The organism is Bifidobacterium sp. LH_424 (assembly GCF_056356895.1).
In genome coordinates, this window is record NZ_JBKEVC010000011.1 from 1 (window position 1) to 100,351 (window position 100,351).

Consider the following 100,351-nt stretch of genomic DNA (forward strand, 5'->3'; position numbering starts at 1 on the left):
GTCACTCCTTGACGGCGCCGGCGGCGAGGCCGGACTGCCAGTACTTCTGCAGGCACAGGAACGCGACCACCAACGGGATGATCGTGATCAGCGAACCCGTGATCACCAGGTTCTGGATCGCCTGACCGCCCGCCGTGGAAGCCTGGTCCTTCCACTGGTTCAAGCCGATCGTCAACGGATACCAGTCCGCGTCCTTCAACATGATCAACGGCAGGAAATAGTTGTTCCACGTCGCCACGATCGTGAACAACGCCGTCGTCACGATACCCGGCGCCAGCAAGGGCAGGCTGATCTGCCAGAACGTGCGGAACTCCGACGCACCGTCCACGCGCGCCGCCTCAAGAAGCTCGGTCGGCACGGCCTGCTCCGAGAAGATCCACATCAGATACAAGCCGAACGGGCTGATGAGCGACGGGATGATCATGGCCCACGGCGTGTTCGTCAATCCCAGCTTGGCGAACAGGAGGAACTGCGGGACCGCCAGGGCGATGCCCGGCACCGAGATCGAACCGATGATCACCGCGAACACGGCCTTCCTGCCCGGGAACCGGAACTTCGCCAACGCGTAGCCGCCCATGATCGCCAACAGGGTCGCGCCGCCCGCGCCCACCACCACATACAGCAGGGTGTTGACCAGCCAGCGGCCGAAGATACCGTCCTGGTACGTGAACACCGTCACGATGTTGTCCCACAGGGCGAAGCTCTTGCCGAACCCGAGGCCGAACGTCGAGGTGAAGTCGGCCTGCGTCTTCGTCGCGTTGATCATCAGATACACGAACGGGAACAGGCAGTACACCGCGAAGATCGCGCACAACACCGTCATCAACGTGCTGCGACGCGGATTGTTCACGTTCGCGAACCCGCTCTTCTCCGCACGGCGCCGCTCGGCCGCCTCGTCTTTGGCGACCCGCTTCTGCCTGGCCTTCTCCGCCGCCCTCGCGGCCTTCTCCTGCGCCTTGAGCTCGGCCGGAGTCAACGTCTCGATACCCGTCGTCGCACTCACTTCATCTGCTCCTTCATGCTGTTCAACTGCACCGCATACGCGATCGCCATCGTGATCACCGCCATCACGATCGCCAACGCGGCCGCATAATTCGACTGGTTACCCGAGAACGACAGGTTGTACGCGTACATGTTCGGCGTGTAGTACGTCGTGATCGCGTTGCCCGGCACCATGTTCTGCAAGATCGAAGGCTCGTTGAACAACTGGAACGAACCGATGATCGAGAAGATCACCGTGATCGCCAACGAACCACGCAACTCCGGCAGCTTGATCGACTTCACGATCTGCCACTCCGACGCGCCATCAATGGAAGCCGCCTCATACAGGGAATGCGGGATCGTGGACAGCGAGCTGTAGAAGATCAGCATGTTATAGCCCGTGAACTCCCACGTGTTGATGTTCCCGATCGACGCCAACAGGACGTTCGGCGCGAACATGTCGATATTCACGCCCAACACGTCGTTCAGCGAACCCACCAGACCATACTTCGCGCCATACACGAAACCCCAAATCAGGGTGGACACCACCGCCGGCACCGCATACGGCAGGAACGTCGAGATACGGAAGAACTTCGTCCCATGCAACTTCATGCTGTCGATCGCCAACGCCATCGCAGCCGCCAGGAACAACATGATCGGCACCTGCACCACCGTGAACAACGCCACACGACCCACAGACGACCAGAACTGCTGATCACCCAACAGACGCGCGTAGTTCTGCAACCCCACGAACTGCGTCCCACCGATCATCTGCTTCTTAAAGAAACTGATATACACCGCATACACGATCGGAATGATGAACACGAACACGAACACCACCGCAAACGGACCCATGAACTTCCAACCACGCCAATCCGCCTTATGCCGGTTCACACGCGCCTGTTGCGTGTGACGAGCGGTCATGGCGACCGACGACTCCATCGTCTGCCCAGACATTTACTCACCTTGCGCTTTCCATAATGATCGAAATGATCGATCTACGACAATCAACAATCGACAATCGCCAAACCGACGATGCAACGATCCGCAGCGGCCTTCGGTCGCCGTCGGACATGGCGAGGGCGGGGATACCGGACGCATCCCCGCCCTCGGCATCATGCAAGTGGTATGCGGCGACCAGGGAAGGAGGACCGGGAGCGGAAGGAGGAGACGCCCCCGGACGCAGTCGCCACGGGCCGGACCGGCCCCATGCCACTTACTTGACGGTGACGGTATAGCCCTGCTGCTCGCCGTAGTCGGCCAGCGTCTTGGCGTACGCCTGCATGGCCGCCTTAAGGGTCTTCTTGCCCTGATAGGCCGGAGCGATGTCGTCACCGTACTTGGACTGCGCGTACGGGTTGTACGGCAGGTACTGGAACTTGCTCACCTTGCGCTTGGCAGCCTCGACAAGCACCCTGTTGACCTCCTGGCCGCCGAAGTACTCGTTCTTCTGGGACTGGAAGTCCTCGTCGTCGAGGATGGCCGTCTTCGCCGGGAAGGTGCCGTGGTCGGCCATCACCTGGGCGCCGTTGCCATGGGTGAGATATTCGATGAACTTGTAGGCGGCGGCCTTGTTCTTGGACTGCTCGGTGACGGCGAGCGCGGAACCGCCGTCCTCGGAGGACGCCTGGTCGCCATCCTGCCACTGCGGCAGCTGCGCGACGCGCCAGTTGCCCTTGCCTGCGGCGGCGCTGGACTCGAGGTTCGTCGGCATCCACGCGCCGATGGTCAGGGATGCGGTGGTGCCGTCGCCGAGCGAACGGTACCAGTCGTCGGACCAGTTGGAGATCTTGGTGTTGATCAGGCCCTCGTCGATGAGCTTCTGCTGGAACGCGACGTAACGCTGCATGCCCTTGTCGTTCATATTGATGGTGATGTTCTCGCCGTCGACCTTCCACGGGTTGGAGCCCGCCTGCCACGCCTGCGCGGTGAACGGCTGGTAGCCGTTGGAATCGCCCGCGTTGTTGGCGATGTAGTAGTCGTCGCCGAGTGCGCGGATCTTCTTGGCGGCCTCGTAGTAGTCGTCCCAGGTCTTGATGGATTCGCCGTCGACGCCGGCCTTGTCGAACACGGCCTTGTTGTAGAAGAACACCTCGGGGCTGGAATCGATGGGCAGGGCGTACGGCTTGCCCTCGCCCTGCAGCATCTTGGCCCACGGGCCAGCGGCGAAATCGGATTCGAGTTTCTCGGCACCGAACGGGCTCAGGTCCACGATGCTGCCGTCCACGGCGAACTGGGAGATGGTGGCGTCCTCCATCATCACCACGTCCGGCGCACCCTTGCCGGCGGCCACGGCGTTCTGCAGGGCCGTGGCGGTGTCGGCCGCGGTGCCGGTGCTGGAATACTTGACCGTGATGCCGGGGTTCTCCTTCTCGAAGGCGGCGATGGTCTCCTTGATGCCGTTGCCCCAGCCCCAGAACACGACTTCGCCCTTGGCGTTCGCGGTATCGGTGTCGACGGACGCGGTATCGTCACCGCCGCCGCATGCGGCGAGGCCGACGAGCGTGGCCACGGCCGCGGCGGCCGCGATGACCTTCTTGACGTTACGCATATCATTCTCCTTGTTCCCGCCGCGAAGACCTTCCTCCGCAGCGCTCCTCACGAGTGACTTCCAGCGGTACACCCGTGTACCAACAGTTCATATGATACACCCGTGTACCACACCACGCCGCCGGCGTGTCGCAGCCGACGCCACTCTCCACCCCACGGGCCGCATCTGAATTCGGCATCCGCTTGTGGAATACCCGGTGACGAAAACGGCCCCTCCGGATAGTATCGGTATGTAATCCCCCATCGATGCATTTGAGAGGAAGGCGCATGGCGGGTCTGTTTCATGCTGTCTCGAAACAGCGGAACCCCTTGGGAACGGCGGTACGATTGCACGGGTCGGGACGGTACACTTTCGGACTGGCGTTGAGCGCGGGCCTGGCCGGCCTGCTGTACGGATACGACACCGTGTCGATCTCCGGTGCCATCGAGTTCCTGCGCACCCGCTACCGGCTCGACACCGTGATGGAAGGCCTCGTCATCTCCTCGATCATGCTCGGCGCGATCGTCGGCGCCGCGTGGGCGGGCTTCCTCTCCGACCGGTTCGGCCGCCGCCGCGTCCTCATCGCCGGCGGATGGTTCTTCTGTGTCTCCGCCATATGGAGCGCGCTCACGTTCGGCCCCTACGACCTCATCGCCGCACGCATCGTCGGAGGCTTCGGCATCGGTCTGACCGCCGCGCTGGCCGTCACGTACATCACCGAATCCGCGCCGACGAACATCCGCGGCACGCTCACGTTCTCCTATCAGATGCTCGCCGTGTGCGGCATCTTCCTGACGAACGTCATCAACTACATCATCGCCTCCTACGGCACGCCCGCATGGGACCTCGCGATCGGCTGGCGCTGGATGCTCGGCCTGGGCGCGATCCCGGCCCTCGCGTTCCTGATCGCCATGTGGCGGTCGCCGGAGAGCCCCCGGTTCCTCATCCAGAACGGGCGCCCCGAGGAGGGTTTCCACGTGCTCGAGCACATCCTCGGCACCGAGGACGCCCGCGTGCGCACCGACGACATCCAGGCGTCCATCCAATTGGAGCAGGAGATGTCGAACGAGTTCACCGACCTGTTCCGCCCGGGTCTCAAGAAGGCGTTGTTCATCGGCATCTTCCTCGCCGTGTTCAACCAGGCCGTCGGCATCAACGCGATCTCCTACTACGGCCCCGTCATGTTCTCGCGCCTCGGGTTCGGCGGCGACACCGAATTCATGACCGCCGCATGCGTGGGCGGCTGCGAGCTCGTGTGCACCGTGATCGGCATGTATCTGATCGACACGGTCGGCCGCAAGCGCCTCATGACCGTGGGCGCCGGGCTCATGGCCGCGTTCGCCCTGTGCATCGCCGGCTCCTACCTCGTCGGCATGCCGCTGCTCACGCTCGTGTTCATCATGCTGTTCGCCGCGTCGTTCGCCTTCTCGATGGGCCCGATCCCATGGGTGGTCATCCCCGAGCTGTTCCCCACGTTCCTGCGCGGCCGCGCGACCGGTCTGTGCATCATGTGCCTGCTCACCGTGAACTGGGCGATCGCGCAGTTCACCCCGATGCTGGTGGACAGTCTCGGCGGCGGCATCACGTTCCTCATCTTCGGTCTGCTCGACATCATCTGCGTGGCCGGCATCGTCGCGCTCGTCCCGGAGACAATGGGACGCACGCTCGAGGAGATCGAGCACCTGTGGCAGCCGAAGACGCCGCTCGCCGTCGCGAAGTACGCGCTGAGCTCGGCGGACGCGAACATCCGTCACGCCGAGGCGACGATCGTGGGCGCCGAGAACGAGCGGCTGCAGGCGATGGGCATCCTGGAGGCGGCGGAACGTGCACGCGTCGCCGCCCAGAAGCAGATCTTCGAAATCCAGGCGAAGGAGCGCGCGAAGGCGGAACGCCTGTCCGCCGAACGCGCCGTCGAGGAGGCGCGCAAGGCCGCGCATACGCTCGTATCCGTGCCGTCTCCGGCATCCGGCGCGGTTTCGGGGGCGACGGCGGCGCACCATCCCACGGCCGACGACCTCACCGCACGCGTCACGCATGATTTCGGCACGGCCGAGAACCGCACCGACGGCACGCTGATGTCCACCACCGTGCCGCTGCCGTCGTCGGGCACGCGTCACGATGCGGTCGCCGCGACGGCGCGCGCGCACCGCATCGCCGCCGACCTCATGGCCGGCACCGCCACGGCCACCGAAGTGGGCGACGGCGAAGTACGGCGCATCACCGTCGAATCGAATCCGATGAGCGGCGCGGACATCGCCAAGGACGTCACCATCGACCTGCCGGAACGCCGGGCGGCCGGCTCCGATGCGGACGCGGCGAAGACCGCGGCCGCGATCGCGCCGGATAGTCCGGCGCGCGACCTCGACGCGGACGCGCAGGCTGCCGTGAACGCCATCGACATGCTCGACTGCGAAGGCAGGGGACGGAACGCCGAGACGTCCGGGACGAGGCGCACCGACATCGATCTGGATTCCCTCCCCGGCTCCGGCATGACGGACATGGACGCGACCCGGCATTTCGACCTTCAGCGGCTTCCCCCGGTCTCCGGCGCCCCCGATTCGCTGGCGACCGCGCATGAGCGTGCGGAGGCGATGGCCCGCCAGCGCGCCGAGGACGCGCGTGAGGCGAAGGCCATCGACGACGCCCTCGACACGTTGGATTCGTTCATCAAGGGATAATCCCCGATTCGGATATGCGAAAGCCCCCGTCGACGATTCGGCGGGGGCTTTCGCATGCCCGGAAACCATGCGGACGGTACGGGCGATACGGTCAGAACGTCACGACGTGGTCGGCGATACGCATCGCCGATTCGCGGTGCGAGACGAGCACGGCGGCCCGTCCCTCGGACGTGTCGCGGATGGACCGGAGAATGACCGCCTCGTTCAACGCGTCGAGACGGCTCGTCGGCTCGTCGTACAGCACGAGGTCGGCGTCGCGCAGGAACACGCGCGCCAATCCGATGCGCTGGCGTTCGCCCTCCGACAGACGGTCGCCGAGCTCGCCCACCGGGGTGTCGATCCCCTTGGGCAGCGAGTCGACGAGCTCCAGCGCGGAGGCCTTGCGCAGGGCGTCGCGTAGACGGTCGTCCGCCACGGCGTCACCGGCATCGCCACCATCGTATTCCGGCAGGGCGAGCAGCAGGTTGTCGCGGATCGTGCCGTCGAACAGGTGCGTCTCCTGTCCCATGAGCGCCTGCACGCGGCGGCGGTGATGCGCGTCCACGTCGGGCAGCGGCGTGCCGGACAGGGTCACGCCACCGGACTGCGGGTCCCAATAGCGCATGAGCAGTTTGATGGTCGTGGACTTGCCGCGGCCGGACGGGCCCTGCACGCCGAGGATGCCGGTGGCCGGCACGTCGAGGGAGAAGTCGGCGAGGACGGGGGCGGAGGCGGTGAGGGCGGCGGACACCCCCTCAGTCCGCGTTGCGGACAGCTCCCCCTCAAGGGGGCGCAAAGAAGAAGTAGTCTCCGGCTCAAGCAGAGGGCGCGAAGAAGCGGTACCGTCCGGTTCGGGCAGAGGGCGCGAAGAAGAGGCGGGGTAGGCGAAGGTGACGTGGTCGAGGCGCATGCCCTTGTAGGCGGGGGTGGCGGTGCCGGTCTCCGCGACGGCTGGGGCCTCGTCCATCAGGGCGAACAGGCGGCGGGCGGAGGCGAACGTCTGCGTGAGGTTCGCGGGCAGGGCGCTCAACGCCATCGTCGGGCCGAACGAGCTGGCGATCAGCGTGAACGCGACGACCAATGCCGGACCGTGTGCGGGAGCCGCGGCGGCGAGCGCGATGGCGAGCGCGGCGGCGGCCGTGGTGAGCACGAGCACGAGCACGCCCGCGATGCCGGCGAACCGGCCGTTGACGCGGCTCAATCGCACGTGTTCCGCCCATAGGCGTTTCGTGAGCCGCGTGATCATGGCGACGCGGTCCTCGCCGCGGCCGAAGCGGATGATCTCGCCCAGGCCGCGCATGTCGTCGAGCATGACGTCGTCGAGCGACGACGCCTGTTTGCGGATCGTGGGGCCGAGGTTCCTGACGCCGGTCGCGAAGAAGCGGGGCACGAGCACGCCGATGACGAGGTGCGCGACGATGAGCGCGAGCGCCATCCACGGGTCGAGCATGAGCAGCAGGAGCGCGTAGACGATGGTCGTGGTCGCGGCGATGACGACGGGGCTGATGGTGTGCGCGAAGAAGATCTCCAGCAGTTCGACGTCGGTGGTGACGAGGGCGATGAGGTCGCCCTTGCCGTGGCCGGCGAGCTTGGCGGGCGCGAGACGGCGCAGCGCGGCGAACGCCTTGGAGCGGAACAGGGCGAGCAGGCGGAAGGCGACGTTGTGGTTGAGATACTGTTCGACGTAGCGCATGAGGCCGCGCAGCAGCGCGCACACGATCATCGCGGCGACGGCCGGCGCGACGCCCATCGACCATACGGGGTGGCCGGCGAGCGCGAACGCGCCGATCATCGCGAACACGGGCAGCATCGTGGCGGCGAGGTGACCGACGGTGCCGGCGAGCGACGCGGCGGCCATGAGCCGTGCGAGCGGCCGCGCCTCCCCCAGCAGCCGTGTGATGGTCCGGAAGGTAGAAAGGGGTTGGTCCGGTGTGTCGGCAGGCTGGGCTGTGGCGGTTCTCTCCCCCAGTCCCGCGTTGCGGGACAGCCCCCTCGTCAGAGGGGGCCTGTTCCCATCTGCCTCCCCTAGGTCCTCCACTTCGGCTTGGGTGCGGAAGAGTTTCGCGTAGCGGCCGTCTTCGAGGGCCATGAGTTCGGCGTGCGTGCCGGTTTCGACGCTGTTGCCGTGGTCGAGGACGACGATGCGGTCCGCGTGTTCGGCGTTGGCCATGCGGTGCGTGATCATGATGACCGTCCTGCCGTCCTTGTGCGCGAGGTCACGGATCGCGTCGAGAATGAGCGTCTCGCTTTCCACGTCGACGCTGCTGGTCGCCTCGTCGAACACGTAGACCTGCGCGTCGTGCAGCAGGGCGCGCGCGATGGCGATGCGCTGGCGCTGCCCGCCGGACAGGTTGGCGGCGTCCTGTTCGATCGTCATGTCGAGTCCGTCGGCCTGTGCGCGCACGAAATCGTCGATGCGGGCGCGCTGCAGCGCGTCCCACATCATCATGTCGACGTCGGCGGCGTCATCATCGTCGTCATATCGTTTCGGCAACGCCATCGCGAGGTTCTCGCGCAACGTGCCGGCGAACAGGTGGCTGCGCGCGCCGATCACCGTGACGGCGCGCGACAGCGCCTCGCCGCCGAGCGTCGCGACCTCCACGCCGGCGAGACGCAGCGAGCCGGAGTATCCGGCGAGCGTGCCGGCGAGCAGCGAGGCCGCCGTCGACTTGCCGGAACCGGAGACGCCGACGATGGCGGTGAGCTCGCCGGGGCGCGCGTCGAAGGCGACGTCGGCGAGCGCCGGCGCGACGGGCGTGCCCGCGCCGGATGCTTCCGCCGCGTCGCCGGAACCGTCGCCGTACGTGTAGGCGACGTGGTCGAACGTGACGTCGAGGCCGGCGTCGTGCGTTTCGGGCAGATCGGCGTCGCCACGCGCGGGTTCGGGGGCGTCGAGGAGCGCGAAGATGCGTTTCGTGGAGGTCATGCCGTTCATCGCGACGTGGAAGAACGAACCGAGTTGGCGCAACGGGATGAAGAAGTCGGCGGACAGCAGGACGATGAGCAGCAGCGAGGCGAGCGTCATCGGCGCGCCGGTGGAGAAACGCCACAGGGCGACGCAGATGCCGGCCGCGGTGCCGCCGTAGGCGACCGCGTCCATCGCGGTGAGGGAACGCAGCTGAATCTGGAGGACGCGCATCGTCATCACGCGGAAGTTCTCGGCCTTCCCGTCGAGGTCGCGGGCGGCGCGCGCGTCGGCATCGAACGCCTTCAACGTCTCGAGGCCCTGCAGGTCGTCGAGGAACGCGGCGCCCATGTCCGTATAGCGGCCCCAGTATCTCTTGAACGTGCGGGCGGCGCTCATCGCGACCATGCCGACCACAACGATGATGAGCGGCGCGCACACGAGGAACGTGAGGGCGGCGGGCAGGTCCATCGGCGCGACCACGGCGAACAGGGTGAGCGGCGCGAGGACCGCGTAGAACAACTGCGGTAGGAACAGGTCGAAGAACGATTGGATCTGCTCGATGCCCTCGCCGGCGGACTGGACGACGTCGGCGGTCTTCACACGCTGCGCGTAGGAGGGGCCGAACGCGAGCATCTTGCGGTAGAGCTTGACGCGTAACGCGAGTTTGACGCGCTCGGAGGCCTCGGTGCCCAGACGCGCGGCGGCGGCGGTCGTCAGATAGCGCACGAGGGCGGCGGCGACGATGACGCCGGTGCAGAACACGATGTCGCCCGGCAGCGGCGTGACGGTGGCGCCGGAGATCGACAGCTCGTCCACGGGACAGGCGGTGCCGGAGGGCGTGGTGCTGCAGACGATCAGTCCCGGCGTGGCGGCATGGAGCAGGTGGGCGAACAGGCCGACGACGGCCGTCACGAACGCGATGTTGGCGAGCAGGCCCACCCACATGCAGACGACCTTGCCGGCGACCAGACGGCCTACGCCGGGCGCCAGCCGGAACAATCGTTTGTCGAACATGAATCCCCTTTCGTGAATCTCAAGCCACCGTAACGGAAAACGAAGCAGAATGGAAGGGTTTGCGGCAATCCACAAAAGACGACGGCGCGGTTGTGGCATGGCGCACAACACGCACGAGGCTACGCACGCGTAACTTAGGCGATGATCGGCCGGAACCACGCCCGCGACACCGCGACATGCGGATCGCGGGAAGGGGCCCGGCCACGGAAGAACGCAAGGAACGGTAAGGAACGCGCACCATGCTTGACCACTACACCACCCCCGGATCGTCCGTCGAACTGCGCGACGACCAGACCATCTACTCGCTGCTCTCCGACCGTCTCGACCGCACCGGCGCGGACACGGTCATCGCCGAGAAAAAGCTCGGACCGGGCCACTGGGCCAACGTGACCACCGGCGAATTCCACCGCATGGTCCTGTCCGCCGCGCGCGGCCTCATCGCGCTCGGCATCGGCAAGGGCGACGCGGTGACGATCTTCTCCTCCACACGCCTCGAATGGGGCGTGCTCGACTTCGCGCTCGCCGCGATCGGCGCGGTCAGCGTGCCGATCTACGACACCGACTCCGCCTCGCAGGCCGAACGCATCATGAACGACGCGGACGTGAAGCTCGCCGTCGCCGACGACCGCACGCGCTTCGACCGGCTCGACTCGGTGAAGGACCACTGCCCGGCATTGAAGCAGATCCTCATGATCGAAGGCAACGCGCTGGGCGCGCTGGAAGGCCTCGGCGTGACCGTGTCGGACGAGGAGCTGGACGAGCGCATCGCCTCCGTGCGCATCGACGACCTCGCGACCATCGTGTACACGTCCGGATCCACCGGCACGCCGAAGGGCGTGGAGCTCACGCACCGCAACTTCGTGTCCGTCACCATCGCCGCCTCGGAGGCGCTGCACGAGATGATCACCGACGACCATCCGCGCCTGCTGCTGTTCCTGCCGCTCGCCCACTGCTTCGCGCGCTTCATCCAGTACGCGTCGATCGCCTCCGACGACGGCGTGGTCGGCTACCTGCCGGACACGAAGTCCCTGCTGCCGGACCTGCGCTCGTTCGAACCCACGTACCTGCTGGGCGTGCCGCGCGTGTTCGAGAAGGTGTACAACGCGGCCTCGCACAAGGCGGGCGCCGGCTGGAAGGGACGCCTGTTCCTTCGCGCGGCCGAGGCGGCGCGCGTGTGGAGCCGTGAGGAGCAGGCCGGCGAGAAGCACACGCTGAAGGAGATCGCCGAGCATGCGAAGTACGAGACGCTCGTCTACCGCACCGTGCGCGGCGCCCTGGGGCCGAAGATCAAGTACGTGGCGTGCGGCGGCGCCCCCCTGTCGCTCGACCTGGCGCACTTCTACAACGGCATTGGCCTGCCGATGATCCAGGGCTACGGCATGACCGAGACGGCCGCCCCGTTCGCGGCGACGCGCGTGCACGACAACGTGATCGGCACGGTCGGCCAGCCCGCGCCCGGCTCCTCGGTGCGTATCGCCGAGGACGGGGAGCTGCAGGTGAAGGGCCCGAACGTGTTCCGCGGCTACCACAATCTGCCGGAGAAGACCGCCGAGGCGTTCACCGCGGACGGCTGGCTGCGCACCGGCGACCTCGCGACGATCGACGACGAGGGCCGCATCACGATCACCGGCCGCATCAAGGACATCATCATCACGGCCGGCGGCAAGAACGTCTCCCCCATCCCGCTGGAGGAGGAGATCGCCAAGTGCCCGATCGTCGAGCACGCGGTCGTGGTCGGCGACCAACGGCCGTTCATCGGCGCGCTCGTCACGCTCGACCCGGAGGCGCTGGCCGTGTGGCTGCCCGCGCACGGGCTGTCGCTGGACACGCCGGTCGACCGCCTCGCCACGAACGCGGCGGTGCGCGACGAGATCCAGGAGTACGTGGACAAGGCGAACGCGACGGTCTCCCGAGCCGAATCGGTGCGCAAGTTCGTCGTGCTCGACGAACGCCTCACGCAGGAGAACAAGTGCCTGACGCCGTCGCTCAAGGTCGTGCGCCCGGCCGTGAACCGCGTGTTCGCCGACGTGATCGACCACGAGATCTACAACGGCAAGCGCTGACGCGGAGCCCGACCATTCGTGTCGGTCGGTTCCGTGCCATACGCGTCGGTTCCCGCCAGTCCATGGCACGGAACCGACGCCGATAAAACGGGTCATCAACGGCGGATCATCGGAGACGATGCCATACTGGTGTCCATGAACAACGACGTGCACGCATCTTCCAATGCTCCGGCAGACATACTGAAATACTGGAGGGCCATCGAACTACTGACGCCTCAGAACTTCAAACTCCTGGAGAATTCTCGGCGCACCGCTCCCTACGTTATGTACGGTCCGATCCCGGAGCCGGGAAACGAGTACGGCGATCATGAGCCTTGGCAGCCATTCGAGGTCGAAGTGCATATCGTTGCGTTCGCGGACCAGAGCGAAGCCACAGTGCCGTGCAACGCCAAGGAACGCAAGAGCCGAGCGCGACACCTGTACGGCGAGAAGCCTCATCTCATCATGAAGGTCGACTCGCATGCCGTGCTGCGCAGCGCGCATCTCACCGATGAGCCGTCAAGCGAACGCCGTTACGCGGTAAGCCCATCGGCCCAACGACGGTTGCATCTGATGACGGATACGCTCACGGGACCTGGCTCCATCATCGATGACGGATATATGGACCGTATCCTCGATCATGGCGACGATCGCGGCCGGCAACACGCGATCGTCTATCGCGTGCATCGTCCCAGGCCTTCGTCGGGGGTACGCCCCGCACATGTCATCACGGACTCCGGCGAATGCGACTATGTGCTGCACACCCGCGACGTGGCGGCACGCCGCAGACAGTACAGGGATCGATGGGAACTGCTCCGGAACAGGAACCCCATAACGTGGCTTCCCCACCACAGCTATCAGATCACCGTGGCCATCAACCAGCGGACCGCGTTCAGGACCCTTGTCCGCATACTCTCCACCGCAGCGGGGAATCCGCAGCGATGCGACGGTCATTCGCCGGAGGAAGTGGCGCTGCATGAGCAGACGCCGGACGGCCAGGCCGCATGTCTCACCGTCAGCGTCCGCGATGACGGGATGCTGCTCGATGACTCACTCCACCTGTCGCAATACGCCCGCGCATTAAGCGATCTCATCACCGCCGATTACCAAGGTATGCCGATTCCTCCTGAATCATGGCCCAGGGCAGGAAGTCCCGACCAAGCCGCCGCTCTTCTCTCCGAATGGGAAAAATCCGACGCGGGTGTCCGTTTCCATACCCCCAACGAGTTCATCACGTTCCGAGGCATCGCGAATCTCATCGGTTTTCTCCGAGCCCGACTGCGTTTCGACACCGGCAACGGCATCGATGCGAACGAGGACAGGCAGCCGGACTCTCCGCCGCTTATGGAGTGCCGGATCGTCAGCATCAATCTCAAGAACGGCATATCCCCCCTGTACACCGCGGCGGACTTCATGGACTCCTTCTATCTGCAGGATCTGAACCGGTTGGTCAGTGAGACGGAGAACAACCCGTGGTCGTCGTCACAGCCGCTCGCACGGTACCTGTCCGAGAACCATCCCGACCGCATGGATCTGAATCCGAAGTCGGAGAATGGGCGATCACGCAGCGCCCAGGTCATTTTCGACCGTGTACAGCCACGTGATATTCCGCAGGCATGCTGGCCCGCCAATCCGAAGTACACGCTCTCGCTGCACCAGCAGCTTGCCGTGAACGAAATACTCAAGGCTTTTCTGGCGGGAAGCACCCAGCCGCTGCTGGGAGTAAACGGTCCTCCCGGAACCGGCAAGACGACATTGCTGCGCGACGTGATAGCAGCTGTCGTCACGGAACGCGCGAAGAAACTCGCGAAACTCGACAAGGCTGATGATCTGTTCGCCGGCATGGTGTCCGCCGATACAAAATCCAAGTATTGGAGACCGAACGAGGAAATCACTGGATTCGAAATCATCGTGGCTTCCGCCAACAACAAGGCAGTGGAAAACATCAGCCTCGAATTGCCTTCGATGAAAGGAATCGATTCATACTGGCAGGATGAGATCAACAAGCATTTTGCATCACGCTTCTCCTCCTCGTATGGAGGATTCGCGTTCGGTAAGACCGCAACGGCGATGACGGCGAAGGACAACGATGACGAGACAAACGACTCCGCCGCCGAATCATGGGCGTTGTTCTGCGCGAAATTGGGCAACACCAAGAACATGAATCGCTTCTTCGACGGATTCGATAAGGAATTCGTCACGGGGAGATACATCCGGAACGAGCTGGTCGCCAAAAGCGTGCTCAATCAGGTCGATGACAACCGCATTGACTGGAACCACGTCTGGTTCCAGGCCAAGCAGTCCTTCGACGACGCACTGAGACGCGAAGAGAACATACGCCACCAACGCCAGAAGGACTACGAGCGGTGGATCGCCGGAATACGCCAACATATAGGCATAGAGTGGGTGGACGCCGAAATCCAGTCGCTGCAGAAGTCGATTAGCGACCAAGAAGACCGGAAGTCTACCATCGAGCGACGGATGGACTCCATCAACGGGTTCATCCGCAATCAGGTACTCGCGGGAAACGAGCTTCTTGCGTCCAAACCATCCTGGCTTCTCGTGTGGAAACGTCTCGCATGGGACAGAAAGCTACGAGACAACGCCCAGCATATCGACGAGGCAAGGCGCGAATGGCAGAACCAGCAAAATGACTGGCGAAACGTCACGCAGAGTATCGAGCAATCGCAGTTCAAGATGGACGAGTCAAGGAACCGGCGGCACGATCTGGAGAAGAAGCTTGATGATGAGATCAGGAATTATCTGGACTCTCGCGAAACCCCCTATCTTGACCGGGAGTGGAACGAGGCCCGCACCCGGGTGTTCCTGGAAGCGCTGGCACTGCATCAGACGGCGATTCTCGCGAATCATACGAGATTCTGGACGAACCTTCGCAATCTCAAATCCAGCATCTCATTGTCGGGTGAAAGCCTTCCCGCCGATATGTCCGCGGCCCTCTGGCGAACGCTGTTCCTGGTGACACCGGTCATCTCCACGACATTCGCATCAGTCTCGCGCATGTTCGGTCCGCTCGCCGGCGGCATAGGAGTCGCAAACCAGCAACGACTGGGATTGGCACTGATCGACGAAGCCGGTCAGGCACAGCCGCAGTATGCCGCCGGCCTGTTGCAACGCGTGCGTCACTGCGTGGCCGTCGGCGATCCGGTCCAGCTGGAACCGGTGGACACCGTACCGCCGCAAGTCAGACGATTGTTGGCCCGCACCTTCCATGTGACGATCGGCCCTGAATCCTCCAACGTGCAGGAGTGCGCCGACCGGCAGACCCCTCTGGGCCGGTACACGCGACTGGGCGACGCCGACCAGTGGATCGGTATGCCGCTTATCGTCCACCGGCGATGTCTTGAGCCCATGTTCACCATCTGCAACGCCATGGCGTACGAAAACCGCATGGTCCAAGGCGCCTCCTCTTCCCGAAAGACGCCGGGCACGGATGGAACGCAACCGTCGGCTGATTCCCTCGAGAAATCCTGCTGGTACGACACATCAGCTTCTTCATCGAGCGCATCCTCCAAACCGACCAAACAATGGCAACCCGACGAAGGCAAACAACTACATAAACTGTTGCACGAACTGTTCGTCCGTGGAATGATGCCACAGGACATTCTCGTCATCTCCCCGTTCAAGGCGGTGGCCGAGGAGATCAAGCCGATCTACAAGAAAGAGGTACGGGAATACTTCGACGGAAATAACGGACAGCCATATATCGATGATCAGACCGCCACGAATCTGGCGCAGAATCGTTCCGGAACCGTGCACATCAGTCAGGGGCGCGAGGCCAATGTCGTCATTCTCGTACTTGGCAGCCAGTCCGGGAACGCGGGATCGGGCTCACGTCGATGGGTCAACGGCAAGCCGAACCTGCTGAACGTCGCCGTATCCCGAGCGAAAACCCGACTGTATGTCATCGGCAACCGTGACGACTGGTCCGAGGGAAGATACTCGCATCAGCTCGTCGATGGTTTGCCCCAAGGCATAGACTTGGGACAAGACAATCCGACGGTCGATCCGGAGACCGGTGAAATCATCGACTAGACGATGGTGTGGGACGACCCTCGTGAGAATCATCCCACACCATACTCGGACCACTATCGGAAACCGGCTCAGCCGTCCGTCACTCGCGACGGCGGCGCCGGACGGTCAGGACGGCGAGGCCGGCCATGGCGAGCGTGAGCGTCGCCATGGCGAGGCCGGCGACGGCCGTGCCGGTACGCGACAGACCGGCGGTCTTGCCGGAGCCGTTGCCGGAACCATCGCCCTTGCCGCCGGTGAGCGTGCCGGCGTCCTGCTTGCCCGCACCCGGCTCACCCGCGGACGGGGCGGGCTTGAGCGCCTTCCTCGCCTCCTCGAGCCTGGCGAGCGCGTCATTCACGTCGACCTGCGAGACGGTCTTGTCGTCGTGGACGCTGATCGCGTTCTCGAGCGCGGCGCGGAACTTCTTCCACGTGGCGGGCGTGTAGTCGGACTCCTTGAGCGCGGACGCGCTCTGGATCGCGGCGGCCAGCGCCTCCTTGTTGACCGTGTTGCCTTCGGTCGGGTTGACGGTGACCGTGAACGTGGCGGTCTTCGTCGTATCCGACTTGAGCACGACGATGACGGTCTTCTCGCCGGCGGTCGTGGTGTCGAAGCCGGACGGATCGGCCAGCTCGTAGTCGTCGCCGTAGGTCAGCGTCTTGGAGGTGCCGTCGGAGAGCGTGGCGGTCACTTCGAGACCGTTGAGGTCCGGACCGGCGTCGCCCACGGCGTAGGTCGTCCTGTCCGGGGCCTTGGTGACCTCGATCTTCTCGACGGTCACTTCGGGCTGGACACTCTTCGCCGTGACCGCGGCCATCGCGTTCTTGAGGTCGGCGGTGGCCTTGGTGACCTCGGCCTGCGTGGCGCCGGTCTTCTTGAGCAGCGTCTCGGCGGCGTCGATCGCGTTTTGGAGCGCGTCCCACGCCTCGTCGGTCTCGTAGTCGGCGGCGGCGTAGCCCTTGGCTTCGGCGAGCGCCGATTCGAGGGCGGCCGTGTCGACCTTGGCCGTACCGGCGGCCTTCGCCCAGGTCACCATGCCGGTGGAGTTGCTGTTCTGCACGTAGGTCTCGCCGTCGGAGCGGTTGTTGGTCGCATAGAACGGAATCGCCTGGATGTCGATGTCCTGCGTCGTGTCGCCGTCCACGTACTTGGCCTTGCCGGTGATGATCATCATGCGGCTGGCGTCCATACCGTCGATGAGCGTGCCCTCGGCGGCCTTGAGCGTGTTCTTCTCGTCGCGCCGGATCTGGATCTTGCGCGGGTCGAAGTTGGCGATGCCGCTGTTGAGCTGCTTGTTGCCGGCCTTCTCCATGGAGAAGACGAGCGGGCCGCGTTCGACGGCGACCTTGCCCTGCTGGTCGGAGACCTTCTCGTTGCCTTCGGTGAGCTTGATCTCCATCGGGAAGTCGAGGGAGACCACGTCGCCCTTGACCCACGTGCGGTCGATGGACACGTAGCCCTTGACGGCGTCGGTCTTGATCTTCTTGCCGTTGACCTTGATGACCGGCGTCTCGTCGCTCTGGCCCTTGAGCCAGCTGGGGATGCGTACCTTGAGGGTGAACTCCTTGGACTGTTCGGGGTTGACGGTCATCTCGACGTTGCCGTCGTTCGGATAGGCGGTCTTCTGGGTGACGCCGACCTTCACGCCGGACACGCTGATGGTGGCCTCGCTGCCGATGTACATGTTGACGAACACGTTGTCGCCGTGCGTCGTGTACATGTATTCGGAGAGGCGTGCGAGCGTGCGCATGAGGTTCGGCGGGCAGCAGGCGCAGGCGAACCAGCTGGAGCGGCCGAGCGTGCCGCCGTTCTTGGTGGGCAGTTCGAGCCTGTTCGCGTAGTAGAAGCGGTCGCCTTCGAGGTTCACGCCGTCGAGGATCGCGTTGTACATGGCACGTTCGACGACGTCCGCGTACTTGGCGTCCTCGTGCACGAGGTTCATGCGCAGGTTCCAGTTCGCCAGGGCGATGGAGGCGCAGATCTCCGCGTAGGAGTCGTTGCTGGGCAGCTCGTAGTCGGTGCCGAAGTCCTCGCCGTGGCTGGCCACGCCGATTGATCCGGTGACGTACATCTTGCGGTTGACGACCGAATCCCACACCTCGTCGAGCGCATGGAGGTACGAGGTCTCGGTCTCGCCACCGACGAGCCTGGCCACGTCGGTCGCGCCCGCGTACAGGTAGTTGGCGCGCACGGCGTGTCCGACGGCGTTGGTCTCCTCGGTGAACGGCAGCGCGTCCTGCGAGTATTCGCGCTGGCCGGACGAGTAGCCGTCGTACTGGCTGTCGCGTAGCTTCGGATCCTCGCCGCGGCGGTCGATGAGCGTCTTGGCGGTCTGGACGTACTTGTCGCCGGCGCCTTCGCCCTCATGCTGTTCGACGAGTTCGGAGAACTTGGCGAGCGCGAGCTCGATCTCCTCGTGTCCGGGGACCTCGTGGCGGGTGCCGTTCGGCCCGAACAGGTTCACGATCTCGTCCGCGTATCGCTTGGCGGCCACGTACAGGCTGTAGTCGGGGTCGCCGATGCCCTCGCGGTAGCGGGTGTATGCGACGGCCGACTCGATGAAGTGGCCGGCGTTGTACATCTCGTGGTTGTTGAAGTTGCGCCAGCGGTGGGTGCCGGGGGCGCGGCCGCCGGAGTAGCTGGAGGAGCGCAGCGTGAAGTGCGTGTTGATGTAGCCGTCCGCGTACTGCACCTTCTGGATGAGGTCCACCCATTCGGCGAGCTTCTTCTCGAGGCGCGCCTTGTGCTCGAGCACGGTCGGGTCGGTCTCGTCCTTCATCGCGGCGAGCGTGTAGCTGATCGCCTCGAGGGACTTGTAGATGTCGGAGTCCTGGAACACGAAGCCCTGGAACGCCGAGTACTCCTCGCCGTTGAGCTTCTTGACGGCGTTCTCGAAGTTCGGCTCGCCGCCGGACGCCTCCTCGATGTGCCCGATGGACACCTCGAGGGACTTCATCATGTTGACCTTCTGCTTCGGTGACCAGAAGTCGTCGGTGAGGGTCACGTTCTCGAAGGTGACGGACTTGTTCGCCGTGGAGGCGGCGACCTTGCTGTTCACGGCGATCTCCGCCTCGGCGGGGAATGCGACGCCGTTGACGGACACGGTGCCGGTCACGGTGAACGTCTTGCCGACCTGGTCGGCCGCGTACTTGGCCGGATCGACCTTGTCCCAGGTGACGGGCATGAGCTTCGAGTCGAAGGTCTCGCCGAAGTCGTAGGAGACGGTTTTCTGTCCGGTGTTGTGCGTGGAGGGCGTCGGATCGTCGAACTGGATGCCGTTGACGACGACGCTGTTCGGCAGGATCGGCGCGGTGCCGGCCACGGTGGACGTCTTGTACGTGTCGACGCCGGTGACCTCCTCGACGGCGACGGAGGCGGTCGCCGTGCGAGTCTCGCCGCTGGTCTTGTCGGTCATGGCGACTTTGACGGTCCCCTCGCCCTTCTTCGCGCCGGCGACGGTCACGGTGGCCCCGGTCCTGTCGCCGACGATGGAGAGGGCGTCGCCTTCCGTGCTCCACTGGTAGGCGAAGTCGCCCGCGTAGCCGGTGGGCAGCGGGGAGGCGGTGTAGGTGGCGTTCTCGCCGTTGACGATCTTCGCCTTGCCGGTCACCTTCGCGGTGACGAACTCGTCGGTGACGGTCTCGCCGTACACCTGCCATTCGCCGATGCCGACGCCGGTCTGGCCGCTGCCGTCACGGTCGACGAGCATGCGGATCCTCGTGGTCTTGATCGGGTGCTTCGCGTCGATGGCGACGCCGTTCCACGTGCGGTTGTCGCCGTTGTACTTGCCGTCGGCGTGGTCGACTCCGACCGTGTCGACGGTCTTGCCGTCCTTGTCGAGCATGCCGGTGACGTCCGCCCACTTGCCGGTGGCGTGGTTCCAGTACTGGAGCCTGGCGCTCTTCGGATACTTGACGCCGCCGCCGTCGGCCCACCACATGACCTGCATGCTACGGATGTTCCTCGGTTCGCTCCACGTGAGTTCGATGGGCTGCGGGTATTCGAGGTCGCCCTCGCTCTTCCACGTGTTCCACGAGGTGTCGCTCTTGCCGGCGAGGTTCATGTCGTTGACGTTGGCCGTATTGGTGCCGGAGTTCGTGTAGTCGGCGGAGACGACGCCCTCGGGCGCGATGTTCTTGCCTTGGGCGATACCGGGCTGGAAGTCCTCGCCCTGCGCGCCGTACACCTCCCATTCGCTGATGCCCACGCCGTTCTTGCCGCTGCCGTTGCGTTCGACCTTCATGCGGATCTGCGTGGTGGTCACGTCGGCGGCGAACAGCACCTCGTTCCAGTACTTGTTGGCACCGTTGAGGCCGTTGCCGTCGGAGGTGTCGTACTTGACGCCCATCTGGTCGGTGGCCTTGCCGTCCTCGTCGGTCATGCCGGTGAGCTGCTTCCATTCGCCGGTGGCGTCGTCAAGGTATTCGATGGTCGCGGATTTCGGGAAGGTGACGTTGTCGGTGGCCGTGATGTCGTTGTTGTCGGCCCACCAGATGACGCGCGATCCGGACAGCTGCTGCGGGGTGTCCCATTTGAGCCACACCTTGGTCGGGTATTCGACGCCGCCCTGCGACCACGTGTTCCACGAGGTCGCGGCCGCGCCGGCCAGGTAGCCGTTGTTCACGTTGGATACGGGCGTGTTCTCCTTGTCCGCGCCTGCCTTGGCGTAGAGGGCGAGATTGACGAGCCTCTTGCCGGCCCAGTCGACCGCCGCCTGCGCGGGCAGCGCGGTGACGAGCATGGCGAGGGCCGCCAATACGCCGATCGCCGCGCGAAACGCACGGCTCTTCAGCGTATGGTTTCGGATGTGATCGAGCACATTCTCTCCTTACATGGTGACTGCACGGTACGGGCCCGAACGCCGTTGTGGGTCTGCTGTCCGCCGTGCCGTCGGCTTCTTCCTCGTGAACGCTTACAGGGCTTGTCTCCATTGACTGTGAACATTGACTGTGAACGCTCTCGAACCGATTGGTCTCAAGTTTATAACGATAAGAGCGATACCACTTGAGGAAAAGGCTTTCACCGCGTGTCGCCATTGACAACGGCGCGACTCATGTTCGCAAGTGTTCGCCCACGTTGATTCGCACACCCCAAGCGTGCGTTTTTGTGCGGATGACGCACACGTTTCACGCCCGCTCCTGCGGCAGCAGGTAGAGGTCGTCATCGTCCGTCGCCATTGCATCGGCAACCGTCACCATCACCTCGTCCTCCGTATGCCCTGTTCCTCCAGTTCGTGGATGACGCGCCATGGGGCGTCCAATTCGTTGGCATGCATGCGGATGACCGATAGCCCCTGCCGCTCCAGGCAATGCTGCCGACGACGCTCATCGTCGACGACCTCGCGAATCGCCCTGCCGGAGGTCATGTCCGGATCGACGTATTTCCGCGTTCCATCGAATTCCAATGCCACCTGTCCATCGCCCGACGTCCTCCAGAGAAAATCGACGCGATGGCAGCGATTCGGATGGTCCAGACAGGGAAATTCGACCTGGATATCGTCCGGAGGACAGCCCATGTCATGCAGCATGCCCCGCGCCGACGATTCACCGCCGTTCTCACTGCGCGCGTCCGCCAGATTGAACGCCCGCATGACGGTTTGGCGATGGCGGGAATACTTCACCGACGACGGATAGGCGAGCAGGACATCCTTGTCGACGGAGCCGGAACGCACCGACGAGTCGATGGGGGCCAACGAATATCTCAGACTCAAGGTAGCGGCGCAGTCGAACAGGGTACGCAGCAAGCCCGTCACCTTCACTCCTTCCACCTCCACGACCTCGGGATCGGAGATGACGTGCCGTTCCAACCGATTGGTATTGCGGTAGTGCGTGCCGGGAGCGCCCACGACATGCAACGGCCACGCCAGACGATAGGAGCAGTCCAACCGATGCATGACCGCTGCGGTGGGCCCGCCGAACACCCAATCGGGATGCCGTTTGGCCAATGCCCGGACGATGTGCCGGATTCGTTCGTAACGGTCGAGGGAATTCCAATAATCGACCTGCGCATATAGTCCGCGGAAAGGCTTCACGATGGCGCCGGAACGCATGCGACGCTGAATCGCCTTGAATTCGGTGTCCGTGGGAGCCACGACGCAACGCTTCTCCCGACGCGCTTCGGCGAACAGCGCATCAACCGCATGATGCCTTACCATGTCCCCATTGTAGAAGGGCCCGGCATCGCGAATCTCAGGGACGAAACCCCCGTTATCCGAGATTTACAGCACCAAACACCCGTTTTGATGGGGTTGTTCCGGGCATTTGACGCTGTGAATCGGGGATAACGGGGGTTTGGTACAGGGAGGGAAGAAGGAGGGGGGAACGACAAGGGCCCATCCCGGGTGGGATGGGCCCTGATCTACCGATCAGTCAGCGGGAACGAACGTCCCACCTCTAATCAGTGACGGTTGTCGAGACGGTGGTACATCTCGGACAGCTGCAGTTCCTTCTCGAACTGGCGGGCGGTCGTCTTGTCGTCGATGACGGCGAGCTCGACGCCGGCGATGCGGGCGAAGTCCTCCCAGGCCTCACGACCGACGGAGGTGGTCATGCAGGTGTGGTGGGAGCCGCCGGCGGTGATCCAGCACTGGACGGCGGTCTTCAGATCCGGCTGCGGCTTCCAGACGGCGCGGGCGCACGGAAGCTCCTTGAGGGAGCCCTGCGGCTCGACGACGTCGACGACGTCCATGAGCAGGCGGAAGCGCTCGCGCTCGTCGGCCATGGAGACGACGACGGCGTCCTTCTTCGGCTTGCCGGAGAAGACCAGGCGGACCGGGTCGGCCTTGCCGCCGATGCCGAGCGGGTGGATCTCCAGCTTCGGCTTGGCGATGGTGCCGATGGCCGGGGAGACCTCGAGCATGTGGGAGCCCATGTCGAGCTCGTTGCCCTCGGTGAAGTTGTAGGAGTAGTCCTCCATGAGGGAGGCACCACCCTCGAGGCCGTAGCCCATGACGGCGCCGATGCGCACGAGGACGGCGGTCTTCCAGTCGCCTTCGGCGGAGAAGCCCCAGCCGTACTCGGACGGGAAGCGCTGCGGGCCGACGCCCGGCAGCTGCGGCAGGGCGCCGAGGTCCTCGAAGTTGTCGACGCCGGCGGTGCAGCCGTTGGCGCGCATCATGTTGACCATCGCGGCCTCTTCCTTGGCGGCGATGAACAGGGAGTCGTACTTGGCGTCCAGCAGGGCCGGATCGACGTCGTACTTGGCCTTGTAGTCCTCGATGATCTCCTTGACCTGGTCGTCCTTGACGGCGTCGTACGCGGCGACGAGCTCGTTGACGGCCCAGGTGTTGATGGAGGCGCCGAAGACGCGCTCGGCCTCGGTCTTGTCGCCTTCGGTGACGGCGACGTTGCGCATGTTGTCGCCCCAGCGCATGACCTTCATGTTGTTGGAAGCGTCCCAGCCGGCGCAGGCGCGGGCCCAGGTGCCGACCTTCTCGGCGACCTCCGGGTCGGTGTAGTGGCCGACGACGATCTTGCGCGGGATGCCGAGGCGGGAGACGATGTAACCGAACTCACGGTCGCCGTGGGCGGCCTGGTTCAGGTTCATGAAGTCCATGTCGATGGTCTCCCACGGAATCTCCTTGTGGTGCTGGGTGGCCAGCTGCAGCAGCGGCTTGGTCAGCACTTCGAGGCCACGAATCCACATCTTGGCCGGGGAGAAGGTGTGGCACCAGGTGATGACGCCGATGACGTTCGGGTTGGCGGAGGCTTCGACCATGAACTGCTTGACGCCGTCGGAGGACTTCAGGGTCGGCTTGAGGACGATCTTGGCCGGGATCTTGCCGGTCTTGTTCAGGTAGTCGACCATTTCGGCGGAGTGCGCGGCGACCTGGCGCAGCGCCTCCTCGCCGTACAGGTCCTGCGAGCCGACGCCGAACCAGATTTCCTTGCCCTCGAAGGGGTTCTCCATAACCATGGGTTACTTCCTTTACTTCGTTGTGATGGATGGAATCACATCTCGGGTCCCGCCTCCAGGACGGGGCCCAAAGTCTTTTGTTGTTGTGTTGTCGGGGTCTCTTATGGGGTCTCTCCCCCACCCGGCTTCGCCGGGAGCCCCCTCGCCAGAGGGGGCCAAGGGAAAAACCTCAGTGCTGACCGTAGACGTTCTGGTAGCGGTCGTTCAGCTTGTCGATGTCGGCCTGGTCGATCTCGATGATGTCGCCGAGCTGACGAGCGGCCCACATGGTGTGCGCGACCTCCTCGGTCATGGCGGCGGCCTTGACGGCGCCCTCAGCGTCCTTGCCGATCGTGAACGGGCCGTGGTTCTGCATGAGGACGGCCGGGGACTTCGGGTACTTCTTGAGGGTCTCGACGACGCCCTTGCCGATGGCCTCGGAGCCGATGAGGCGGAACGGGCCGACCGGCACGGGGCCGCCGAACTCGTCGCCCATCATGGTCAGGCCGCACGGGATGTTCTGGCCGGTGGCCGCCCAAGCGGTGGCGTAGGTGGAGTGCGTGTGCACGACGCCGTAGACGTCGGGCATGTTGCGGTAGATGTAGGCGTGGGAGGCGGTGTCGGAGGACGGGGCTTCGGAGCCGTCGACCACGTTGCCTTCGAGGTCGCACACGACCATCGAGTTCGGGGTCAGGTTCTCGTAGCGCACGCCGGACGGCTTGATGACCATGAGGTCGGCGGTGTGCAGGCGCTGGGACACGTTGCCGGCCGTCCACACGACCAGGTTCCACTTGATCAGCTGCTGGTGCAGGTTGGACACGACCTCGCGCACCTGCTTGACTTCGGCGCGGACCTCGGGACCGTAATCAGCCAGAGTTGCCATTGTTGGTTTCCTTTCGTTTGTTCTGACGTCTATGGGCTCCCTCCGGAGAGGGAGCCGAAGTCTCATGGATATATGGGGGTTATGGGGTTACTTGTCTTCGAGGTCGATGCTCTCGATGGCGGTGTGCTCGATGGGCAGGCCCTTGCTGAAGCGCTCGAAGAAGTCCTCGAAGCCGACGACGTCGCCCGCGTAGGGTGCCTCGGTGGTGGACTGGGCGTCCTTGAAGACGCAGCCGTCGAGGTAGTCGGCGAGGTTGTCGTGCGCCTCGTCGGTGTGCCACAGGTAGTCGGCGAGCACGGCCATGCCCCAGGCGCCGCCTTCGGCCGCGGTGGACATGACCTTGATCGGCGTGTTGAACGCGGCGGCGAGGATCTTCTGGGCCACCTTCGGGGTGGTGAAGATGCCGCCGTGGCCGACGAGGGAGTCGATCTGGACGTGCTCCTGCTTGGTCATGACGTCCATGCCGATCTTGACCGGGGAGAACGCGGAGAACAGCTGGGCGCGCATGAAGTTGCCGAGGGTCATGTTGGCCTCGGGGCTGCGGGCGAACAGCGGGCGGCCTTCCGGCAGGCCGGCGAGGAATTCGCCGGAGCGGAACGGGTAGTTGAGCAGGCCTCCGCAGTTGGCGTCGACGTCGTCGGCGATGGCGGCGCGGAACAGCGTGCCGTACAGGGTGCCGGCGTCGACCGGGTTGCCGATGGCCTTGGCGAACTGGCCGAACAGGCCGACCCACGCGTTGAGGTCGGAGGTGAAGTTGTTGGCGTGGCTCATGCCCGCGAGGTCGCCGGCCGGGGTGGTGACGAGGTCGACTTCCGGGTGGAGGGCCTTGAGCTTGTGTTCGAGCACGACCATCGCGAAGATGGAGGTGCCGGCGGAGACGTTGCCGGTGCGCACGCGCACGGAGTTGGTGGCGACCATGCCGGTGCCGGCGTCGCCTTCCGGCGGGGCGAGCACGACGCCCGGCTCGAGGGCACCGGACGGGTCGAGCAGCTTAGCGCCTTCGGCGGTGAGCTCGCCGGCCGGGGTGCCGGCGACGAGCGGCTTCGGCAGGAGGTCGGTGAGCTTCCACGGCTGGGCGGCGACTTCGGGCAGCGCGTTGAACTTCTCGATGAACTCGGTCTCGTAGTCGTGGGTGGTCGGGTCGATCGGGAACATGCCGGAGGCGTCGCCGACGCCGAGGACCTTCTTGCCGGTGAGCTTCCAGTGGACGTAGCCGGCGAGCGTGGTGAAGTACGCGACCTTGGAGACGTGCTCCTCCTTGTTGAGCACGGCCTGGTAGAGGTGGGCGATGGACCAGCGCTCGGGGATGTTGTACTGGAACAGCTCGGAGAGCTTCTTGTGGGCCTCGGAGGTGTTGGTGTTCTGCCAGGTGCGGAACGGCACGAGCAGTTCGCCGTCCTTGTCGAAGGCGAGGTAGCCGTGCATCATGGCGGAGAAGCCGATGTGGCCGATGTGGGTGAGGGTCTCGCCGTAGGCAGTCTTCACGTCGTTGGCCATCGAGGCGTAGGCGGTCTGCAGGCCCTTCCAGATCTCCTCCTTGGAGTAGCTCCACAGGCCGTCCTCCAGATGGGAGGCCCAGCCGTAGTCACCGGAGGCGATGGTCTTGTATTCGTCGTCGATCAGGACCGCCTTGATGCGCGTGGAACCGAATTCGATGCCCAGCGAGGTCTTGCCGGCGCGAATCTTCTCCGCGATCGTGGCGACCTGCTCGGAGGCGTTCGTTGCTGCCATTCTGTGGACTCCTTCTGACCGGCCGGCCAGCACCGCCCGATCGTCGTTCCTTGGGCGCTTACCGCACCCCTTCCTTGGGTGGCCGTTAACGCTCACAATTTCCGTATTTATTGTAACGGCCTTCAGGCCGTATTACAACCCCGACGTGCCATGAAAGATAACGGTTTGATAACAGGTCATCGACACGTCTGATACCCCCTACACGCGAGGCACCGGTCCGAGCGAGATGCGGTCGCGCACCGCGGCCGGCACCAGGCCCACGCCATGCTGCGAGTTCGGCAGCGAGGGCTCCTGGCCTTCGCCGAGCAGACGCAGCACCTCGCGCATGGCGGCCGTGCCGAGTCCCTCGAAGTCGGGGCGCACGGTCGTCAGCGGCGGGAAGAGGTTGTCCATGCCGGTCATATCGTCGAAGCCGACGAGGCTCACGTCCTGCGGGATGCGCAGGCCATGCTCCTGAATCGCGCGCGCCACGCCCACCGCCTGCGCGTCGTTCGCGGCGACGACCACGGTCGGCAGCTTCGCGCCGGTCACGCCGGCCGTGTCGATGAGACGGTTCATCTTCGCGTACGCCTCGCCGGAATCCCACGTCTCGCAACGCATCACCTGAGTCTGGATCGACTCCGCGCCGGACAGCGTCTCCCACGCGGCCAGTCGCGTCGCCGCGTCACGCCAGTCGTGGGGACCCGCGAGATAGAGGACGCGACGATGCCCCGCGGACTTGACCAGGCGCATCACGTCGGCCATCGCGCCCCACTGGTCGATGCCGACGAACGACGTGCGCTCCAGATCCTCGGCGGGGATCAGCGAGCGCGCCTCGCGCATGCTCATGCCGCCGTGCGTCGAGGTGACGATGACGCGCGGCTGGCTGACGCGCGCGCGGCAGGCGACGTCAAGCATCACGTCGGTGGGGGTCAGGAAGATGAACGCGTCGACGTTCTGCTCGTTGAACGTGTCGATGAGGTCGTCGAACTCGGCCTGCGTGCACAGCGCCTCGTGCACCATCATCACGCTCATGAACAGGCCGTGCCCGCGCGCGATCGACTCGATGGACGAGATCGCGGAGATCGGACCGAAGAACTTAAGGCCGCCGGCGATGAGGCCGATGGTGCGCGACCGGCTGGAGGCCAGGGCGCGCGCCGAGTTGGAGGGACGGTACCCGAGCTCGCGGATCGCCGCCTTGACGCGCGCACGCGTGGCGTCGGAGACGTCCGGGGAGTTGTTGATGACGCGGGAGACGGTCTGGTGACTCACTCCCGCGAGTTTCGCCACCTCGAACATCGATGGCCTTTTGTTGGCGCGGCGAGCAGACATAACCTCTTCTCCTTTCGCGCGGCACTGCACTGACTTACGCAGTGTAGCGCGAAAACCACCGCGACACGTGAACGTTCACACGCCGGTTTTCCCGTGTCGCGCGTGTCGCATGTGTCGCACGCCGGTCACACGAGCTTCCAGGAGACGCGGTGCAGGTCGCACGGGCCCTGCGCGGCGATGGCGGCCTTGTGCGCCGCCGTGCCGTAGCCCTTATTGCTCCCCCACTGGTACGCCGCGTATTCCGGGCGTTCGGCGAGACGCTCCATGAGCCGGTCTCGCGTCACCTTCGCGATGACGGCGGCCGTCGCGACGGTCGCGCAGGAACGATCGCCCTTCACCTTGGTCGTCACGTCGGCGGGCACGGGCACGTCGGGCGCGTCGAACGTGTCGAGCGCCTTGGTGATGTAGTCGTACGGACCGTCGAGGATCGCGCCGACGCGCACGCGCCGCTCCCCCGCGGCGCCCGGCGCGCCGAGTCCCAGCTTCGATTCCGCCTCGGCGAGCGCGCGCAACGCGGCTATGCCGAGTGCGTGGCCGATGCCCCACTCGTCGATCTCCGCGTTGCTCGCCGCGCCGACCGCCCACGCGGCGGCCCAGCCGGTGAGCTCGTCGTAGATGGCCTCGCGGCGGCGTTCGGTGAGCAGCTTGGAATCGGCGACGCCGGCGGGCACGGCGAGGCCGGAGCCGCCGCCGGAGACATCGCCGGTTCCGGCGACATCGCCGCCGTCCGCCGTCTTCCCCATCAGATCGCGCGCGCGGATGATGGCGCAACCGACCATCGCCGGGCCAGCGAGCGCACCGCGTCCCACCTCGTCGAAGCCGGCGATGAGGTCGAATCCGCGGGAGGCGAGCTCACGTTCGAGGTCGAGCGTCGGCGTGATCATCAGTTGCCCAGACCGTCGTTCGCGTGCTTCGGGTCGATGGTCGTCACGCTCGACTCGGACGTGACGCCGGACGTACCGGCGGTCGTGCCGGACGTATCCGACGTGGCCGAGACGCTCGCGTCCGGCACGTCGGCGAACACCTCGTGGTGCGCGTCGAGCGAGCCGAGACGGCTCAGCGGCCAATAGCGGCACAGGCCCACGCCGACCACGTCGGCAATGGGGACGAGACCGTGGTCGCCGTCGTCCTGATGGTAGCGGGAGTCGGCGGAGTTGGCGCGGTTGTCGCCCATGACGAAGACATGCCCGGCGGTGACGGTCACGCTGAACGGGAAGGCGCTCGGCTGCACGCCGTCCTTGAGATACGCGGTCTCGGTGATGGCGACGCCGTTCACCTTGATCGGCTGGCCGGCGCCCTCGCAGGTGACGGTGTCGCCGGGAAGACCGATGACGCGCTTGATGAGATAGTCGCCGGCGAGCGGGCTCGTGGTCTGCTCGTTGGCGAGCCAGCCGGCCGGATCGTGGAAGACGACCACGTCGCCGCGCTTCAGGCCGACCGTCTTCGGTGCGGGCTTGAAGGTGATGACGCGGTCGCCGGGTTCGATGGTGCTTTCCATCGACCGGGTGGGGATCTCGTAGAAGCCGACGAGGAACACGCGGATGAGGATCACGACGAGGATCGGGATGCCGCACCAGATGAGAGTGTCGCGCCAGGAGAAGCGGTCGTCGCGACGGGTCCGATTCGGGTCCGCCGGCGTCGCGGCCGTGGCCCGTGCGGGCGATGCCGACGATTCCGGCGTCTCCGGCATGACGGCCGGATCGACGCCGTGATCGGCCACCAGGACGGTGTGACGGTCGCGCTCATCGTTGTCGTATGGCATGTGCCCTCCTGTTCCCCGCGAAAACTCCACTCATCGTAATCGGGCGCATGCCCACACGCACGCCGCAGGCGTGACGTGCACCGAACGCGCACGGGGATGCGGGAGCCGCCGCCCGCGCCGATGACGCCGAAAACGACGAAAACGCCGGGAAAACGAAACGGTCCGGAACCACGGAGGTTCCGGACCGTTCTACGCTTCGAGCGAGTCAGCGACTCAGGCTGCTCACTTGGCGCGGCGCTCGACGATGCGAGCGGCCTTGCCGCGCAGCGCGCGCAGGTAGTACAGCTTGGCGCGACGGACGCGGCCCAGACGCACGACCTTGATGGAGTCGATGGACGGGGAGTGCAGCGGGAAGCGACGCTCCACACCGGTGCCGAAGCTGATCTTGCGGACCACGAAGGTCTCGCGCACGCCGGTGCCCTGGCGGGCGATCACCACGCCGGTGAAGGTCTGGATACGGGAGTTGTTGCCTTCCTTGATCTTCACGTTCACGTCGACGGTGTCGCCGGGACGGAAGGTCGGGATCTCCTCGGCCGGCTTCATGTGCTTGGCGTCGAAAGCCTCGATGGCGTTGACCATGATTGTTCCTTAGGTGCCGCCGCATATCGGCCACCGGACGGGGCGCATGCACGACCCGCGTCGTTCCACGGGCTCCGGGGACATGTCCGTCTCCCGGCCTCGGTGCACGCACCGATGTTCCTTCCCCGCAGGTCTGCCTGCGAGGGGTGCCGATCCGCCGGGAATCGCGCCCGAGGGCGGCCCGGCTGGACCTCATGCGACAGGGGTTTATGCGGCGACCCCCGCCACGACACAGCAATCGTCTAGTCTATGGCCGGACCGGGACAGCGCGCAGCGCCCGCACAGTCAGCGGCGCGCCGCCATGAGGCGGGCAACGGCGGCTCGGATGGCGGGTTCGGCGGCGGTCGGGTCGTCGATGTGCTCGACCGATTGCTCGATGGGGCACATGCCGTCTCGCCCGCGGTTGAGGATGACGGGGACCAGCGCACCGTAGGCGGCTTCGATGCCGTGGGCGCGCAGGGCGGCGAGTCCGGCTTCGCTCATCGTGCACGCCCATACGGCTTTGACTCCAAGGCGAGCGTAGAGCAGGGCGGCGCCCTTGCCCACCACACGGTCGGCGGCGCAGAAGCCTGCGAGGCTGCGGCCTTCGTCGAGCCATATGAGCAGCGGGCGCACGCCACGGCCCGTGCCGGTCAGCGTTTCGGCGCGGCCGGCGGCGTCCGTGCGGCAGGCCACACAGCCGAGCGCGCCATCGGCGAGCAGATCGTCGCGGGCGCGAAGACGATCGTCAGTCACGGTGACGGTCCACGGCGAACATGACCAGCGGGATGAGCACCCATTGGAGCACGAGACCGGGCAGGCCCGTGCCGACGGCGGCCCATACGCTCGCGACCGACATCTGCGCGTTGCCGAGCAGGAAGACGGCCACGGCGATGGCGAGCGCGTCGACCAGTCGTCCGCCGATCTGGGCGGCGACGAGCTTCGCCAGCCAGCCGAGCGGCGAGGGGACGGCTTCGGGGACGCGCACGCCGCGCAGAAGACCGGCGATCAGGCCGTAGGAGGCGAGTTCGATGACCATGAACGGCACCATCGGAGCCATCGGCATGCCGGTGAGGAGGAAGCTCACGATTGGGGCGAGCGCTCCGGTGACGAGGCCGGCGAACGGACCGGCGAGCAGCCCCACGAGCAGCACGGGCAGGTGCATCGGCAGCAGGGTCTGGCCGATCATCGCGCCGAGCCCCATCGCCGCACCGGCGAGGTGGAAGACCTGCGGCAGGGCGACGGCGGCCACGACGGCGAGCAATGTGGCGACGGATTGGAACTTGATGGACGGCAGCGCGGCGGCGCGGGCCGAAACAGTGGATTGTGGTCGCATGTTGGATTCCTTTCGATTCAGCGCAAATCGAGGTCGATGAGCTGGTATTCGCGGCTGCCGAGGCCCATTTCGACGGCGTGCTCGATGGTGTGGATGCCGTGGCGCGATTCGATGCGCTCGATCAGCGGCTCCTTGTTGTCGTGCGAGACGTACACCATGTCGACGCACGCCTGATCGACGGCGACCGGGTCGAGCGAGGCGCAGATGCCGATGTCCGCCATGACGGGCGCGTGCGGATTGCCGTCGCAGTCGCAGTCGACGGACAGGTTGTTCATCACGTTGATGAAGCACATCTCGCCTTTGAGCGTGTTGAACACGGCGGTGGCGGCTTCGGCCATCGCCTCGAGGAACGCGTCCTGGTCGCCGCTGAACGGGTTGGCGAGAATCTCGTCCTGCCCGGAGTGGAGGCGTTTCTTGCCTCGCGAGGAGGCCATGCCGATGGAGATGTTCTTGAGCGCGCCGCCGAAGCCGCCCATCATGTGGCCTTTGAAGTGCGAGAGCACGGCGTAGTAGTCGTAGTTCGGGAAGTGGGAGCCGACGATGTCGGCGGTGATGCGCCTGCCGCCTTCCACGGGGATTTCGATCTCGCCGTCCTCGTCCTGGATGTCGCAGGGGGCGATGTCGAGGAACCCGTGCTCTTTGATGGTCTTCCAATGGTGTTCGGTGGTGTCGCGGGTGCCCGCGTACGCGGTGTTGCATTCGACGATGGTGCCGTCGAGCCGCTGCACGAGGTCCTTGATGAGCGCCGGCTGCAGGTAGTGCGTGTTGCCTCCTTCGCCGGAGCTGAGTTTGACGGCCACCTTGCCCTGCGGTTTCGCGCCGAGCGCCTCGTAGACGCGCATCAGCCCGGCCGGGCTGATGTCGCGCGTGAAGTAGACTTTGGCCGCCATCGGATAGTCGGTCTCGTAGGTTCCGGGTGTTCTGGGCGTCGTCTCCGTCATGTGGTGCCTCCTTGCTGCCGGACGGTCGGTTTCCCGTCTCCAAGGATACTTCGTCCGCGTGAACTCGTTCCCTCACCCCGGCAAAAGAACGATGCCCGGCATCCGTGGGGATGTCGGGCATCGGGTTCATGGCCTACGCCTTGTCGCGTATGACCGGTCCGCGGTCATACGCATCTCACGCGCGCTTGCGGCGCACGGCGAGCGCGGTCGCGACGGCCGCGAGCAGGAGCGCGACGCCGGCGATGCCGGCGACCGTGCTGCCGGTGCTCGACAGCGTCGGCTTGGCGGCGGAGGCGTTCGTCTCGCCCTTGCCGGAGTCGGCCGCGCCGTTCCCGGACGTCGCTCCGGACTGTCCGGTGCTGTCGGAACCACTGCCGGTGCCGGGGTTCGGGGTCGGCTCGGGTTCCGGTTCGGCATCCGCCGGGGCGGAGGAGTAGGACACGGACAGCGGCGATGTGGTCTTGCCGTCGAGATCGGTCACCGTGACGGTGACGGCCTGTCCGTCCGTCGAAGCGGACCTGGCCTTCGCGGCCACGGTGCCGAAGTCGACGTCCACGCTGGCGGTCAGCGTGTTGCCGTAGGTCTTCTTCTCGGCGGTCACAGTCTTGGACTGTCCGGCGGTCTCGATCTTCAAGGCCTGCACGGCGCCGGTGGCGGTGGCGCGGATGGTGGCCTTGCCCTTGACGGTCGCGTTCTCGAGCGGGTTCCACGTCGTGCCGCCGTCGGTGGAGTATTCCACGGAGGAGTCGGAGACGTTCGGCTCCGGCTGGTCCTCGGTGACGACGGAGAGCGCGTTCACCAGTCCGGCGCCGCGGTACTCCTTGCCGGCGTCCGCGGACGGGTCGGCGAGCTGGCCGTAGTTCTCCTTGGCCTGCTTCTTCATGAGGTCGAGCACCTGGGCGGGCGTGTAGTCGGGGTGGACGCCCTTGATGAGGGCGGCGACGCCGGCCGCGTGCGGGGACGCCATCGAGGTGCCGCTGTAGTAGGCGTAGTTGGCCTTGTCGAGATCGGGGTCGACGGTCGAGGCGATATTCACGCCCGGAGCGGCCACGTCGATGCTGTTCTTGCCGTAGTTGGAGAAGGAGGCGCGCGAGTAGCTGCCGAGCTTGCCCCAATCGGTCTCGCCGACCGCGGAGACGGTCACGACGCCGGGCAGAGACGCCGGGATGTCGACGCCGTTCTTCACGTCACGGTTCTTGATGATGGTCTTGCCGTCCGGATCGCCTTCGACGTCGTTCGGGCTGCCGTTGTCGGGGGACGGATCGTCGAGGTTCTGATCGGAGTTGCCGGCGGCGGCGACGTTGGTCACGCCCTTGGACGTGGCGTAGGCGACGGCGCGGCGTACGGCCTCGTAGCCGGCGGTCTGCGTCGGGTCGGACGGCACCCAGAACTCCCACGGATCGGAGTAGTAGCTGTTGTTCGTCACGTCGATGCCCTTGTCCGCGGACCAGGCGAAGCCGCAGGTCACGTACTCCGGGTACAGGAAGCCGCCGTCGTTCATGGCCTTGATGGCCGCGATCTTGACGGTCGGGGCGACGCCGTCGACGCCGATGCCGTTGGAGGCGGCGGCGATGGTGCCGGCCACGTGCGTGCCGTGCGAGCTGGCGGTCGGCATCCACGGCTTGTCGCCGTTCGCTTTGGTCGCCTGCGTGGCGATGCCGTTCGTGGAGCAGTCCACGGAAAGCGAATCATCGATCTGGCTGGTGCCGTCGGTGTTCTTGAAGTCGGCATGGCGGTAGTCGACGCCGGAGTCGATGACGCCGACGGTCACGGGCGCGAGCGAGACGCCCTTGGCCTTCAGCGTCTCGTTGGCCTTGTCCGCGCCGAGCGCAAGCACGCCCCATGCCTTGTCGGCGGTGGTGTACGGGTCGTTCTGCAGCGACTCCTCCTTGGCGAACTGGCTGTTCGCGTCCATGCGGTTCAGCGAGAACGTGCTCGCGCCATCCTTGGCGGCGCCCTTGTCGACCACGTCCTCGTTGCCGGTCACCCGCGCCTGGCGGGTGGTGCCGACCGAGTCGATGGCGATGCCGTCGGCGGTGGCCTTCTCGGCGTAGTCCTTGGCGAAGCTCTTCGATTTGGCCTGCACGAAGAACGTGCCGAACTGCGGGTACTGGGCCAGCGCCACGACGTCGCCCATACCCTCCGCCTCGGCGACGGCGGCCTTGATTTGGGCCTCGCCGGAGCCTTCGGGCAGGTTCACCGCGTAGTTGCGGGCCGCATCGGACTGCTCGACCGGCGAGTACACCGGGGTCGCGTCGGCGGCGTGCGCCGTGGAGGCGACGCCCATGGCGCCGCACGACAGCGCCATGGCGAACGCGGCGCATGCGGTCGCGAACTTCCTGGTCAGCGCAAAGTGCTGCATGACTTTCCTCTCTTCCAATCCGTGCATAACGCACAAGCGGACCGCCCCACGTATGTGGATGCGATCCGCGATGACGAACGGCACTTTAGGAAGGACATGTTACGATGCGGCGGACTGACCGCATCGTGAAACCGGAAGGCCCCGACCGGTCACAGACGCCCAACGCTCACAGCAGCCAGTTGGTGGCGCAGGAGGCGAGGAACACGGCCAGTCCGAACCACATGACCGGCACCATACCCATGCCGAGCCACGAGTACGCGCCGGGTTTCTCCAGCGCGTTCCAGCGTTTCGTGGAGACGCGCAGCAGCACGACGGCCGCCACGACGAGCACGATGAACACCGTCCATCCGACGGAGGAGGCGGCCTCGGGCTTCGACATGTCCGAATACATGGCGGGCAGGAAGATCCACGAGGCGCCGCACAGCGTGGTGAATCCGGCGGTGACGCCGACGCGCGTGTAGCCGTCGTCCCTGCCCTTGCCCCGCTGGAGGTTGTTCCACAGGAACGACGCGGCGACGACGAGCGCAGCGGCGATCACCAGATACGCGGCCCAACGGATATAGGTCACGTCCGTGTAGAACTCGCTGGGCAGCACGACGATCGCGGAGACCACGAACGTGGCGGCGGCCACGGCGCGCCCGAACACAGCCTGCGAATCGTCGCCGCCGAACGGCCAGCCGACGATGAGCAGCATCGTGGCGGACATGGCGAGCATGCCGGAACCCATGATGCCGCCGGGAGTCAGCACGCCGAGCGTATAGACGATGCCGAAGAACAGCGCATAGGCGACGAGCTGGGTGATGACGACGGTGAACTCGCCGTGCACGGTCATGCCGAAGCCGGGCCGACCGTTACGCCCGTCCCGGCCGCCACCGGCGCGCCGTGCCGGTTCCGGCGCGCCGGAGCGCGGCCGTTCGCGGCGTTCGCGCGTCTGCGATGCGTCGGCGCGGCCGCCCCGCGCATTGCGGCGTGCGGCCTTGCGTTTCCTCTGCGAATTGCTTGCCACCATGTATCTCCTGTCTCTCCTTGGCGCCGATGGCGCTTTCGTCGTATACGGATGATGCCCGGCGCCTCTTCGACGCCGGGCATCATCATGCGTTCCGATTCGGGACCGATGTCTCATCGGCCCCGTCCCCGCCCGGCTTCGCCGGAATCGGGTTCACGGAATCAGAACTCGCGGTTCTTGCGGTAGAACTCGATCAGGGACTTCGTGGAGGCGTCCTGGGCGGCGAGGGCCTCGTCGTCCTTGGAGATCGCCGGGGTGATCTGCTTGGCGAGCTGCTTGCCGAGCTCGACGCCCCACTGGTCGTAGGAGTCGAGGCCCCACACGGTGCCCTCGACGAAGGTGATGTGCTCGTACAGGGCGATGAGCTCGCCGAGCGCGAACGGGGTCAGGGCCACGCCGAAGATGGAGGTGGTCGGACGGTTGCCGGTGAACACGCGGGCCGGGACGATCTCCTCCGGCGTGCCCTCGGCGCGCACCTCGTCGGCGGTCTTGCCGAACGCGAGCGCCTTGGTCTGCGCGAAGTAGTTGCCGAGGAACAGCTCGTGCACGTCCTGGTCGCCGTCCTTGGTCGGGTTCGGCGTGTTGACGAACGCGATGAAGTCGGCCGGGATGAGCTGGGTGCCCTGGTGGATCAGCTGGTAGAAGGCGTGCTGGCCGTTGGTGCCCGGCTCACCCCAGAAGATCTCGCCGGTCTCGGTGGTGACGGGGGTGCCGTCCCAGCGCACGGACTTGCCGTTGGACTCCATGGTGAGCTGCTGCAGGTAGGCCGGGAAGCGGTGCAGGTACTGGTCGTACGGCAGCACGGCGTGGGAGGCGGCCTTGAAGAAGTTGCGGTACCAGACGTTGAGCATGCCGAGCAGCACGACGACGTTCTTCTCGAACGGCGTGTTGGCGAAGTACTCGTCGATCTCGTGGAAGCCGTGCAGGAACTCCTCGAAGCGGGCCGGGCCGAAGACGACGGCCAGGGAGGTGCCGACGGCGGAGTCGACGGAGTAGCGGCCGCCGACCCAGTTCCAGAAGCCGAACGCGTTGGCCGGGTCGATGCCGAACTCCTCGACCTTCTCCAGGTTGGTGGAGACGGCGACGAAGTGCTTCTTGATGGCCTCGGCCTTCTGGGCCTCGTCGTTGTCGGAGATGGCGCCGTTGGCGACGAGCTCCTCGAGCAGCCAGGTGCGGGCCTCGCGGGCGTTGGTCAGGGTCTCCAGCGTGGTGAAGGTCTTGGAGACGATGATGAACAGGGTGGTCTCCGGATCGAGGCCCTTGGTCTTCTCGGCCAGGTCGTTCGGGTCGATGTTGGAGATGTAGCGGGCGGAGATGCCGGCGTCCGCGTACGGCTTGAGCGCCTCGTACGCCATGACGGGGCCCAGGTCGGAGCCGCCGATGCCGATGTTGACGACGGTCTCGATCTTGCGGCCGGTCACGCCGGTCCACTTGCCGGAACGCACGTCGTCGGCGAAGGCGTAGATCTTGTCGAGGGTCTCGCGCACGTCCTTGACGGTGTCCTGGCCGTCGACGATGTACTTGCCCTCGTCCTCGACCGGGCGGCGCAGCGCGGTGTGCAGGACGGCGCGGTCCTCGGTGTTGTTGATGTGGACGCCGCTGTACATGGCCTTGATGCGCTCGCCGAGCTTGACTTCCTTGGCGAGGTGGACGAACAGCTGGAGGGTCTCCGGCTTGATGAGGTTCTTGGACAGGTCGAAGTGCAGGTCGCCGGCGTCGAAGCTCAGCTCCTTGACACGGTCGGAGTCTTCGGCGAACCACTTCTTGAGGCTGATGCCCTCGGCCTGAAGCTCGTCGTAGTGCTTCTGCAGGGCGACCCACGCCGGGGTGGTGGTGGCGTCAACGGGCGGATTGATGGCCATAGGATTCCATTCCTTTCATCATTGATTGGAGACGGCGTGCGGGCCGCTTGCATCTCGGTCCGCCTACCGTTCCGTATCACGCAACAGAATACTCACAAAAGCGGACACAAGAACACAAAAAGAACACGCGGCTACGCGCCGGCGACGTAGCGGTGAACGGAACGGTGGAGACGGGACGCGGCGGAACGCGCGGCGGGACGTCACACGCCCATCAGCGCGTGGGCGACGGCCATCATCACGAGGGCGATGATCGCGGTGAACGCGAGCGAGAAGCCGGCGAGCTTCGCGTTGCCGAGCACCTTGTCGGTGAACAGCGTGGAGAAGATCGCGATCGGCGCGAGCACGCAGATCACCAGCACCGCGCGGATCTCCGCGGTGAACGGCAGCAGGAACCAGGCGACCGCCGCGAACGCGACGGCGAACGGCAGGCGCCAGGCGACCACGGCCAGCACCTCCTTGACGTCATGCCGGTCACGCGGCAGGTCCATGAGCATGCCGACCATGAACATCGAGCAGAACGCGTTCGCGCCGCTCAACGGCTGCATGACGGTCGCGATCCAGCCGGGGATCTGGACGTGCGCGACCATGAGCACGATCATCAGCATGTAGGTGTCGAACGGCACGGAGCCGAAGAAGCTCTTGAACACGTTCTTGGCGAAGGCGCGCCGGGCGAGTCGCCTCGCGTCCCGGTCCTTCGGCTTCTCGTACGGCAGGGTGGGCGCGCTGCCCGCATGCTGTTCGGCGAGCGTCTTGCCCGGCTGGATGTGCAGCAGCTGCTGGGTCATCACGTTCGTGCCGGCCGCGACCATGATGCAGTTGCCGATGTCGAACATGGCGGCCGGCACCACCGCGCCCGCACCCCAGAACGAGGTGACGACCGGGAAGCAGAAGCAGCCGAGGTTGAAGCCGGCGCCGTTGAGCATGAGGAACGCGCGGTCGGTCACGTTGCGCCGGCGCGTGGTCAGGTAGATGAGGACGGGCGGGATGAGCGCGCAGAAGAACGCGAACACGCTGATCCACAGGTAGCTCACGTCGTGCGGGTTCGTGGCGAACGAGTAGACGATGGCGCCCGGCAGCACGACGTTGAACTCGGCCGTCTGGATGACACGGTAGTCCTTCGCGCCGAACAGCCCGAAGCGCTTGAACAGGTATCCGGCCAGGATGATGAGCAGCAGCGAGGCCGGGCCGAGTATCGCCGTCATGGTTCCCTCCCCACCCCGCGGCCATGCGGTACCGGGTTGGACGGGGCCCCGAGGTTTGCGTGCGCGAGATGGGACTCGAACCCACACGTCCGAAGACACAGGAACCTAAATCCTGCGCGGCTACCATTACGCCACTCGCGCGCAAGAAGACAATCTATCAGTCGGCTGGGAAAACGGAGCACGGTGCCGGAAGACGACGGGGAAACGAAAAACCCGGATTCGGCGAACCGAATCCGGGTGGTGGAGCCACTTGTCAGAATCGAACTGACGACCTGCTCATTACGAGTGAGCCGCTCTACCGACTGAGCTAAAGTGGCTTTGCGCTTGGGAAGCATTCGCTACCCATGCACAAGAGAAAAAGTATAGGGGCCGTCGCGCAAAACGCAACCCGGCGTGTCGCGCGCCGCATCCCCGCGCTACCGCAGCAGCGCCTCGATGGCCGGCACGAGCGCCTTCAACGCCTTGCCGCGGTGGGAAATCGCGTTCTTCTCGGCCGGCGTCATCTCGGCACTGGTCAGCGGCTCGCCCTCATGGTCGGGGTCGTCGCTGGTGCGTCCCGGCTGGTCGTCGGGCACGAAGATCGGGTCGTAGCCGAAGCCATGCTCGCCGCGGGCCTTGCGGATGATGCGTCCGGGCATCTCCCCCACCTCGACCGTCTCGGAGACGATCTCGTGATGGGCGGCGAGCGCGGCCGCGTCCCCGGCGGCCACGGCGTCGCCGCCGGTCGCGTCCACCGCGTCGCCGGGCACGACGAGCGCGGCGGCGCAACGGAAGCGCGCGGTGCGCTTGTCGTCCGGGATGTCCTCGATCTGGGCGAGCAGGAGCGCGTTGTTGGCCTTGTCGTGGCCGTGCGCGCCGGCCCAGCGCGCGGAGAGGATGCCGGGGGCGGCGCCCATCACGTCGACGATGAGGCCGGAGTCGTCGGCGATGGCGGGCAGTCCGGTGCGGCGGGCCACGTCGCGGGCCTTGAGCAGCGCGTTCTCCTGGAAGGTGACGCCGATCTCGACCGGGTCGGGCAGGTGCAGCGAGCCGGCGGAGACGAGCTCCACCTGCGCCGCGTCGTCGCCCAGATCCTCGGCGAGGATGCGGCGGATCTCCACGAGTTTGCCTTCGTTGTGCGTGGCTACCACGAGCTTCATGCTGGTTCCTTCGTTCGGTGGGTCTGGTCGGTTCGTCGAATCGTCTCAGTCGAGGGCGAGCGCGGCGCGCTGGGCGGCCTGCAGCTCCTTGTTGCCCTTTTCGGCGAGATCGAGCAGCGTGCCGAGTTCGGCGCGCGTGAACGGGCGGTGTTCGGCGGTGCCCTGCAGCTCGATGAATTCGCCGTGGCCGGTCATGGCGACGTTCATGTCGGTCATGGCCTGGCTGTCCTCCACGTACGGCAGGTCGAGCATCGGCGTGCCGTTGATGACGCCGACGGAGACGGCGGAGACGACGTCCTTGATCGCCTTGTCGGCGGACTTGATGTGGTGGTTGCGTTCCGCCCAGTTCAGGGCGTCGACGAGCGCGACGTACGCGCCGGTCACGGATGCGGTGCGCGTGCCGCCGTCGGCCTGGAGCACGTCGCAGTCGAGCTGGATCTGGTTCTCGCCGAGCGCCTTCATGTCGATGACGCCCCTCAGGCAACGGCCGATGAGGCGGCTGATCTCGTGCGTGCGGCCGCCGATCTTGCCTTTGACGGACTCGCGATCGGTGCGCTCCTTGGTGGCGCGCGGCAGCATCGCGTATTCGGCGGTCACCCAGCCAAGTCCGGAGTCCTTGCGCCAGCGGGGCACGCCCGGGGTGAACGTGGCGGTGCACATGACGCGCGTGTTGCCGCATTCGATGAGCACGGAGCCCTCCGGCGCGTCGGTGAAGTGGCGGGTGATGCGCACGGGACGCAGTTCGTCGACCTTGCGTCCGTCCTGACGGGTGATGGAGCGATTGCCCAGCATGTCTGTGATTTCAACCATGATGCCCAGCCTACCCCACTTGGCCGGAACGGGCTCGTCTCCCGAGGACCGTCCGCTTTCAGCCGAGCAGCTGCCGCTCAGGCAGGATGCGGTCGACGACGAACACGATGAGGCTCAACGCAAGGAACCCCAGGGCGAGTTTGCCGCAGTTGACGCCGAACTGCGGCCATCCGAGCGCGGTCGGGTCGATGAACGCGTACGGGTACGGGCTGCCGCCGGCCGCCGGGCCCGATGTGGGGAACATGGCGGCGCGCACGAGCACGAACGCGAGGTACGCGGGAAAGTAGATGAGCCACGAGAACATGTAGTGCCACTGGAACCGGCGATGCGGGTCGAAGAGCACGAAGTCGACGACCGCCATGATCGGCGCGACGCGGTGCAGCCACGTGTTCGTCATCAATCCGAGCACCTGCGGCACGTAGGCGGGGTCGTCGGGCGGCATGAGCAGGAACGCGACCACGGCGGTGACGATCGCGTACAGGGTGAGGCATCCCTTCAGCCAGGCGGGCGGCTGGATGCCCTTCAGGATCGTGGCCGCGCCGGCCCACAGCATTACGAATCCGAGCGCGAATCCGGTCTGGAACGTGAAGTACGTCCAGTATTCGGGCCGATGCCACGCCTCGTAGGTGCCGACGAAGCACATGCCGGCGATCGCCAGCCGCCACAATCCCGCGAAGAATCTCATACCCCCAGTGTACGCGGCCGCCCTTTCCCGCCCATCCCTCACCCCGCTTCCCTCACCCCTACCCCGCCCACTCCCATGGTGCGGCAAACCTCCCATGGTGCGGTTTCGCAAATCCGCCATTTTCCAACGAAAATCGCCTACCGCACCATGAGCGTTTACCGCACCATGGGAGGTTGGCGGCCCTAGGCGGGGCCCTGGGCGGGACCTGGGCGGGGACTGGCGCACCGTGGGCAACGGCGAGTAGGCTGGTTGGCAACGAAAACACCGAAAAACAGTGCAGTATCCACGGGCGAAGGAGAGAACATGGATTATTCACCGGCGTTGATGACCGACATGTACGAGTACACGATGCTGGACGCGTGCCTCAAGGACGGCACCGCGAACCGCAAGTGCGTGTTCGAGGTGTTCACCCGCCACCTGCCCGCCGGCCGCCGCTACGGCGTGGTCGCCGGCACCGGCCGCATCCTCGACGCGCTCGAGCGCTTCCATCTCGACGACGAGGACCTGCGCTTCCTCGCCGACCGGCACGTGGTGAGCCCCGAGACCATCAAGTGGCTGGAGGACTTCCACTTCTCCGGCTCGATCAAGGGCTACCGCGAAGGCGAGATGTTCTTCCCGAACTCGCCGATCCTGGAGATCGAGGGCACGTTCGGCGAATGCACGCTGCTGGAGACGCTCGTGCTGTCCATCCTCAACTACGATTCGGCGGTCGCCTCCGCCGCCTCCCGCATGGTCTCCGCCGCGAAGGACCGCCCGTGCATGGACATGGGCGGACGCCGCACGAACGAATGGTCGGCCGTGGCCGCCGCCCGTGCCGCCGTGGTCGGCGGCTTCAAGGGCACGGCGAACCTGCTCGCCGCCCAGATGTACGGGCTCAAGGCAATCGGCACCGCCGCCCACTGCTTCACGCTCGTACACGACAACGAGCGTCAGGCGTTCGAATCGCAGATCGCCGCGCTCGGCAAGAACACGACGCTGCTCGTCGACACGTATAACATCGAGGAGGCCGTGAAGACGGCCGTCGAAGTGGCCGGCCCGGAGCTCGGCGGTGTGCGCATCGACTCGGGCGACCTCGCCCTGATGGCGCAGCGCGTGCGCAACCAGCTGGACGCGCTGGGAGCGACGAACACGAAGATCACCGTCACCAACGACCTCGACGAGTACGCGCTCGCCGCGCTCCAGACCGCGCCGGTCGACTCGTACGGCGTGGGCACGATGCTCGTCACCGGTTCGGGCGCGCCCACCTGCGCGATGGTGTACAAGCTCACCGAACGCGAGGGCGCGGACGGCACGATGCAGACGGTCGCAAAGAAGTCGAAGAACAAGGCGACCGTGCCGGGCAGGAAGCTCGCCTACCGCTCCTACGAGTACAATCTCGCCGACGTGGAGCACGTGGTCTCCGGCTCCGAGGACCAGCTCGCCGCGTTCACGCCGGAGGAGGGTTGGAAGGACCTGCTCGTGCCGTTCGTCGACCACGGCGAAATCGACCACCAGTGGCAGGGCCACGACGCGATCGTCAACGCGCACGAATACCGCGCGAAGGCCCTCGCCGAACTTCCCATCGCCGCCCAGAGCCTCATGCGCGGCGACCCGGTGATTCCGACTGAGATCACGGTTCTGTAGCACCGCGACTCGGTAGGAATCCTTCGCGATTGCCTATAGCGCAATCGCTCACTTCGCCTACGGACACCCCACCGGGGTGTCCGTTTCACGGCTCAGCTACTGAGATCACCGTTCTGTAGAACGGCGACTCAGTCCTGTAGAACCGGACCGGCTCAGCAGTCGATGGTGTAGACGCGGGTCTTGTAGTCCTTCCAGTCGGGTAGGACCTCCCCCGCGTCGAGCGCGCGCTTGATGTCGCCGTAGTAGTGCAGTTTGCGCTGCACGTGCATCGCGGCCTCATCGAGCGCACGCCGCTGCTCGTCGAGCGTCTTCCGGCGCGATTCGAGCAGGTCGAGAATCTCGTCGATATGCGCCGGCTCGTCCTGCTCGTAGGCGAAGAACCGTTTCAGGTCATCGATGGTCATGCCCGCGTTCTTGAAGCAGCAGATGGCGCGCAGCCGGTTGATGTGGCACTCCTCGTATTCGCGGCGTCCGGCCGCGTCACGCCCCACGTTCGTGAGCAGCCCCTGGTCCTCGTAGTACCTCAGCGTGGAGGTCTGCATGTGGAAGCGTTCCGCCACCTCGCGAATCGTGTACGTCGCCATATCGTCCCGTTCCTTTCCGTTTTCGCCGTCGCGCGTCATCGCGGCGCCGCGCCGTCGCGCGACACGCCGCGGACGCCGACTTGCGTTCAAGTCTACTTGAATTGCGACGATGATTGCGTAACCACGGAACATTCACGGAAACAACCGCAAGGAGCATCGATGCTGGAAGCGACCACCACCTACACGCCGGCCGAAGACCGCTACGACCACATGACCTACAACCGCTGCGGGGCCTCCGGCCTCAAGCTGCCGGCCGTCTCGCTCGGATTCTGGCACAACTTCGGCGACCTGACGCCGTTCGAGCATATGAAGCAGCTCGTGTTCACCGCGTTCGACAACGGCATCACGCACTTCGACCTCGCCAACAACTACGGCCCCGAGCCCGGCCAGGCCGAGAAGAACTGCGGGCTGCTGCTGAACAAGTACTTCAAGGCGCACCGCGACGAGCTCATCGTCTCCACGAAGGCCGGCTACGAGATGTGGACGGGCCCCTACGGCGACCACGGTTCGCGCAAGTACCTCATCGCCTCGCTCGACCAGTCCCTGACCCGTCTCGGGCTCGACTACGTGGACATCTTCTACCACCACCGCCCGGACCCGGACACCCCGCTCGAGGAGACGATGGGCGCGCTCGCCCAGATCGTGAACTCCGGCAAGGCGCTGTACGTCGGCCTGTCCAACTACGACGGCCCGACGATGGAAAAGGCGGCGGCGATCCTTGACGAACTGCACGTGCCGTTCGTCATCAACCAGAACCGCTACAACATCTTCGACCGCACGATCGAGCGGAACGGACTCAAAGACACGGCCAAGCGCCTCGGCAAGGGACTCATCACCTTCTCGCCGCTCGCGCAGGGCCTGCTCACGAACCGCTACCTCGACGGCGTGCCGGCCGACAGCCGCATCGCCCTCGACCCGCGCTTCCTCAAGGACTCCGCGCTCACCCCGGAACGCCTCCAGCAAATCCGCGAGCTCAACGACATCGCGATCGCCCGCGGCCAGACGCTCGCCGAGATGAGCCTCGCCTGGCTGCTGCACGACGGCGTCGTCACCTCCGTGCTCGCCGGCGCCTCGAAGCCGCAGCAGATCCTCGACAACATCGGCGCGCTCAAGAACACCACGTTCAGCGACGAGGAACTCGCCAAGATCGACGAGATCTCGCTGCGATAGCCGCAAAGAAAAGGAATCGGCCTTCGGCCGATACGATTCATTTGCGGCCTACGGCCGCGGTCTCTCCCCCCACCCGGCTTCGCCGGGAGCCCCCTCGTCAGAGGGGGCCAAGCCTCCCTCTGACGAGGGAGGTGTCAGCCGAAGGCTGACGGAGGGAGAGCAGTCCGCGGCCGGAAGGCCGCGAAAACATCGTATCGGCCGAAGGCCGATTCCGTTCCACCGGCTTTGTCACCAGCCGCGCATCTCGTCGTAGATGCGCTTGCAGTCGGGGCAGACCGGGTACTTGGACGGGTCGTGCTTGGGCACCCACACCTTGCCGCACAGCGCGACCACCGGGCGGCCGGTCATCTGCGATTCGGCGATGCGGTCGCGCGAGACGTAGTGCGCGAAACGGTCCGCGTCGCCGTCGTCGGAGCGGCTGGTCTCCTCCTTCTCCTCCGGGCGTTCAAGCACCGCGGTGCCGGTGCCGGCATCCGGGTCGGACAGCGGCGACGACGTGTCCGCGTCGAGGAATGCGGCGGGAATCCTGTCATCGTTCAGATCATCGTTCATCATGGCGACCTCCTGCATGGCCATTTTGGGCTTATGTCGGGCTTATATACTGCCCACCATCATAGTTGCCGTCATCGCGCATAACCGCCGTCACGCATAACCGCCGCCGTCGCACACGCCCACCGCCGCCGCATCCGCATCGTCGCGCCCTCCCGCACGCTGGCGGCGCGACGCGGTAGGCTAGTGAACCATGACCATAGCAGTGTGCCCCGGCTCGTACGACCCCGTGACCGCCGGACATCTTGACGTAATCGAACGCAGTGCGCGCTTCTTCGACGAAGTGCATGTGGTGGTGGCGGTGAACGCGGCGAAGACGCCGATGTTCCCCACCGAGACCCGCGTCGACATCATCCGCCGCGCCCTCGCCAAAGACGGCTGCGCGAACGTCGTCGTCGCCTCCACGGACGGCCTCATCACCGACTATTGTCGGAACGTGGGCGCCACCGTGATCGTGAAGGGACTGCGGCAGAACGGCGACTACGAGGCGGAACTCGGCATGGCGCTCGTGAACCGCAAAATCGGCGACGTGGAGACCGTCTTCCTTCCCGCCGATCCGGTGCTCGAGCACATCTCCAGCTCCATCGTCAAGGACGTGGCACGTCACGGCGGCGACGTGACCGGCATGGTGCCCGACTGCGTGGTGCCGATGCTCACCGAGGCGCTGTCGCGGGAGGCGGCCGCGCGCAAGGCACGCGCCGGGGCGTGACGGCCGCGCACGCGACGGCCGCCGACAATCGTGGGCGCGCGGGGAGCGCGTCGAAGGAAAGGAACGCATCATGACCGATGCAACGCAAGACGACAACCAGGAGGGCGCGGACGGCGCCGAAGCGCGTCCGGAAGGCTATGTGGACCTCACGGCGCAGCCTGCCGCGCCCGCGCCGGCGGGCGACGGCGGCTCCGCACCCGTGACGTTCGAACCGATGATCGCGCCGCCGGCACCGTCCGATGCGGGCGCGGCGGCGGGCGAGGCCCCACTCGCGCCGCCCGCGCCGTCACCTGTCCCGTCACCCGCTCCGGCGGCCGTCCCGGCGCCGCCGGAAGGCGCGACGCAGGCCGCGCCCGGCTCCGCCACCGTCGCCGCGCCGACGATTCCGGCGGACGGCGACGACGCGGACGGTTCCGACGGCGACGGGAACGACGCCAGCGACGACGAGCGCGTGCTCAAGTCGCCGTTCCCGCTGCCCGACCTGCGCGAAGGCGACGACGATGACGACGACATCGACGCCAGCCGCGACGAGTTCACCACCGTCTACGACATCATCGACCGGCTGGAGGCCGTGCTGGAGGAGGCGAAGGGCAGCATCTTCTTCCCCGACCAGGTGAAGATCGACCGCGCCGAGTTCGCCGGACAGCTGAGCGACCTGAAGAAGATGCTCCCGGTGCAGCTGGAACGCGCCTCCGCGCTCATGCGCGAGGCGGAACGCCGGCTGGAGGGCGCGCAGACGCAGGCGAACGCGATCGTCGCCTCCGCGCAGAGCCGCGCCGCCGACATCGTCAAGGAGGCGAACGAGCAGGCGCAGTTCCTCGCCGGACAGGAGAACGTCACCGAGATCGCGCGGCAGAAGGCGCGCACGATCCTCAACACGGCGCAGACGAAGGCCGACCGGCTCACGCGCGGCGCCGACGAGTACTCGACGAAGGTGATGGAGTCGCTGCGCTCCCAGCTCGCGAAGATGAGCGGCGACGTGGACGCCGGGCTCAACGTGCTCTACGAGCGCCGCAAGTCGGCGGGCGAGCAGATGCCGCACCTCGACATCAGCGACTACCCCGAGTCGCGCTGACCGGCGGATGCCCCCGGACAGACCGAACGTCAACAAACACGTCAACAGACACAGACACGTCAACAGACACAGACACACCGAAAGAAAGGCTTGGACCATGTCCCGTCCCGAAGATTCCCCGTGGGCCGTTTCCGTCGCGCAGGTCGCGTCGCGCGCCGGCCAGTCGAAGGCCGTCGACGCCGACTTCCCCGCGCCGAGCGGCATCGGCGACGAGGTGATCGGCGTCGAGGAGGGCGCGCCGGTGCACGTCGCCGGCTCGTTCGACTCGATCGTCGACGGCCTCATCCTCACCGCGCGCGTCACCGCGCCCGTGCACGCCGAGTGCACGCGCTGCCTCAAGCCGATCAGGCGCGACTGGGGCGTGGACGTGACCGCGTTCTTCCCCTACGAATCCGAGCGCGACGCGAACCGCGGCCGCGACGACGGCAAGGGCGAGGTGGACATCATCGCCGGCGAGGAGGAGTCGGAGGACACGTACCCGCTGCTCCAGGGCGGAGCGTTCGCCGATCTCGAGGCGCTGCTGCGCGACACGCTCGTCGAGAAGCTGCCGCTTCAGCCGCTGTGCCGCGAGGACTGCAAGGGCCTGTGCTCGCAGTGCGGCGTCGACCTGAACGAGCACCCGGACCACCACCACGAGACCACCGACATCCGCTTCGCCGGACTCGCCGCGCTGAAGGCGCAGCTGGAGGCCGACGGACAAGGCGAGTGACGACACGCGGCGGCGTGCGCACCGTCTTTGTACAGGCGGTGCGTTACAGTACTGAACGCTTAAGCTCAATGTTCGAACGAAACAGAGGATACTGAAATGGCACTGCCTAAGTACAAGACCTCGCGCGCCAACACGCACTCGCGTCGCGCGAACTGGAAGGCGACCGCTACGGCGACCGTGACTTGCCCGAACTGCGGCGAGCCGGCCCTGCCGCACATGGCCTGCCCGAGCTGCGGTTCCTTCCGCGGCCGCATCTACCGTGAGGCCATCCGCCCCGGTCACGCCAAGTGATCATCGCGGCATAGCCACGAATAACGGCATGAAGAAAGCCCTGCCATCGACGGGTGGCGGGGCTTTCGCATAGCTGCACGCCGTTTTCATGCGGCCGTTTTCATATGGCCGTCCGCAAACGGCCCGAAGGACAGCGAAATCCCCAAGGACATCAAGGAGCATATGATGACCGAAACCACATCCACCCGCACCGCCGGCCCGTCCGACGCGGCGAACGAACTGCTGGAGCGTCTGGGCACGACGATCAGCCCCGACCTGCTCGTGCAGGCGCTCACCCACCGTTCCTTCGCGCACGAGCACCCCGGCGTCAAGCACTATGAGCGTCTCGAGTTCCTCGGCGACGCCGTGCTCGAACTCGTCGCCACCGAGACCCTCTTCCGTGTCCATCCGGACATGACCGAAGGCCAGTTGGCGAAGATGAGGGCCAAGGCGGTGAGCGAGGAGGCGCTGAGCGCGATCGCCCGCACCAAACTGCACGTCGAGCCGTACATCCTGCTCGGCCGCGGCGAGGCGGCGCAGGGCGGCGCCTCGAAGAGCTCGATCCTGTGCGACATCGTCGAATCGCTGATTGGCGCGACGTTCGTCGAACACGGCATCGACGGCGCGCGCGAGGTCGTGCACCGCCTCGTCGACGACACGCTCGCCGAGGTCGCGACCGAAGGCCCGGCGCTCGACTGGAAGACCTCGCTGACGGTGAAGGCGCACGAGCTCGGCAGGCCGGAGCCCGTCTACCACATGTCCGTCTCCGGACCGGAGTACGCGCAGGTGTTCACCGCGCGCGTCACGCTCGGCGACGACGAGACGGTGCTCGGCACCGCGCGCGGCTCCAGCAAGCGCAAGGCGCAGCTGGCCGCGGCGGAGATCGCCTGGCACAAGCTGTCCGACTGATTCCGTCGCCTCGGACGCGCGGAACGCACGGGCGGAACACACGCGTCCGGGGCGACGCGCGTTCCGCCCATTGGGCCATATCTCGCAAACATCCACGGAACGCATAGACTGGTAACACGCGCGAAAGCCGGCCACGACCCGGCTTTCCATGCAACGGGGCCGCCTGCGGTTCGGGCCACACGCCCGGAGAAGGGCGGCCATGGACCAGTAAGTGAAGTGTGAGAGGGATTATGGCTTTACCCACGCCTTTGCAGGCTTTCAGCGGCGTGCCCAAAACGCCCGTGAGCGACAGGCAGACCATCGTCGACGGTGAGAAGATGACCGGCGCGCAGGCGCTGGTCCGTTCGCTGGAGGATCTCGGCGTCACCGACGTGTTCGGCATCCCGGGCGGGGCCATCCTGCCCGTCTACCATCAGATCAACGACGACCTGAAGTTCCGGTTCATCCTGATGCGCCACGAGCAGGCCGCCGGCCACGCCGCGGAAGGCTACGCGATCGCCACCGGCAAGGTGGGCGTGTGCATCGTCACGTCCGGTCCGGGTGCCACGAACGTGGTCACCGCCATCGCCGATGCGAACATGGACTCCGTGCCGATGGTCGTCATCACCGGCCAGGTGGGCGTCAACGCGATCGGCACCGACGCGTTCCAGGAGGCCGACATCGTCGGCATGACCTACCCGGTCTCCAAGCACTCGTACCTCGTCACCCGCGCGCAGGACATCCCGCGCGTGCTCGCCGAGGCGTTCCACGTGGCCGCCACCGGCCGCCCCGGCCCGGTCGTCGTGGACCTCACGAAGACCGCGCAGGTCGGCGACATGTATTACTCGTGGCCGCAGCGCATGATCCTGCCCGGCTACAACCCGACGACGAAGGCGCACGGCCGCGTGCTGTCCGACGCGGCGAAGCTGTTCAACCAGTCGTACCGCCCGGTGCTGTACGTCGGCGGCGGCGCGATGCGCTCCAACGCCGGCGCGCAGGTGAAGCGTCTCGCGGAACTCACCGACTCCCCGATCGTCACCACGCTGCCGGCACGCGGCATCGTGCCCGACTCCGACCCGCACAACCTCGGCATGCTCGGCATGCACGGCACGGTGGCGGCCACCGGCGCCGTGCAGCGCTGCGACCTGCTCGTCGCAATCGGCGCACGCTTCGACGACCGCGTGACCGGCAAGCTCGACGCGTTCGCGCCCGGCGCGCGCGTCATCCACATCGACATCGATCCGGCGGAGATCGGCAAGAACCGCACGCCGGACGTGCCGATCGTCGGCGACGTGGCGACCGTGCTCGACGACCTCATCCCGGAGATCGAACGCGCGCAGGCGATCACGCCGAAGCCGAACCACAAGCCGTGGTGGGACCGCATCGCCTACTGGCGTAAGCAGTACCCGATGACGTGGGACGAACCGACCGATGGCTCGCTCGCCCCGCAGTGGGTCGTCAAGACCCTCTCCGACATGGCCGACCCGTCCACGATCTGGGTGACCGGCGTGGGCCAGCACCAGATGTGGGCGTCCCAGTTCATCGACTTCGAGAACCCGAAGTCGTGGATCTCCTCCGGCGGCCTCGGCACGATGGGCTACGGCCTGCCGGCAGCGATCGGCGCGTCCGTGGGCTCGGCCCGCGAGTTCGACGGCAGGAAGCCGGTGTGGCTCATCGACGGCGACGGCTCGTTCCAGATGACCAGCGAGGAGCTGGCGGCCGCGTTCTTCGCGCGCACGCCGGTGAAGATCGCGCTGCTCAACAACTCCGTGTACGGCATGGTCCGCCAGTGGCAGACCCTGTTCTACGACCACCACTACTCGCAGACGAACCTGCTCGACGGCGAGGCGCACGGCGCCGAGGGCGACGCGCAGGCGGCCGCCGGCGAGCTGCCGCTCGAGGTGCCGGACTTCGTGAAGCTGGCCGAGGCCTACGGCTGCGTCGCGTTCCGCGTGTTCACCGAGGAGGAGGCCCGCGAGGCCATCAAGAAGGCGAACGCGATCGACGACCGTCCGGTGCTCATCGACTTCCGCGTGTGGAAGGACGCGATGGTGTGGCCGATGGTCGCCGCCGGCGCGTCGAACGACGAGGTGACGTACAAGCCGGGCGTCAAGCCCCTGCTGGACGATACCGAGGGCGACGCGTACGTGAACGCCGCCGAGGAGGCCCGCGAGGCCGCCGACGCGTCGGATGGAAAGGAGAACTGACATGCCCGCGAACTATCCTGCTTCCAAGCCCGGCTCCGAGCGTCATACGCTGTCCGTGCTGGTCGAGAACCGCCCGGGCGTGCTGGCCCGCATCGCGGGACTCTTCGCCCGCCGCGCGTTCAACATCAACTCGCTGTCCGTCTCCCCCACCGAGCGCCCGGACATCTCGCGCGTGACCGTCACGGCCGACGTGGAGGCCGTGCCGCTCGAGCAAATCATCAAGCAGCTCAACAAGCTGCTGCACGTGCTGAAGATCGTCGAACTCGAACCGAACACCACGGTGGAGCGCGAGCTCGTGCTCATCAAGGTGGCCGCCGACGAGTCCAACCGTTCCGACGTGCTCGAGATCGTGCGCCTGTTCCGCGTGCGCGTCGTCGACGTGAACCCGGAGTCGCTCACCATCGAGGCGACCGGTGCGGAAGGCAAGATCGACGCGTTGCTGGGCCTGCTGGAGCATTACGGCGTGATCGAACTGGTCCGCTCCGGCGCGGTCGCCGTGACCCGCGGCCCGAAGGCGCTGAGCGAGAAGGTCCTCGGCTCGGAGATCACCGGCCGCTGAGTTCAGTCATCGGCCTGCCGCCGATTGGGTGACCCACGCATAGGGAACATAGGGGGTTTGGGAGTGTCGCAAGACATTCCCAAACCCCCTTTTCCTTGGCATTCATCTGCTAGCATTATGCTTGCATATATGACTGCATCATGACAGCACGAGGGGCTGCCATGACGAAACGGCGAGGAGGCGACGATGAGCACGAGCGAGGCGACCGGCACCATCACAGTCCGCAAGGTGCCCGCGGACTGTCTGGCCACGCTGAAGAAGATGGCGAAGGACAACAACCGCTCGATGGAGGCGGAGGTGCGTTCGCTGCTGGAGGACTGCACCACCGAGTATCTGGCGCACCGCATCACCACCTCCGCCGATCTCGTGGCGGAAATGCAGCGTCTGCTCGATGGCGAAGGCCTCGGACCGGACGAGGAGCTGTGCCCGCCGCGCAATACCTACGATTTCGGGCCACGTTCCGTAGACCTCGGCCTTGGAGACGACGATGAAGATTGCGGGGACGATGATGATCACCGTCCTTGACACCAACGTCATCAGCGAAGTCACCAGCAGAAGTCCCATGAACGTCAACGTCCGCGATTGGGTCATATCACAACGCCTTCAGACCCTTCACACCACAAGTATCACCATCGCCGAGCTGCTGTATGGCATCGCCCTGCTGCCGGAATCACGCAGGAAGGAGACACTCAAACAGACCACGTCGGCGATCATCGACAACTTCCGGCAGCGGACACTGCCTTTCGATACCGCAGCCGCATCATATTACGCCGCCATCGTCGCCACACGACGGGCATCAGGGCACCCCATAGGCATGCAGGACGCGATGATCGCGGCGATTGCGCGGGCGCACGGCGCGGCCGTGGCGACGCGCAACGTCAAGGATTTCGAGGGCACCGGGGTCACACTCGTCAATCCGTGGGAGCACGGCCGCCGGTAGCGCGCGGGCACCGGCGGCGCACCACACCGCCCCCGTCCGCTCACAGGTCGAGCGGTGGCAGGGAGACGGTCGCGTCGGCGCGGTCACGGCAGGCGGCGATACGGCGGGCGTTGACCTCGTCGACCTCCATGACCCACGTGCGCGCCCGCTCCGGAGTCTTGCCGAACCTGACATGGCGTTCGACGAGACGCTCGCGGCGCAGCTCGTCGTCGACGTCGACGTACCAGACCTCGGTCATGGCCGCGCGCACGTCCTGCCACGCGTCGGCCTCATCGAGCAGGTAGTTGCCTTCGGTGACGACGAGGCGCGTCCACGGGAACACGGGAATCGCACCGGCGAGCGGCTGCTCCAGGTCACGCTCGAACATCGGGGCATAGATGACGCCGTCCTCGCCCTCGTGGATGCGGCGCAGCAGGGAGCGGTAGCCACGCGCGTCGAACGTGTCGATCGCGCCCTTGCGCTCCAGACGGCCCAGACGCCTGAGTTCGACGTCGGCCAGATGGTAGCCGTCCATCGGCACCCATGCGGCGAAATGGTCCTTCGGCTCGGCATCGCCGCCGGGCACGCCTTCTGCGAACGCCTCGGCGAGGAGCTGCGCGAGCGTGGACTTGCCGGCGCCCGGCGCGCCCACGATGCCGAGGATCACGCGCTCATGGGTTGCGAGCAGCTGGGCGACGCGGGACTTGGCTTCTTCGAAATCTGCGATATGGACGGTCATCGTCGTTTCCTCCTGTGGAATGTGCGGGTTGCGGCATCCGCATGTGTTTGCCTTGGAGTGCCCCGGAAGCTTCACCGCCTTCCATTGCTCTCCTTGTAGTACATAAATGTACCATAGTTTTGTATAGTGCTATACAAAATAGAAGCAATTATTGTGAAGATATTGTCAATACAGTGATGCGCTATGCTAACTGATATGAATAAGCCCGTGGAACAACCCGAACTCGGTGACGGCGCCGTCGAACTCCTCACCCAACTGCGCACGCGCGGCCCGATGACGCGCAGCGAGATCGGCGCGGCGACCGGCTGGGCGCGTCCGACCGTGAATAGACGCATCGAGGAATTGGAATCGATCGGCATCGTCCGACCGCTCTCCATGCCCAGCCGGACCGGCGGACGCCCGGCACAGGGATTCACGTTCGATCCGTCATGCGCGGTCATCCTCGCCATCGACATCGCCACCACGGTCACCACGATCGCCCTGTGCGATCTCGCCGGCGTGCCGACCGCGGTCCGGACCATCGGGACCGGCGCCGAGGACGAACCGGAGCACGCGCTCGATCTGATCGAGACGGCGGCGGACGCGCTGCTGGCCGGCACCGGCGATGACGGCGCCACCAGCCCGTATCGTCTGTGCGCGGTCTCCATCGCCGTGACCACGCGCGTCGAGACCGCCACCGGCAACATCATCCAGGCGCCGGTGATGCGCCACTGGGAGAACCATAATCTGCGCGACCACTTCTCCGCGCGCTACCACGTGCCGGCGTTCGTCGAGAACGACGCCAACGTGCGCGCCCTGTGCAAGGCGCACCGGATGGCCGCCGACGGCGAGCGCATGGTCGCCGACCTGCTGTACATCCACGCGGGTATGGGATTGGGTGCGGGCATCGTCTCGAACGGCGAGATCATGCACGGCGCGTTCGGCGGCGCAGGCGATATCGGCCACATCCACGTGTTCGGCACGACCGGCGCGGAAAGCCCGTGCCGTTGCGGCAATCTCGGCTGCGTGGAGGCCTCCGCGGGCGGCTGGGCCGTATTGGAGGCGCTGCAGGATGCCGGCGAACCGGCGCGCACGCTGGCGGACGTGGTCGATCTCGCCGCGCATGGCGATGTCGAGACGGTGCGGCTGGTCCGTCAGGCGGGCCGTCTGATCGGCGATGTGGTCTCCGCCTGCGTCAACATGCTCAATCCGTCGTGCATCGTGGTCGGTGGGGAGCTGTCCCATTGCGGCGAACTGCTGATGAGCGGCGTACGCGAGCGCGTATGGGCCCGCGCGCAGCCGCTTGCCGCCGCGCCGTTGCGCATCGAATCCTGCGACGACGAGGCGCGGGCGGGCATCGTCGGATTGGCCTACGCGGCCATTGACCAGGGATTGACGTCCGCGGAGTTTCTGCGGAGGCTCGCCCGAGACTGACCGCCCGCCCCGACTACTGTTCGAGCTGTTCGGAGAGTTCCATCCATTCGGTTTCAAGCGCGTCGGATTCGTCGGTGACGGCCTGCAATTGCTCGTTGAGCTTGTTGAGCCCCTCGTAATCGCTCGGATCGTGCGCGGCCATCTGCGCCTCGAGCTCGGACTTGCTCTCCTCCAGCTTGGCGAGCTTGCGTTCGATGGCGGCCACGCGCTTCGAAGCCTCGTGGAACGCCTTGCCGGTGAGCTTCGGGGCGGTCGTATCCCCGGCTCCCTCGACGGCGCTACCCCCTCCGTCGCGTGGCGACACCTCCCCCTGCAAGGGGGCGGAAGAGGTGCTCTTCCGGCCGCTCTTGCCGCCGGTGCCGGCGAAACCTGGCGTGTCCTCGGGCAGCCCCTTGCCGTTCTTCAGGCTCTCGACCATGTCGAGGTAGTCCTGCACGCCGCCGGGCAGATGGCGCACCTTGCCGCCGATCAGCGCGAACTGCTGGTCGGTGACGCGTTCGAGCAGGTAGCGGTCGTGGGAGACGACGATGAGCGTGCCCGGCCACGTGTCGAGCAGGTCCTCCATCACGGCGAGCATGTCGGTGTCGAGATCGTTGCCGGGCTCGTCCATGATGAGCACGTTCGGCTCGTCGAGCAGGATGAACAGCAGCTGCATACGGCGCTTCTGACCGCCGGACAGGTCACGGATCGGGGTCATCAGCTGCGCCGACTCGAAGCCGAGACGCTCCATGAGCTGGCCGGGCGTGACCTCCTTGCCGTCGACGATGTAGCTCGGCTTGTAGCGCGACAGCACTTCCTTGATCTTGTACTTGCCGAGCTTCTCCAGTTCGTCGAGACGCTGCGAGAGCACGGCGAAACGCACGGTCTTGCCGATGTTCACGCGGCCCACGGTCGGCGTGAGCGTGCCGTCGATGAGCTTGAGCAGCGTGGACTTGCCGGCGCCGTTCGCGCCGACGATGCCGAAACGGTCGCCGGGGCCGATGAGCCAGGTCACGTCGTCGAGGATCTCACGGCCGGAGACGGTCACCTTGCGCGCGGCGGACGTGCCGTCGCCGGAACCGTCGGCCGCGCCGCCGTCCGCGCCCGCCGCGGAGGCGTCCACGCCGATGGACTCGCCGCCGGTGTTCCTGCGGCGCACAGCGCGATCGTCGTCCGACGTCGCGGCGCCGCCCTCCGCCTCGGCCTTCGCGCGCGCCTCCTCGGCGGCGGCGACCGCCTCGGGCACGCCGGCGTCGACCAGACGCGGGTCCGTCATATCGGTCACGGCCACCTCGACCGAGCCGTGCAACTGCGGTTCCGCGTACATCGGTTCCACCACGTCCACACGGGAGGCGGATTCGGCGAGCGCGGCCGCGTCCGGATCGACTTCGACGTCGGTCTTCTCGAAGATCTGCGTCACGTCGACGAGGTCGACGACCTGCTTGCCGAGGCGCGACGTCGCCATCTGCTTGAGCTCGAGCGTGTTGCGCATCGGCGGCACGTCGGCGATGAGCTCGCGCGCGGCCTTGACGTGGAACTTCTGCTTGGTGGAGCGGGCTCGCGCGCCGCGCGACAGCCAGGCGAGCTCCTTGCGCGCGAGGTTGCGACGCTTCGTCTCGCGCACGTCGGCCTGACGGTCGCGTTCGACGCGCTGGAGCATGTACGCGGAGTAGCCGCCCTCGAACGGCTCGATGACCCCGTCGTGCACCTCCCACATCGACTCGCACACCTCGTCGAGGAACCAGCGGTCGTGGGTGACGAGCAGCAGCGCGCCGGCGCCCTTCGACCAGCGGTTCTTCAGGTGTTCGGCGAGCCAGTGGATGGTGACCACGTCGAGATGGTTGGTGGGCTCGTCGAGCGCGAGGATGTCCCAGTCCTTCAAGAGCAGTCGCGCGAGGTCGGCGCGGCGGCGCTGGCCGCCGGACAGGGAGCCGACCTTCGCGTCGAGGCTCATGCCGCCGAGCAGCGCCTCGACGATCTCGCGGGATGTGTTGTCGGACGCCCACTCGTAGTCGGCGCGTCCCTCCAGCGCGGCCTCGCGGATCGTGGCGTCGTCGTCGAGCGGATCGCGCTGGTCGAGCATGCCGAAGGTGAGTCCGCCGCGCTTCGTCACGCGTCCGGAATCGGGCTCCTGCGTGCCGCGGAACAGGTGGAGCAGCGTGGATTTGCCGTCGCCGTTGCGGCCGACGATGCCGATGCGGTCCCCTTCGAACACGCCCTGCGTCACGTCGGTGAAGATGGTCTTGGTGGCGAAGGCGAGCGAAACGTGTTCCAGTCCAATATCGTAAGTCGGCATAAGCCACTAACTTAGCGCCACCACCGGGCATCCGCCGCCCCTCACGCCCCACGGCACCCCTCCCGCACCCCATGGTGCGCTCTTTCTCCCATGGTGCGGCCTTTCCCTCATGGTGCGGCAACACACTTTCTCCATAATGGCGGAATGACGCCATTCCCGCTCACCGCACCATGAGGGGTTTACCGCACCATGGGATGGAAAGGCGGGGGAAATCAGCAGATGACCGGGTCCTTGGGGGCGTTCGCGCTCGCCTCGCGGACGAGACGGCGCGCGTAGCTGTTGCAGCGGGCGGCGAACCCGGTGAACACCTGGTCGGCGAGCGGGTGCAGCAGCGGGTTGTATTGCGCGAAGTCCTCGCGCAGCTTCGACTTGGAGCCGCCGGCGGCCTTCAGGTCCTTGACCATGCTCGGCTCGTCGAGCCACTCCTCCATCAGGGCGGAGCTCACCTCGAGATGGAACTGGAGGCCGAGGGCCGATCCGGCGCGGAACGCCTGCACCTTGGTGAGGGGCGAGCGGGCGAGCAGCTGTGCGCCCTCGGGGAGCCCGACCACGTCGTTGTGCCAGTGCAGCACGTTGATCTGCTTGTCCCACATGGAGAAGTAGTCGTGCTTGTCGACGCGCTTGATCGGCGCGAACCCGATCTCCGGCTGCTCGCCGCGGTGCAGTTTCGCACCGAGCGCGGTGGCGATGATCTGGTGGCCGAGGCATACGCCGAGCACCGGCTTGTTCACGGCGATGGCGGCGCGCGCCAGCTTCGCCTCCGCCTTCAGGCCGGGATACTTGTCGTAGTCGGTGGCCCCCATCGGGCCGCCCATGATGACCAGGCCGGCGACCTCGTCGAACGAGGGAAAATCGGGTTTCTTCTTGTCCACCACGTTGAGGATCTGATAGCCGAGGCCGATCTCGTCGAAGGCGGTGGCGATGCGGCCGGGCTTCTCCCATGGGACATGTTGCAGAACAAGCACTTGTGGCGTCATGTCTCCTATTGTGGCACGACCCACGTAAACGACGGGCGCGTCGGCCGTCCGGTTGCGCCCGTCGCCGTCCGCACATACTCTGTTGACTTATGGGAAACAGCCAAGAACCGCATGATTTCAGCACTTCCGTGATGCCGAGCGCGTTCACTCCGGTGAAGGTCGCCAAGGCCGCCGCGGGCCTCAAGCTCTACGACACCGCCTCGCATACGACGAGCGTGTTCACGCCGATCAAGCCCGGCGAGGTGGGCATCTACGTGTGCGGCGCGACGGTGCAGTCGTCGCCCCACATCGGCCACATCCGCGCCGCCGTCGCGTTCGACATCGTGCGTCGGTGGTTCCTCAAGCTCGGCTACAAGGTCACGTTCGTGAGGAACGTCACGGACATCGACGACAAGATCCTCGACAAGGCCGCCGCCGCGGGCCAGCAGTGGTGGGCGCGCGCCTACTACTACGAGCGCGAGTTCACGCACGCCTACGAGACGCTCGGCGTGCTGCCGCCGACGGTCGAGCCGCGCGCGACCGGCCACATGTCCGACATGATCGACCTGATCGAACGCATCATCGCGAACGGCCACGGCTACGTGGTGACCGACGCGGACGGCGAGCCGACCGGCAACGTGTACTTCGACGTGGCGTCGTGGCCGCATTACGGCGAGCTGACGCACCAGAAGCAGACCGCCGAGGTGGACGAGGCGGCGGCCGTGGCCGACCGCATGGGCCCGTCCGTTGACGCCGCCGGCGACGACAAGTACAATCCGGTCGATCCGGCCGACGCCTCCCCCGACAAGCACGACCCGCGTGATTTCGCCCTGTGGAAGGCCCCGAAGGACACCGATCCTCAGGACGCCCGCTGGAGCACCCCGTTCGGCGTGGGCCGCCCGGGCTGGCATATCGAATGCTCGGCGATGAGCCACCGCTACCTGAAGGACGGCTTCGACATCCACGGCGGCGGCCTCGACCTGCGTTTCCCCCACCATGAGAACGAGATGGCGCAGACGCGCGCCGCCGGCTACGATTCGGCCGCCCGCTGGATGCACTCCGCGTGGGTCACCGCGAAGGGCGAGAAGATGTCGAAGTCCCTCGGCACCGGCCTGTCCGTGCCGAGCGTGCTCGCCGAACATTCCGCGTGGGTGGTGCGCTACGCGCTGGGTTCCGTCCAGTACCGTTCGATGCTGGAGTGGTCCGATCAGGCGCTCGTCGAGGCGCAGGCCGCGTACGACCGCATCGCGAACTTCATCGAACGCGCCGGCGTCGCGCTGGGCGGCCAGCCCGCGCGCGACGAGATCGAGGCCGTCTCCGCCGACGATCTGCCCGCCGACTTCACGGCCGCGATGAACGACGACGTGAACGTCTCCGGCGCGACCGCCGCGATCTTCACGGCGATCCGATCCGGCAACACGCTGCTCTCCAAGCTCGCCGACCACGCCGACTCGGACGAGGCCCGCGCCGAGGTGCGCGCCTCGCTCGTCGCCGTGCGCGCGATGCTCGATACCCTGGGCCTCGATCCGCTGGCCGAGCCGTGGGTGTCCGCCGGAGCCGCGGGCGGCGCTGGCGACGGCGCCGACGAGTCGCCGGAGCATGTGGCGTTGGAGAAGCTGATCGGCGAGCAGCTGGCCGCACGCGCCGAGGCCCGCAAGACGAAGGACTTCGCGAAGGCGGACGCGATCCGCGATGCGCTGGCCGGAGCCGGCATCGCCATCGAGGACGGCCCGCAGGGCTCCACCTGGAGCCTCAAGTAGGCGGATGCCGCGACTGAGGGAGAGACTGTGGACGGGGTCGACCGGTCTCTCCCTCCGACCTCGCTTCGCCCGGCCACCTCCCTCGTCAGAGGGAGGCAAGGAAGGTGCCCCTTCGTTTTCCCCCGCCACGGCTAGACTGTTGCCCATTATGGCAGCATTTAGTTCTTTGACTGACAAGCTCTCGAATGCGTTCAAGCATCTGAAGAGCAAGGGCAAGCTTTCCGAAACGGACATCGACGGCACGATCCGCGAGATCCGCCGCGCGCTGCTCGACGCCGACGTGGCGCTCGAAGTGGTGCGCCCGTTCACCGCGCGTGTGCGCGAACGCGCGCTCGGCACCGAGGTGTCCGACGCGCTGAACCCGGCGCAGCAGGTCGTGAAGATCGTCAACGAGGAGCTGACCGCGATCCTCGGCACCGGCGTGGACCGTCCGCTGAACTTCGCGAAGAACCCGCCGACGATCATCATGCTCGCCGGCCTGCAGGGCGCCGGCAAGACGACGCTCGCCGGCAAGCTCGGCTACTGGCTCAAGGATGCGGGCCACACCCCGCTGCTGGTCGCGGCCGACCTGCAGCGTCCGAACGCGGTCACCCAGCTCCAGGTGGTGGGCGAGCGCGCCGGCGTGCCGGTGTACGCCCCGGAGAAGGGCGTGCAGTCGGACGGCGGCGACGCGGTGTCCGCGCCGGGCCAGACCACCGGCGACCCGGTGAAGGTGGCGCGCGATTCGATCGCCTTCGCCAAGCAGAAGCTGTACGACACGGTCATCATCGATACCGCCGGTCGTCTCGGCGTCGACGAGGAGCTGATGAAGCAGGCACGCGACATCCGCGACGCCGTGAACCCGAACGAGATCCTGTTCGTCATCGACGCGATGATTGGCCAGGACGCGGTGCGCACCGCGAAGGCGTTCGACGAGGGCGTGGACTTCACCGGCGTGGTCCTGTCCAAGCTCGACGGCGACGCGCGCGGCGGCGCCGCCCTGTCGGTCGCGTCCGTGACCGGCAAGCCGATCCTGTTCGCCTCGAACGGCGAGGGACTGAAGGACTTCGAGGTCTTCCACCCGGACCGCATGGCCTCCCGCATCCTCGACATGGGCGACATCCTCACCCTGATCGAGCAGGCGCAGAAGCAGTTCGACGAGAAGCAGGCCCGCGAGGCCGCGGCGAAGATGGCCGAGGGCGAGTTCGGTCTCGACGACTTCCTCGAGCAGCTGCAGCAGGTCCGCAAGCTCGGTTCGATGAAGTCGCTGCTCGGCATGATCCCGGGCATGGCGGCCCACCGCAAGGAGCTCGAGCAGTTCGACGAGCGCGAGATCGACCGCACGGAGGCGATCATCCGTTCGATGACGCCCGAGGAGCGTCGCAACCCGAAGATCATCAACGGCTCCCGCCGCGCCCGCATCGCCTATGGTTCCGGCAACACGGTCTCCGCCGTCAACGCGCTGCTCCAGCGGTTCGAGCAGGCCGCGAAGATGATGAAGCGCATGTCGAACAAGGCCGGTCTGGGCGGCGGCGTGCCCGGCTTCGGCGGTTCGATGGGCGGCGGCAAGAAGAACAAGAAGGCCAAGGGCAAGAACAAGAACAAGAAGGGCCGTTCCGGCAATCCGATGAAGCGCGAGGCCGAGGAGAAAGCGTTGCGCGACCGTCTGTCCGGCAAGAAGTCGGGCGGCTCCGCGTTCGCCAAGCCGCAGAACCCGGCCCTGCCCGCCGGCCTCCAGCAGGCGTTGGACGCGAACGGCGGCGAACTCCCGCCGAACCTCGGCGGCGGCCTCGCCGGTCTGCTGCGGTAGACCACGTCTCGGCTCCCCTTGTCAGGGGAGCTGTCGCCGAAGGCGACTGAGGGGTAGTCCATCCTTGGTCGGTCTCTCCCCCAGTCAGTCTACGGCTGCCAGCCCCCTCGACGAGGGGGCCTATTTAATTGTCCTCAAGAAAGGTGTCTGTTCATGCTGGTCTGGTTGCTTTGGGGCGTGATGATCGTCGGCATGCTGTGGGTGCTGCTCAGCGAGCTGCCCGCGGGCATGGAGGCGCGCATGCCGTTCCCGTACATGATCGCCCTGATCCCGTTCCTGTGGGTGCCGCTCATCGCCTGCGCCGTGGTCGCCGGAATCATCCACGCGTGGGGTCCGATGTGCTGTCTGCTGGGCGTCGCCCTGTCCGCTTCGACCCGCCGCATCGCGTATTGGGGCACGGACCCGCATCCGCGGCGGGAGCGCCGCACCGAGGCCATGGCGCGTGACGCATCCCGTGAAACGTCGCGTGAAACGGATTCCGACGATCGTGGAACATCGCGTGAAACGTCACCCGCCGAACCGCCGTCGTCGCTCACGCTGATGACGCTCAACTGCCGCTACGGACGCGCCGACGCCGCCGCGATCGCGCGCGAGGCGCGCATGCGCGGCGTCGACGTGCTCGCGCTGCAGGAGGCGACCGACGACCTGCTCGCGCGTCTCGACGCGGCCGGCATCGCCGATCTGCTCCCCTACCGCCAGTCCGGCGAGTCGAAGGAGACCGACAACGGCGGGTTCAACGTGATCCTCTCCCGCGTCGAACCGGACGACGCCACATCCGACGCGATCGCCATCCCGGCGGCCGACGTGCCGTCGATCACCCTGCCGATGGCGGGCGGACGCGACGTGACGTTCGCGTCCGCGCACCCGAAGTCGCCGATGAGGGGGCCGCGCGAATGGTCGGCGGGCATCATCGGTCTCGGCGGGCTCGCCAAGGCCGCGAAACAGGAGGACCACGCCATCGCCGTCGTGCTCGGCGACCTCAACTCCTCCACCGAGCATCCGAGCTTCCGCGCGCTGCTGAAGACCGGATTCCACGACGCGAGCCTCACCCAGGCGAAGGGGCCGAACCTCACGTTCCCCCGCTGGCTCAAGTGGCCACGCATCGAACTCGACCACATCCTCGCCACGCGCGGGGCGGACTTCGACGCCGTCGCATCGTTCGAGATCCCCGAAACCGACCATCTCGCGCTGACCGCCCGCCTCACGGTGCGCGCGTAGAGACGCACGTACCGAAGCACGCGCATAGGCGTGTCGCGAGTCCGGGGCACGGCGCTATAATGAACCGGTTATTCGCGAGTGCGTGGCGCCCTCTACACCCCGTGCCGCGAGGAACACGTGGGCTCGGCGAGCTGCGCCCCACAATGCGAACCGAACACACACCCCTGATATTTTTAAGGAGAGCCACTTTGGCAACCAAGATTCGTCTGAAGCGCATGGGTAAGAAGTTCTACGCGTTCTACCGCGTGGTCATCATGGATTCCCGTACCAAGCGCGATGGCCGCGCCATCGAGGAGATCGGTACCTACGATCCGAACACCCAGCCTTCCACGATCAAGATCAACTCCGAGCGCGCCCAGTACTGGCTCGGCGTCGGCGCCCAGCCGACCGAGCAGGTCTACAAGCTGCTGAACATCACCGGCGACTGGCAGAAGTTCAAGGGTCTCGACGGTGCCGAGGGCACCCTGAAGACCGTTGAGGCCGGCCCGGACGCCGCCGCCCGCGTCGAGGCCGTCGAGGCCGAGGCCCAGAAGCTCAAGGCCGCCAAGTCCGAAGCCGAGGCGAAGGCCAAGGCCGAGGCTGAGGCCGCTGCCGCCGCCGAAGAGGCCCCGGCTGAGGAAGCCGAGGCTCCGGCCGAGGCCGAGTGAGCCACGCCGCAAGGCGTACTTGACGACGACATTGCCTTCGACGCGGTAGGCTGAGTAATCAGCGACCCGTGGTCGAAGGCAATGCTGCATAGAAAGGCTGATTGGAATGCTCGCACAGGCAGTGGAACATCTCATCAAGAACATCGTCGATTTCCCGGACGACGTGTCCGTCAAGTCCCATGAGAACGCGCGCGGCGAACTGCTTCGCGTGCGCGTGAACCCGGAGGACATCGGCCGCGTCATCGGCCGTTCCGGTCGCACCGCCAACGCGATTCGCACCGTGATCCAGGCGCTGTCCGACCACAAGGTGCGCGTCGACATCATGGACGTGCGCCACTGAACCGACTGGCGAGGCCGACGGACGACTAGGTACTCGATGGGGTACACTGCTTGGCATGGCAGATCAGAATATGCATGACGACCCTCAGCAGCTCGAACTGCTGAGGGTCTGTCGTATCGGACGGGCGCAGGGCATGAAGGGCGAGGTCACCGTCCAGGTGTTCACCGACGAACCGGAATGGCGCTTCGAGCCCGGTTCCGTGCTCTATTCGAAGGACGGCGCGACCGAATACGTGGTCGAATCCTCGCGCACGTTCAAGAAGCGCTGGATCATCAAGCTGGAGGGCTGCGACAACCGCGACGCCTCCGAGGCGCTCAACGGCACCGAACTGTACGGCGAGGCCGACGATCCGGACGAGATGCTCGAAGCGGACGAATGGTACCCGAAGGACCTCATCGGACTCGAGGCCCGCATGGCCGAAGGCAACGGCCTCGGCGTGGAGGAGAGCCACGTGGTCGGCAAGGTGGTCGACGTGATCGACTCCCCCGCCCAGTCGCTGCTCAGGATCAGGCTCGCCGAACCGGTGCAGGTCGGCACGGCGAAGGACGGCACGCCGGTCATGGAGAAGACCGCGCTCGTGCCGTTCGTCGACGAGCTCGTGCCGGATATCGACGTGGAGGAGGGCTACCTCACGCTCGACCCGCCCGGCGGCCTGATTCCGGGGATCTGACCGGGCGAGCTCGAACCACCCGAACCACCCAGACGAAAAGCGAGGCTGTGACCGGACGCGGTCGCAGCCTCGCTCGCATTCACACTTCCGCGACCCAGTGATCGGCGTCGCCGACCCGGTGCAGCGCCGGCACATGTCCCTCGCGGATTGCCTGCGCATAGGGGCGGTGCGTCGCCGGATCGCCGTCGCGCCCGCCGCGCCCGCCGCGCAGTCCGGTCGCGGCGTGGCGGCGACGCGGGTCAGGCACGGGAATCGCGTCGAGCAGCTCCCTGGTGTACGGGTGCAGCGGGTTATTGAACAGTTCCTCGCGGCTGCCGCTTTCCACCACGACGCCCAGATACATGATGACGATCCGGTCGCACAGGTGCTCGACGACGCTCAGGTCGTGCGAGATGAACAGGAACGCCGTCCGGCGGATCTCCTTCAGATCGCTGAACAGGTTGATGATCTGCGCCTGGATCGACACGTCGAGCGAGGCGACCGGCTCATCGGCAACGACGAAATCGGGGCGCAGCGCCATCGCGCGGGCGATGCCGATGCGCTGCCGCTGGCCTCCCGAGAACTCGTGCGGGTAGCGGTCGAGCGCGTCGGCGTTCATGCCGCAAATCCCGAGCATCCGCACGACCTTGTCGCGCACGTCGTCCTTCGTGGCGAGCCCGTGCTCGACCATCGGCTCGCCGATCGCGTCGACGATCGGCAGCCTCGGGTTGAGCGAGCTGTACGGGTCCTGGAAGATGTACTGCATCTGCGGGCGCAGCGTGCGCAGCTCCTTGGGCGGCAGCGCGAAGACGTCGCGCCCGCGGAACCGCACCTCGCCATCGGTCTTGGATTGCAGGCGCAGGATCGTCTGTCCGAGCGTGGTCTTGCCCGAACCGGATTCCCCGACGAGGCCCACGGTCTCGCCGGCGTTCACCGTGAGGCTCACGTCGTTGACGCCGCGCACCACATCGGTCGTCCGGTTGAACAATCCGGTTTTGATCGGGAAGTACTTTTTGAGATGGCTCACCTCGACGAGCGGCGCGGTCGGGTCGCCGAGGTCGCGGCGCGACAGGTCGACGTCGTCGAGACCGCCGAGCGTGTCCGTCGCGTCCGTCGCGTTGCCGGCGTCCGTCGCGGCCGCGGCGGGACCGGCGTGGCCTGCGTCCGTCCCGTCCGCGGCGCCGCCGTCCGCCGTCGCGCCGTCGAAACCGTACCGTTTGCTGAAGAACGTTCCGTCGGACAGGTCGGCGAATTCCGGCGCGATGTCGCGTACGGTCGCGAGACGGCGGCGACGGTCGCCGATCACGGGCCTGGTGGCGAGCAGCGCCTTGGTGTACGGGTGCGTCGGATGGTCGAAGATCGCGTAGACGTCGCCCTGCTCCATGATGTGGCCCTCGTACATGACGACGACCTTGTCGGCGACTTCCGCGACCACGCCGAAATCATGCGTGATGAACAGGATCGTCAGGCCCATCTCCTGTTTGAGCGAGAGCAGCAGGTCGATGATCTGCGCCTGGATGGTCACGTCCAGCGCGGTGGTCGGCTCGTCGGCGATGAGCAGCTTCGGCTCGCAGCTCAATGCGATGGCGATCATCGCGCGCTGCACCATGCCGCCGGACAGCTCGTACGGGTACAGCCGCATGATGCGTTCCGGGTTCGGCAGGCCGACGCGTTCCAGCCATGCGATGGACTTGCTCCGCGCCTCCTTCTTGGTGACGTCCATGTGCGTCAGGATCGTCTCGACCATCTGGTCGCCGATCGTGAACACCGGGTTGAGCGAGTGCATCGGCTCCTGGAAGATCATCGAGATGTCTTCGCCGCGCAGTCGCTGCAGTGATTTGGCGTTCATCGCGAGCACGTCCCGTCCGTCGAAGACGATGCTGCCGGAGTCGATGCGGCCCGGCCGGTCGATCAGGTTGATCGCCGACATCGCGGTCACGGATTTGCCGGAGCCGGATTCGCCGACGATGCACGTCACCTCGCCGCGCGGCACGTCGAACGTGACGCCGTCGACGGCCGTGCGCACGCCGCCGTCCTCCTGCGGGAAGGACACGTGCAGGTCCTCGATGCGCAGCAGCGGGCCGTCGCCGCGCTGGTTCCGGTCGTTCCGGTCGTTCCGGCCGATGATGTTGTCGCCCGACAATTCACGCCTCCTTCGAGCGGGGGTCGACGACGTCGCGGATGCGGTCGCCGAGCACGTTGATGCTGACCACGGTGATGAAGACCGCGAATCCCGGCGGAATCCACAGCCACCAGCGTTTCTGGAAGTCCATGAGGTTCGAGGCGACGGCCATCATGTTGCCCCACGAGGCGTTCGGCGGCATCACGCCGAGGCCGAGGAAGCTCAGCGTCGACTCCATCAGGATGCCGCCGGCGACGCTCAGCGTGGTCTGCACGATGAGCAGCGGGTAGACGTTCGGCATCAGATGGTGGAACAGGCGGGACCGGGTGCTCAGTCCCAGCGCCTCGGTGGCCTTCATGTAGAGCTCCTCGCGCAGCGACAGCACCTCGCCACGTAGCATGCGGGCGATGCCGGGCCATCCGATGAGGCTCAGCATGACCATCACCACGTAGATGCGCGAATCGGCCGGCACCTTGAACGCGGAGAGGAACGCCGCCATGATGATGAGCAGCGGCAGGCTCGGGATGGACATGAGCAGGTCGGCTACGCGCATGACGACCGCGTCGACCAGTCCGCCGAAGTAGCCGGAGACCACGCCGATCAGCGCGCCCAGCACGATCGACATGACGGTCGAGAGGATGCCGATGAGCATCGAGACGCGACCGGCGTACATGAGTCGGGTGAGCACGTCGCGGCCGTAGTCGTCGGTGCCGAGCCAGTGCGCGAGCGTCGGCGCCTGTTCGGCGACGCGCACGTCGAGCTGGTTCTGACCGTACGGGCTGAACAGCGGGCCCAGATAGCTGAACACCAGCATGAAGATCAGGATGCCGATCGCGATCTGCGCGGCACGGATGCGCACGAGGTCGCGCGCGTAGCGGCGCCACAGCGGGAGCGTGCGGTCGGTTTTCTTCGATTTCGCCGTCTTCGGTTTCGTCGTCTTCATCGTCGTCACCCCCATCTCACGCCTGCGCCTTCTGCGCGAGCCTGACGCGCGGGTCGGCGAGCGAATAGGCGATGTCCGCGAGGAAGTTGCCGAGGATCGTCAGGAACGACAGCAGCAGCGTGCAGGTCATCAGCACCTCGTAGTCGCGGGCGTTCAACGCTTCGAGCTGGATCGGGCCGATGCCGGGCCATGCGAAGATCTGCTCGGTGATGATCGCGCCGGAGAACAGTCCCGGCAGCTCGAAGCCGAGCAGCGTGATGGCGGGCAGCATCGCGTTGCGCAGCGCATGCCGGTACACGACCGCATGCTCCTTGATGCCGCGGGCGCGGGCGCATTTGACGAAGTCGGCGCGCAGCGCGGTGAGCATCCCGGAACGGAAGTACCGGGTGAGCGACCCGGCGGAGAAGAAGGCGAGCAGCAGCACCGGCAGGATCATGTGGCGTCCGACCTCGAGCGCATGGGCTAGCCCCGTGCTGGTGCTGCCGGTATCGATCATGCCGCCGACGGGCAGCCAGTGCAGATCCACGGCGAAGAACTTGATCGCGAGAAGCCCCACGAAGAACGAGGGGAACGACATCGAGGCGAACACGACGATCGTGACGATCTTGTCGATGGTCGAGTACTGGTGGGCGGCGGAATACACGCTGATGATCACGGCCACGGTCCAGGCGACGACCATCGCGGCGAGCGCGACGATGAACGAGTTGAACATGTACGTCTTGAGCAGGTCGGTGACCTTCTCGTTGTATTTGAGAGACCAGCCGAAGTCGCCGTGGAGCACGTTGCCGAGCCAGATGAAGTAGCGCTGCAGCGGCGGCTTGTCGAGTCCGTACAGGGCGCGCAGCTCGGCGAGTCGCGCCGGCGTGAGCTTGCGGTTGCCGGAGAAGAAGTCGCCCGGCATCAGGGCGAAGAGGAAGAAGACCAGGATCGAGAGGAGGAACATCATCACGATCATCTGGCCGAAGCGTTTGAGTGTGTATCGAACCATGGGGAAGCTTTTGTGTCTCGGGGGTCATAGGTTGGTCCCGTGACGCCCGGCGAGGGGCGTCACGGGACCGTTCGATGGCGTCGGAGCGTCACCGGAGCGTCGGTCGCGTCACTTGTCGGCGATCTCGAGCTTGGCGAGCACCTGGGAGACGTCGCTGTTGCCGGTGGAGTACTTGTCGGCGCCCTTGATGCGGGCGTTCCAGGCGCTCACGGACTGGCGGTAGGCCAGCGGGATGGTCGGCACGTCGGCGTTGAGGAGCTTGTAGATCTTCGCGTAGATCTCCTTGCGCTTGGCCTTGTCCTGGGTGGAGATGCCCTCCTTGGCCAGCTTGGTGACCTCGGGGTTGTCGTAGCCGGTCAGGTTGACGCTCGGGTTGGTGCTGTAGAACTCCTTGATCGCGTCATCCGGATCGACGAGGCCATTGGTGCGGAAGCCGCCGACCAGATCCCAGTCGCCGCCCTGCGTCCAGCGCTGGATGATCGTATCGCCGTCCAGCACCTCGGGCTGGAAGTCGACGCCGATGGCCTTGTAGTTCTCGGTGGCAATCGGGACGACCTGGTCGTCGTCCTTGCTGGTCAGGTAGTGGATGGTGAGCTTCTTGCCGTCCTTGACGCGGATGCCGTCGGAGCCTTCCTTCCAGCCGGCCTCGTCGAGGAGCTTCTTGGCCTTGTCGGCATTGAACTTGTACGGGTTCACGCCCTTGTCAGTGTAGGACCACTGAGTGGGCGCGGCGTAAACGTTGGCGACCTGGCCGAAGCCCTTGTAGGTCACGTCGATGATCTGCTGGCGGTCGAGGCCGTAGACGAGGGCCTGGCGCACCTTCTTGTCCTTGAGGATCGCGTTCTTGTTGTTGATCCAGATCTCGCCGATGTCGGGCACGGTGGATTCGCGCACGGAGGCGAAGCCGAAGGACTTGAGCTGGTCGACGTTGTCCGGGTCCGGGGAGAAGCCGTCGAAGTCGGTCTCGCCGTTCTGGAAGTTGGCGAGCGCGGTGTCCTTGGAGGTGACCTTGAAGATCAGGTGGGCGATCTTCGGCTTGCCGCCGTAGTAGTACGGATTCGCGTTGTAGCGGATCTCCTGGCCGTCGACGTACTTGTCGAGCTGGTAGGGGCCGTCGCCCATCGGCTTGGAGTACAGGTCCTTGAGGTAGTCGAGCTTGCCCTTCTTGTAGTCCTTGCCGTAGTAGGCCTTGGAGAGCACCTGGCCGCCGAGCGTGGTCAGCGCCAGCGGGTTGACCTTGGTGGTCTCGATGGTGATGGTCTGATCGTCCACGACCTTGATGCCGGAGATCGAGTCGGCGCTGCCGTTCTTGTATTCGTCGGCGCCCTTGATGCCGATGTCGGTGAAGTCGGCGCTGCCGGAGTAGGCCGGGTCGTTGAGCAGGGTGAGCGTGAACGCCACGTCCTTGGTGGTCAGCGGGCTGCCGTCGGAGAACTTGAGGTTCTTGCGCAAGTGGTACGTGTAGTCGAGGCCGTTGTCGGAGACCTCCCAGGATTCGGCCAGGTCGGGGATCGGGTTGCCGGCGGTGTCGGTCAGGACCAGCGAGTTGAAGATCGGCTGCGTGGCGTTGCCGTCCCAGCCGTTGTCCTGGAAGTAGGGCAGGAACACGCCGCTGGGCGAGCTGATGGTGGCGACGAACGTGTCCTTGCGGGCGTTGGCCTTGGCGGGGCTCTTCGAGGCGTCGCCGGTGGCGACGATCTTGTTGAGCTTGCCGTCCACCGTCGTGGGCGTGGACGTGGTGGTGGTCGCGTTGCTCGCGCCGCATCCGACGAGCAGCAGGGCGGCCACGCCGGCCGCGAGCGCCGAGACGGCGCGCGTGGCGAAAGTCGTTTTCTTGGTCATATGCGTTTTCCTCTCATTCGATTCGCACGAGAGGTATGGAATCGACGACCCGTCCCCCTCGCGTCATCACCGCGCAAGAGTAATACCTCGTTTCGAGCCCCGGGAACGTTTGTCATCAAATCATCTGATGGCGCGTTATCAGTCCCAGACCGTCCACGGATTGGAGACGCCATCATTTTTCGTGATATCACGCTGCAAGCCCCCGTAATCTCACGTTCCGCACCACGATTCGAGATATTCACCTGAAAGCCGCCGGCCGCACCCCTTGCGATAGGGTGGATGCTTATGAAGATCGATATCGTGAGCGTGTTCCCCGAGTATTTCGACGTGATGGGATTGAGCCTGATGGGCAAGGCGCAGGAGAAGGGCCTGCTGAGCATCACGGCGCACAACCTGCGCGACTGGACGCATGACGTGCATCATTCGGTGGACGACACCCCGGTGGGCGGCGGCGCCGGCATGGTGATGAAGCCGGCCGTCTGGGCCGAATGCCTCGACGAGCTGCTGGGCCTGGACCCGCAGGAGGACGCCGATACCATTCACGACGGGGTCCGCCCGGTGCTCATCTTCCCGAACCCGTCCGCGCCGCTGTTCACGCAGAAGGACGCGACCGAGCTCTCGCACGCGGATCATCTGCTGTTCGGCTGCGGCCGCTACGAGGGCTATGACGCGCGCATCCCCGAGTACTACCGTTCGCGCGGCGTGGATGTGCGCGAGTATTCGATCGGCGATTATGTGCTCAACGGCGGCGAGGTCGCGACCTCGGTGATGGTGGAGGCGATCACGCGTCTGGTTCCGGGATTCATGGGCAACGCCGATTCCATCGTCGAGGAGTCATACACGGGCGCGAACGCGCTGCTCGAACACCGCCAGTATACGAAGCCGGCGGAATGGCGCGGATTGAAGGTGCCGGACGTGCTGCTCTCCGGCGATCACGGCAAGGTGGACCGCTACCGCCGCGACGAGGCGCTGACGCGCACCGATGAGATCCGCCCCGATCTCATCGAACGGCTGGACTGCAAGTCCTTGGACAAGGCCGACCGCAAGACCCTGATGGCCCTGGGCTGGGAGGTCTCCGCCGCCCACCCCCGCAAACTGCGGTAGATATGATTTGGCCCCCTCTGACGAGGGGGCCACAACCACCTGAATTTACAGGCCGAAGACCTTGACGCGGGCGTCGGCCGGCTGCTTCTCGACCGGGCCGGCGGGCTGGGCGACGACGCCGAACGGCATCTGGGCCTGGAGCTTCCAGCTCTTCGGCAGGCCGAACTCGGCGGCGACGGCCTCGTCGATCAGCGGGTTGTAGTGCTGCAGGGAGGCGCCCAGGCCCTTCTCGGCGAGGGCGGTCCACACGGCGAGCTGGAGCATGCCGGCGGCGTCGCGGGCGAAGCCCGGGAAGTTGGCGGCGTAGGCCGGGATGTTCTCCTGCAGCTGCTTGGTGACGTCCTCATCATCGTAGAAGAGCACGGTGCCGTGGCCGGCGGCGAAGGAGTCGATCTTCGCCTCGGTGGACTTGAAGGCCTCCTCGTCGTTCACGACCTTACGCAGGGTCTCCTTGACGATGTCCCACAGCTTCTTGCTGGCGTCGCCGAACAGGACGACGGCGCGCTGCGGCTGGGAGTTGAAGGCGCTCGGCACGTCGACGACGACCTTCTTGACGAGGTCGGCGATCTCCTGGTCGCTGACCGGCGAGGCGTCGGTCAGCGCGTACTGGGAGCGGCGGGTTTCAAGGGCGGTGACGAAGGACATGGTTTCCCCTTTTCGTTCGTGATGCGGCCGCACATGCGCATGCCGCACACACAATATCTCGTTTCGAGATATGACTATACATGCATATCCCGATTCGAGGTATCTCCGGCGTGGCGCACCGGAACCCGAGGCCCCCGATCGGCTCTCAGTCCGCGATCCGCTCGATGTAGTACACCGCCGTCTCACCGTAGTCGCGGTCGTCCGCGATCTCCCAGCCATCCGGCGGCGTCGGCCGCTCGGACCGCACGGAACGCTCCAGCATGATCACTGTCCCCTTCCCCGCGAATCCGTTCGTCGCGAGATTGGCGAGCAGCCGGTCGCACGCCTCCGTCTCGAACGCGTACGGCGGGTCGATGAAGATCACGTCGAACACGCCGGCCGCGCCCGCGCCGGAGGCCGCGTACGCCTCCGCCTTGCGCATGATCACGCGTGCCGAGAGGTCCGACGACCATGACCGGTTGCGCTTCAGCTGCGCGACGGTCTTCACGACGAGTGCGGCCGCCGGCTTCGACGCCTCCACGGCCACCAGCTCGCGGGCCCCGCGCGACAGCGCCTCGATGCCGAGCGCCCCCGTGCCGGCGAACAGGTCGAGCACGCGCGCCTCGTCGAGCACGCCCCACGCGTCGAGACGCGAGAAGATCGCCTCCTTGGTGCGGTCGGTGGTCGGCCTGGTGCCGGTCTTCGGCGTGGCCAACGCCACGCCCTTGAATCGTCCTGAGATCACTCGCATGGTCATCGACTTTAGCGGTACGCCACGTCGTCCATTGCCGGCACGGACTACCCCTCAGTCCCGCTACGCGGTCCAGCTCCCCTGACAAGGGGAGCCGAAAAACGGGCGTCAGTTGGAGGTGAGGAAGGTCTCGTTGCCGCGCGTGAAGTCGAGCACCGCGCCGGCGAGCTGCGCGTGCCCGTCGAGCGCGGGATCGTCGGCGAGCAATCGTTCGGCGCGCGCACGCGCATCGGTGATGAGGTCCGCGTCCTTGACGACGCGCAGCAGTTTGAGGCTCGATTTCGCGCCGGACTGCGCGTCGCCGAGCACATCGCCGGCGCCGCGGAACTCCAAATCGGCCTGCGCGATCTCGGCGCCGTCCAGCGAATCATGGATGACCTCGAGCCGCGCCTCGGCCGTCGTGCCCGCTTCGGCGCGCGAGACGAGGAACGCCCAACTGTCCGTGCCGCCGCGGCCGACGCGCCCGCGCAGCTGGTGCAGCTGGGACAGGCCGTAGCGGTCCGCGTCGAAGATCACGATGCAGCTGGCCTGCTTCACGTCCACGCCGACCTCGATCACGGTGGTGGAGACGAGGATCGGCGTCTCCCCCGAGGCAAAGCCGGCCATGACCTCGGCCTTCACATCGTCCTTGTCGCGTCCGGTGAGCGTCGCGAACCGGATGCCGGCGAACTGCGGCAGCGCTTTGAGCCGCGCCGTGATCTCCGCCACCGAGTGCAGCGGCGGCCTCGCGACCGCCTCGCCGTTCTCGTCGAGCGTCTCATACGCGTCGTCGATGCCGTCCGGCACCGCCGCCTCGCCGCGCGAGCCGCGCCCGCCGCGCCGCGCCCCGCCGTCGTCGTCCGAGTCCGCGTCGATGCGCGCGCACACGATGTAGGCGCGCTCCCCCGCATCGATACGCGCGCGGATATGCGCGAACATACGCGCCATCGTGCGCCCGTCCGCCTCGTTGACGACGATCGTGCGGATCGGCTTGCGCCCGCCGGGCAGTTCGGTGAGCCACGAGATGTCAAGGTCGCCGAACCAGGTCATCGCGGCGGTGCGCGGGATCGGCGTGGCGGTCATGACGAGCAGGTGCGGCGCGGTGCCGTCCGTCGATTTCGCGTTCAGCGATTCGCGCTGTTCGACGCCGAACCGGTGCTGCTCGTCGATGACGACGAGCGCGAGTCTCGGCGCCTGGAACGTCTTCGAGAAGGCGGCGTGTGTGGCGACGATGATGCCCGGCGTGCCGCTCGCGGCGGCGGCGAGCGCCTTGCGCCGCGCCGCGAGCTTCATGCCGCCGGTGAGCAGCGTCACCGGCACGGACGGACCGGCGTCGCCGGCGTCCGTACCGTCGCCGGCAGCGTCGTCCATCGCGGCGATCATGCGCGTGATGGTCGCGACGTGCTGTTCGGCGAGCACCTGCGTGGGCGCGACGAGCACGGCCTGATAGCCGGCGCCGACGGCCTGGAGCATGGCGGCGAGCGCGACCACGGTCTTGCCGGAGCCGACCTCGCCCTGCAGCAGGCGTTGCATCGGGGTGTCGCGCGTCATGTCGGCGGCGATGTCGTCGATGACCTCGCGCTGGCCGTTCGTGAGCATGAACGGCAGGGAGGCGATGAACCGGTCGCGCAGGGACGGGGCGTCGGCGTCCGCGTCCGGCAACGGGCACGGATGCGCCGCGGACTTGTGCGCGCTGCGCCTCGCCTCAAGCAATGCGGCCTGGCAGACGAACGCCTCCTCGTAGCGCAGGGTGGCGATGCCCTTGTGGAAGTCGGCGACGGTCTTCGGCTCGTGGATCGCGCGGAACGCCTCGGCGCGGTGCATGAGCCCCCGTTCCGCGCGGATGGTCTCGGGCAGCACGTCGGGGATGGCGTCGGCGAGCGTGCCGGCGAAGCGCTCCTCGTCGTCGTGGGATTGCAGGGTGATGTCGTCGGTGCCGGGCGCGGGCATGTCGCGCCCGCCGAGCGCCCACATGAGACTCAGGATCGTCTCGTGGATGCGTTCGCTGGACAGTCGCGCGGACGCATGGTAGATGGGGCGCGGCCGGGTAACGCGCGCCAGCGCCTCGGCGACGGTCGGTGCGTCATAGCCGTTCGCGCGCGGCATGGCCGTCGCGGCGGGCGCGGCGGGCGACGGCGCGAACGCACGCCACGGGTCGTTCGCGTCCGGCGTCATCGTCCGCCCGGCAATCGGCGACGACGATTCCGGCGCGACGGTGATTACCTGCGGATGGTTGAACTGCAATTGACCCATATACTCGCCGGGGACGCCGGAGGCGACCACGACGGTGCCGGGGGCGAGACGGCGCGCCATCCAGTCGAGATACCCCTTCCTGCCGGAGAAGAAGACGAACTGCGCGCCCGACGGCAGTAAGCCGCGGGAGGCGGCGAATCCGTCGTCGTCGACGTTGACGACGAGACGCATGTTGCGCGAACCGTGGAACGTGCGCGCCGAGCGCACCGTGCCGGCGAACGCCATCGCCTCGCCGACGCGCGCCTCGCCGAGCGCGCGCGCCGGCACCGGGTCGGCGACGCGGAACGGATAGTAGGTGAGCGCGTCGCCGATGGTGACGATGCCGAACGACTTGAGCGTGGACGCGCGGCGTTTGTTCGCCAATAGCGCGGCGATCGGAGTGTCCCAGGTGATGCTCATAACGTCCCATTCTCCCACACGCGACGACGCGCGCGGCGGCTAAAACGAAAGCCCCCATCGGCGAACCGATGGAGGCTTCGATACGTTGACGCTATCCGCGCACTCACGCAACCGCGCGCTGGACCTTGCCGGCCTTGATGCACTTGACGCACACGCGCAGGCGAACGTTCTCGCCCTCGACGGTGGTACGGACCGACTGGAGGTTCGGACGGAAGGTGCGCTTGTTGCGGATATGCGAGTGAGACACGGTGTATCCGACCTGCGGACCCTTGCCGCACACGTCACAACGAGCTGCCATGATGGACTCCCTTTAACCTTGACTATCAAGTCTTTTTCGCGATTCGACCGGGCATGCGAACACGCTTAGCCGAACACACAACTTCACGAATATATCCCAGCGGCCCGACAAACGCAACACGCGTGGTATCCTATGCGGTTCCGCGCACGGTCGGCGCACGGTCGGCACGCGGCGGCGGCGCGGCGAATACGCTGCGAATACGCAGCAGAATCGTCTCCGATGACCGTTGCGCCACACCCCGAACGGCCTAAAATCCACCATACACCGGGCCCACGGCCATAGAATGGTGGCAGTGCATCGCGTCGGACGCGTGCAATCGACCGCTCAAGGAGGACGCCATGTTGTCGAAGCACATCAACGGGGAAACGAAGGGAACACGACTGGGCGAATTCATCGAACAGCGGCAGGAGGAACGACGCATCGACCGGGCCGTGGCGGAGTCGGACGCCGCTGACAAGGCCGCGGCCGCCGCGAAGTCGTCGGACTCCACAAGCGGCGGCCACACCCCGTCGGTGATCTCACTCGGCCAAGTGTGGGTCGACATCATGATGGATGTGGACGAACTGCCCGAGCCGGGCGGTTTCGCGGTCTCCAACGCCGCACGCCCGGTGGTCGGCGGCAGCTACCGCGTGCTGGACGCGGTGAGCAGCATGGGCGTGCCCGCCGAACACGCCGGCATCATCGGCAACGGCGTGTGGGCGGCGATGATCCGCGAGGCGTACGAGCACGACGGCATCACGCACGTGGGGCCGTGTCGGCTCGACGCGGACTCCGGATTCCGTCTCGTCTTCCACGACGACGACGGGCGCAAGACGTTCGTCGCACGCTACGGCGTGGAGGCGCAGGGCGACGCGCGCACGTTCGACGCGGTCGAACCGGAGGCGGGCGACGTGGTGCATGTCAGCGGCAACACGCTGCTCGACCATACGGCGGCCGGCATCGACGAGTTCATGCACCGGGCCGGCGACGACCCGAAGTCGCGCCCCTACCGGCTCGTCATCAATCCGACGAACACGCTCAAGCTCGTCAACGACCACCTGCTCGAGGATCTCGTGCTCGCCCGGCCCACATGGTCCTGCAACCGGCAGGAGGCGAACACGCTGGCGGAACGTCTCGGCGTCGACCTCGGCGAGGCGGGGGCGTTGACCGTCGGCGGCGGATTCGACCAGGCGATGAACGCGTTGTGCGACGCGCTCGGCAACACGCTGCGCGCGCCGCTGGTCGTGCGCGCCGGATCGCGCGGCGCATGGGTGCGCGAACCCGGCGGCGAAGTGCAGCATGTGGAGGGCTATCCGACGAAGGGCGTGCACACGCGCTCCGCCGGCTCCTGCCACACGGGCGCCATGTGCGCGATGCTTGCGAAGGGATGGTCGCTGGCCGATGCGGTGAACATCGCCAACGCGGCCGCCTCGCTCGCCATCCAGCGCCATCGCGCCGGCGTGCCCGTCTGCCCGAGCTACAAGGAGGCGGTCACGCTGGCCGGCGTCGCAGCGCGGTAGCGGTCCGGTGGCGGTCCGACCGTGACCCGACAACACACAGATACGCGCGATAATTCACTCTGCGTTCACCGGCGGGCGCGCTGGGCGGCATGGGGACTCCCCTACGATGGATTGCAGTTTCCGTCGTCGAGGAGAGTTCCATCATGTCCGAACAGTCAGTGAACGCGGCGCCGTCCGCCGCGGCGAAGCTTACGCCGCGTGAGAAGAAGTGGATCGTCTACGACGTGGGCAACTCCGCGTTCGTGCTGTTGTCGACCGCGGTCGTGCCGATCTACGCGAAGTCGCTGATGCCGGCGGACGGCAACATCGTGTCCGCGTGGGGCTACGCGCAGACCATCGCCTCGCTGGTGATCGCGTTGCTCATGCCGCTGCTCGGTTCGATCGCCGACGTGCAGGGCATGAAGGTCAAGTTCTTCCTCGGGTTCTTCGGCACCGGCGTGGTCACGTGCTGCGCGATGGCGTTGCCGCTGACCTGGCTGCCGTTCCTCATCGTGTACGTGCTCGCGACGATCGGACTTAACGGTTCGCTCACCTTCTACGATTCGATGCTCGTCGACACCACGTCGAACGAGCGCATGGACAAGGTCTCGTCGCACGGCTACGGCTGGGGTTATATCGGCTCCACGGTGCCGTTCATCCTGTGTCTGGTGCTGATTTTCGGCGGTCCGGCGCTGTTCGGCTGGTCCACGGCGGCCTGCACGCGTGCGTCGTTCGTCATCACCGCCATCTGGTGGGCGGCGTTCACCGTCCCGCTGCTGACCAGCTACCGGCAGGTGCATTATCGCGCGACCCGCGAGCATACGGCCGAAGCCATCCGCGGCACGTTCTCCGAACTCGCCTCCACGCTCGGCAAGGTGGTGAGGAACAAGCCGCTGTGGATGTTCATGATCGCGTTCTTCTTCTACATCGACGCCGTGAACACGGTGATTTCGATGAGCACCTCCTACGGCACGCAGCTCGGCATCGATTCGACGCAGCTGGTGGCGGCCCTGCTGGTCACCCAGTTCGTGGCGTTCCCGTCCGCCATCGCCTACGGCCGTCTGGCCGGCCGGTTCGGATGCAAGCCGATGATCATGGCCGCCGTGATCGCCTATCTGGGCATCGTGTTCTTCGCCGCGTTCTTCCTGCGTTCGGCCGTCGAGTTCTGGGTGCTGGCGATTCTCGTCGGCATCTTCCAGGGCGGCATCCAGGCGCTCTCCCGCTCCTACTACGGCAAGATCATTCCCAAGGAGCACGCCAACGAGTACTACGGCCTCTACGATATCTTCGGCAAGACCGCATCGATTCTCGGCACGTTCCTCGTCGCGACCACCACGTCGATCACCGGCAATGCGAGCCTCGGCGTGCTCTCCATCGCGATCCTCCTCGCCGTCGCCCTCGTCTTCCTCACCCTCCAGAAGGATCCGACCAGGAACTGACGTTTCGTTCCGATCCGGCATAGCGAAAGGTTCGATATGGACGGCCGTAATGGCGACGACACTGACAGCCGATCAGCCGGCTCGGACAGGCCCCGATACGCCCACGCATTTGTCGGCCACCTGTTGCTGAATGCCATCGTCTCGTTCCCGATCAGTCTGATCATTGCGTGGCTGGGGCTGCGCTTCATCGCGCGCATCGTGTTCGATGGCGGCACGCTCGCCGCAATGCTGGCGATTACATGGATCGGAATATCGCTGATTGATTCACGTTGCGACTATGAACTGCGCCGGACCGTCAACCGCATCAATTCGCCGATGCCATGGCCGCTGATCGCCACCAAGATTGCATTGCCGTTCGCCTTGCCGTGGATCGCCACCCTCTGGCACACGGACATGACGATTGTCGCGGCTACGAGCATCGCTGCCGGCGCGGTGCGACTGATGGAAATCATCGGCCTCGAACGACCATGGCGAAGCGAGGACCAGACGATGATCGACCGGCAACGAGAAGAGTTGAGGCGCATCACCCGCGAGACTGCCGAGGAGATCCGCAAGGAACGCCGCGCACAGGCGGACGGAGACACCTACGACCCCTACAATCTGCGCGGCAAACGGTGAATCGCCGTTCCTGCCCCCATACTTGGGATTCGTGAGAAAACGGCGGATCGACGCCCATACAACCAACGGTTGCGCAGCAACTACGACGCCGCTCGGTTGCATTTCGCCATGGCAACCGCAAGATGGTGGCGGAAACGGCGCCACCATGCCACAGTGGAATCATCGTTAGGACACGACAAGCCGACACTACCGACCTAGGGGATGATGACGATGACTTTCCGCACCAATCTGCAGACCCTGCGCGCAAGGCGCAACATGACGCAGGAGCAGCTGGCCATGCTGCTCGGCGTCTCCCGGCAGGCGATTTCGAAATGGGAATCCAAGAAAGCGTACCCGGAAATGGACAAGCTGCTGGCGATCTGCGACCTGTTCGGCTGCACGCTTGACGATCTGGTGCTTGGCGACGTGGACCGGCCGGCGACCCCCGCGAGAACGACAGATGCCACCCCGACCGTCGCCGATGATCCTCACGCGGTCGAGCAACGGGAAGGCGGTCCGACCACACCTCTGCCGAAGGACATCACCGGATACGACGCCCACCGCCTCCGGTTCTCGATGCTGATCGCATCCGGCGTGACGGCGATCATCGCGTCGGTCGGCGTCGCCAACCTGTTTGACCCGGAACATTCGATCATCGGCGTCAATCCGCTCAACGACTTCCTGATGTTCGTCTGCATCTGCGTGGGCGTGATCATCGGACTGGTTCTGTTGGTCCCGGGCGCCATGGCGCATGCCGCGTTCAGACGGAATCACCCGTATGTCAAGGACTTCTACACCGAGGATGACCGCCGCAGGGAATCCCGGCTTCTGGCGTGCGGCGTGGTCGCGGGCGTGGCGGCGATCCTGATCGGCATCGCGGTCGTCGTGTACATGGACGAGGTGCGGGAGGTCACCGCGGGGTGGCCGAACGCGGTCATGCTGCTGCTGTCCGCGGCCGCGGTGTTCGGATTCGTCTACTGCGGCATGCGGTACACCATGGTGAACATCGACGGCTACAACAAGGAAATCGAGCGGAATCGGCGTCAACGTTCCGGTGACGTGCCGCGATCCGTGAAGCTGTCCGGGGCGTTGAGCGGCATCATCATGCTCGTCGCCACGATCGTCGGCCTGACGCTGCTGTTCCTCGTTCCCGAATCGTTGTTCTGGATGTCGTGGGTGATCGGCGGCCTGCTGTGCGCCATCACCGGAATCATCGTCGATCTGTTCAAAGGCCATGTCGACAAGTGAACGAACGGAAGCCACGGGCGTGACACTACGCATGGTGATGCTGTTCTTCCACGCCCTTCATGAGAATCCGACGCAGGCCGAACCTCAAGGCGCCAACGGTACGCGTTGCATACATCGTCGTGTTCCAGCTCATACCGTCTGATGCCAATGATCTGTGTCCTGCGATACGGGATGCGAATACGGAGATACGGGGATACGGGGATACGGGGATACGGGGATACGGGGATGCTAACGATTAGTGGGCGGGGTCGCAAAACAAAGTCACAGCGCTGGCAACCTAGTGTCCGATAAGACACAACCCGACAAGACACAACCCGACAAGACACAACCCGACAAGACACAACCCGACAAGACACAACACCGTTCATCTCCTGAAACACGAGACGACCACTCAGCAGCCATCAATCGCGCCCTTGTTCATCGATGGCATCGATGAACAGGTCTTCGCCAGTCTGTGCGGCGAGAAGTCGGGCTTCAGCGTTGTTGCAGAGCCTTCCATATGCGGAACATGAGAGGGGGTTGTCTGGGTGGGGTGGGTTGGCGGGTTCTAGTGATTGTTGCAACACCTGATGATTGCTGGTTTCCATCGCTTGCCAAGTTTGATTTCGTCAGCACACGCCTTCCCCACCATTGTCAGTGTCTTATCGGACACCGGCCTGTCATTGGCCCCAAGAAGCCCAGGCGAACCGGCTTCCATCGCCTGCCAGGTTCGATTCCGTCAGCACACGCCTTCCCCACCATTGTCAGTGTCTTATCGGACACCGGCCTGTCATTGGCCCCAAGAAGCCCAGGCGAACCGGCTTCCATCGCCTGCCAGGTTCGATTCCGTCAACAATAGAAGGCATATCAGTCGCCTATCCCCACGCGAAGGCACGACTCTTCACAGGCACCCGCCATCGCGTAGCCAGCATGGTTTCGCATCCTTACGCGCTCCCCGCCCGCCGGATTCCTACACCTTCCCTATCCGCCGGATTCCTACACCTCCCCACCGCCGTCAGTGTCTTATCGGACACCGGCCTGTCATCGGTCCCAAGAAGCATCGTCGCCATTCTCCGTAGCGGTTGGAAACACAAGCTTCTCCCGGCATTCATATCCATGCACGATACGTAGGCAACGCCTTGCCGTTCCGGCACTACACTGGGAAGGACGGAACCGGGCGGGATACGCCGGCGCGATGCACGCGCACGATACCCTGTGCGGTTCCGCGAGTCGAACGTCAGTCATCAGTCATAAGGAGGCTGTCATGATCGATCATGTCGGATTGTTCGTCAAGGATGCGAACGAGCGTGCGGAGTTCTACGAGAAGCTACTGGCACCGCTGGGATACGTGAAGAAGCATGAGTTCCCGGGCGCCGTGTGCTTCGCGAACGATGCGGACGGTGACAGCGTGTGGATCCAGTCGCCGAAGGACGGCAATCCGCTCGTCCCGGCGCATCTGGCGTTCCGCGCCGCCGATCAGAACGTCGTCAAGGCGTTCCATGAGGCCGGTCTCGCCGCCGGCGGCACGGACAACGGCCAACCCGGTCCACGCCCGAACTACGGCCCGACCTACTACGCCGCGTTCATCCACGACCCGGACGGCAACAACATCGAGGCCTGCCTGCAGTAAGCGGGGCGCCGATTCCGCGGTCGCTCGCGTCCGGACCACGCATGAGCAACCGCGTGAACGCCCTATGCGAACAGCCGGGCGCGCAGCGACGTGGCGTCGGTGAAGCGGATGCCGGTCAGACCGGGCACGGCGGCGGCCGCGGCGTCGGCGTTGCGCTGTTTGTCGTCGACGAACGCCGCCTGCGCCGGGTCGACGCCGAAGCGGGCGACCGCGCGACGGTAAATCTCCGCGTCGGGCTTGTGGATGCGTTCGGCGCTGGAGACGACCACGTCGCGCAGCAGTCCGAGCGTGGGGAACAGTTCGCGGGCGGCGTCCACGTATTTCACGGTGAAGTTCGTCAGTCCCCAGCAGCGCACGCCGGCCGCGGCGAGGTCGTGCAGCAGTCCGTCCATGCCGGGCAGCATGCCGGTGAGCGCGAGCCGTTGGCGTGCGAAATACGTGCGGAACGCCGCGAGTTCCGGCGGTTCGCCCGCGTCGGCCGCGTCGGCCGCATGATGCGCGGCGTAGTCGGCGAGGATGCGTTCCTCACTCCAGCCCGGGTCGGACAGTTCGTCGTAATGCCAGAATCCGTATGGGTCGTCGCGGTCGAACAGCCGGTCGGCGGCGGCGTCCGGCACGACGCCGTCGACCGCGGCGCGCGGCCTCCAGTCGACCAGCACGTCGCAGAAATCGAAGATCACGTCGTCGTATGCGGGACGCACGGGACGGCTCACGGGGGAAACGCTCATACGCGACACCGTACACCCGCGCCGTCCAACGGGACGCGACGCGTCCGCCGCAACGTGCGGACGGTACAGTGGGTGGCGATCGACGGTTCGCGGGATGCCCGGGAAGCGGGCGTCCGATGGGGAGAGGAGATGCGACATGACGTATGTGCAGGCGCTGCTGGGGTTCGCGCTGGTGGCGGGTTCGATGGCCCTGCTGCCGGGATTGGACATGATGATGGTGGTCAACGAGACCATCAATTCGACGCGTCGGCGCGGCATCGCGGCGGCGTGCGGCATCTCGTTCGGCGTGCTCGCGTGGGCGGTGGCCGCGGCGGTCGGTCTCGCCGCGATCATCAACGCGTTCCCGCTCGCCTATGACGCGATCAGGCTGCTCGGCGGCCTGTACCTGTTCTATCTGGCGTTCAGTCTCGTCCGCAGGCCGAAGGCCGGCAAGGACGGGGAACCGGAGATGGCCGAACCAGCCGAACCGACGGCGGCCGTCGCGACCGCGGGCACCGGACGCGGCCCGCTCGCCTCCCCCATCGTCACTTCGTTCGTGCGCGGCTTCCTCACCGACCTGTTCAACCCGAAGATCGGTGTGTTCTACATCGCCGTCATCCCCCAGTTCCTCGTGCCGGGCGTCGATCACCTGCGGATGGGCGTCTCGCTGGGGCTCATCCACTTCACGGAAAGCATGATGGTGCTCGTCACGCTCGCCTGCATGGCCGCGTTCTTCGCCGGCAGGCTCAAGTCGGGCCGTTCGCGCCGCATCCTGAGTCTGGTGTCCGCGGGCATCATGGCCGTGCTGGGCGGCGTGACCGTCACCGAAGCGATCCGCAGCCGTCTCGCCGCCTGAGCGGGTCCGTCCGGCCATTCGGCGTCGATGCCATCGGTGACGGCAGCACCCGCCGCGGGCTCAGCGGCCGAGCAGGCTGGAGATCTGGCCGATGACGTCGCCGGGCAGACCGGCCTGTTCGGCAATCGAGCCGAGGTCGAGGTTCGTGCCCTGCTCCTGGATCATGCCGGCCACGTTTCCGATCTGGTCGGCGGAGATGTGCTCCTCGGCCAGTGCGGTCAGGTCGCCGAGCTGTTCCGCGTTGAGATGGTCGCCGGCGATCTGCGCGATCTCGCCGAGCTGGCCGGCGTCGAACTGCTCGATCACAGCCGCCGGCAGGTCGCCGATCGTACTCAGGTCGACGCCGCCGACGAACTGTTCGGCGATGTTGCCGATGGCACCGTTCGCCGCGTCGCCGACCGTATCGCCCAGCACGCCGCCCACGATGTTCCTGATGCCGTCGAACAGTCCCATGTCACGCCCCTTCGTCGATGATCGTCCGTTGTCGACCACTGTACAGGACGATGATGTCGCGAGAGCTTCCGACTCCCGTGAGCTTGCTCATACGGCGAGGGGAACGGGACCGCTCCGGGCTCAGTCGGCGGTGTGGAGATTGATGGTCATCTTCTCGTCGTCGGGGAAGTAGTGCACGGATAGATCGGAACCGTTCGAGCCTTTCATCGACGCGTAGTTGTCGCCTTCGCCGTCGACGGTGAAGCCCTTCTGCTTGCACTGTTCGACGTAGGCGGCGAACTGGTCGTGCGTGGTGCCGTAGACGCTGTATCCGACGCTCGTGTCGTTCACCGAGCCGCCGATGATCGTCGATTCGGGCTTGGGCAGGGTCTTGGTGAGCTTGTCGTCGCCCCACTGGTTCGCCTTGCTTTCGGCCTTGTCGAGTGTGGTCTTCTTGTTGACGAAGTCGTAGGTGGCTTTGCCGATTGTGTTCGTGCCCTTCAGGTAGGCGACGGACATCGTGTCCGGTTCCATGAGCGGTGTGAAGTCGCCGATGGCCTTCCACCCGCCGATCGTGCATTCGCCGTTCTCGCTGGTCGCGCCCGGCTTGACGATGAGGTTGCTCGTGCATTTGAGCGGTTCGGTCTTGAGCTCCTCGTAGTCGGAGTCCTCGATCATCGTCACGGCCTGCCGCAGGTCGGCGAACGCCGCCTGCCGCTGGTCGTCGGTCACATCGCTTTTCTGCCGGTAGTTGAGTGAGACGGCGACGATGGTGACGTTCGTGCCGTTCGTGAACGACATCATGTCCTGACGCTGGTTGTCGACGGGCGTCGACGCGACGCTCGTCTCGAGCTTGGAGAGGTCCAGCGGCTTCGCCACCGGTGACGCCGAGCCGCCGGACGCGCCATTCGATCCGGTGCCCGTCGGACCGCCGCAACCGGCAAGCATCATCGCCGCCGCCATCACGCAGGCCACGCCGCCCGCGATCTTCCGTTCCATACGCATGTCGTGCTCCTTGTTCTCTCGTTCGACACGTTGTTCACGGGCCATTATCGGGAGGATCACGTGGGACGGCATCAGTTGGCGACTGAATCGGCGGGAAAAAGGATGTGCGAAGACGATGAGGTCCTCTTCCTGACGGAAGGGGACCTCATCGTTATGGGGAAGGCCGGTCGCAGGTCTCACTCTGACGAGAGGGCCGGAGACCGCCTAGCCTAGCGTGTTCAGCGCTCGGAGGCCTCCTCAGTGGCGGCCTCCCCTTCGCGCTCGACGCGAATCTTGTGGCCGTCGGCCTGGGAGACGCCGTAGTAGGCGGCCACGGCGATGTCCTTCATATCGTTGATCAGCGGGATGCGCGGGTTGGCCGGCGTGCACTGGTCCTCGTAGGCGCGCATGCCGATCTGGTCGAGGACGCTCCAGAAGTAGTCCTCGTCCACGCCGCACTCCTGGAAGCTCTTGTTCATGCCGAGCTTGTTGTCGCGGTAGTCCTCGACGGCCTTCGCCAGGTTCTCGACGGCCTCGGCCGGGGTCTTGCCCGGATCGATGCCGAGGTTGATTGCGATGTCGCGGTAGCGCTCGTCGGCGATGTACTTGTTGTACTTCGGCCACGAGGTCGGCTCCTCCGGCACCTGGCCGTTGTAGCGGATCACGTACGGCAGCAGGATGGAGTTGGTGCGGCCGTGCGCGATGTGGCACAGGGCGCCGATCGTGTGGGCCATGCCGTGGCACATGCCGAGGAACGCGGAGCCGAACGCCATGCCGGCCATGGTGGCGGCGTTGTGCATCTTCTCCTGCGCGTTGGTCTTCTCCAGGCCCGGCTCGCCGTTGACGGACTCGGCCAGGTTGTCCCAGATCAGCTTGGCGGCGTGCAGGGCCATGCCGTCGGTGAAGTCGTTCGCGTACACGGACACGTACGCCTCGAAGCTGTGGGTCAGGGCGTCGAAGCCGGCGTCGGAGGCGAGCTTGCGCGGCTGGGTGCGGGCCAGGACCGGATCCACGATCGCGACGGACGGGGTGAGCGCATAGTCGGTGATCGGGTACTTGTAGCCGGTCTTGTGGTCGGTGATGACCGCGAACGGCGTGACCTCGGAGCCGGTGCCGGAGGAGGTCGGGATGCACACGAGCTTGGCCTTCTTGCCCAGCGGCGGGATCTTGAACGCGCGCTTGCGGATGTCGAAGAACTTCTCGCGCACGTCGGAGAAGCTGATCTCCGGGTGCTCGTAGAGCAGCCACATGATCTTGGAGGCGTCCATCGGGGAGCCGCCGCCGACCGCGATGATCGTGTCCGGCTCGAACTCCTCGCGCATCATCTCGGCGCCCTTCTCGACGGTCTCGACCGACGGCTCCGGCTCGACGTAGTCGATGATGCGGAAGGTGACGCGGTTGGAGCGGGCGCGCAGCTGGTCGATGATCTTGTCGACGATGCCGAGCTGCTCCATGACCTTGTCGCACACGATGACGGCCTTCTCGATGCCGTACATGTCGCGCAGGTACTTGATCGCGTTCGGCTCGAAGTAGGTCTTGGCCGGGATCTTGAACCACTGCATGTTGTTGTTCCTCCGAGCGATGCGCTTGATGTTGACCAGGTTCACGGCCTGCACGTTGCCGGACACCGAGTTGCCGCCGTAGGAGCCGCAGCCCAGGGTCAGCGACGGGGCGATCGCGTTGTAGATGTCGCCGATGCCGCCCAGCGAGCTCGGCTGGTTCCAGATGATGCGGCAGGCGTGCATGCGAAGGCCGTACTCGCGCACGAGCTCCTGGTTGTTGGTGTGGATGGCGGCGGTGTGGCCGGCGCCCAGCTTGAGCATGGCCTCGCACATCTCGAACGCCTGCTCCTTGCCGTCGGCCTTGAGCACGGCCTGCACCGGGGCGAGCTTCTCGTGGGTGAGCGGCTCGTTGTCGGAGACCTCGGAGCACTCGGCGGCGAGGATGGTCGCGTCCGCCGGGATCTCGAAGCCGGCGGCCTTGGCGATGTACTGCGGGGACTTGCCCGGCACCACGGAGTTGAGCTTCGGGGTCTGGCCGGAGCCGGCGGTGCAGCCGAACATGTACTGCTCGAGCTTGGCCTTCTCCTCCTTGTTCACGAAGTAGGCCTTGCGGCGCTTGAGCTCGGCGACCAGACGGTCGTAGACGTCCTTGTGGGCGATGATGGCCTGCTCGGTGGCGCAGATCATGCCGTAGTCGAAGTGCTTGGAGAGGACCAGGTCGTTGGCGGCGCGCACGACGTCCACGTCGGAGTCGACGTAGGCCGGGGCGTTGCCGGCGCCGACGCCGAGGGCCGGCTTGCCGGACGAGTACGCGGCCTTGACCATGCCCGGGCCACCGGTCGCCAGGATCGTCGCGATGCCGTCGTGCCTCATCAGTGCGCCGGTCGCCTCGATCGACGGGTGCTCGATCCACTGGATGCAGTTCTCCGGGGCGCCGGCCTCGATGGCGGCGTCGCGCACGATCTTCGCGGCGGCCACGGAGCACTTCTGCGCACCCGGGTGGAAGCCGAAGATGATCGGGCAGCGGGTCTTCAGGGCGATCAGGGACTTGAAGATCGCGGTGGAGGTCGGGTTGGTGACCGGGGTGACGCCCGCGACCACGCCCACCGGCTCGGCGACCTCGTCGATGCCCATGACGTCGTCCTCGCGGATGATGCCGACGGTCTTCTGGCCGGCCAGGTAGTTGGTCACGTGCTCGCACGCGAAGATGTTCTTCGTGGCCTTGTCCTCCACGAGACCACGGCCGGTCTCGTCCACGGCCATCTTCGCCAGCACGAGGTGCTTGTTCAGCGCGGCGACGGACGCCTTCGCCACGATGTGGTCGACCTGCTTCTGGTCGAGCTTCTCGAACTCGTCCAGGGCCTTGAGGCCCTTGGCGACGAGCGCGTCGACCTCCGCCTGCGCGGCGGCCTGCTTCTCCTCCGGGCTCGGCTTGGTGGGAGCCTCGGTCTTCTTTGCTTCTGCCATGAATCCTCCTCGATGTGCGTTAAGCAAAACTCGTGTTCTGTAATCTCCCGCCGCTGGGGCGGACAACGTTCGGCCGGTCCGACTTCATGTCGTTCTCTGTGGCCTGCGTCACAATATAACGAATTGGTCAACGACCTGCATGCGCACAAAATCGACGGCGTTTCGCGTGCGAATATGGGCGTTTTATGTAATGTTTTGTGCGATAAGGCGAACAAAAGCGCTCAAATGCCGGAAATTTGGTGCTTTTTGTTCACTTTTTGATGAAAATCACAGCCGCCCGACACGCCCCACTGCCTCACTTTTTAAAAGTGGTTTTCTAAAAGCCGTCCCCTAAGACTAGAATACATAAACCCACTTCACAAAAGTCAACCGCCCACATCCGCGTCATTGCGCCACTATACGCGCGCCACGCCCGACAATATGCAAAATCACTTTTATAAAAGTACACTATCAGCACAAGCATACTGTCGGTATTGCATCCAACGGAGGTCTCGCATGAAGGCAATGCCATCGACGGCGGTGAAGGCACACAACCGCATCGCCATGACCCAATACCTGTACCATCACGAACACGTCACCAAGCAGGAGATCGAACGCGAGCTCGGACTGAGCCTGCCCACCATCACCCAGAACCTGCGGGCGCTGGAGCAGGACGGCATCATCCGCCAGGGCGAACTGCAGCAGTCCACCGGCGGACGCAAGGCCCGCGGCTACGAGTTCAACCCGGACCATCGCACCGCCATCGGCGTGGCCATGCGCTCGAACGAGGTGCGCATGTGCGCGGTCGATCTCAACGGCACCGTCGTCGAACGGCTCGAACGCACGCTCCCCTACCGCAACGCCAACGTGTACTACCAGCGCGTCGGCGCCATCATCGAGAACTTCGCGGCGGAGGTGGAGAAGAAGCACGGGCCGGTGCTCGGCGTCTCCTTCTCCGTCCAGGGCATCGTCAGCCACGCCGGCGACCGGATCATCTTCGGCAACATCATGCGCAACACGGGACTCACGCTCGACACGATCACGCAGTCCATCCACCGCCCGTGCATGATGATCCACGATTCCGACGCGTCTGCGATGGCCGAACTCTGGTTCGACCATTCGCTCACCGACGCCGTATGCGTCTACCTCGAACGGCGGCCGGGCGGCGCGGTGATCGTGAACGGCAAACTGTACCAGGGGCCGAACATGTGCAACGGCACCATCGAGCACATGACGCTCGTGCCGGGAGGCCGCGAATGTTACTGCGGCAACCGCGGCTGCATGGACCCGTACTGCTCGCCCGAATCCCTCACCGAGGACTACGAGTCCATCCCCGGCTTCTTCAGCGTGCTCGAACAGGGCGAACGCCACCACCGCGAGCGCATGAACGAATGGCTCGACTACGTGGCGCAGGCGATCGTCAACGCGCGCTCGGTGATCGCCGGCGACGTGATCGTCGGCGGCGAGGCCTCCCAGTATCTGGAGGATTCCGACATCGAGGACCTCAAGCAGCGGGTCATCAAACGCAGCCCGTTCGGCACGGAACGGTTCACGCTGCGCCGCAGCACCCACGCCGAAGACCAGACGATCATCGGCGCGGCCCTCAGATACGTGGAGACCTATCTGAGCGAGATCTGCGGCGAGTGAGGCGCCCGTTCCCTCCGCGCGATTTTGGTGCGCGAATCACCCGATTCGCGCACCAAAATCGCGCATAGCCGTTGGTAATCCGTTCAGGCGCGGGTGAGGACCTCGGCGAGCGCCTGAATCACCGGCTGCGGCATGTGCGAATCGAATTCACGGCTCTCGTCCACGCCGTGCAGGTCCTCGATCGTGTGCATGGCTGGCAGCGCGTCCTTCCCGAGCTCCTTGACCATCGCGTAGGCGGTCTCCTTGGTGAGGTAGAGCATCTGCGCGTCCTTGAGCACAGCGAACGCGTCCTCGACCACGGTGTCGCCGGCGAGCGGCAGTCCCTTGGCGAACGTCACCGTGAGGCCGTCCGTCGCAGCGACGCCGGAGACACGCACGACGGTGCTCAACGTCGCCGCGTCGTAGCTGACGTCGGCGGCGAGCGCGCGGCCGCCGGATGTGACGGCGACGTTCGCGGCGGCCGCCGCGTCGACGCCGCGGAGGACGAGCGTCCAGTCGCGCGTCTCCGGCACGACGCCGGCGGCACCGGCGACCGGCGCGACGGTGAACGTCGCGGCGTCGCCGTCCGCCTCACCCACGGTCAGCGACAGCGCGGTCGACGCCCAACGCACGGACGCCTCGGGCGCGCCGTCGTCCTCCCACAGCGTGAACGCGCCGCTCGCGCCGGGGAAGGCGACGACGCGCAGGGACTTCGGGTTCGCGATCGAGTTGAGCGGCTCGCCGGCCGTCTCCTCCTGCAGCGGCACGATCGCGCCGGCCTTCGCGAAGACGGGCATGCGGTCGAGCCCTCGCCACGCCTCGATGCGACGGCCGGCGGCGGGACGCGACTCGTAGCGGCGCCCGTCGAAGAAGTCGAACCACGTGCCCTGCGGCAGCCACACGTCGGCCTTCGCGCGCTGCACGCTCTTCTCGGCCGGGGCGACGATCGGCGCGACGAGCAGTTCGGTGCCGAAGCGGAACTCGTCGACGAGCTTGTACGCGTCGCGGATCTCCGGCCAGTCCCAGTAGAGCGGCTGGACGAGCGGCTCGCCCTCGTAGGCGGCGCGGCGGTTCATCGTGTACAGGTACGGGATCATCGCGTGGCGCAGGCGCAGCGCGGCGGTCATCGCGGCGGCCACGTCGCCGTGGAAGTTCCACGGCTCCTTGCCGTTGAACGGCGAGTCGGTGGAGTGCAGGCGGTTGATCGGGCTGAACGCGCCGAACTGGTACCAGCGCGCCTCCAGCTCCTCGTCGCGGTAGCCGAACATGTGGCCGCCGATGTCGTGGCTCCACCAGCCGTAGCCGATGTTGGAGGCGGTGGCGGTGAATTCGGGCTGGAACTTCAGGGACTCCCAGTTGACGACCGTATCGCCGGAGAAGCCGATCGGATAGCGGTGCGAGCCGGGGCCGGCGTAACGGGAGAAGGTGAGCGGGCGCGGGTTGCGCGCGGCGTAGTCGCTGCCGTCGGCGCGCGCCGAGTCGAGGTAGTGCAGGTGGTTGAGGCCCCACAGCGGGTCGAGGCCGGGCTGGCGGGTGGTGCCGCCCTGCTGCCAGTCGAGCCACCAGAAGTCGACGCCCTCGTCCTCCATCGGATGGTGGAGCTTGTCGAAGTAGGCCTCCATGAACTTCGGATCGGTGAGGTCGAACTGCACGGCCTCCTCGGTCTTCGGGTCGATGCCCATCGCCTCGGCGAGTTCCGGGTAACGTTCCTCGAACGCGCGCACGCCGTCCTTCGGGTGCACGTTGAGCGTGATCTTCATGCCCTGCTCGTGCAGCCACGCCATGAAGCGCTTCGGATCGGGGAAGAAGTCCTTGTTCCACGTGTAGCCGGTCCAGCCGGAACCGTACTTCGGGTCGACGTCGTCGACGAGATGCCAGTCCATGTCGACCACGGCGGTGGTGAACGGGATGCCCTCCTTCTCGAACCGTTCGACGAGCGTCATGTACTCGGCCTCGGTGTAGCGGTGGTAGCGGCTCCACCAGTTGCCGAGCGTGAAGCGCGGCAGCAGCGGGGTCGGTCCGGTCAGGCGGTAGAGGTCGTGCACGGCCTCGCGGTAGCGGTGCCCGTAGGCGAACAGGTAGAAGTCGGTGGTGGGCTCCGGCTTCGGCGTCACCCACGTGCCGAACGGGTTCGCCTTGCCGTTGACTTCCGGCGTCTCGCGGATGATGTTCGACTCCGAATCGTCGATGACGGCCCAGCCGTCGGTGCCGTTGACGCCGGGACCGACGGGGATGCGGCCGTTGGCGAAGTCGAGGGTGCGCGCCGTGCCGCCGAGGTTGCGCATCTGATCGTCGCCGTAATGCCACGTGTTGTCGATGGCCTTGACGTTCTTGATGGTGGCATACAGGCCCTCCTTGCTGAACGGGGCCTGGTTGTAGGAGATGTGAAGCGATGGGGTTTCGATCTCCAGCCATCCGTCGCGTTCGACGACGGTGAACTCCGGTGCGGCGTCCGGGCCGAAGTCGCGGTTGAGCACGGACTGCGTGGCGTCGTCGACGAACCGGCCGGAATCGGACCATTCGAAGCGGATGAGCGACTCGGTGATGACGCCGATGCGCCACCGGTCGCCCTGGATGATGCGGTCCGGGTTCATCGCCGGATGTGCGCCAAGCGTACCGAGCGAGAAGAGATTGCGGTCTACCACGTGAACTCCTTTGTCGTGTGCTGCGTATCGTGATGTCCGATTGGTTGACATCTACGATAATAGCGCTTGCACAATATGAGCCACGCTCAAGAAAACTGCGATATCATTCTGCGGAATATCAATATGTTTCCGCCGTGATTGGATTATCATAGCGCTTGCATACACAACGGCGTGCATGCATTACACTTCCCCTCAACAGCTCACCCACGCGCACGATCCCGTTGCTGAGATGACGTGAGCGACGCACATCAGGATGCATGCGCGTGACGGTACTGCGACGGTGTCACGCCGGTCTCGTCGCGGAACCGGCGGTTGAAGTTGGAGGCGTTGTCATAGCCGCTCATCCGTTGGATACGTGCGATCGGCAGATCGGTGCAGGTCAGCAGGCGGCAGGCGCGCCCCACGCGCAGGCGACGGACGAAATCGGCGAAACCGATGCCGGCCACCCGTTTGAAGAAGCGGGAAAAGGTCGATACGCTCATCGAGGCCGCTTCGGCGGCATCCGACAGCGTGACCGTATCGAGATGCGACGAAATATAGGCGATGGCGACGTTGACGTCGTCCTCGGCACCGAAGGCGACCTGCGGATTGTATCCCGGGGTCACCACGGTGCGAACCTCATCCGCCGGCGCCTGTTGGAACACCGTGAGGATGGCGATGAGGTCGGCCACGCGCCGCGCCGCGTCATGCTCCCCCATCGTCTCCAGCAGGCCTCCCGCCTCGTGCGCGGAGTCTCCCGACAGGACGAGTGCATGCGACGCGCGACGCACCACCTGCTCGAACCCGGCGGTCTCGGGGAACGCCGACGCCAGCAATCGCAGCGTCTGCGGGCGGACATGGCACAGCACGTCACGATGGGCGAGCCGTTCGCCGGGGATGATGTCCGACAGCCAGTTATGAGGCAGGTTCGAGCCGATCATCGCCACATGCCCCGCCTCGAACGGCATGAGTCCGTCCCCGGCCATGAGCTGTCCGCTTCCCTCACGGATCAGGTGGATTTCGATCTGCGGATGGTAGTGCCATCGGGCCAACGCGCTCGGATACCCGTGGCTCGACCAGCGTATGGCGGCGTCCCCATCGGGGACGATCACCTCCAGCGATCCAGCATCCGAGTATGGGATCATGCCGGCGTCACGCGCATCCATCGCCAACCTCCTCGTCGATTCCTCCACGATACCGCACCGTCCGCCGCCCGATGTCCGGCCTCCGATCGTTCACCGGCTCCCGTCGACGGATACCACCGGGCATCGGAAAACGACGTGACGACCGTCCGAGGAACACCGGAAATGCCGATGCGCGCCGGCGGCGGAAAAAGGGAATCCCGCCGGCCCGTCATCGATTATTCATGGCGCCCCTCGGACGGCCGTCACGCCGCCGTCGGACGGTCACCTGTCAACCGCGCGATCAGTCGCGGTCGACGGTGATCTGCAGCTTGATGTCACCCGGACGACCCTCGTCCATACGGTCGAAGGCTGCCTTGGCGTCCTTCATCGCGAAGGTGTCGGTGATGAAGGGCTTGAGGTTGAGCCTGCCGCTGGCGACCAAATCGATGGCCTTCTGGTACACGTTGGCGTAGCGGAAGACGTTCTCGATACGCACTTCGGTGGCCTGCAGCTCGGTGATGTCAATCGACACCGGATCGACCGGGATGCCGACGAGCACCGCGCAGCCGCCGGGGGCGATGAGCTTCCAGAACGTCTCGTAGGCCTTCGGTGCGCCGGAGCATTCGAACGCCACGTCGGCACCCCAGCCGCCGGTCTCCTCGCGGACCCGCTCGACGAGATCCTCCTTCGTCAGATCGACCGGGATGACGCCCGGAATCTGGCCGATGATGCCAAGCTTGACGGCGGAGACGTCGGAGACGAGCACCTTGGAGGCGCCGCCGGCGAGCGCGGCGGAAGCGGTGAGCATGCCCACCGTGCCCGATCCGGTCACGACGCACACGTCGCCGGGCTTGATACGCGCCTTGGTGGCGGCCCACATGCCCACGGCGGTAGGCTCGAGCAGCGCGCCCTCGCCGAAGCTCATGTTGTCGGGCAGGTGGTAGGTGAACGCGGCCGGGTGGATGACCTCTTCGCACAGGCAACCGTCGATCGGCGGGGTGGCGAAGAAGCGCACGGCCGGGTCGACGTTGTACATGCCCAGTCGGCTGGCGCGCGAAGTCATGTCGGGGATGCCGGGTTCGAGGGCGACGCGGTCGCCGGGCTTGAAATCGGTGACGCCGGAGCCGACTTCGAGCACGGTGCCCGCGGCCTCATGACCGAGAATCATCGGCTGTTCGACGACGTACTTGCCGACGCGTCCGTGCGTGTAGTAGTGCAGGTCGGAGCCGCACACGCCCACGGTATGCGGCGCGATGCGCAGTTCGCCGGGACCGGGCGCCTGGACGTCCGGGACCTCGCGCACGTTGATGACGCCCTGCTTCTCGAGAACGACTGCCTTCATGATGATGCTCCTTTGATTGGATGGTTGTTGATGGTTGTTGGTTGATATGGATGGGAAAGACGGATCAGACCACGGCCGAGGACTGCGAGGCCATCGCCGGCATCGTCTCCGTGGACACGCTCCGATCGATGCGACGACCTTTCTCATCGAAACCGGGTTGCTTCGGTCGAATCCACAGGGAGACGACCGATCCGCCGATGTAGCAGATCGCGTACGCCCAGCACACGCCGGCGAACCCGACCGTCTCCAGCAGCACGGTGGCGATGAACGGACCGCAGAAGGTCGTCAGACCGGAGGCGAGGTTGTGCGCGGAGACCGCGGCCCCCTTGTGCTCGGGCTCCAGCGCGGGGAACACCGCACCCATCGGCACGAAGGCGGAGATACCCATGCCGAGCACCACCGCGCACAGGTACATGAGCGGCAGGTTGCGGCCGAAGAACTGGGGCACGTAGTACATGGCGAGCGTGCCGAGGGCGGAGAGCCAGCATCCCCACCAACGCATCTGGCGCATCCAGCCGAACCGGTCGCCCATACGACCCCAGAACACGTTGCCGAACACGGTGACGACGAAGAGCAGCCCCCAGATGGTGGACCATTCGGTGACCTTGAACCATGCGCCGCCGCCGTTGGTATGCGTGGCGAGGTACAGCGGCATGATGACCGGGAATCCGTAGAGGGTGAGGTTGCAGATCACGCGCAGCACGGCGGCGAAGGCGATCTGGCGGTTCTCCTTGAGGATGGTGACGCCGCGGGAGAGTTCACGCAGCTTGTCGGCGGTGCTCATCGCGTCGAGATCGGCATTGCGTGTCTTCGGCACGAACCACAGGCAAATGAGCAGACCGGCAATCGAGAACGGCAGCGACACCCACAGCGAGTAGTATTCGCCGATCACCGGCGTGATGAACGCGGGCAGGTAAGCACCGAACACGCCGATGCCGAAGGAGTACGAGGTCCAGAACCATCCCATGGCCGAGGCCAGTTTGCTCGGGTCCACGGTCTGTGCGAGCAGTACCACGTAGCTGTAGATGAACAGCGGGTAGCCCATGCCGCGCAGCATGTACGACACCAGCATCAGCGGATAGATGTGGCTCGGCAACGCCACACCGATGAACACCAGGTGCAGAGCGATCCACGAGACCGCGCCGACCAGCATGATGCGCTTGGCGCCGAACATCTCCGCAAGCACTCCGGACGACCATCCGGCCAACGCCGCGACCAGACCATACATGGTGAACAGCATCGATGCCTGCGACGAGCTGAATCCCTGATCCACGACATACTTCGACAGGAACGTCAGCTCGAAGCCGTCTCCCGTCATGAACACCGCGATGGCCAGGAACCCCGGCAGCAGTGTTCTCATCAATCCCCGAGCCACGTTGTCTCCTTACCTGAACTTCGTTGTCTTTATCGCTCCTCGTTGAAGCGTTAATACAATTCTCCCGTGAGAAACACCGGTGTTTCCTCGCATTAGATGGCAAGAATTGATACTTTTTTGCATACCTTATGAACGCTCAGCAATTCCTTGAGCGGATACCCCACCTCACAGGACGTCGAGCGGAGAACCACGAAACACGCATTTTACAAAGTGACTTTACAAAAGTCGGCGCATGGGGTTATGCTAGGCGGCGATGGACGGAGATACCGCCCACATGCGCCGCAGGCGCACCAACGAAAGGACATCATCATGATGAGCAAGAAGAAGTTCATGGCAGCGGTTATGCGTGGTTTCGAGGCCAGCGGCATGAACGCCCTCGCCCAAGCCGGCTACAGCGAGGCCACCACCAAGGCATTCGAAGCCATCGAAAACCGCTGAACCGCAACAGCCTAAGAACGATACAGCAGCGGCATGGATGGCATGAGCCGTCTTCCTGCCGCACGTCGCGCATCGATAGGATGCATCGCCTTCGATGCCGAACATGATCGCCCAACGGTCATGTCGATCAATCAGATGCTCCAACAGGATCGGACAACGGCGTCCCCTCTCTCTGTTTCCCCCAAATCCCCGTGAGGCCTATGTGTTGACCACCGCGATCGCCCTGGGCCGCATCGCCCGCCCCGTCCGATAGTGTTTCCTCCCGTTGGCGGGTGGTGTGTGTCTGTTCAATGGGAAGTGGGCCGTGTGAGCGTGTGGATGTCTTCCGTGTGAGTGGCGGGTTTTAGTCCACTTCAGCGTGTGGTGAGAAACGAACGCCGGCCCGTCCTGCCCGTACTAGTTTCCCGAGTCGGAAGCAACCATCAGGTTTTCTCGGGAAAGGAAAGGAATGACGGTACCGGTGTCCGTGCAACAACGTATCAGGGTGCTTGACGCGCGTGGCGTGTCATGGAGAAGCATCGCGAAAGAGGTGGGAGTGGCCCGTGACACGGTCGCGAAGTACGCCGGGAGGGAGGATTGCTCGCCGGAACCGGAGCATCCCGTCTCGAGGCCGTCGAAGCTCGACCCGTACAGGGGCGTGATCGATGAATGGCTGCAGTCCGACCGGTTCATGCCGCGCAAGCAGCGTCACACCGCCAAGCGCGTTTACGACCGGCTCGTCGCGGAGAAGGGGTATGCGGGCTCGTATTCGCCGGTGCAGCGGTACGTGAAGCGGTGGCGTGAGGAGCATCGGCTCCCGTCGGACGGGTATCTCGAGCTCGAGTGGCATCCGGGCGAGGCGCAGGTCGATTTCGGTGTGGCGCAGGCCGTGATCGGCGGGGGCCGGACGGACGTGCATTGCCTGGTCGTCACGTTCCCGTACTCGAACATGCGCTGTTGCGTGGCCCTGCCCGGGGAGAACGCGGAATGCGTGTGCTCCGGGCTGCGCACGGTGTTCGAGCATGTCGGCGCGGTCCCGTTGACGCTGGTGCTCGACAACGCCACCGGCGCCGGCCATCGGATCGCGTGGGACAAGGTCACCGTCGTCAGGGTGTTCGAACTGTTCGTGGAGCATTACCGGCTCGAGGTGCGTTTCTGCAACCCGGACTCGGGCAACGAGAAAGGCAGTGTGGAGAACGCGGTCGGGTTCCTGCGCCGCAATATCATGGTGCCTCTCCTGAACGCGGAGTCCTACGGCCAGCTGACCCGGTACATGCTGGGACGCTGCGACGCGATGGCCAGGACGGATCACTACCGCAAGGGCGTGCCGATCGCGAGCCTGTTCGACGAGGAGAGGACGGGCATGCAGCCGTTGCCCGCCAAACCGTACGACGCGGTCAGGTGGGAGGTCAGGAAGGCCGACAAGGACGGGCGCGTGCAGGTCGATGGCAACTATTATCTCGCCGGCCCCTCGTGGCGCGGCTGGAGGCTCGACGTCGCTCTGCGCGCGTTCGACGTGACCATCCGCACCCGGGACGGGCGCACCTGCGCCAGACTGCCCCGCGTGTACGGGGACTCGCCGGCCACGATCCGCGACCCCGCCACCCTCCTGCCCGCGTTAAGCCGCAAGACCAACGCATGGCCCGATTCCACCATCCGCGACGATTTCCCGGACAAGCCCGGGCTCGCGATCGACCGCATGGACGCCAAGGCGCGCAGGAACGCGTTCCGGCTCATTTCCAAGGCCAGCGGCCAGTCCGGGTTCGGGGCCGCGGTCAAGGCCGGCGAGCACCTCGTCGAACAGGGCCATCCCCTCGACGAGGCCAGCCTGACCACCATGGCCCGCCGCATCGCCGCCGGCGAAAGACCGTACGAGCAGGCGGCCCCCGACCTGACCGGATACGACGTGTTCATGAAACCCCGCGAGACGGAGGAAAGGAAGGAGGCATAGGCCATGGGCTCGCACCGTCCGCCGCTCGTCATGCCCGACATGAAACGCCGCCGCGCGTCCACCGGCGAAAGGATCGAAACGATCATGGACCTCGCGCGCCGACTGCCCCTGACCCGACAGGTCCTCGCCGACCAACTCGCCGAAGCGACCCCGAGCCAGATGGAATTCATGGAGACCTGGATGAGGGCCGAACTCGACTCCAGGGAACGTTCCAAACGCTCGCGTCTGCTCAAGGCCGCCGGCTTCCCCGCCGACAAGGAACTCGACGGCTACGACTGGACCCCGATCCGATTCCCCGTCGACTACGGGCGCGAGCAGATCACGACCCTCGACTTCATCACCGGCCACGACGACCTCGTCCTGTTCGGCCCTCCCGGCACCGGCAAGACCCACCTCGCCATCGCGCTCGGCAGGAACGCGTGCCGGCAGGGCGTCCCGGTGCGCTACCATACGGCCGCGAGCCTGGTCATGCGGCTCCTGCGGGCCCAAGCCGACAACCGGCTCGACCGTGAACTCGCCGCGATCGGCAAGACCCCGCTGCTCATCATCGACGAGCTCGGCTACGTACCCATCGACGAGGAAGGCAGCAGACTCCTGTTCCAGGTCGTCACCAACGCATACGAGACCCAGAGCATCATCTACACCACCAACATCGAATTCAGCGGATGGGGCAGGATCTTCGGCGACCCCAACATGGCCGCCGCGATCATCGACCGCACCGTCCACCACGGCAGGATGATCAGATTCGAGGGCGAATCCTGGCGCAAGACCCACGCCCTCATGCAATAACCAACAACCAAACCAACAGCAGGACCGGCCAACACCGAAACGGCCTAAAACCATCCGCTCACACGGACCAAAAGAAACGCCGAAACGGCCCATATCAACTTGACAAAACACAGTGGTGGCGCGTGATCGTCGGTGGGTGGTCGCACGCGCGTGTGGTGACGTGGCGTGCGTGTCGTGGCGGGTTGTTTCCCCCGTCCGCGTGTGTGGCTTGTCCGGTGTCTGGGTATGGGTGGACCCCGGGAGCGTGTGCTCGACCGGGATCCTGTTCTCGTTGTGGTGCGGCGGCGTGCTACTCTCCCACACCCTGTCGGGTGCAGTACCATCGCCGTGCCAGGTCTTAGCTTCCGGGTTCGGAATGGGTCCGGGCGTCTCCCCTGGGCCATGACCGCCGCAAATCTTCAATTATCAGGAGGGAATCGTGTCCCGTGTCTCCTGATGGCTGGTGGTTTGGGGACCGGATGGTGGACGCTTGCCTGTCGTTTTTGTGGTCACGGACCGTTGTTCCGTGTCGCGTGTGTTTCGCGCAGTCTTCGCCGATGCTCTCCACACTCCTTGGGGGTGTGGGTTGTGTGTCGCGCTTCCCCGTTAGTACCGGTCGGCTCCACCCCTCGCGGGGCTTCCACGTCCGGCCTATCGACCACGTGTTCTACATGGGGGGTCACGGGCTTCGAAAAGCCCAGGGAATACTTATCTTGGAGCGGGCTTCCCGCTTAGATGCTTTCAGCGGTTATCCCTTCCGAACGCAGCCAACCGGCGGTGCCACTGGCGTGACAACCGGCGTACCGGAGGTTCGTCCACCCAGGTCCTCT

Annotated in this window: 77 protein-coding genes, 2 tRNA genes, 2 rRNA genes and 2 pseudogenes; 32 read left to right on the plus strand and 51 right to left on the minus strand. The window is 65.8% G+C overall.

Annotated elements, in window-relative coordinates:
* Position 1 precedes the first annotated feature (1 nt).
* From AC1AYP_RS08825 to AC1AYP_RS08835, 3 genes are all read right to left on the minus strand, one after another.
* Positions 2-1,003 (minus strand): carbohydrate ABC transporter permease, encoded by a 1,002-nt coding sequence (locus AC1AYP_RS08825; RefSeq protein WP_476545006.1) that lies wholly within the window; start codon positions 1,001-1,003, stop codon positions 2-4.
* Positions 1,000-1,938, minus strand: coding sequence for a carbohydrate ABC transporter permease (locus tag AC1AYP_RS08830; protein ID WP_476533027.1), 939 nt, complete (start codon positions 1,936-1,938; stop codon positions 1,000-1,002). The genes AC1AYP_RS08825 and AC1AYP_RS08830 overlap by 4 nt, the downstream gene beginning before the upstream one ends.
* 259 nt (positions 1,939-2,197) lie before the next feature.
* Positions 2,198-3,532, minus strand: a complete 1,335-nt coding sequence (locus tag AC1AYP_RS08835) for an ABC transporter substrate-binding protein (RefSeq protein WP_476503072.1) — start codon at positions 3,530-3,532, stop codon at positions 2,198-2,200.
* Positions 3,533-3,894: 362 nt separating this feature from the next.
* Between AC1AYP_RS08835 and AC1AYP_RS08840 the strand changes: the two genes are divergently transcribed.
* Positions 3,895-6,189, plus strand: a complete 2,295-nt coding sequence (locus AC1AYP_RS08840) for a sugar porter family MFS transporter (RefSeq protein WP_476547584.1) — start codon at positions 3,895-3,897, stop codon at positions 6,187-6,189.
* Between the two features lie 91 nt (positions 6,190-6,280).
* Here the strand turns inward: AC1AYP_RS08840 and AC1AYP_RS08845 are convergent, their stop codons facing one another.
* A complete protein-coding gene (locus AC1AYP_RS08845; RefSeq protein ID WP_476533029.1) occupies positions 6,281-10,090 on the minus strand; it encodes a thiol reductant ABC exporter subunit CydD/CydC in 3,810 nt (1,269 codons plus the stop codon).
* Positions 10,091-10,329: 239 nt separating this feature from the next.
* On the opposite strand from AC1AYP_RS08845, the gene AC1AYP_RS08850 reads away from it, so the two are divergent.
* Both AC1AYP_RS08850 and AC1AYP_RS08855 read left to right on the plus strand, forming a co-directional pair.
* Entirely contained in the window at positions 10,330-12,153 is a 1,824-nt protein-coding gene (locus AC1AYP_RS08850; protein ID WP_476511896.1) for an AMP-dependent synthetase/ligase, read from the plus strand.
* 135 nt (positions 12,154-12,288) lie between these two features.
* Positions 12,289-16,185, plus strand: coding sequence for a DEAD/DEAH box helicase (locus tag AC1AYP_RS08855; protein WP_476511897.1), 3,897 nt, complete (start codon positions 12,289-12,291; stop codon positions 16,183-16,185).
* A 79-nt stretch (positions 16,186-16,264) separates the two neighbouring features.
* Here AC1AYP_RS08855 and AC1AYP_RS08860 read toward each other — a convergent pair whose 3' ends face one another.
* The 21 genes from AC1AYP_RS08860 to AC1AYP_RS08960 form a co-directional block, all read right to left on the minus strand.
* Positions 16,265-20,983, minus strand: a complete 4,719-nt coding sequence (locus AC1AYP_RS08860; RefSeq protein WP_476511898.1) for a beta-L-arabinofuranosidase domain-containing protein — start codon at positions 20,981-20,983, stop codon at positions 16,265-16,267.
* Between the two features lie 378 nt (positions 20,984-21,361).
* Positions 21,362-22,318 carry a CTP synthase gene (locus tag AC1AYP_RS08865; RefSeq protein WP_476547586.1) on the minus strand — a complete coding sequence of 319 codons (957 nt, stop codon included), beginning with the start codon at positions 22,316-22,318 and terminating at the stop codon, positions 21,362-21,364.
* A 242-nt stretch (positions 22,319-22,560) separates the two neighbouring features.
* Positions 22,561-24,078: an L-arabinose isomerase gene (gene araA, locus AC1AYP_RS08870; protein WP_476503065.1), complete on the minus strand. Its 1,518-nt coding sequence runs from the start codon at positions 24,076-24,078 to the stop codon at positions 22,561-22,563.
* Positions 24,079-24,247: 169 nt separating this feature from the next.
* A complete protein-coding gene (locus AC1AYP_RS08875) occupies positions 24,248-24,940 on the minus strand; it encodes an L-ribulose-5-phosphate 4-epimerase (RefSeq protein WP_163196825.1) in 693 nt (230 codons plus the stop codon).
* A gap of 87 nt (positions 24,941-25,027) precedes the next feature.
* Complete coding sequence (locus tag AC1AYP_RS08880; RefSeq protein ID WP_476503064.1) at positions 25,028-26,671, minus strand: xylulokinase; 1,644 nt, start codon at positions 26,669-26,671, stop codon at positions 25,028-25,030.
* A gap of 198 nt (positions 26,672-26,869) precedes the next feature.
* Complete coding sequence (locus tag AC1AYP_RS08885) at positions 26,870-27,982, minus strand: LacI family DNA-binding transcriptional regulator (protein WP_476503063.1); 1,113 nt, start codon at positions 27,980-27,982, stop codon at positions 26,870-26,872.
* A 125-nt stretch (positions 27,983-28,107) separates the two neighbouring features.
* Positions 28,108-28,866 carry a ribonuclease HII gene (locus tag AC1AYP_RS08890; protein WP_476547587.1) on the minus strand — a complete coding sequence of 253 codons (759 nt, stop codon included), beginning with the start codon at positions 28,864-28,866 and terminating at the stop codon, positions 28,108-28,110.
* Entirely contained in the window at positions 28,866-29,744 is an 879-nt protein-coding gene (gene lepB / locus AC1AYP_RS08895) for a signal peptidase I (protein WP_476547589.1), read from the minus strand. The genes AC1AYP_RS08890 and lepB overlap by 1 nt, the downstream gene beginning before the upstream one ends.
* Positions 29,745-29,966: 222 nt before the next feature.
* On the minus strand, positions 29,967-30,323 hold the full coding sequence (gene rplS, locus AC1AYP_RS08900; protein WP_476547591.1) for a 50S ribosomal protein L19: 357 nt from the start codon (positions 30,321-30,323) through the stop codon (positions 29,967-29,969).
* A gap of 285 nt (positions 30,324-30,608) precedes the next feature.
* Complete coding sequence (locus tag AC1AYP_RS08905; protein ID WP_476533038.1) at positions 30,609-31,058, minus strand: DUF1893 domain-containing protein; 450 nt, start codon at positions 31,056-31,058, stop codon at positions 30,609-30,611.
* A complete protein-coding gene (locus AC1AYP_RS08910) occupies positions 31,051-31,638 on the minus strand; it encodes an ECF transporter S component (RefSeq protein WP_476547593.1) in 588 nt (195 codons plus the stop codon). The genes AC1AYP_RS08905 and AC1AYP_RS08910 overlap by 8 nt, the downstream gene beginning before the upstream one ends.
* 17 nt (positions 31,639-31,655) lie before the next feature.
* Positions 31,656-32,579 carry a DUF362 domain-containing protein gene (locus AC1AYP_RS08915; protein ID WP_476503057.1) on the minus strand — a complete coding sequence of 308 codons (924 nt, stop codon included), beginning with the start codon at positions 32,577-32,579 and terminating at the stop codon, positions 31,656-31,658.
* 175 nt (positions 32,580-32,754) lie between these two features.
* Positions 32,755-34,941 (minus strand): S8 family serine peptidase, encoded by a 2,187-nt coding sequence (locus tag AC1AYP_RS08920; RefSeq protein ID WP_476547594.1) that lies wholly within the window; start codon positions 34,939-34,941, stop codon positions 32,755-32,757.
* Between the two features lie 166 nt (positions 34,942-35,107).
* The gene (locus AC1AYP_RS08925; RefSeq protein WP_476547596.1) at positions 35,108-35,950 is read right to left on the minus strand and encodes a hypothetical protein; all 843 of its coding nucleotides are present in this window, start codon (positions 35,948-35,950) and stop codon (positions 35,108-35,110) included.
* A 158-nt stretch (positions 35,951-36,108) separates the two neighbouring features.
* The gene (gene pgi, locus AC1AYP_RS08930; RefSeq protein ID WP_476503054.1) at positions 36,109-37,809 is read right to left on the minus strand and encodes a glucose-6-phosphate isomerase; all 1,701 of its coding nucleotides are present in this window, start codon (positions 37,807-37,809) and stop codon (positions 36,109-36,111) included.
* 200 nt (positions 37,810-38,009) lie between these two features.
* On the minus strand, positions 38,010-39,011 hold the full coding sequence (locus AC1AYP_RS08935) for an AEC family transporter (RefSeq protein ID WP_476503053.1): 1,002 nt from the start codon (positions 39,009-39,011) through the stop codon (positions 38,010-38,012).
* 60 nt (positions 39,012-39,071) lie between these two features.
* Positions 39,072-39,152 (minus strand) — tRNA-Leu (locus tag AC1AYP_RS08940).
* A gap of 100 nt (positions 39,153-39,252) precedes the next feature.
* Positions 39,253-39,328 (minus strand) — tRNA-Thr (locus tag AC1AYP_RS08945).
* Positions 39,329-39,427: 99 nt separating this feature from the next.
* The gene (locus AC1AYP_RS08950; protein ID WP_476547598.1) at positions 39,428-40,150 is read right to left on the minus strand and encodes a non-canonical purine NTP pyrophosphatase; all 723 of its coding nucleotides are present in this window, start codon (positions 40,148-40,150) and stop codon (positions 39,428-39,430) included.
* 45 nt (positions 40,151-40,195) lie between these two features.
* Positions 40,196-40,960, minus strand: coding sequence for a ribonuclease PH (gene rph, locus AC1AYP_RS08955; RefSeq protein ID WP_476533045.1), 765 nt, complete (start codon positions 40,958-40,960; stop codon positions 40,196-40,198).
* A 58-nt stretch (positions 40,961-41,018) separates the two neighbouring features.
* Positions 41,019-41,645 carry a Pr6Pr family membrane protein gene (locus tag AC1AYP_RS08960; protein WP_476503050.1) on the minus strand — a complete coding sequence of 209 codons (627 nt, stop codon included), beginning with the start codon at positions 41,643-41,645 and terminating at the stop codon, positions 41,019-41,021.
* Positions 41,646-41,948: 303 nt separating this feature from the next.
* Between AC1AYP_RS08960 and AC1AYP_RS08965 the strand changes: the two genes are divergently transcribed.
* Positions 41,949-43,268 (plus strand): nicotinate phosphoribosyltransferase, encoded by a 1,320-nt coding sequence (locus AC1AYP_RS08965; RefSeq protein ID WP_476533046.1) that lies wholly within the window; start codon positions 41,949-41,951, stop codon positions 43,266-43,268.
* A gap of 152 nt (positions 43,269-43,420) precedes the next feature.
* Here the strand turns inward: AC1AYP_RS08965 and AC1AYP_RS08970 are convergent, their stop codons facing one another.
* Positions 43,421-43,852, minus strand: a complete 432-nt coding sequence (locus tag AC1AYP_RS08970) for a MerR family transcriptional regulator (protein WP_476547600.1) — start codon at positions 43,850-43,852, stop codon at positions 43,421-43,423.
* A gap of 159 nt (positions 43,853-44,011) precedes the next feature.
* On the opposite strand from AC1AYP_RS08970, the gene AC1AYP_RS08975 reads away from it, so the two are divergent.
* Positions 44,012-45,022: an aldo/keto reductase gene (locus AC1AYP_RS08975; RefSeq protein WP_476533048.1), complete on the plus strand. Its 1,011-nt coding sequence runs from the start codon at positions 44,012-44,014 to the stop codon at positions 45,020-45,022.
* Positions 45,023-45,250: 228 nt separating this feature from the next.
* Here AC1AYP_RS08975 and AC1AYP_RS08980 read toward each other — a convergent pair whose 3' ends face one another.
* A complete protein-coding gene (locus tag AC1AYP_RS08980; RefSeq protein WP_476503046.1) occupies positions 45,251-45,577 on the minus strand; it encodes a DUF3039 domain-containing protein in 327 nt (108 codons plus the stop codon).
* 187 nt (positions 45,578-45,764) lie between these two features.
* On the opposite strand from AC1AYP_RS08980, the gene coaD reads away from it, so the two are divergent.
* The 9 genes from coaD to AC1AYP_RS09025 all read left to right on the plus strand — a co-directional run bounded on the left by coaD (position 45,765) and on the right by AC1AYP_RS09025 (position 52,928).
* Positions 45,765-46,280, plus strand: a complete 516-nt coding sequence (gene coaD / locus AC1AYP_RS08985) for a pantetheine-phosphate adenylyltransferase (protein ID WP_476533049.1) — start codon at positions 45,765-45,767, stop codon at positions 46,278-46,280.
* 214 nt (positions 46,281-46,494) lie between these two features.
* Positions 46,495-47,355 carry an ATP synthase subunit B family protein gene (locus AC1AYP_RS08990; RefSeq protein ID WP_476547620.1) on the plus strand — a complete coding sequence of 287 codons (861 nt, stop codon included), beginning with the start codon at positions 46,495-46,497 and terminating at the stop codon, positions 47,353-47,355.
* Positions 47,356-47,452: 97 nt separating this feature from the next.
* Positions 47,453-48,064 (plus strand): YceD family protein, encoded by a 612-nt coding sequence (locus tag AC1AYP_RS08995; protein WP_476503044.1) that lies wholly within the window; start codon positions 47,453-47,455, stop codon positions 48,062-48,064.
* Positions 48,065-48,160: 96 nt separating this feature from the next.
* A complete protein-coding gene (rpmF, locus tag AC1AYP_RS09000; RefSeq protein ID WP_476503043.1) occupies positions 48,161-48,355 on the plus strand; it encodes a 50S ribosomal protein L32 in 195 nt (64 codons plus the stop codon).
* A gap of 165 nt (positions 48,356-48,520) precedes the next feature.
* The gene (gene rnc / locus AC1AYP_RS09005; protein ID WP_101621811.1) at positions 48,521-49,243 is read left to right on the plus strand and encodes a ribonuclease III; all 723 of its coding nucleotides are present in this window, start codon (positions 48,521-48,523) and stop codon (positions 49,241-49,243) included.
* 230 nt (positions 49,244-49,473) lie between these two features.
* The gene (locus tag AC1AYP_RS09010; protein WP_476547602.1) at positions 49,474-51,429 is read left to right on the plus strand and encodes an acetolactate synthase large subunit; all 1,956 of its coding nucleotides are present in this window, start codon (positions 49,474-49,476) and stop codon (positions 51,427-51,429) included.
* 1 nt (position 51,430) lies between these two features.
* On the plus strand, positions 51,431-51,988 hold the full coding sequence (ilvN, locus tag AC1AYP_RS09015) for an acetolactate synthase small subunit (RefSeq protein ID WP_476503041.1): 558 nt from the start codon (positions 51,431-51,433) through the stop codon (positions 51,986-51,988).
* A 186-nt stretch (positions 51,989-52,174) separates the two neighbouring features.
* The gene (locus tag AC1AYP_RS09020) at positions 52,175-52,513 is read left to right on the plus strand and encodes a FitA-like ribbon-helix-helix domain-containing protein (protein WP_476547604.1); all 339 of its coding nucleotides are present in this window, start codon (positions 52,175-52,177) and stop codon (positions 52,511-52,513) included.
* Positions 52,494-52,928, plus strand: coding sequence for a PIN domain-containing protein (locus AC1AYP_RS09025; RefSeq protein WP_476503039.1), 435 nt, complete (start codon positions 52,494-52,496; stop codon positions 52,926-52,928). Before AC1AYP_RS09020 ends, AC1AYP_RS09025 begins: the two co-directional genes overlap by 20 nt.
* Before the next feature lie 40 nt (positions 52,929-52,968).
* Here the strand turns inward: AC1AYP_RS09025 and AC1AYP_RS09030 are convergent, their stop codons facing one another.
* Positions 52,969-53,646 (minus strand): nucleoside/nucleotide kinase family protein, encoded by a 678-nt coding sequence (locus tag AC1AYP_RS09030; RefSeq protein ID WP_476547606.1) that lies wholly within the window; start codon positions 53,644-53,646, stop codon positions 52,969-52,971.
* A 207-nt stretch (positions 53,647-53,853) separates the two neighbouring features.
* On the opposite strand from AC1AYP_RS09030, the gene AC1AYP_RS09035 reads away from it, so the two are divergent.
* The gene (locus AC1AYP_RS09035; protein WP_476547607.1) at positions 53,854-55,059 is read left to right on the plus strand and encodes an ROK family protein; all 1,206 of its coding nucleotides are present in this window, start codon (positions 53,854-53,856) and stop codon (positions 55,057-55,059) included.
* Between the two features lie 13 nt (positions 55,060-55,072).
* Here AC1AYP_RS09035 and AC1AYP_RS09040 read toward each other — a convergent pair.
* The 3 genes and pseudogenes from AC1AYP_RS09040 to AC1AYP_RS09050 form a co-directional block, all read right to left on the minus strand.
* Positions 55,073-56,104, minus strand: a pseudogene (locus tag AC1AYP_RS09040) (ATP-binding cassette domain-containing protein); the annotation flags it as partial.
* A gap of 129 nt (positions 56,105-56,233) precedes the next feature.
* A pseudogene (locus tag AC1AYP_RS09045) lies at positions 56,234-57,334 on the minus strand (ABC-F family ATP-binding cassette domain-containing protein); the annotation flags it as partial.
* A 212-nt stretch (positions 57,335-57,546) separates the two neighbouring features.
* Entirely contained in the window at positions 57,547-58,311 is a 765-nt protein-coding gene (locus AC1AYP_RS09050) for a type 1 glutamine amidotransferase (protein ID WP_476547609.1), read from the minus strand.
* An 89-nt stretch (positions 58,312-58,400) separates the two neighbouring features.
* Between AC1AYP_RS09050 and cysS the strand changes: the two genes are divergently transcribed.
* From cysS to rimM, 6 genes are all read left to right on the plus strand, one after another.
* Positions 58,401-60,050 carry a cysteine--tRNA ligase gene (gene cysS / locus AC1AYP_RS09055; RefSeq protein ID WP_476547611.1) on the plus strand — a complete coding sequence of 550 codons (1,650 nt, stop codon included), beginning with the start codon at positions 58,401-58,403 and terminating at the stop codon, positions 60,048-60,050.
* A 148-nt stretch (positions 60,051-60,198) separates the two neighbouring features.
* The gene (gene ffh / locus AC1AYP_RS09060) at positions 60,199-61,839 is read left to right on the plus strand and encodes a signal recognition particle protein (RefSeq protein ID WP_476547612.1); all 1,641 of its coding nucleotides are present in this window, start codon (positions 60,199-60,201) and stop codon (positions 61,837-61,839) included.
* A gap of 156 nt (positions 61,840-61,995) precedes the next feature.
* On the plus strand, positions 61,996-63,057 hold the full coding sequence (locus AC1AYP_RS09065; RefSeq protein WP_476547622.1) for an endonuclease/exonuclease/phosphatase family protein: 1,062 nt from the start codon (positions 61,996-61,998) through the stop codon (positions 63,055-63,057).
* Positions 63,058-63,245: 188 nt separating this feature from the next.
* The gene (gene rpsP / locus AC1AYP_RS09070) at positions 63,246-63,704 is read left to right on the plus strand and encodes a 30S ribosomal protein S16 (protein WP_476503033.1); all 459 of its coding nucleotides are present in this window, start codon (positions 63,246-63,248) and stop codon (positions 63,702-63,704) included.
* Between the two features lie 106 nt (positions 63,705-63,810).
* Positions 63,811-64,044 (plus strand): RNA-binding protein, encoded by a 234-nt coding sequence (locus AC1AYP_RS09075; RefSeq protein ID WP_034530099.1) that lies wholly within the window; start codon positions 63,811-63,813, stop codon positions 64,042-64,044.
* 70 nt (positions 64,045-64,114) lie between these two features.
* The gene (rimM, locus tag AC1AYP_RS09080; RefSeq protein WP_476503074.1) at positions 64,115-64,714 is read left to right on the plus strand and encodes a ribosome maturation factor RimM; all 600 of its coding nucleotides are present in this window, start codon (positions 64,115-64,117) and stop codon (positions 64,712-64,714) included.
* A 79-nt stretch (positions 64,715-64,793) separates the two neighbouring features.
* On the opposite strand, the gene AC1AYP_RS09085 is transcribed toward rimM, so the two are convergent.
* The 4 genes from AC1AYP_RS09085 to AC1AYP_RS09100 form a co-directional block, all read right to left on the minus strand.
* Complete coding sequence (locus AC1AYP_RS09085; protein WP_476503032.1) at positions 64,794-66,836, minus strand: ABC transporter ATP-binding protein; 2,043 nt, start codon at positions 66,834-66,836, stop codon at positions 64,794-64,796.
* Position 66,837: 1 nt separating this feature from the next.
* Entirely contained in the window at positions 66,838-67,758 is a 921-nt protein-coding gene (locus AC1AYP_RS09090; RefSeq protein WP_476503031.1) for an ABC transporter permease, read from the minus strand.
* Between the two features lie 16 nt (positions 67,759-67,774).
* Positions 67,775-68,746, minus strand: a complete 972-nt coding sequence (locus AC1AYP_RS09095; RefSeq protein ID WP_476503030.1) for an ABC transporter permease — start codon at positions 68,744-68,746, stop codon at positions 67,775-67,777.
* A gap of 108 nt (positions 68,747-68,854) precedes the next feature.
* Positions 68,855-70,588 (minus strand): ABC transporter substrate-binding protein, encoded by a 1,734-nt coding sequence (locus AC1AYP_RS09100; protein ID WP_476503029.1) that lies wholly within the window; start codon positions 70,586-70,588, stop codon positions 68,855-68,857.
* Between the two features lie 285 nt (positions 70,589-70,873).
* On the opposite strand from AC1AYP_RS09100, the gene trmD reads away from it, so the two are divergent.
* Positions 70,874-71,692, plus strand: a complete 819-nt coding sequence (gene trmD / locus AC1AYP_RS09105) for a tRNA (guanosine(37)-N1)-methyltransferase TrmD (RefSeq protein ID WP_476503028.1) — start codon at positions 70,874-70,876, stop codon at positions 71,690-71,692.
* Positions 71,693-71,737: 45 nt separating this feature from the next.
* Here trmD and AC1AYP_RS09110 read toward each other — a convergent pair whose 3' ends face one another.
* From AC1AYP_RS09110 to rpmB, 4 genes are all read right to left on the minus strand, one after another.
* Complete coding sequence (locus AC1AYP_RS09110; protein WP_476503027.1) at positions 71,738-72,337, minus strand: nitroreductase family protein; 600 nt, start codon at positions 72,335-72,337, stop codon at positions 71,738-71,740.
* 145 nt (positions 72,338-72,482) lie between these two features.
* Complete coding sequence (gene rsmD / locus AC1AYP_RS09115) at positions 72,483-73,067, minus strand: 16S rRNA (guanine(966)-N(2))-methyltransferase RsmD (RefSeq protein WP_476503026.1); 585 nt, start codon at positions 73,065-73,067, stop codon at positions 72,483-72,485.
* 108 nt (positions 73,068-73,175) lie between these two features.
* Positions 73,176-75,698: an ATP-dependent DNA helicase RecG gene (locus tag AC1AYP_RS09120; protein ID WP_476503025.1), complete on the minus strand. Its 2,523-nt coding sequence runs from the start codon at positions 75,696-75,698 to the stop codon at positions 73,176-73,178.
* A gap of 103 nt (positions 75,699-75,801) precedes the next feature.
* Positions 75,802-75,996: a 50S ribosomal protein L28 gene (rpmB, locus tag AC1AYP_RS09125; protein WP_034529605.1), complete on the minus strand. Its 195-nt coding sequence runs from the start codon at positions 75,994-75,996 to the stop codon at positions 75,802-75,804.
* Positions 75,997-76,334: 338 nt separating this feature from the next.
* Here rpmB and AC1AYP_RS09130 point away from each other — a divergent pair, with 338 nt between their 5' ends.
* The 4 genes from AC1AYP_RS09130 to AC1AYP_RS09145 all read left to right on the plus strand — a co-directional run bounded on the left by AC1AYP_RS09130 (position 76,335) and on the right by AC1AYP_RS09145 (position 80,758).
* On the plus strand, positions 76,335-77,495 hold the full coding sequence (locus tag AC1AYP_RS09130; protein ID WP_084686220.1) for a PfkB family carbohydrate kinase: 1,161 nt from the start codon (positions 76,335-76,337) through the stop codon (positions 77,493-77,495).
* Between the two features lie 143 nt (positions 77,496-77,638).
* Positions 77,639-78,913 (plus strand): MFS transporter, encoded by a 1,275-nt coding sequence (locus AC1AYP_RS09135; RefSeq protein WP_476511950.1) that lies wholly within the window; start codon positions 77,639-77,641, stop codon positions 78,911-78,913.
* Positions 78,914-78,949: 36 nt separating this feature from the next.
* Positions 78,950-79,531, plus strand: coding sequence for a hypothetical protein (locus tag AC1AYP_RS09140; protein ID WP_476511951.1), 582 nt, complete (start codon positions 78,950-78,952; stop codon positions 79,529-79,531).
* 210 nt (positions 79,532-79,741) lie between these two features.
* Entirely contained in the window at positions 79,742-80,758 is a 1,017-nt protein-coding gene (locus AC1AYP_RS09145; RefSeq protein ID WP_476547613.1) for a helix-turn-helix transcriptional regulator, read from the plus strand.
* 261 nt (positions 80,759-81,019) lie between these two features.
* On the opposite strand, the gene AC1AYP_RS09150 is transcribed toward AC1AYP_RS09145, so the two are convergent.
* Together AC1AYP_RS09150 and AC1AYP_RS09155 are read right to left on the minus strand one after the other, a co-directional pair.
* Positions 81,020-81,160, minus strand: a complete 141-nt coding sequence (locus AC1AYP_RS09150) for a pentapeptide repeat-containing protein (protein WP_476511952.1) — start codon at positions 81,158-81,160, stop codon at positions 81,020-81,022.
* Positions 81,160-81,345 carry a hypothetical protein gene (locus AC1AYP_RS09155; protein WP_476547624.1) on the minus strand — a complete coding sequence of 62 codons (186 nt, stop codon included), beginning with the start codon at positions 81,343-81,345 and terminating at the stop codon, positions 81,160-81,162. Before AC1AYP_RS09155 ends, AC1AYP_RS09150 begins: the two co-directional genes overlap by 1 nt.
* Before the next feature lie 656 nt (positions 81,346-82,001).
* On the opposite strand from AC1AYP_RS09155, the gene AC1AYP_RS09160 reads away from it, so the two are divergent.
* Positions 82,002-82,367: a VOC family protein gene (locus AC1AYP_RS09160; protein WP_476503021.1), complete on the plus strand. Its 366-nt coding sequence runs from the start codon at positions 82,002-82,004 to the stop codon at positions 82,365-82,367.
* Between the two features lie 62 nt (positions 82,368-82,429).
* On the opposite strand, the gene AC1AYP_RS09165 is transcribed toward AC1AYP_RS09160, so the two are convergent.
* The gene (locus tag AC1AYP_RS09165; protein ID WP_476503020.1) at positions 82,430-83,095 is read right to left on the minus strand and encodes an HAD-IA family hydrolase; all 666 of its coding nucleotides are present in this window, start codon (positions 83,093-83,095) and stop codon (positions 82,430-82,432) included.
* Between the two features lie 136 nt (positions 83,096-83,231).
* Here AC1AYP_RS09165 and AC1AYP_RS09170 point away from each other — a divergent pair, with 136 nt between their 5' ends.
* Positions 83,232-83,930 carry a LysE family translocator gene (locus AC1AYP_RS09170; protein WP_476503019.1) on the plus strand — a complete coding sequence of 233 codons (699 nt, stop codon included), beginning with the start codon at positions 83,232-83,234 and terminating at the stop codon, positions 83,928-83,930.
* A gap of 60 nt (positions 83,931-83,990) precedes the next feature.
* On the opposite strand, the gene AC1AYP_RS09175 is transcribed toward AC1AYP_RS09170, so the two are convergent.
* The 3 genes from AC1AYP_RS09175 to adhE all read right to left on the minus strand — a co-directional run bounded on the left by AC1AYP_RS09175 (position 83,991) and on the right by adhE (position 88,315).
* Entirely contained in the window at positions 83,991-84,383 is a 393-nt protein-coding gene (locus AC1AYP_RS09175) for a hypothetical protein (RefSeq protein ID WP_476503018.1), read from the minus strand.
* 120 nt (positions 84,384-84,503) lie between these two features.
* Complete coding sequence (locus tag AC1AYP_RS09180; RefSeq protein ID WP_476547615.1) at positions 84,504-85,361, minus strand: DUF6591 domain-containing protein; 858 nt, start codon at positions 85,359-85,361, stop codon at positions 84,504-84,506.
* Positions 85,362-85,585: 224 nt separating this feature from the next.
* The gene (gene adhE / locus AC1AYP_RS09185; RefSeq protein ID WP_476503016.1) at positions 85,586-88,315 is read right to left on the minus strand and encodes a bifunctional acetaldehyde-CoA/alcohol dehydrogenase; all 2,730 of its coding nucleotides are present in this window, start codon (positions 88,313-88,315) and stop codon (positions 85,586-85,588) included.
* Between the two features lie 495 nt (positions 88,316-88,810).
* Between adhE and AC1AYP_RS09190 the strand changes: the two genes are divergently transcribed.
* On the plus strand, positions 88,811-89,941 hold the full coding sequence (locus AC1AYP_RS09190) for an ROK family transcriptional regulator (protein ID WP_476503015.1): 1,131 nt from the start codon (positions 88,811-88,813) through the stop codon (positions 89,939-89,941).
* Between the two features lie 83 nt (positions 89,942-90,024).
* On the opposite strand, the gene AC1AYP_RS09195 is transcribed toward AC1AYP_RS09190, so the two are convergent.
* The 4 genes from AC1AYP_RS09195 to AC1AYP_RS09210 form a co-directional block, all read right to left on the minus strand.
* On the minus strand, positions 90,025-92,514 hold the full coding sequence (locus tag AC1AYP_RS09195) for a glycoside hydrolase family 31 protein (protein WP_476503073.1): 2,490 nt from the start codon (positions 92,512-92,514) through the stop codon (positions 90,025-90,027).
* Positions 92,515-92,813: 299 nt separating this feature from the next.
* On the minus strand, positions 92,814-93,710 hold the full coding sequence (locus tag AC1AYP_RS09200) for an AraC family transcriptional regulator (RefSeq protein ID WP_476503014.1): 897 nt from the start codon (positions 93,708-93,710) through the stop codon (positions 92,814-92,816).
* 259 nt (positions 93,711-93,969) lie between these two features.
* Entirely contained in the window at positions 93,970-95,010 is a 1,041-nt protein-coding gene (locus tag AC1AYP_RS09205; protein WP_476547618.1) for an NAD(P)-dependent alcohol dehydrogenase, read from the minus strand.
* A gap of 64 nt (positions 95,011-95,074) precedes the next feature.
* A complete protein-coding gene (locus AC1AYP_RS09210) occupies positions 95,075-96,385 on the minus strand; it encodes an MFS transporter (protein ID WP_101621810.1) in 1,311 nt (436 codons plus the stop codon).
* 309 nt (positions 96,386-96,694) lie between these two features.
* Between AC1AYP_RS09210 and AC1AYP_RS09215 the strand changes: the two genes are divergently transcribed.
* The 3 genes from AC1AYP_RS09215 to istB all read left to right on the plus strand — a co-directional run bounded on the left by AC1AYP_RS09215 (position 96,695) and on the right by istB (position 99,542).
* Entirely contained in the window at positions 96,695-96,823 is a 129-nt protein-coding gene (locus AC1AYP_RS09215) for a hypothetical protein (RefSeq protein WP_279324950.1), read from the plus strand.
* Between the two features lie 448 nt (positions 96,824-97,271).
* Complete coding sequence (istA, locus tag AC1AYP_RS09220; RefSeq protein ID WP_476503011.1) at positions 97,272-98,753, plus strand: IS21 family transposase; 1,482 nt, start codon at positions 97,272-97,274, stop codon at positions 98,751-98,753.
* Positions 98,754-98,756: 3 nt separating this feature from the next.
* Entirely contained in the window at positions 98,757-99,542 is a 786-nt protein-coding gene (gene istB / locus AC1AYP_RS09225) for an IS21-like element helper ATPase IstB (RefSeq protein ID WP_476503010.1), read from the plus strand.
* 276 nt (positions 99,543-99,818) lie between these two features.
* On the opposite strand, the gene rrf is transcribed toward istB, so the two are convergent.
* A 5S ribosomal RNA gene (gene rrf / locus AC1AYP_RS09230) occupies positions 99,819-99,935 on the minus strand.
* A 172-nt stretch (positions 99,936-100,107) separates the two neighbouring features.
* Positions 100,108-100,351 (minus strand): 23S ribosomal RNA (locus tag AC1AYP_RS09235); the annotation flags it as partial.

What these genes read in the sequence shown, in the direction of transcription:
- AC1AYP_RS08830 (WP_476533027.1), bottom strand. Translation starts at nt 1,938, where the DNA reads ATGTCTGGGCAGACGATGGAGTCGTCGGTCGCCATGACCGCTCGTCAC.
- AC1AYP_RS08835 (WP_476503072.1), bottom strand. Translation starts at nt 3,532, where the DNA reads ATGCGTAACGTCAAGAAGGTCATCGCGGCCGCCGCGGCCGTGGCCACG.
- AC1AYP_RS08845 (WP_476533029.1), bottom strand. Translation starts at nt 10,090, where the DNA reads ATGTTCGACAAACGATTGTTCCGGCTGGCGCCCGGCGTAGGCCGTCTG.
- AC1AYP_RS08850 (WP_476511896.1), top strand. Translation starts at nt 10,330, where the DNA reads ATGCTTGACCACTACACCACCCCCGGATCGTCCGTCGAACTGCGCGAC.
- AC1AYP_RS08855 (WP_476511897.1), top strand. Translation starts at nt 12,289, where the DNA reads ATGAACAACGACGTGCACGCATCTTCCAATGCTCCGGCAGACATACTG.
- AC1AYP_RS08865 (WP_476547586.1), bottom strand. Translation starts at nt 22,318, where the DNA reads ATGGTAAGGCATCATGCGGTTGATGCGCTGTTCGCCGAAGCGCGTCGG.
- araA (WP_476503065.1), bottom strand. Translation starts at nt 24,078, where the DNA reads ATGGTTATGGAGAACCCCTTCGAGGGCAAGGAAATCTGGTTCGGCGTC.
- AC1AYP_RS08875 (WP_163196825.1), bottom strand. Translation starts at nt 24,940, where the DNA reads ATGGCAACTCTGGCTGATTACGGTCCCGAGGTCCGCGCCGAAGTCAAG.
- AC1AYP_RS08880 (WP_476503064.1), bottom strand. Translation starts at nt 26,671, where the DNA reads ATGGCAGCAACGAACGCCTCCGAGCAGGTCGCCACGATCGCGGAGAAG.
- AC1AYP_RS08885 (WP_476503063.1), bottom strand. Translation starts at nt 27,982, where the DNA reads ATGTCTGCTCGCCGCGCCAACAAAAGGCCATCGATGTTCGAGGTGGCG.
- AC1AYP_RS08890 (WP_476547587.1), bottom strand. Translation starts at nt 28,866, where the DNA reads ATGATCACGCCGACGCTCGACCTCGAACGTGAGCTCGCCTCCCGCGGA.
- lepB (WP_476547589.1), bottom strand. Translation starts at nt 29,744, where the DNA reads ATGCCATACGACAACGATGAGCGCGACCGTCACACCGTCCTGGTGGCC.
- rplS (WP_476547591.1), bottom strand. Translation starts at nt 30,323, where the DNA reads ATGGTCAACGCCATCGAGGCTTTCGACGCCAAGCACATGAAGCCGGCC.
- AC1AYP_RS08910 (WP_476547593.1), bottom strand. Translation starts at nt 31,638, where the DNA reads ATGCGACCACAATCCACTGTTTCGGCCCGCGCCGCCGCGCTGCCGTCC.
- AC1AYP_RS08915 (WP_476503057.1), bottom strand. Translation starts at nt 32,579, where the DNA reads ATGACGGAGACGACGCCCAGAACACCCGGAACCTACGAGACCGACTAT.
- AC1AYP_RS08920 (WP_476547594.1), bottom strand. Translation starts at nt 34,941, where the DNA reads ATGCAGCACTTTGCGCTGACCAGGAAGTTCGCGACCGCATGCGCCGCG.
- AC1AYP_RS08925 (WP_476547596.1), bottom strand. Translation starts at nt 35,950, where the DNA reads ATGGTGGCAAGCAATTCGCAGAGGAAACGCAAGGCCGCACGCCGCAAT.
- pgi (WP_476503054.1), bottom strand. Translation starts at nt 37,809, where the DNA reads ATGGCCATCAATCCGCCCGTTGACGCCACCACCACCCCGGCGTGGGTC.
- AC1AYP_RS08935 (WP_476503053.1), bottom strand. Translation starts at nt 39,011, where the DNA reads ATGACGGCGATACTCGGCCCGGCCTCGCTGCTGCTCATCATCCTGGCC.
- AC1AYP_RS08950 (WP_476547598.1), bottom strand. Translation starts at nt 40,150, where the DNA reads ATGAAGCTCGTGGTAGCCACGCACAACGAAGGCAAACTCGTGGAGATC.
- rph (WP_476533045.1), bottom strand. Translation starts at nt 40,960, where the DNA reads ATGGTTGAAATCACAGACATGCTGGGCAATCGCTCCATCACCCGTCAG.
- AC1AYP_RS08960 (WP_476503050.1), bottom strand. Translation starts at nt 41,645, where the DNA reads ATGAGATTCTTCGCGGGATTGTGGCGGCTGGCGATCGCCGGCATGTGC.
- AC1AYP_RS08965 (WP_476533046.1), top strand. Translation starts at nt 41,949, where the DNA reads ATGGATTATTCACCGGCGTTGATGACCGACATGTACGAGTACACGATG.
- AC1AYP_RS08970 (WP_476547600.1), bottom strand. Translation starts at nt 43,852, where the DNA reads ATGGCGACGTACACGATTCGCGAGGTGGCGGAACGCTTCCACATGCAG.
- AC1AYP_RS08975 (WP_476533048.1), top strand. Translation starts at nt 44,012, where the DNA reads ATGCTGGAAGCGACCACCACCTACACGCCGGCCGAAGACCGCTACGAC.
- AC1AYP_RS08980 (WP_476503046.1), bottom strand. Translation starts at nt 45,577, where the DNA reads ATGATGAACGATGATCTGAACGATGACAGGATTCCCGCCGCATTCCTC.
- coaD (WP_476533049.1), top strand. Translation starts at nt 45,765, where the DNA reads ATGACCATAGCAGTGTGCCCCGGCTCGTACGACCCCGTGACCGCCGGA.
- AC1AYP_RS08990 (WP_476547620.1), top strand. Translation starts at nt 46,495, where the DNA reads ATGATCGCGCCGCCGGCACCGTCCGATGCGGGCGCGGCGGCGGGCGAG.
- AC1AYP_RS08995 (WP_476503044.1), top strand. Translation starts at nt 47,453, where the DNA reads ATGTCCCGTCCCGAAGATTCCCCGTGGGCCGTTTCCGTCGCGCAGGTC.
- rpmF (WP_476503043.1), top strand. Translation starts at nt 48,161, where the DNA reads ATGGCACTGCCTAAGTACAAGACCTCGCGCGCCAACACGCACTCGCGT.
- rnc (WP_101621811.1), top strand. Translation starts at nt 48,521, where the DNA reads ATGACCGAAACCACATCCACCCGCACCGCCGGCCCGTCCGACGCGGCG.
- AC1AYP_RS09010 (WP_476547602.1), top strand. Translation starts at nt 49,474, where the DNA reads ATGGCTTTACCCACGCCTTTGCAGGCTTTCAGCGGCGTGCCCAAAACG.
- ilvN (WP_476503041.1), top strand. Translation starts at nt 51,431, where the DNA reads ATGCCCGCGAACTATCCTGCTTCCAAGCCCGGCTCCGAGCGTCATACG.
- AC1AYP_RS09020 (WP_476547604.1), top strand. Translation starts at nt 52,175, where the DNA reads ATGAGCACGAGCGAGGCGACCGGCACCATCACAGTCCGCAAGGTGCCC.
- AC1AYP_RS09025 (WP_476503039.1), top strand. Translation starts at nt 52,494, where the DNA reads ATGATGATCACCGTCCTTGACACCAACGTCATCAGCGAAGTCACCAGC.
- AC1AYP_RS09030 (WP_476547606.1), bottom strand. Translation starts at nt 53,646, where the DNA reads ATGACCGTCCATATCGCAGATTTCGAAGAAGCCAAGTCCCGCGTCGCC.
- AC1AYP_RS09050 (WP_476547609.1), bottom strand. Translation starts at nt 58,311, where the DNA reads ATGACGCCACAAGTGCTTGTTCTGCAACATGTCCCATGGGAGAAGCCC.
- cysS (WP_476547611.1), top strand. Translation starts at nt 58,401, where the DNA reads ATGGGAAACAGCCAAGAACCGCATGATTTCAGCACTTCCGTGATGCCG.
- ffh (WP_476547612.1), top strand. Translation starts at nt 60,199, where the DNA reads ATGGCAGCATTTAGTTCTTTGACTGACAAGCTCTCGAATGCGTTCAAG.
- AC1AYP_RS09075 (WP_034530099.1), top strand. Translation starts at nt 63,811, where the DNA reads ATGCTCGCACAGGCAGTGGAACATCTCATCAAGAACATCGTCGATTTC.
- rimM (WP_476503074.1), top strand. Translation starts at nt 64,115, where the DNA reads ATGCATGACGACCCTCAGCAGCTCGAACTGCTGAGGGTCTGTCGTATC.
- AC1AYP_RS09090 (WP_476503031.1), bottom strand. Translation starts at nt 67,758, where the DNA reads ATGAAGACGACGAAACCGAAGACGGCGAAATCGAAGAAAACCGACCGC.
- AC1AYP_RS09095 (WP_476503030.1), bottom strand. Translation starts at nt 68,746, where the DNA reads ATGGTTCGATACACACTCAAACGCTTCGGCCAGATGATCGTGATGATG.
- AC1AYP_RS09100 (WP_476503029.1), bottom strand. Translation starts at nt 70,588, where the DNA reads ATGACCAAGAAAACGACTTTCGCCACGCGCGCCGTCTCGGCGCTCGCG.
- trmD (WP_476503028.1), top strand. Translation starts at nt 70,874, where the DNA reads ATGAAGATCGATATCGTGAGCGTGTTCCCCGAGTATTTCGACGTGATG.
- AC1AYP_RS09110 (WP_476503027.1), bottom strand. Translation starts at nt 72,337, where the DNA reads ATGTCCTTCGTCACCGCCCTTGAAACCCGCCGCTCCCAGTACGCGCTG.
- rsmD (WP_476503026.1), bottom strand. Translation starts at nt 73,067, where the DNA reads ATGCGAGTGATCTCAGGACGATTCAAGGGCGTGGCGTTGGCCACGCCG.
- AC1AYP_RS09120 (WP_476503025.1), bottom strand. Translation starts at nt 75,698, where the DNA reads ATGAGCATCACCTGGGACACTCCGATCGCCGCGCTATTGGCGAACAAA.
- rpmB (WP_034529605.1), bottom strand. Translation starts at nt 75,996, where the DNA reads ATGGCAGCTCGTTGTGACGTGTGCGGCAAGGGTCCGCAGGTCGGATAC.
- AC1AYP_RS09130 (WP_084686220.1), top strand. Translation starts at nt 76,335, where the DNA reads ATGTTGTCGAAGCACATCAACGGGGAAACGAAGGGAACACGACTGGGC.
- AC1AYP_RS09135 (WP_476511950.1), top strand. Translation starts at nt 77,639, where the DNA reads ATGTCCGAACAGTCAGTGAACGCGGCGCCGTCCGCCGCGGCGAAGCTT.
- AC1AYP_RS09140 (WP_476511951.1), top strand. Translation starts at nt 78,950, where the DNA reads ATGGACGGCCGTAATGGCGACGACACTGACAGCCGATCAGCCGGCTCG.
- AC1AYP_RS09145 (WP_476547613.1), top strand. Translation starts at nt 79,742, where the DNA reads ATGACTTTCCGCACCAATCTGCAGACCCTGCGCGCAAGGCGCAACATG.
- AC1AYP_RS09150 (WP_476511952.1), bottom strand. Translation starts at nt 81,160, where the DNA reads ATGGCTGCTGAGTGGTCGTCTCGTGTTTCAGGAGATGAACGGTGTTGT.
- AC1AYP_RS09155 (WP_476547624.1), bottom strand. Translation starts at nt 81,345, where the DNA reads ATGGAAACCAGCAATCATCAGGTGTTGCAACAATCACTAGAACCCGCC.
- AC1AYP_RS09160 (WP_476503021.1), top strand. Translation starts at nt 82,002, where the DNA reads ATGATCGATCATGTCGGATTGTTCGTCAAGGATGCGAACGAGCGTGCG.
- AC1AYP_RS09165 (WP_476503020.1), bottom strand. Translation starts at nt 83,095, where the DNA reads ATGAGCGTTTCCCCCGTGAGCCGTCCCGTGCGTCCCGCATACGACGAC.
- AC1AYP_RS09170 (WP_476503019.1), top strand. Translation starts at nt 83,232, where the DNA reads ATGACGTATGTGCAGGCGCTGCTGGGGTTCGCGCTGGTGGCGGGTTCG.
- AC1AYP_RS09175 (WP_476503018.1), bottom strand. Translation starts at nt 84,383, where the DNA reads ATGGGACTGTTCGACGGCATCAGGAACATCGTGGGCGGCGTGCTGGGC.
- AC1AYP_RS09180 (WP_476547615.1), bottom strand. Translation starts at nt 85,361, where the DNA reads ATGGAACGGAAGATCGCGGGCGGCGTGGCCTGCGTGATGGCGGCGGCG.
- adhE (WP_476503016.1), bottom strand. Translation starts at nt 88,315, where the DNA reads ATGGCAGAAGCAAAGAAGACCGAGGCTCCCACCAAGCCGAGCCCGGAG.
- AC1AYP_RS09190 (WP_476503015.1), top strand. Translation starts at nt 88,811, where the DNA reads ATGAAGGCAATGCCATCGACGGCGGTGAAGGCACACAACCGCATCGCC.
- AC1AYP_RS09195 (WP_476503073.1), bottom strand. Translation starts at nt 92,514, where the DNA reads ATGAACCCGGACCGCATCATCCAGGGCGACCGGTGGCGCATCGGCGTC.
- AC1AYP_RS09200 (WP_476503014.1), bottom strand. Translation starts at nt 93,710, where the DNA reads ATGGATGCGCGTGACGCCGGCATGATCCCATACTCGGATGCTGGATCG.
- AC1AYP_RS09205 (WP_476547618.1), bottom strand. Translation starts at nt 95,010, where the DNA reads ATGAAGGCAGTCGTTCTCGAGAAGCAGGGCGTCATCAACGTGCGCGAG.
- AC1AYP_RS09215 (WP_279324950.1), top strand. Translation starts at nt 96,695, where the DNA reads ATGATGAGCAAGAAGAAGTTCATGGCAGCGGTTATGCGTGGTTTCGAG.
- istA (WP_476503011.1), top strand. Translation starts at nt 97,272, where the DNA reads ATGACGGTACCGGTGTCCGTGCAACAACGTATCAGGGTGCTTGACGCG.
- istB (WP_476503010.1), top strand. Translation starts at nt 98,757, where the DNA reads ATGGGCTCGCACCGTCCGCCGCTCGTCATGCCCGACATGAAACGCCGC.